Below are 90,509 nucleotides of genomic sequence, written 5' to 3' on the forward strand. Positions count from 1 at the left end.
TGTTGTCTGGATCGACCTTTAAGAACACGGATAGACTTTATTTGCAGATAGATCCTTTCGGGTGTCTTATGTTGGATTAAACGAAAAGAAAAGAGACCCTTCACTATAAAAGTGTTGGGTCTCTTGTTTGTAAACAGGGATTTCATGGTCAACGCTGGTATCGGTGTCTACCCTACCTATTCTGGCTTCCGCAGGATTCCCGGACAACCAAGGCAGGTTCGACGACAAAGGAGCCGCCCTCGGATTGATTATTTATCAGGTCGAAGAGCATATGAGCCGCGAGCACGCCAAGTCTTTCCTTGTTCTGGCGGATGGTCGTCAGCTTGGGGCTGGTATATTTACAAGCCTCAATATCATCACACCCAATGATGGCAACATCCTCCGGGATACGGAGCCCATGCTCCTTCAAGGCCCGAATGGCTCCGAGTGCAAGCAGGTCGGAAGCAGCGAAGATGGCTTTTGGCAAATTACCGGCCTGTAATAATTGCTTCATGGCTGCGTACCCGCTAGGTTCAAAGAAGTCATCTCCGTGCACAAACCATTTCTCATTCACAGTCATACCGAAGCCTTCAATGGCTTTGATGTAGCCTTCTTCCCGCTTGTTAGAAATGTTCGAATCTGCCGTGCTTCCGATAAATCCAAGTTCTCTGTATCCAAGCAAATAGAAGTGCTCCACAACCTTGGATGAGATTTTGAAATTATCCGACATGACATATCCCGACTTTTTGCCTTTCAGCTCCAGATCTACTCCAATGCAAGGAATACTGCTCATATCGAGCTCTTGAATAGCATTCTCCATCTTCTGTCCTGAAATAATGACGCAGCCGTCCACATGGAAATGCAGACAACGGGAGAAATAGTCTCCGCCGCTAATAAACTTCTCATTGGAAAAGAAGATGAGGTCGTAACCGAGCACGCCCATCTGCTTCTTGAAAGAATTTAGGACCTCGACAAAAAAGGGATGCGTAAAGTCAACGTTCAATTCTCCGGCAAAAATCACGCCAATTAAGCTGGATTTCTTGGTTGCGAGCGTTTTGGCAGAGTTGGAGGGTAAATATCCGGTCTGTTCGATAATCTCAAGCACTCTTTGTTTCGTTTTTTCGGAAACATCACTATAGTTATTCATAATTTTCGAAACGGTTGAAACCGAAACCCCAGCCATCTCGGCGATCATCTTAATGTTTAATTGCAACGTAGTGCCACCTTCCGGCTTAAATATAGGTTTTTCGTGAAAAACACAATAAAAATAGGGAGTTTTATAGTTAATTCGACATGAAATTCAATTTGATTTAATTCTATTCTTAATGTAAAAACAAGTCAAACGGTTCCCGCACAGGCAATAGACCGAACCTTTTTCAGCTGGAAAAAAAGCTCAAATTACTTCTTTACAAAACAAGCATTCTAGTCAACAATAGCATTATCGAAACCGATTTCGATTTTTCATCTTCGATGACGAAACTTTACGAAAATTAAGGAGGAGAAATCAAGAATGAAGAGGAACGTCTCAGCAATCCTATCAGCTATGGTGCTGGTTACCGGACTGTTATCTCCGGTAGCGGGAAGTACAACGTTCGCGGCTAATTCGATTCCAGACAGCCCGGCGAATGTAATGAAAGCGTTTACGGATGTGAGCTCAGATCATTGGGCTGTTCGACCTTTACAGCGGTGGAGTGGGAATGGAGTCATAAACGGATATGAGGATGGATCTTTCCGTCCCGCAAAAGTGGTAACCAAAGCAGAGTTTGCGGCCATCATGAATCGTATTTTCAATTATCAGGAGCAGTCGGCGGTACTCCCGGTTGATGTGCAGGAATCAGCATGGTACAAGAGTGACATTGCCAAAGGAATTGCAGCAGGCTATATAAACAAAGACACAGATAATAAGATTTCCCCAACACACCCGCTTACCCGAGGTGAAGTAGTACTGTCGCTGCAGAAGATTTTTCATCTAAAAGCAGACAACACAGCAGTCAGCTTCAAGGATCTCAGCGGAGTCAACGCAGAAACCTTGAACGCGATCGCCGCACTCACAGCCGGTGGATATATTAAGGGTTACCCCGGGGGAATGTTTAAACCGGATGGTGTTGTAACCCGTGCAGAACTTGCTTCAATGGTAGATCGGATGATTTCGGAACTAGTTGTTACTGCCGGAGAGGGTTCTCTTGGAACGGTAAAAGGGAATGTCATTATCAATCGGGCTGATGTTACCCTGAAGGACACGGTTATTGAGGGCAACCTCTACTTAACCCAAGGAATTGGTGAGGGAAATGCACTGCTTAGCCAAGTAAAGGTTATAGGTACAACCTTTATTTCCGGGGGAGGCGAGCAGAGTGTAGGCTTCAAAGACTCTGCGATTGGGGAAACGCAAGTTTCCAAATCAAATGGTAAGGTTCGTGTGTATGCCAGCGGTACAACGGTATGCGATGCCGTCTACGTGCAGTCCGGTGCAATGTTGGAGGAGAGCAGCCTAACGGGGGCTGGCTTCACTAATATCCACGTAACTGCAGGACCCAAAACGGTGAAGCTTAAAGGGGACTTTGCAGCTGTAACAACAACAGACTCTACAGTATCTGGGTTGACCCTTAATATTTCAGGAGGGCTCAGCAAGCTTTCGCTGAAGAGTCCAACCACTCTTGTACTTAACGATAAGATTCAACTTAATGTGCTGCAAATCGCTCCAAATGCTAAAGGCAGCATCATTCAAGGTAGCGCAATAATCAACGCACTGGAGAACAATGCAGAGGGAGTTACCCTCGGTGGCGCAGCACTGCCAAAAGGCAATGCCAGTCAGGTGACGGTGTCATCCACAGTTCCCCCTGTGACCAGTGGCGGCGGTAGCGGTGGCGGAACACCCGCTGTGAATCCGTGGACTTTGGTATGGAGTGATGAGTTCAATGATGAAACAATTGATTCCACGAAATGGACCTATGACCTAGGAGACGGGACAGTAGTTGGTAACCCGGGTTGGGGCAACAATGAGCAGCAATGGTACACCAACGAGGAGAAAAATGTAAAAGAGAAGGACGGAAAGTTAATTATTACAGCTCTTAAAGAGGAGCAGGGCGGTAAGCCCTATACTTCCTCCCGAATTAAAACTAAGGGCTTATTCAGTAAAACCTACGGGAAGTTTGAGATCCGGGCCAAAGCTCCAACGGGAAAAGGCTACTGGCCGGCAATATGGATGCTGCCGGAGAATACCGTCTACGGTCAATGGGCGTCTTCCGGTGAGATTGATATTATGGAAGGCTGGGGCAGTCGTCCGAATACCGTAGCCGGGACTATTCATTACGGCGCGCAGTGGCCGGACAATATCTACTCCGGTAAGGAATACGTGTTTCCAGGAAATTCGACGATAGAGGAGTTCCACACCTATTCCCTCGAATGGGAGCCGGGTGAACTCCGTTGGTATGTAGACGGTGTGCTTTTCTCCACTAAAAATGACTGGTACAGCCTGAGCAACGGACAGCCGGCTAACAATGCATATCCAGCTCCGTTCAATCAGGAATTCCATCTGCTGATGAACTTGGCGGTCGGCGGAAATTTTGACGGCAATCCGACAAGTGAGACCGTTTTCCCGAAAAGTATGGAGATTGATTATGTCAGAGTATATGACCTGACAGGCCGGGAGTATCGTCAACCGGTGCCGGTTACGATAGCTAAAGAGCCTTATTTGGCTGGCTCCAAAACTGCACTTCCGGATGGAAATCTGGTATACAATAACAACTTCACTGAGCAAGTTGATGGTGATGCTGGAATGGGCATCCCGAAAACTGCTTACTGGTCTTTATTCAAGGAATCGGGCGCAAACGCTACGCTTTCACTTGAACCTGTTGGAGGTAAGAATTTCGTCAAAGTGAATATCAGCAATGCAGGCGGGAATTCTTATTCCATCCAACCGCAGGCCATTGTATCTTTGGCTAAAGGACGGTTTTACAAGCTGAGCTTTGATGCAAAGACTGACACCTCCCGGAACATTAACGTCCGTGTTACAGGTGGGCAATCGCGGGGGTATGCGGGATATTCACCAGGTCTCAAAGCAGAGTTAACCTCTACGATTACGAATAAGCCTTATGAAATAATGTTTCAAATGAAAGAAGATTCCGATATTGCCGCAAGGGTTGAATTCAACATGGGAACCAATGCTTCCCCTGTCTGGTTCGGAAATGTACGCTTGGAGGAGATCGATAGTATTCCTTTCGAACATGATACGGCTAAGACTCCATTAGGCAGCGGGAATCATTTATACAACGGAACCTTTGATTTGGGTGAACCGAACCGGTTGAGTTATTGGCATACAGAAGCAGCAAATGGCGCAGCCGTAAGCCCTGTTGTAAATGCTCAAGGGACATTAAACCTGCAAGTTACTCAGGCAGGCAGTAATACAGGTGACGTGAAGCTGCTGCAAAAAGGGATCTATCTAATTGCGGGGCAGGATTATGAACTTACCTTTGAAGCGGCATCCACAGCGAATCGTACGGCTAATGCAAAGCTGCTTGGTAAGGATGGCAGTGTGTATGCAGAGCAAGTTATTGATTTGACTCCGGTAAACCAGGAAATCAAAGTGAATTTCCCTAACCTTGCAGGGGTAACGGATCATGAGGGGCAGTTTGTTCTAGAACTGGGCGGATCAGCGGGAACAATAAGTGTAGATAATTTTAACCTGATACGCACCAGCTTTTACTATGATCCCTCCTTGGTATACTTCCCGCTTCTAAATGGGGAGTTCAACTTTGGCTATGACGCTTGGGAGCGGCTTCTAACGGAGCAGGGAGGTCAAAGTACTGCAGCTGTATCGGATGGAAAGGCCAAATTCAGCATCACGAACACGGGGACTCAGTCCTACTCGGTAATGCTGTTCCAGAATAATCTGAAGGCGGCAAGCGGTATTGATTATGTAATAAAATTTGATGCCAGCTCAAGCACAGTACGCAAAATTCAGGTGATTGCCGATAATGCCTCCTATCAGCCTTCTTTTTCAAAGATCATAGACATAACAGCGGAGCCTAAATCTTTCGAATTTGAATTTCGCCAAGGTAGTAATGATACACTTGCCCTCAAATTTTTACTTGGTAAAGTAGACGGTATAAGTGTAGATGGATTGCATGACATTACCATTGATAATGTAAGGTTTGAGGTTAAGAATGCACCTTCTAAACCGCAGGAGCTGTTGAAAGACAAAAGCAATAATCGCGTCTCCAATCCGATAGAACTTATATTTACGGATAACGAGGCATGGCGCAGTGCGATCACATCAGTGAAAGTCAACGGTACTGCACTAGAGGCAAGCAAATATACGATAGAGCCAGGTAAAATAACCATAGCTGCATCGGCATTTCCTATTGAAGGATTGTACACTATTACTGTAGAAGCTGACTATTATGTAAGCGGCACTGTAATACAGACTATTCTTGCCAATGACACCAATCTTGTATTAAATAGTTCATTTGGGATTGGGCAAACGGGCTGGTCTAAATGGTCAGGTGAAGGAGGATCTTCAACCTTTACAGTGAATGAAGGAGTAGCTGAAGTCACAATAGCAGCCGCAGGTTGGGAACCATGGCATACACAGTTGTTTCAGGAAGATATCCAGTTGGAAGCCAGTAAAACCTACGAGCTCAGCTTTAAGGTCAAATCCACGGTAGCGCGACAAATCATTGTCGAATATTCCAATACTACTGCAGCATCCAATCCAGCAAAAGTTGATGTTACAGCGACTTGGGCAACCTACAGCACACAATTTACAGTCACTAACAACAATACTCTTAAATTAAATTATCTAATCGGAAAAACGATGGGAACGGATGTTACTGCAAATGGTGTGTCCCATACGATTTCATTCGATGATATCTCAGTCAAGGAAGTTGTAGGAGGAAACTCGTCTACTGTTATAGTGACATTGCCGCCTAGCACTCCTCCGGTGATTCTGCCTACAGGTACGTTGAATGACGCCGTTGTCGCCAGAGATACGGTCACGATTGAATGACGGTACTTTTGAAGCCCGTTCAAGTGTGAAGCGAAATATCTCTGTTGTCCCTAATTATGAGGTTTAGTGATCTATTTAAAAACGGCGATGCCTCTTTTAATAGGGGCATCGCCGTTTTTTGACTCTTTTCCCAAATGAATTTTGTGGATTGGGAGCAGGAGTAACATTCCTGTCTGACGAATTGGTTTCGACAATGAGCGACATGAATGGGGTCAGCGTAAAAGGGGAGAGGGTGCGAGCATGAAACGAACAAGCATACGTTATAGGCTGATGATTTTGATGATCTGTTTGACAACTCTGCCTGTAATAACAATGACCTGGATTGCCACGGACAATACACGCGAGTCTGTGGAGAAAGAAATATTGGAGGCCAACCACTCCCGCATGATGTGGGCGAATCAGTACTTGGACGAATTATTCCGCCAAATGGATGTATTGTTTTATTCCCTGCAGGTCGACCAAGAACTGATAGACGGCTTAAATAGGAATGAAAATGAAGATATCGGCTTGCAATTCCGCACACAAAAATATATTCAAGAAACACTGACCAAAGCTTTTTATGCCAATTCCAAAAAAATTGATGAACTAGCGCTCTACACGTACCAGAATCAGAAGGCTTATGCCATTAATTATGCAAATAGCGGCCTTACCTATTCGCTGGATATTGAAAAGGGGAATTGGAGCCGCATGTTGCGAGAACCTATTAACATGTATTTCAAAGAATCCGGCAACGATATTTATGCCTTTCATAGTATTAACGACTTCCAAGATAGACGATTGCTCGGCGGCTTATCTATACGGATCAACAAGCAAGTATGGAAAGAGGTCAGCACGATTCTGAAATCAGAGGAGGAGAGCCTGGTTTTCCTGATCAATGATGAGGGAGAACGGCTATCAGGATCAACACCGGATCAGAGTTTCGAAAAGGTGATTAGCCAATTAGGGAATGATTATAGCCCGAAAGAAGAACCGGAAATCAGGCGAACAGAAAGCTATTATATTTTTATAAAGCGGGTGGATGACGGGGAATTGACCTTAATTAAAGCCTTGCCGATTTCAACCATTTCGAAAAGCGCTAACATCACGGTAAAAGCAGGCCTCATAACCGGTTCGTTGTTCGCGGTAGTCTCGATCCTGCTGTCCATTGCGGTGTCCCTGCGGATTACAAGACCCATTGTAGGCCTTGCCAGAACCATGAGAACGACGCCGCTCCATCAGTTCGAGCAGACATCCATTCGAAGCTATGATGAGATTAGCCTGTTGGAACGAGGTTATAATTCGATGATGCAGCGAATGAAGGAACTGGTGGAGAATGGATACCAGAAGGAAATTGAGGTGAAGAATGCGCAGCTTATGGCTCTGCAAGCACAGATTAACCCGCATTTTCTAAATAATACGCTGAATTTAATTGGAGGCATGGCACTTGTCAAAGGCGCGCCTGAAATTTATAAGATAACGAAGGTAATCGGCGACCTACTGCGATATTCGATCAGCAGCGGCGATGATATTGCAACACTCGAGGATGAGCTTAAGCATGTCCGCAATTACCTGTTTATCCAGGAGCAGAGATTTCAGGGACGCTGTACGATTATCGTTGAATCTGACGGAAGGGCCAATAGTACAACAGTTCCGAGATTCACTCTACAGCCGCTTGTGGAGAACGCTTTTGAACATGGATTGCAATCGAAAGAAGGAAGCTGGGAAATTGAAATCCGTGTGAAAAAAGTTCGGCGTCATCTAGTGATATTCCTTATGGATAATGGAGTTGGCATTCCAAGTGAGCGTTTAAGGATACTCCGGTCAGCGCTGACCGAAGGCAGTTCCTTAAAGCCTGAATTGGGCAATACGAATTTGGAGAATGAAAAACCGAAAGTGCGTAAGGGAATCGGGCTGCAAAACGTCGTATCCAGACTTAAGCTGCATTATGGCGGTGACGCATCGATGAGAATATTCAGCAAGCCGGATTTGGGGACGGTATTTGTCATAAAGCTGCCTTTACAGAATGGGAGGGAACAGGAATGAATAAAGTACTGATTATTGACGATGAGCCTTGGGCGAGAGAGGTGGTAAAGGCGCTAGGGGATTGGGACCGGCTAGGCTTAAGGGTTGCTGGTGAAGCAGAAGATGGCAAGGAAGGTCTTCGGCTGATGAAGGAACTGGGGCCTCAGATTGTGTTGACAGATATGAGAATGCCCGGTGTTGATGGTGTTGAGCTGCTGAAACAGATCAATGTTCAATTCCCCCTCCTGAAAATTATTGTCATGAGCGGCTACGATGATTTCATGTATCTGAAACAGGCTATTCAGTCCCGAGCGGTGGAGTATTTGCTTAAACCAGTTGATCCGGACGAGCTGAATGCGGCGCTAGAGAAATGTATACATGAACTGCAGGCCCAGAAGCAAACCGTAAATACTTCTTGGGATTCACCGCTGGTATTCCCGAGTACGCTCTCGATGGACCGGTATGTCGCCCTGCGGCAGCGCGTTTTTGCTGCCCTATTCGAGCTGAGTAAGCCGGCCGTTTTGCAGGCACTGGATAAACTGGAGGAATTTCTTGTCGACATTTACCCACAGGGCTTGGAACCAGCTCTTATTACTAAGATCGGCGAAGATTTCTTACACATTCTGGAGCAGTTTATGCTGGAAAATGAAGCCGGATTTGAGTTTCATCTCACTTTAAGCGAAGAGCCAAGACAATGGACAGATGTACCCGATACACTAGCTATTATTAAAACCAATTATGTAGATGCCATTGATAAAATCGAAACGCTTCGCAAGAGGAAAAACCGTCTTCTTATCCCTGAGGTGAAGGACTATATTGATAAGCATTTTTTGGAGCCTATTACGTTAGAATCAATCGCCGGTAACTTTTATGTAAGCAAGGAACATTTAAGTAGATTATTTAAAACTACAGTAGGAGAGAACCTTACCGAATTCATTATCCGCAGGCGTATGGAATGTGCAAGAGAGCTGCTGCAACAGCCTCACATTTCGATAAAAGAAGCAGCGCTAATGACCGGATACACAGAGCTTGCCTATTTCCACCGCGTATTCAAGAAGCAGTTCGGTCTGACGCCAGGAGATATACAGAAGGGCAAGAAATAGAAAGAGATATCAATATTGTGCAATAAAAGCTGCTAATCCGCGCTAATGCTTCAATCCCCATACTAGCCCTATACTGAAGGAGCACCAAACCATAAAGAGGGGGAGTCAACAATGAAGAAAGCGCTTTATATAGGTCTTGCAAGCTTAATGATGTTGGTATCGCTGTCAGCTTGCGGTACCACAAACATTGCTAATCCTGCAGTGAACAATGGTGAAAAAGTTGTGGAGGAAGCTACGGCGGAGCCGACGGCCGAAGCTCAGAAGGTGGAGCTGAAAATTCAAATGGGTTCACCGCGGTTTAAAGAACAGTTCGAGAAGTATTTCGAACAGTTCAAGGCGAAGGAGCTTGCCGAAAAAAATATTGAGGTAACCTTTGACCTGGAAATGCCGAATCCTGATCAAGCGAAGCAGGTCCTTCAAGCGAGACTGACTTCAAATGATGCACCTGATATTTTTGATGTGCACGCTAACGATTTGCCAACTTATTTCAAAGCAGGGTACCTAGAGGATCTGTCTGGCCAACCGGCAATTGCGACTTTATACGAAAGCGTAAAGAGCACAGTAACACTAGAAGGTCAGGTGGTTGCGCTTCCGCTGGAGAGCTCATCGTGGGGCTATCTTTACAATAAAAAAATATTCAATGAACTGGGCATTGCGCCTCCCCAAACGCTTGATGAAATGAAGGTAGTTGTAGAGAAGCTGCAAGCGAATAAGGTGAAGCCCTTCATGCTGGCTTTTCAGGAATCCTGGGTTCCACAGTTAATGACAGCACTGTCACTAGGAGGGATTACCTCCTCCGAGCATCCGGACTGGATCGAGAAGATGAACAAAGGTGAAGCATCATACGCGGATGTACAGGATATTTTCAATATTATCGATCTCATTAATGCTAATGGAACAGCTAAGCCCTTTGAGGTTGGCAATGAAGCTGGCTCTACCGATTTTGCAAATGGCAAGGCTGCCATGTGGGTTCAAGGACCTTGGAATGCTGAAACGATTCTAAAGGTTAACCCTGATATTGAATTCGGAGTAGCTCCGCTTCCAGTGAGTAACAATCCAGAAGGAACCATGATTAATCTGTCGGTCTCGACGACTCTGGCTGTATCCAAATCAAGCAAGAATAAAGAGGTTGCACTGGATTTACTGAATTACTTCTATGATGATAAGGATTCTTCCGCTCTTTTTGAAGAATTGAAATTTAATCCTGTTTCGACAGTGCACAAATATGAGGTATTCCCTTGGGTGAACGAAGCTTCCAAATACGTGGAGCAAGGCAAAGCGTATCAGGATCTGAAACTGCCTAACGGTGTAACAGACGAGCAAGCGAAACTGCTCCAAAGCTACTATGCCAAAGAGGTAACGAAGGAACAATTCATCAGCAGTATGGATAAAGCCTGGGAAACCGCAATTAAAAGTGTGCAATAAGTCGGCTATAGATTGATGGGGAGTGAGCGCAGATGAACCTTTCGAGAAAAAATAAGCAATCCATCATTCTTCTGGCCTTCGTATTGCCATCCTTATTGTTCTATGCTGTGTTTACCATCGCCCCTGCTTTTGGGGGCGTATGGTACAGCTTAACGAATTGGAACGGCCTGAATCCCACCTACCAAATGGTGGGGTTCTCCAATTATATTGAGGCGCTGGGGAATGATCCTTATTTCATCAAATCCATTGGGTTTACACTTAAATATGTCATTGTAATGGTTGTACTACAGAATGTAATTGCTCTGCTGCTGGCGGTCCTGGTGGAGTCTCGTCGCAGAAGTAAAGTGTTATTCCGTACCATCTTCTTCATGCCTAACATGCTGAGTCTCATTATTGGGGGATTCATGTGGGTATTTATTTTCACAAAGGTATTGCCAGTTATTGCGGAGAAAACGGGGTGGTTGCTGCTGGATCAATCCTGGATCGGTGACCCTTCCTTTTCATTCTACTCTATCGTCATTCTTTCATTATGGGGCGGTGTAGGGTATCAGATGGTTATTTACATCGCGGCGCTGCAAGGTGTTCCCAAATCATTAAGTGAAGCCGCGGCCATCGACGGCGCTAATAGTGTACAGAACTTCAGGCATGTCACGCTGCCAATGATCTATCCTGCAGTGACTATTGGTATTTTTCTGACGCTTAGCACTTCCTTTAAGGTGTTCGATGCCGTTTTTGCCTTAACCGGGGGTGGACCCGGACGATCCACTCAGGTGATCGCGATCAATATCGTAGAAGAAGCTTTCCGCTTTAATCAAAGGTATGGTTATGCCAGCGCCAAAGCCATCATTTTATTTATCATTGTATTGCTAATCACTATGGTTCAATTATGGATCATGAAACGAAGAGAGGTGGAGGCATGAGAGCTATGCAGAACGCTTATTCTTCCCGAAAAAAACGTGGTCCAGGCAATATTATGGTTCTACTGATCTTGGTAATAGCAGCCGTGTTTACATTATTTCCTATTTATATGGCTGTGTTGAATTCCTTGAAAACAGACGGAGAAATGCTGAATCATATTCTAGCTCTTCCCACCAGCTTAACGTTTGCTAATTATAGTGATGCTTACCATAAAATCGACTTTCTAAGAAGCTTCTGGAATACAATCATGATAACTCTGATTGGGGTAACGGGTATTATCCTGTTCGCTTCAATGGCAGGCTACAAAATGTCACGTACACCCGGAAAGCTAAGTCAATTTTTCTTTGCCTTTTTTGTTTTATCTTCCTTAATTCCTTTTCACTCCATTATGATTACTTTGGTGAAGATTTCGAAGGAATTGCATGTTCAAGGAAGCACCTATGGACTCGGACTCATTTACATCGGATTAGGGGTTGCTTTGGCTATTTTTCTGTATCATGGTTTCGTTAAATCGATACCACGCGACTTGGATGAGGCTGCAGTGATGGACGGCTGCGGAGAGCTTCGATTGTTCTCTGTCATTATTTTTCCATTACTTCTTCCAATTACAGCAACGGTAGCCATTCTAAATGCATTATGGATGTGGAACGACTTTTTGCTGCCGCTTCTAATGCTTACGGATTCTGACTATTACACGCTGCTGATATCTACCAATATGCTGTTTGGTGAGTATAATAACGATTGGTCGGCTATCCTGGCTTCCTTGGTGCTGACCATGCTCCCGATTATAGTTGTATATTTACTGCTGCAAAAATACATTCTCAGTGGGATCGCAGAAGGTGCCATTAAAGGCTGAGCTTGAGATGAGAGGACGAGTGAGTTGGATATGGAATCAAATCAAGAGGTAACCGGTTTTGTAAAAGCCGTTGGCAAAAAAATCGTCAACGGCATAGGCCAAGAGATATTACTGCGGGGTGTTGGATTGGGAAGCTGGCTGCTCCCTGAAGGGTATATGTGGCATCTCCCCGAACAAGGGGATCGTCCGCGGAGAATCGAGAAGATGATTACGGATTTGATTGGTGACAGCAAAGCCGCTGAATTCTGGGATCTTTATTATAAAAGATACATATCCAAAGAGGACATTCAGCAAATCGCAGCAGAAGGTTTTAATTCGGTCCGTGTCCCTATTAACGCCAGATTCTTGATCGAGGACGGAGAGCCTTTAAGGATTAAGGGTGAACGCTTGCTGCTTATTGATCAAGTCATCGATTGGTGCCGTCAATGCTCACTATATGTCATATTGGACTTGCATGGAGCGCCTGGGGGACAGACGGGGGCAAATATCGATGATTCTGAGAATGATAAGCCGGAATTGTTCACGAACGAATCGAACCAGCGTTTGACTATCGCGTTATGGAGAATGCTTGCGGAGCGTTATAAGGACGAGTGGATTGTAGCAGGTTATGATTTGCTTAATGAACCTCTTCCTAACTATTTTGCTGAATATAACGATCTAGTAATGCCGCTTTATAAAGATATTATCCAGGCGATCCGGGAAGTGGATTCGCGTCATATGATTATTTTGGAGGGCGTGCATTGGGCTACAGACTGGACAATCTTCAATGAGGTAGTAGATCATAATCTGATGCTGCAATTTCATAAATACTGGAACAACCCGGATACAGAAAGTATTCAGAAATTTTTGGATAAGCGGGAGGAATTACAGGTTCCTATATTCATGGGCGAAGGCGGGGAGAATAATAATGATTGGTTCGTAGGGGCATTTCAACTTTATGAAGATCATGACATCTCCTGGAATTTTTGGACTTGGAAGAAGCTGGATAGTGTTAATTCTCCCTGTTCCGTCAATAAGCCTGAAGGCTGGCAGCAATTGATCGACTATCTACAGGGCGGGAGTAAGCCTGATCCACAATCTGCGGAACGAATACTGTGGACGTACTTAGATAACTTGTCTCTTGAAAGCTGTACCTATCGCCCAGAGGTCATAAATGCTTTGTTCCGCAGACCTTCTGTTCGAATTCCTGCTATTTTTTATGATTATAAGGGAGCGGGCGAAAGCTTTGGCTTAGGCAAACAGGCGGATCATAGCTTAGACTTCCGAGTGAAGGATGGAGTGGATATCCGGTTTGTCGAAGATACTAGGAATATCCCTAACTTTGCCCACATGAAGGGTGAGGTATGGAAGGCTGAAGAATGGATGTATGTCCAGCTTGCACCGGAAGACTGGGTTTCATATACCTTCAGGGTTCCTGCCTTTTCGGTCTCAAACGCGTACAGGATTGAACTTTATATCCGAACGAAGCAAGGGGGAGCCGTTACCGTATCCCTTGATGGTTCCCCTGTATTCACAGCCACAACCAAGGAGGATGACTGGGAGCTTGTCCAAGTTCCGCTACCCTTCGGGCTTAAGACTGGCAGACACAAGATCGTATTATCTGCACAAGTGATGGCCGCGAGTATCCAATGGATTCGAATCTTTTATTGAACATAAAAACACGGTGAGGCCCTTATTAATGTAGGGGCTCGCCGTGTTTTTTCAGAGATAGCCGTTCAGGGTTTCTGACCTTAGCTCTACTCTTCCTTCGGAATCAAATCAAAAATCTTCCCGTTCTCTAAAGCTTCAATGAGCTTAAGTAGCCAGCGGTAGTATTTGATAGCTTCTTCAATCTTGGCCTCGTCAATACTTAAGATAGAATAGATTGTCTCATTCCCGGCATAATCCTCTTTCATGGAGTGAATCTCTTTCAGCGTTTTCGACAGTGCCGCCATATTTCCTTCGACTGCTTTTCTCCATTTAATAGAGAAGTAATCACTGAAATTCTGATACCAATCCGGCTCGACCTCGAATAAATCCTTTCGTGTCCCTTTTCCCCATACCTTATCAATCATCTTCAGATCCAGTAAAGTTCGGACTCCGGTGCTCATCGAAGTTTTGCTCATCCCCATCGTTTGGCTTAATTCGTCCAAGGTGACAGGTCCCTGATTAAAGTACATGTAGCCGTATAAATGGCCAATAGATAAAGTTATACCGTATAAATCCATGTTTTTACCAATGGAGTCAATTACACTCTCACGGGCTTTGCTGATTCTTTCTATTTGCTCGGGCGATAGCCCCTGTAAATCATTCATGGTGACCCTCCTGGGAAATAGGTGATTCATTAGTATTTCTTTACTCATGTATTGTAATAAAATCCTCCCCAAGAAGTAAAGAATACATGTAGAAAGGAATATGGCGTAAAACGGAGTATTCTATACATAAAGTTTATAAAGTTTAAACTGTATGATCAATTATATCGCAATACGGGCTTTGCGTTTCTTTTCACAAGTCCGCTACACTTGTAAGAGTGAAATAACCCGGCTATTTTCGGGAGAAGGAGGTCTACCATGACTATTATTGAGGTAAAACAGCTCACCAAAATATTTGGTTCAGAGGCGAGACAGGCACTTCCATTATTAGATCAAGGGTGGTCTAAAGAGAAAATTGCACAGGAAGTCAAGCTGACAGTCGGTGTAAACAAAGCCGAATTCAGTATCGAAGAAGGCGAAATTTTCGTCATCATGGGATTATCCGGTAGCGGCAAGTCGACACTTGTTCGATTGTTGAACCGGTTAATTGAGCCCACAGCCGGGCAAGTCCTTTTCAAAGGAAAAGATGTTGTCAAAATGAACGCGGAACAACTACGGCAATTTCGGCGCAAGAATATAGGCATGGTGTTTCAAAAGTTCGCCTTATTTCCTCATAGATCTGTACTCTCCAATGCGGAGTATGGGCTTGAAATACAGGGGGTTGAGAAAAAGAAGAGGAAAGAGCTGGCGATGAAGGCTCTGGAACTTGTAGGTCTCGGAGGCTGGGAGAATCATCGACCGGATCAGCTTAGTGGAGGGATGCAGCAGCGTGTAGGGCTTGCTCGTGGGCTTGCTAACGATCCGGATATCTTGCTAATGGATGAGGCGTTCAGTGCTCTTGATCCACTCATTCGTAAGGATATGCAGCAGGAACTGCTTGAGCTGCAGGCCCGTGTGAAAAAGACGATCGTTTTTATTACGCATGACTTGGATGAGGCACTTCGGATTGGTGATCGAATTGCTCTTATGAAAGACGGTGTAATTGTGCAAATCGGTACACCGGAGGAAATCCTTATCCAGCCTGCCAACAAATATGTAGAACGGTTTGTGGAAGATGTGGACTTATCTAAAGTTCTCACAGCAGCCCATGTTATGATTCCCCCGGAAATGATTAGACCCGAGCGGGGACCCCGTGTTGCTCTTCAACTCATGCGGGATAATGGTGTATCCAGTCTTTATGTGGCGGACAAAGAAATGAAGTTGCACGGTCTGATTACCGCTGATGATGCAGCGCAGGCGCTTAAGCAAGATCAAACTATCCTCGATGTAATGCGTCGTGACATACCGCGAGTACACCCGGATGCGCTGCTGAACGATTTGTTTGAGATGATGTCAGAGACACATTTACCGGTAGCTGTAGTGGATGAATCGAATCGACTGAGGGGCATTGTTATTAAGGGAGCCGTTCTATCCGCGTTAGCCGGGAATGCAGTACTGGAAGGAGGAATGCTAAGATGAATCTTCCTAAAATACCACTAGGGAGCGGAATTGAGTGGATTGAGAACTGGCTGACCACCTATTTTGGGACGTTTTTCGATATTATACATGCCATTATTGGTGGAATGGTGAATGGAATTGAAGCTGCGCTTCTATTTTTACCGGCACTAATTCTTATTGCTCTTATTACTGCTTTGGCTTACTGGATTGGTAAATGGAGAATGGCACTGTTTGCAGTCATTGGACTGCTATTAATTGACAATCTTGGTCTATGGGGGCCTACAATGCAATCACTAGCCCTTGTATTGACAGCCTCGATTCTTGCAGTGCTCATTGGTGTTCCGGTTGGCATTTTATGCGCACAAAGTAATGGAGTGAAAAATACAGTAACCCCAATTTTGGATTTTATGCAGACGATGCCTGCTTTTGTATATTTATTACCTGCAGTTTCATTCTTCTCGCTAGGTGTGGTCCCAGGTGTAATTGCTTCTATTATATTTGCCATCCCGCCAACGATTCGGTTGACCAATTTGGGTATTCGTCAGGTTTCAGCAGAGCTGGTTGAAGCGGCTGATGCCTTCGGGTCGACCCCTACACAAAAGCTGATTAAGCTTCAGCTTCCTATTGCGATGCCTACCATTATGGCCGGTATTAATCAGACCATTATGCTGTCTTTATCAATGGTAGTAATTTCTTCTATGATCGGCGCACAAGGTGTGGGTGCTTTGGTTTATCGTGCGGTATCACAGGCTAAGACAGGCGCGGGCTTTGAAGCGGGTATAGCTATAGTGATTATTGCGATTCTTCTGGATCGTTTGACACAGAATGCATTAAAACCAAAACAGAGATAGGAGTGTTATGTTTAATGATAAACAAAAAATCGGGAGTGTTACTGTTACTATTATTGGTAGCATTAGTAACTGCCTTAGCAGGATGTTCCTCACCGGAAAAAAAGGAGAAAGTTAAGTTGGCTTATGTGGCCTGGGATTCGGAAATTGCCAGTACGAATGTAGTCAAGGAGGTGCTGGAAGCGAAGCTTGGTCTTTCAGTTGAAATGCTACAGGTCGACGCCGGCCCGATGTGGGCCGGAATTGCCGATGGAAGTGCTGATGCTATGGTAGCTGCTTGGTTGCCGGGAACACATGCCTCTTATATTGAGAAGTATGGTAAGGATATTGAAGATCTAGGTGCAAATCTAGAAGGAACGAAGATCGGACTTGCTGTTCCAACATACATGAATATTAAGTCCATTGAGGATCTAACGACTGTAGATACAGGTGCGGAATTAGATCATAAGATTATAGGTATTGAGCCGGGGGCTGGCATAATGATGGCTACGGAAAAGGCACTTAAAGAGTATTCGTTAAGTGACTTCACGCTGGTGGAAAGCTCCTCGGCGGCTATGGCACAAGAACTTAAAAAGGCATATGATAACAAGGAGAGCATCGTCGTTACCGGTTGGACACCACACTGGATGTTTGCGAATATGGATCTGAAATATTTAGAGGATCCAAAGGGTGTCTACGGCGGTGAAGAACAAATTCATACGATGGTCCGGAAAGAATTAGCAGCTGACATGCCGAAGGTTTATAAGTTTCTGGATCAATTTCAGTGGACTCCGGCAGACATGGCTGAGGTAATGGTCGCTATACAAGGTGGCCAGTCGCCGGAAGAAGCCGCGAAGCTATGGGTGGAGGGCAATACAGACAAGGTTAACGAATGGTTAGCTGGTATTGAATAGTTCGAGAAGTGTGCTATGATTAAGAAATACATGAGGCTACAGATTTGTAACGTGTACGCTAACGACTGTTCTTAACATATACATCCCATGACGTAAGATTTATTCAATGGACACCCCGTAAGGGGTGTTTTTCTTGAAAATAACTACTTATGCTTTTGAGGTACATGAGGAGGCAGCTGCTGCAAGGAGTTAAGAGAGGAGACAGCTCCGTGACAGAGACCCTGAATGAATGGATTGATTGGCTGCTGCAAACGTTAGGTCTCACTGGACCATCCATTTTGTTCGTTACCATTCCGCTAGCTATGCTCCAAAGCCTCTTTGGATTTTTTCCATTCGCCATACTAATCGTACTTCACGTCTCGGTTTTTAACGTAATTGGGGGGATGCTGATCAGCTGGCTGGCTTGCAACTTGGGCGGGATACTGGTGTATTTCTTTTTCCGGCGTTATCTGTTCCATTGGTTTGACCGCAAATGGGGCTCACGTCTGAAGCGTTATGATAAATGGCAGCGTTATTTGGACCGCTACGGAATATGGACACTGGTACTGTTGCGTACGGTTCCCATAATCCCTAATAATATTATCAACTTTATGTCGGCGGTATCACCCCTCCCGAATTCTTCCTTTATATGGGGGACAGTGCTGGGTAACCTCTCGTACATCTGGCTTTTCGGAACTCTTAGTTCAAGCTTGATCGTTCCAAAAGAACAGTGGGGGACCTATCTTACTTGGTACGGCGTATTTTGTGTAATACTAATTGGGGTCTTTATTCGCAGACACTGGGATCATTTGCAGGAGGACAAACGCAGCAGAATGACCTGATGACCATAAAGACCAGATATAAACGAAGAATATTCCCTGGGGGCAGGCGTTGCCTGATAGGAGTGTTCTTCTTTTTTGTCCACCTGATGAATACCTTATACGTATAGAGGCGGCTTGACCGCCGGTTAAGGCGGGAGGGTATTCAATGGCCAGAACTAAGAAATGGGGAAGCCGGATCCGGATTCCCCGGTTTAGCTGGGACGGGATTCCCACAGGGAGAAAATCAGCCTTCAAGGCGCGCCGCAGTTCAACAGGCAAGAAGTTTTATGGCGGACGTTTTGAAGCCAAAAGACAAAAACGCAAGCTATGGGGCAGTCGCAAGGAAGGTACATTTACTGCCCCAAACCTATCTAAACGCAAGCCGCGCAGCCGCCGAAAGTTATGGCTGATCGTCTCTTTATTACTCCTTCTGGCGGCACTGCAAAGTATCCGCTATGTGGAGAGACATTTAAAACCCCCAATTGTGCATCTGGCCCAAATCCGTGTTAAACAGATTGCTACAGAGTCCATTAACAAAGCCATTACTTCACAAGTTGCCAATGGAGGAAACGCCGAGCAGTTGATTGATTGGAAGACCGATAAGAACGGCAAGATATCGGGGTTCATGCTTAATTACGGTGAACATATGCGCATTACCTCGCAGGCGGCTGAAGTTATTCAGACTACACTACAACAGCTGCATAATAAGAAAGAGTATATTCCCCTCGGTCAAGCACTGGGCAGTCCTCTGATTGCTTCTTTCGGGCCTGATATTCCAATTAAAATTGAACCGCAAGGGGCGGTAAAGGTAGAGTTGAACACCCGCCAGCAGAATGCCGGAATCAATATGATTCTAGTAGAGGTGTTTATTCATATTGTGACCGAGGTTGCCGTAGTGATTCCCTTTGATATAGAACCACAGATTGTGGATACGGAAATCCCGGTATCTTATTTAATGGTGGTCGGTGATGTTCCCATGTACTATTACGACAATCAGGGTCAACCTGTTGGAGATAATGGTATCAGTGCGCCGGGAATATCTATACCTGGTCTGCAAAAGGAAAAAGACGGTACCACCGAAGGCAGTGTTACAAGTACAGCTGAACCGGAAACGGTGCCGGAGCCGGAGAAAGCCGGCAACGCGGTGTCTGAAGAAATTAGCAGCACCGAATAAGAACATAAATTTAAAAGAGCGCACTCCAATAGGGGGTGCGCTTTTTTTCATTACTAAGAAATAGGCTTCCCTAGCTATCCCCTTCTCTATTAACCTCTGGCTGATCTCCGAGAAAACGGACAAATTCCCTCATGCATTTGCTAATTAAGGTCTTAGACCGCCGGCATTAAACTACTTTGACGTAGAGCTTCTTGTTTGAGGGCATTGTTGAAATCTCGCCAAGATACTCCACCTGTTGTCATCTCAGCTTTTAGCTGCTGAAGCTCGGCTTGATCGATTTCGGTGATGTGGAGGACAGCCTGTAGCACAGACCGCTCGAATGGTGCACCTGCGTCACCTGCTTTGTACTTTTCCATCGCTTGAACAACAACTTGCCTTGCATCTTCGCTCGAAACTAACTCGTGCATTTGGATTTTCTCCTCTCAAGTGTTCATTTAAGATAGCATGGTTTGAGAGGCTGGATCGACTGAGGAACAGGGGTGAAAAACGGAGTTTGGATGCTACCCCCACAAAAAGCTCGTGAAGGTTTTGTACGTGGACGTCGAGGCCAAAAGGATTCGATGTGTTCTTGTAGGAACAGCTTTATTGGGCTGTATTTTCGTAAATATCGGCGAAAACGGCTTTAAATCGGCTATTTTGGGGATCGTCCTTTTTGTGAAGGGGTTACGAAGCTTTTACGCAGGACTTTCACGACATTCGTCTTCCAGAGTGAAAATGTGAACATTATGTGAACTTCAACTTAGAGTGTAATGCCTCTCGGATTGTTGATCCGAGAGGCACTGAGGACTAGTCGGGAATTGAAATGAAGGTATCCCTTGCCACGTTCCCGATGATGTTTGTGGAAACGCCGTCGAACAGCGCACCGATTCCGCCTCCGATCAGCGGAACTGCCTTGCCGAGTTGGACAACGCCTGTCTGTCCGAATTTGGTCAGCAGCTTGAAGCCGACTGCCGTGTTGATCTTTGCGATGACTTTGGCGGAGATTTTGAGAATGGCTTGCTCGGTCAGTTTCATGCCGACCTTGATGCCCACTTCCTTAAGAACTTCCGTCACGGCACTTCCGCAGAGACAGACGAACGCGAGCGTCTTGACCTTGTCCTCTCTGACGTCGTGTCCCCCCATGTGCGCGATGGCAGCGATGAGCTTGAGTTGGATGTAGAGGACGCTGGCGAGGTTGGCAGGAGAAGTAATTGGAAGAGTGATGGCCCCGCCCAAGCCAGTCATGAACCCCGACGTGGCGCTTTTCGCTACTTCCCAGCGGATGAGGGAGTTGACCCGCTCGAAGAGCGTCCCGTCTTGCTTCAAGTACTCCTCGGCTAGCTCTACGGAGGAGTCTGTTCCTGGGATGCCCGAAAAAACGGCCTTATCGTAGGCCCACTCCAGCACTTCGGTGATTGCGTTTCTGTCCATGCTCACATCTCCCGCTTGCGTTGAGGATTTCGTCTGTCCACGAAGAACATGACAATTTTGTAGATGATGACGATTGGGAAAGTTACCACGTCCCAAATGAATTTCAGCCCGATGAGGCCGATGACGAAAATGCCTCTCAGCCAGAGTCCGGCGATGGCTAAGATGATGATGATGCCGATTACTGCTGCCATTGTTACCCCTTCTTTCGTCTTAGGTTTGATGGTTCAAATGTAAATTCACAATCGGTCTAGCAATTCCTACCGCGATGTGATCGACGCCGTGATGGGCGACAAGTGAGGTAAAAATGGAGTTGGTTTCGCCGCGCGTCGTTCGGTTCGGTGCCGCACAGCCGCACTGACCCGCACTGGCACGGGAAGTTCGGGCGGGGGAAGGCTTAGGAGAGAGGTCGAGTTGTTTCGTTTCTTGGACTTTTGGCGGCTCGGGGACTTTAAGCCTCGACATTCAGCCGCTTTCGGTTTAGACGACTTAGCTTGCAGACGGTTCACGCTGGTGCGGTGCGCCTTTTTCTTTTAACGCCAGTGCAGCAAAGGGCGGGTTGGGGTTTATCCAAATTCATATTCTGCATCATGCGAGTGAAGATTCGGTTTTCGGTTCCTGGATGCTTGATGAGTTGAAAAGCCATGGTTACAACTTAAGCGCGGGTACAATGTATCCGCTTTTACGGACTATGGAATCAACCGGATTACTCTATAGAGAAGATCGAAATGTAGGTGGGAAAATAAGAAAGTACTATAAGACTACACCTTATGGGGAAAAGGTACTTTATGAAGCAAGGAGAAAAGCTTATGAATTATTTAAAGAAATCCACAATTAACCTCTCACAAAAGAAAAAGGCAAAGGGGTAATGAGACGATATGCAAGCGAGTAAGCAGGAGGTATCGAAAGGTAATCAAAAGGCGAAGCTTGGAGCACTTCTTGAAGTGTTGATTGTATCCACAAAATTAGGTCTTACTTCATTTGGTGGGCCGATTGCCCACCTAGGTTACTTTCACAATGAGTACATACGTCGTCGTAAGTGGATGGATGAACGAAGCTACGCTGATTTAGTAGCCCTTTGTCAGTTTCTTCCTGGCCCGGCGAGCAGTCAGGTTGGTATTGGTATCGGTGTTGTAAGAGCAGGTTTGCTCGGAGGCCTTATTGCATGGCTAGGATTCACTTTGCCATCTGTCATTGCGTTGGTTGCGTTTGCCTTTTTGCTTCAAGGCTATGACTTAGGTACTGCAGGATGGATTCATGGACTCAAGATCGTAGCTGTAGCGATTGTTGCCCATGCTATTCTAGGCATGGGGCAAAAGCCTACTCCTGACCGGAACAGAGTAACAATCGCTGTCATTGCAGCATCCGTTACATTGTATTGGCAAACAGCATACAGTCAAGTACTCACGATCGCTGTAGCAGGGGTGATCGGTTTATGGCTTTATCGTAAAAATGTTACGGAAGGAACAACAAACCTTCATATTTCAATTAGTAGAGCCTTTGCTATTGTCTGTTTAGTTTTGTTCTTTGGTCTGTTAGTAGCACTACCGATCTTCAGAGGAACAGCGGAAACTGGATGGTTGGCGATATTTGACAGCTTTTATCGTTCCGGTTCGTTGGTGTTCGGTGGCGGACATGTTGTATTACCGCTACTGGAAGGTGAAGTAGTACCAACTGGATGGGTTAGCCAAGAAGATTTCTTGGCGGGTTACGGAGCTACGCAGGCGGTTCCAGGACCGTTGTTCACTTTTGCAGGTTACCTAGGGGCTTTGGAGGGAGGTATTTTTGGGGCAGCGGTTGCCACCTTTGGGATTTTCCTGCCAGTATTTCTTCTTGTGATCGGAGCACTTCCGTTTTGGAACGGATTAAGAAAAAGTCCTAAAATCCAAGGGGCATTGGTTGGAATCAACGCATCTGTAGTTGGTATATTGCTTGTTGCATTGTAGGATCCCCTTTGGACAACAGCTATTTTGGAGCCAATGGATTTCGCTCTAGCCGTCATTTTATTTGTAATGCTGGTCTTCTGGAAGCTGCCGCCTTGGGTGGTTGTAGTAGCTGGTGCAGCGGGTGGAATGCTGCTGGGGTTATTGTAATACAGAGAACGGGTAAGGGGAACGTTTTGTCCTTTTACCCGTTTTAATTTCACCTCCTTGCGGGACACTATTTCATGGTACTTACGAACCCGAAGGGAGCTATTTAAATTATGAAAAGGCTTTTTTTCACCAGTATCTTTTGCGTACTCCTCATGTTTCACACGCAGTCTGTTGAAGCGTCAGGAGGTATTTTGAAATCTAGGCCAGTAGACCCCTCGTTGCTAAATTCACTTCGTCAGGGTGGTTATATTCTTTATGTTAGGCACGGAGAGGCAACAGTAGGAGAGGACATTCCGAGAATTGATTTCAATGATTGTTCTACCCAAAGAAATCTTTCTGAGGCTGGGAGAAGACAAGCTGAAAAATTTGGTGAGGCGCTGCACAGTTTGCAAATTCCAGTCCAAACTCCGGTTCTAGCTAGTCCCTTTTGCCGAGCAAAGGAAACCGCAGAATTGGCTTTTGGTGAGAGCAAAGTTCAAACCGATTCGTTCTGGGTTAGAATATATAATTTAAGTGGTTCCTTGCCTCCCGCCGAGCAGCAAGGGATTTTAAATGACTTAACTTCTGTATTAGAAGTATTACCCTCCCCTAGGACTAACAAAGTTATCATCGCTCACAGTTTCCCTCAAGGGGTTGGACTAGGGGGAATCTCAAACTTAGGCACCGTAATTGTAAAACCAAAAGGGCAAGGAAACGGCTATGAGATTGTAGGCCGTTTCACTTTAGATGAATTGTTAAGCTTACTTTGAGAAAAACTTGCCGTTACAGACAGCGCGGAGAACCGTATCACAAATACTGGTAAAGCGGCGAGTGGAAGTAACGGTAGAAAGCAAGGATATAAATCACTAAAAAAATCCTCTAGGACTAAGTTTCTAGAGGTTTTCAAATAGCATTATAATGATACAGGTGTTATTGCCCTATTACCATCTTGTGCATTAGAATACAATAAGGAGGGTGTGGAATGAAAGTAAACAAAGTAATGGCGAAAGTGAGCCAATTCGGAGAGAATTCAAGGCAGATTGACATAAATCAATATCGTTCGGAAATAGAGAAAGATAAGTGGGATGTTCGAAACTTAGGGATACCCTACAATAAAACGACTGCCGATTATTATGTATCCTTTGGAAAAATTGATACCCCTTTCAGGAGTATTGTAAAAAGATATGTAAAAGAACGCCTGCTTACATATGACTCAATAACTTTTACAACTGCAAGCCGTGATGTACTTGGTTTAACACCCTTTTTTAGATTTATTGTATTTAAGCATCCAAATTGGGTTGATCTAAACGAGTTAAATCGAAATGATATTGAAGAATATCTTATTTTTATTAAAAAGCAACCAATGGGTGGTGGTTTTCTTAAACAAAATAATGCAATGACAGATGAGAGTATAATGAGATATATCAGTACACTGGAGAATTTTTTGTTTTTCATTCAGAGATACGAATGGAATGAGGCTCCACAAAAACCTATACGTAACCTAATATATCAAGAAGATAGACCTAGGATAAAACCAAAAGATATTGATGATTATAAGTATCTGAGTGATTACGTGTGGAATCAGGTTATTGAAAAAATCGATACGCTGAACTCTAACTATCGACTTATTATTTTATTGATGGAAGCAACTGGATTTAAAGCTAATGAGGTTCTGACTTTGAGACTCGATGCCGTGGCGAAAAAAAACGATGGATATTGGATAAAAAAAGATAAGAAAGGAAAAACTCCACATTTTGTACCAATAGATAATGATGACCTGATTAATGGAATTTTAGATCACCAAGAACTAATTAAACGGCTATTTCCAGGCAATATGAATCCCGAAAGCTTAATGTTTTTAACATTTGAGGGTAAAGCTAAAGGACGCCGGATATTACGAATAACTCTTTACAGAAATCTACAAAAATTTGCTGAAAGATGTATGATACGAGATGAGGAAGGGAAAATATATAAGTTTAATTGTAATGAATTTCGTCATCGATTTGGAGTGAATTTGGCTAAAAAGGGATTAAGCGTTCAAGAAATTCATAATCTAATTGATAATGTTACCTCACTTATGCCCGTGGCTTATTGCAATATGGCGGAGAATAGAACTGAAAACATTGTTCCTTCAGATAAATTTATTAATCATACTTTCAGTAACAATGTCAATGTGCAGTATATTCAAGAAGCGTGGAGGAAGGCTTTAGAAAGAAGAGGATCGGACCCAGAAGGTGCAATAACAATAGCTCGTACATTATTAGAAAGTGTATGTAAATTCATCTTGGATGAAGAAGGTATACCGTATGATGATAAATTTGAGATGCATCAATTGTATAAAGCAGTACAGTCTGCATTGAATCTGTCCCCCGACAATCAACATGAGGCTATTTTCAAACAAATACTGGGCGGTTGTACGTCAGTTATTGTTGGAATAGGATCACTTCGTAATAAATTGAGTGATGCACATGGAAGAAGTCACTTTACACCTCAGCCATTAAAAAGACATGCCCAATTAGCAGTAAATCTTGCAGGCACAATGGCTGATTTTTTATTTTCAACTTGGGAGGACTCTTATAAATAATTTTTGGTTGTTTTACGGCAATTAAAATATCATTAAAAGTGTATTTTCAATTCATATATTTAGTTCTAATAATGCATGGTAAAAACTGTGTTGTTCATAAAAAAAGTAGTCACATTAAAAAGAAAACAACCTTTTAAAAAAAAGGTTGTTTTCTGAGCGCTTGATTGCGCGGGGCGTTAAGCCCAAGAAACCGTTCATTTGATGCATGCGCTTAATTGCGCGGGGCGCTAGAGCCCAAAATATAAAATGCACTTTCTGTAACGTTATTATACGTCAAAGAGCATTAATTTTCAAGCTGAATTTGAAGTGGCTTTTACAGGATTAGAAATTAAATCTTCATATGCTTTTTTTAGGGCTTCATAGTCTTGTTTGAGTTGGTCATGCTGTCTTTTTTCATTAGCTAATTCTGCTTTTGTTCTAAGAAAAGCTTCATGTGTTTTTGGAAGATAATATTCCAAAATCTTTTCGTCAATTATATCAAGTATCTCTGGACGTAATTTTGAATTGGATCGATCTTGCTTTTTATGTTGATAATAAACTCTTCTTTTATCAACTACCCGAATAGCATCAATACATACCCCACAAGGATGCTTCATACCGTCTTGTTCATCGATGTTAACACTGAATGGATTGTTATCTCCATGTCGAGGTGTTGAGATCGGTGCTACTAATATCCATGTTGAACCACTGTCATATAAGACCACACAAGGATGGGCAAAAGTAAGCTCATTTTTAAAGTGTCCAAAGAAGTCTACTTCCAGAACATGTCCTCTTTCCCAATGGTCAGATGTCCATTTGGAGGTTGTTTTATCCTCCTTGTCATCGACATACCTTAGCAATCCACCTGCCCATTTTAAACCGTAATCAAGACGGTAATCAATCAGAACTTTAAAAAGTCTGTCTAGATTTTCTCGAATGTCAATAACCAATTCGGCATCTGTTCTACTTTTAGGTGCTGGAGTCAAGGTTTCTATTGCTAATAATTTTTCTTTAATTCGTTGAGCTTTCAAATTCACTACTCCTTCTGGTTTAAATTCTTTCCCTAAAAGACGTTAATAGCTTACGAGTTTCGACAGTAACAAAGCTATTTCGTCATAAAGTAACTATTCTCGAATCAACGCTCATTCCCTCCTATTGAACTTTGGAAAGTCAGTTAAATTAATTCAAAGGGGCAATTGACAAGCTCATCCGATGTTTTGATGGCAATAAAAGAGTCTATTTTAAACCTATTAATGAAACCATATAGTTTCATGTGCCTTCTGATTCTTTGAACTTTCTGTGATGCCAAATTACGAAAGAAATAATACAATTACAAATGAAAGTTTAAATCAGGGGGGGATTATTCATGGGTACATCGAAAAGGAAAGCTTCTGAAAAATAAAAAAACTCTTATCAGAGGGTGTTCGCCTCCCTAGAGTGATATGCTGAACCGTATCATAAGTAGGAGCAAGTTTTTTCTTATTTTTGATATGTGAATCAGAGAGGTTACCGACAAACTAAGGAATTTTTGCGTCATTTCTAAATATATGCTTTGCAGGAAACACCCCATATGTTAAGCTTTATTGCATAAAAGCGCTTTATTGCATAAAAGCTTAAAAGTGATAAAGTGAAATGATGAGAACGATAGGACGCTTAACCGTTTGGATTTATATTTTGCAAGGGGGAAACCATGAAGATACTAATGCTTGGAGGTACTTATTTTATTGGTTTGTCGATTGTGCGCAGGCTGCAGGGTAGAGGACATATTACGATGGTAAACCGTGGGAGCAGATCGATTGATATCCCCGGAATCAATCTTATTAAATGCGACAGGAGAAATACAGAAGAGCTAGCGAAAGCCCTTATAGAAGATTACGACATCGTTGTAGACGTTTCTGCTTATGAGCCGTCGGATATTCATAGCGTCCTTACGTGCTTGAAGAAGCCGCCGCAAAAATATTTCTATATTAGCTCTGCGGCCGTATATAACAGAGAAGGGTCCGCTCCTCCTTTTGACGAAAATGCTTCTGGCGGGGGAGATTCGATCTGGGGTGATTATGGTGCTTTGAAGTATGAATGTGAGCAAATATTAGGTGAGCATATGCCATCGCAATTGTTCATTCTTCGTCCACCATATGTGTATGGACCGCATAATTATCTTGAGCGGGAGCAATTTATTTGGGCGCGGCTACTCCATCAAAAATCTGTTTTCGTTCCGGGAGACGGGCAAACCCGAGTGCAGTTTTGTTATGTGGAGGATATCGCAAGTTTTATTGAACATCTCATATTTAGATCGGACGTTGCGCCGGGAGCATACAACATCGGAGAGAATCGATACTATTCGTTTCAGGAATATATCGAGCTGTTAGCCGAGGTCAGTCAAACGACACCTATTATTCGCTATGTCAATGATCCGAAAGTAAGCGCGAGGACTTATTTTCCTTTTCGGAATGATGACTTAACCCTAAATGTGAACAAAATTATCCGCATACCGGGTTATAGTACAACAACGTTTTTGGATGGAATACGCCAAACATACGAATGGTTCAATGCCCACGGGAGTATTTTTTATACACCGACTGAGCAAGAGAAAGCATGGTACTAATATCTTGGGGATTTATTCTACAAAAAAAGGACATCTGTAAAAAGAATGGCCTTAAAACTTGCCGCTACAGACAGCGCGGTGAACCGTATTATATATTCAAATATCACCGCTACGCGCTACTCCCTCTATGGGGAATCACTTTTCTCTTGAATGCTCGTTATATCTTAGGTTTCTGATTTTATTCGTTCAGTGCAGACGACTTTATGGTGGAATCAAGTTGAAATCGAAGAAAATGTTGGGACGAGGAAAAGCGCAAAAGAACATCTCCTTAACCACAGTCTGAAGAAAGTGGTTACTTAGGTAAATTGTGGTTGCACTTATGGATCTTCACATTCCTCATGGAGGTCAACCCTCCCAAGTCTCACAGAGTCTACGCTCCCACATTCCTTCATTCAACCTGTCCATGAGGTGGAGGTCAGATATGCTGCCCGACAGGATCTTCGTCCGTATGATAGTTTCGTTCCGACTCATCAGTGCTTCAGTTGTCTGTATTTCACTGCTTTGGTTCGAACGCTAATGAACTATTGCTTCGTTATGCTGCCGTACTTAAAACATTGAATCGAGGGATATCCTGCAACATCTTTACTTCACTGAACTCATGGCCTTTTTTCATAATTCCGAATAGAACTCGAATTAATTTGTTACACAACGCGATTAACGATTGCATCTTTTTAAGCGGATTGTCTGGTCGTTTGGTGTAGTACTCATGCAAAGCCTTAAAAGCCCTATTCTTCGCCACCAGCGGCATTATAACTCGGAAGAGCAAAGCTCGAAGCCTTTTCCTTCCCCGCTTAGTGATCTTGGTCTGTCCTTTGTGCTTTCCAGATGTATTCTCTTTTAGGTTCAACCCAGCAAGCTTTATAAGCTGTTTGGGATGATGGTAGTTGCCGATATCGCCTATCTCTGCGAGGAAACCGGCCACTGTATCTCTACCGACTCCTGTGATTGCTAGCAAATGATTAACGCCAGGAATCTGATGGAGAAGTTGAAGGTGTTCGCGAATTTTCATAGCTTCACGCAGCTCTGCATAGATGCCTTGTGGAATATTCGGTACGGCGTATCTCCCGTCTTTGACAAGCTGTGCGATGACCTTGGCGTCCTTAATGTCGTTCTTAGTTGGTGAATTGTCGTCTAATTCTTTACTCTTTTTAACGTGCAACGGATTTACCACGCCAAAGACAATCGTCTTTTCTCTGAGGTAGTGTGCAAGATTCAGCCAATACTGACCGGTGGGTTCCATACCTACCACGACATCTTCGCATCCGTGTTCCGACATAATTTTCCGGAACCAGTTTACGAATAACTCAAACCCTTCCAAGCTGTTTTCAAACGAAATTAATTTCCTCTTTTAACCAATTTATTAAGCTAATCATTGTCAATTCAATCAAAAAAACTCAAACGGCGCGCACCAATTGAATATCGGCACGCACTGGCTGCATAGCTTTTTTCATCTGTCCACTTGATAGGGATATGACCATCCAGAAGTCTACTGAGCTGATAACCGCCATCGATCAGAAGTTTCTCCACCGGAAAGTCTTCAATCGGCGGTACATGCTGCAGTCCGGCGTTATTTACCAAGATATCAAGTTTCTTGAATGACTTTAAAACCGGGCAAAGTTTTTACAAAAAGGTTTTTAGGATTGAAAGTTAGATGAAAATAGACAATAACTAGTCCCTTTGATTTAAAAAATGAAATAAGGGAATATAAACTATATAATACAAATATAAAAGTGCAGAGATATATAAAGCATGAGAAGAGGAGTTATTATGGACAGCTGTTTATTTATACACGGCTTTACAGGCGGAGTTTTCGAAATCTCTCCCTTGTCCCAATATATGGAGAAAAACAATTATCGTTCTACCACATTTACACTAAAGGGACACGGTGGAACCAAGACGGATCTTCTAAATTCCAGCAGGCATGATTGGCTAAAAAGTGCTGAGGAGCAATTAACGAAGCTTTTAAAGGAGAATGAAGGAGTTCATTTAATCGGGTTTTCCACGGGTGCACTAATCGCTTCCCGCCTATCTGTTCAATACAAAGCCCGGGTCAAGTCCCTTACTTTACTGTCCGCACCTGTATTCCCGCTAAATCCTGTAGAAATCATCAAGACGTTAGGCAGTTTTTCGATGCTTAAGAATTACGCCAACAAGTTTGGATCTACTCCACCCAAAGCTACGAAGGAGTTTCAACGGATGGTTCGCGAGAGTTTTGAAATTTATCCCCAGATTGAGACGCCGACCCTAATCGTTCAGGGAAAACGTGACCATCTGGTCAAAACAAAAAGTGCTGCGTATCTGAAGGATACCATTATGGCTCCCCGCAAAGAAGTGCTGCTCGTGGACAAAAGTGGCCATATGGTGTGCCATTGCGAGGATAGTGACCGTATTATGAATGAAGTGCTGCAGTTTATTGAGAGTGTTGGATATAATCCATAAAAAAAAACCGCCACAAGGATAGCCGTTATGGTGTCCTGTTGGCGGTTTTGCATATTTCATTAACGGCTTTTACTTTTGCTCCTTAACGCGCGGCGCTCGCCATTCTCCCACTGCTTCAATAGAGGGTAGGGATCAAATGCCCATTCAATGATTCCCCTGTCCCGGTAAATCCCATAATGCAGGTGAGGGGGGAATTTCCCTTGAGTGCCCGGTTTTCCGTAGCCGGAGCTACCGACCCAACCGATTGTTTGGCCGGGTTTTACAATCATTCCTTGAGCTAGAGACTTCTCGTACCCGGCTAAATGGGCGTAATAATGGTATCGATTATCTATATCTCGAATACCTACACGCCATCCACCGTAACGATTCCAGCCCTTTGTCTCAACAATGCCGTAACAGGTGCTTCGAACCGTCATTCCATGAGGCGTGAATAGATCAGTCCCTTCATGGATTCGGGCTCCACCCCAGCTTCGGCCTGTACCCCAAGTGCTTCGGTAGGAGTAAATTTTGCCAAGCGGCAGAGGAAAGGCGTTACCGGTTAGATCAAGTTGGCCGAAATGCTCGTACAGAGTCGCGAACTGAGTGATTCGTTGTGATGCCCTCCCATAATGATAGTACTCCCAGGTAGCTATACTGAAGTCACTTGCAGAATTACCGTATCGCATCAGATGGCTGGCCATGCTGTATAAAAGATCAATATCATTATAAGGATCAGCGATACCGTCACCAGAGCCATCCCGGCCAAAACCATGAAAGAAACTTATGGATGCAGGTGACTTGTCATCCTGATCAGGGTTAAGCGGGCCGCACCACACAGGGGCAGGGATTGTAATTCCAGTAAGGCGGCCCGGGTCAGGAGGACTTTCCTTACTTTTTTTGGCGATTGTTCTTTCGTATTGATCGATTGCGGCTAAACGGAACCAAGGAATGCCGGTGACTGCAGACATTTGTTCGTACAGCTCTTTACGGGATGTAAAAAGGTCACCTTGGTTGTTAGGGCTCTTAATGCTGCCTGCAGTCTGAGGGGGGGAACTACCCTCTGCTTCTAAGGTGGAAATATCAAAACATCCAAACAAGATTGCTGCTGCAGATAGGCTTAACAGCGACCTTTTTAGTATACGTCTCTTGAAAAGGGACACTTTGTAACAACCTCCTTTGCCTGGAATATAGATCAGGGATGAAGACAGGAACCTTTTCTATATATTGAGGAAAAAAGGTGTTTCTTATCCGTTTTAACTTAAAGCTTTTGAAAATTCAGTTTATTTCAGGCTGTTTTTTAAACTGCGGCTTTCCACAAAAACAGGCAATTACCAACGGCACATGCTATAATATGAGGCAGAACTTCAACAACTATCAGGCGAAAGCGGGGTTTACTACTTTGATCAATAAAGGCGCTAAACAACCAAAGCCGGATTGGATTAAAATCAAACTTACAACCGGTGATAATTATCAAGATATTAAAGGTATGATGCGTTCCAAAACTTTACATACCGTATGTGAGGAAGCTCGTTGCCCGAACATCTACGAATGCTGGGCGAATCGGACGGCTACTTTTATGATTCTTGGTGATATTTGTACCCGTGCTTGTCGTTTCTGTGCCGTAAATACCGGATTGCCTACCGAACTTGACTTGCAGGAACCGGAACGCGTCGCTGAAGCAGCAGAAGGCATGAACCTCCGACATTGTGTTGTGACAAGTGTAGCCCGTGATGATTTGAAGGACGGCGGCTCGACTATCTTTGCTGAAACCGTGGCTGCTATTCGCAGACGTCTTCCCCTCTGCACGGTAGAAGTGTTGATTCCTGATTTTTTGGGAGAACGTGATAGCTTAGAAATTGTAATGAACAGTAACCCGGATATTCTGAATCATAATATTGAGACGGTGGAACGGATGTCGGACCGAGTTCGGGCCAAAGCCAAATACCGTCGCTCTCTGGAGCTCCTGCGCAGAGCTAAAGAGATTAAACCTGACATCCCAACGAAATCAAGCATCATGCTTGGTGTTGGTGAGGAATGGGACGAAATTTTACAAGCAATGGATGACTTACGGGCGGTGGATTGTGATATTTTGACTTTAGGTCAATATTTGCAGCCTTCTCCAAAGCATTTAGACGTGGAGAAATACTATCATCCAGATGAATTTGCCCGTTTGAAGGAAGAGGGGGTGAAGCGGGGCTTCAGTCACGTTGAGTCTGGACCGCTTGTCCGCAGCTCCTATCACGCACATGAGCAGGTCAAATCTGCTGCCCAGCGCCGTGAAGAGCGTGTAATCTCGGGTTAACCCCCCCAATAAATTTCAGTGACCGAAGGAACGAAGAGAAAGTTTGAAGCTGGAGAAGTGAAACGTTCGCCTTTATCCTCGGATTTCAACCGCTACTGCGGTTTAATAAAAGAAATCAGAGGATAACAGCGATCGGAAGCTCAAACTTGTCGCGAAGTGACGTTTAGGTCACTGAAATTTCAGAACATCATTTTGAAAGGCAGGCGACATTTGCTTGATTGTTATAGGCGGAAAAGGCTATGAGCTCATGTTGGACCATAAAGACGGATGGAATCCGGAGGCATTTCGCGGAAGATACAGCGAGGTGCTGGAACGTTATGACTATATTATTGGTGATTGGGGTTACAGCCAATTACGGTTAAAGGGCTTCTACCGAGATAACCACCCCAAGGTAAACCGGGATACGGCGATTTCAGGTATGGTGGATTACATCAATGAATATTGCAATTTTGGTTGTGCTCATTTTGTGCTGCGGAAGCTCAAAGAACAGCCAGTAGAGGGCTATAAAGACATCCTGACCAAAGAACCGCAAGAGTATTTACCTGCGGAGGACATGGGTACGGAATTGCCTTTATCAGAGGATGCTGCCAAAGAGGAACAGTTCAAGGCGTTAACCATCAAACAGTCTTCGTCTTCCAGTAAGGACGGAGGTTCGAAGGACAGGCCTGTTAGGGAACATCAGGGTAAGAAGCACAGAGCTAAAGAGGCTCACGGCAAGAAAAACCCACCGCGCGAAAATCAAGGCAGGCCGTCTCAAGTCCAGCCCTTGGATCAGCAGCAATAAAGCTAAAGACAGGGTCTGTTCATACATTTTCCCACAAAAAAACAGCAAGCTTCCAGATGATCTGGGAGCTTGCTGTTTTATTATTTAATCGACAATTTTAATTGGTTTTGAGAGGCATTATAGCTCCATACCAAGGTAGGAAATTTCTTCTTGAAGGAATCCAGCTGAATATAGGTTTCATCATTTTGGGAGATAGCCTCTTTGGTCGACATTGCGAATCCAGCGGATTTGCCGGCTCCATTGGTGACAATGACCTTCTTGTTCTTGGCATCCCAGGAGACGTCACCCTGAACCATAGCTGCAAGTACCCGTGAAGAAGCATAAATCGTATTGCCCTGTTTAATAAGACCAACATTACCGGCAAACGGAGCTCCGTTAATATTCAGAATATGATTATCTCCAGAGGCTTCCAAGGTTGTCATTCCTGCCAATTGCAAAGCAGTGATTAGCTGTGCTGTTTTACCTTGTACTTCAATATCAGGAGTCAGTCCGATATGATTAAAGTCCTCTTTGCTCGGTGTAAGATATTTCTGTGTGGTAAGCTTTAGCGTACTCCCGTTAGAGAGTGTAAAGAGACTCTGAATCCGCGCTTTACCGAAGCTTGTTGTACCTACAACCGTTGCGAGTTTATTATCGTGCAGCGCACCCGTCAATGCTTCCGAAGCACTGGCAGAGTATTCGTTCATTAGAATGACAACAGGGACGTTAATTTTACTGCCATCCGTAATAACAGTAGGCGATAATACTCCGCTGTTATCCTCCGTATACATCATGACACCCTTGTCTATAAACTCAGAGGCGATATTTAACGCGGCATCCATGTAGCCGCCCGGGTTGTCTCTTAAATCCAACACCATAGATTTCATTCCGGATTCACGCATTTGTTTCAGGACGGCAGTGAACTCCTCATCTGAAGATGCCGAGAAGCCACTAATAGCGACATAGGCAATTTTGGGTCCGATGATCGTGCCAGTTACTGAAGTGCTGGCAATCTCATTTCGAGTTACACTAAAGGATTTCGTAATTCCGTTCCTCTGTACTAACAGTGTCATCTTGGAGCCAGCAACCCCAGTCATCTCATCACCGTCCAAATCGGCGATCTTGACACCATTTATTTTAAGAATCGTGTCTCCCCGCTTAAGGCCTGCTTTCTCTGCCGGTGAATTGGGAAGAACCTCCTCAATATAGAGCTCTTTCCCCGTATACTGCAATTTGATTCCGATACCGACATATTCCAAATCAACCTGATGCATGAAAGCTTCGGATTCTTCAGCATCGAAATACTGGCTGTAGGGGTCCTCTAACGAATATACCATGCCGTCGATCGCTGCTCGAACCAGCGCGGCCTTTTCGACTTCTGTAAGATTGTAATTTTCTAAATAATCCATTACTTCTTTAATAATATCCATTTCTGTGCTGGCGGGTACAGTGTCTGCTGCAGTGTCTGCTGCAGATGCAATCGGACTAAAAACAATGGATAAGGCCAGACAACTGCTAAGAAGGGCTGTCGTTAACTTGGAAAATTTCATATTCGCATACATCCTTTTATAATTGAATTTTATGATTATAATAATTCATCGAAAACGGTATAAGCTTGATCGATTTTCCAAGTACCGTCACTTGCTTTGGTGAATACATAAATAATCCCTTGCTCATACGTCTCTGTTAAATCTTTTTCCTTCGTTTTTTGCTCAGCATACAAGGCAGCTTCATTCCCGTTATAGTAGAAAACATTGGAAATGCCTGGCGTATAGTTAACATTATTATTGCTGAAGAACTGCTTTAAATCCGAGTTCAACTCAGCATCTGATTCCTCATCATAGGAATTCAAGGTAGCCATTACTCCTGTGATGTTTTCTTCATTTAGAGCTTTGTAATAATTGGATAGCGTGTTATTTATCGCCGAAATGTCACCTTGTGGTGCATCAGCAGGCTTCGAGGCTTGAGCAGATGTTAACAGAATGGTTGATTCCTGAAGCTCCACGTCTGATATTTTCCATTTACCGTTTTTTCGTATCAAAGTGTATATGTACTGATCCTCCTGATCGGGAACGTAAGGACCGTTAATACGGACGGAGGTCTCTGTGGTTGCAACGATAGCTTCATCTGCTTTGAGATTAACAATGCTTAGTTCGTTAAGGGTGCTCTTGATATCAAATGTCTTAAATGATGATTCCAGACTGGAAACATAATCATAGAAATAAGATTCTGAATCCGTCAGGGAATTCATTCCCCCCAAATTCTCTTCATTGAAGTATGAAATCATGTTGTTAAATAAACTCTTGAGTTCAGCTTCATCGGCTGCTATTGATGATGCTGTAGTTATTCGCACACTCTTTCCTGTAGGGTCCCACAGAACCGTTCCGCCTGTTGCTTCACCTATAAAACGTAGGGGAACATAGGTAGTGCCGTTGGAGGAAGTAGGGGCGGCGACCAGTTTTTTTATGATTCCGTTGATGCTTGCGCGGTTGCTGCCTATTTTCAATTGAATGTTGAGATCTGAACCTGTGCCTGTAACCGTTCCAGTCTTGGCATCCCAAAGGACCTTAAGACCCAGCTTCTCAAAGACAGCCCTGAAGGGTACAAGAACCGAACCGTTCTGTAAATAGGGAGCTCCTGCATTAAACGAAACCTTACTATCGTTGATAAACACTTCAATCGGTTTTGATGCGGCAAAGACTGGAACGGCAAGCACAAAGGCTAGTATTAGCATCGTCAATAGGGATAATAGTTTTTTCATAATATTCGCTCCTCTAATATACAACTCTATGTAAAATAGGATCATTATACCATTTCTTCAAACTCTACGTCTATCAATTAGTGGTTGTTGATTGGCAGAATAAACAAGCCGGAAATAAATCATTTCCGACCCTTCACAAGCAAAGTTAGACTAGAAAAGCTTCGCGAACCCGATTCCAAAATGGGAATGGGCGATAGCGGGCAAAGCTGATTTTTTGCTCCGAGACTTGGCAACGCACAGAAATAAGGTCATCCACAGGAATGTTGTTGTGGTCAATGGTCAGCAGCAAACGCTGGTCTTTCCGCGAAAAAATATCACAATGATGATGCTTCGGCAACAGCAGAGGAGAACCCATCGTCCGAAACACGCGATTATTGATGGAAGCAATCTCAGAAATCTGCAAGGCCTCAATCGAAGGATGCACCATAGCGCCACCCAAGCTTTTGTTATAAGCCGTACTTCCGGAAGGTGTGGATACACAAAGACCGTCACCCCGGAACATTTCGAACGTCTCGTCATTGATATCGATCTGTATGACTATTGTGCCGTCAACACCTTTAAGGGTAAATTCATTCAGCGCAATATGAGAGGTTGTACCGGATTTTTTGTGAATTTCTAGCTCCAGCAGCGGATATTTTACAATTCGTGGTTTATGAGGCTTAGGATCACCCGTACCGCACATATAATCGATTAAAGTTGAAAGTTCCTGTGCTTTCCAATCGGCGTAAAATCCGAGATGACCCGTATGAACACCTACGAAAGCCAGACTGGAGATCCGATCGATAAAAGTATGGAAAGCGTGCAGCATAGTGCCGTCACCGCCAATAGATATAACAATCTCGGGAGACTCGGCATCCAATTGCAGATTTCGCTCCGCTGCAAGTTTATGAAATTGCTCGGCCAAATCCATAGATAGTTGGTCACCGCGGTCCAGAACATAGTATCTCAAGATGAATAGGCTCCTTTGTTTAATTCTGTTTTATACCGATCATAATCAATCTTGACCCGGAACACAACGTTTCAAGGTCTAAAGGACTAAAGCGGCAATGGGAATTCGCGATAACCTCATCTATTCCGCCGGAGCATCGTAAAGATACGGGTTGAGAATAACATCAACAGTGACAGCATAAAGGTTGCTGCAAGAAGCAGGCCCATGAGTCCAAGAGCGGCAACAATCCCTGAGGGTGTGGGGGGAAATGTGGCAGATACGGGCAGCGAAGCCCCTGCAGAGGAGAGTCCTGTACCTCTAATAGGCTTCCAAAGCAGTAAAACAAATGCGGCTGCCAAAACCGAGTGAAGGGCACGGGCGACCATAAAAGGCAGATATCGCAGCCCTGTTCCGTTCAGAATACTGGCAACTTGAGCATGTACGGATAATCCCCCCCAGGAAAGAATAAAAGCCGCAGCTGCCACCTTAAAATACAACGGGAGTGAGACACCGGCAGCTCCAGCGGATCGTGCACCCAGCGTAACTTCAAAGAGACCATTTACTAAAGCCTTGGACAGATCAGGCGGACAGCCGATTAAGGTTAATAAATGGCCGGTTAGTGTGAATAACGAAGCCATGATACCGGCCCTGCCCAATAGTTCCATTAGTACATTGAAGAATACAACTAGCCCTCCTACGACAATAATAAGCTGTAAAGAAGATTGCACAGCACCCCTGAGCAGTTCTCCAAGACTCCTGCCGTCTTTACGTCTGGCTTCAGCCATAGATGAGAATGCCGTCCGAATTCGGTAAGTAAGACCTTGTGCAGCCGTAGGTGGAGGAGTTTTAGACAATGTTTTGTTTGCAGAGTCTTCTTTTCTTCCGTGAAATGACATTAGAAGTCCAATCACTATGCCGCTTCCGTAATGGGAGAGAGCTAAGATTAGGCCTAGGGATGCATCGTGGAAAAAACCGACAGAAACCGCACCCAGCAGAAATATAGGATCGGAAGAGGTGGTGAAAGCCACCAGCCGCTCACCTTCAATCCGGCTGACCAGATTTTGCTCACGAAGCTTTGCGGTTAACCTGGCTCCTACCGGATATCCGGACACATAACCCATAGCCGCGACGAAGCCTCCGCTACCGGGAATTCGGAATAACGGGCGCATGAACGGATCGAGAAACGCACCGAAGAGATGAACGATACCTAAGCCAAGCATCATCTCGGAGATTACAAAGAAAGGGAACAGCGAGGGGAAAAGCACGTCCCACCATACAGCAATTCCGCGCACAGCAGCTGCCAGTGAGGCCTCAGGATAGATCAGCATCAGTAAAAGGCAAACTGCCAGTCCCAAAGTTAGTAAAGAGGGACCGTATAACCGCTTCTCGGTATGTACAAGCTTCATAAATTCACTTCCTCAACACGCAGGAATAATCTTCCGCGATCTATGATTAGATTTATGCAAAAGAGTGGACAAACAGCACAAAAAAAATAAGAAAGCGGTTACAAAATGAGGTGCTTTTCATTTCAGATTGTGATAAAATAAGTTTAATTAAATGCACACCTTTTTTACATCGATAAATAAGGATGGAGTGATGGTGATGAGCGTAGTAGCCGGAGTTCTTGTTTGTGCTTTTGTATATGTAATCCGTGCCTCCCTTGTCCCACCTGGCGATGAGGATTTTCGTACCTACTAATAGCTGCCGAAGACGCTAAACAAATGTTTAGCGTCTTTTTTGTGATGAGAGGGATATTGCATTAAGTTTTTTGTTATAATTAACTGATCGCAATACTTAATATGGAAGAAAGCTGGGTAATCTAATGAATCCAAATGAGAGCATATATGAAAATCTGGGGGGAGCTGAAGGGCTGCATCGCCTAGTTGAAGTCTTTTATGAAAAAGTACAGCTTCACCCGAAGCTCAGTCCGTTATTTCCAGCGGATATAACTCCTGTTTTGGAGAAACAGTACCAGTTTCTGAGCCAATTCTTTGGTGGTCCTACGCTATATTCTGATCTTCATGGACATCCAATGATGAGAGCAAGGCATATGCATATCCCGATAACGCCGGAGCGTGCGGAGGAGTGGCTGGATTGTATGAAAAAAGCACTTGAGGAAACTGCTGTAGAGGAGCCATTGCGTTCATTCGTTTTGAGCCGACTGGCAGGGCCAGCGCATCATTTTGTCAATACGCCCGAGGAACAAGAGTAAAGGCTGTAGTGTGAAAGGAATGAGGGCATTTGACAGATTTAATACCGTTGTACTCCATTAAGGTAAAGTGCTGTAATTGTGAACATGAATTCCAAACGTCGAGAGTGCGCCCTAGTCTCAAAAAGGCAATACGCCGAGATGCGGATTTCTGCTCCTACTACAAGGAAGAAAACCCTGATTATTACGTTGTTCGGGTCTGCCCGAAATGCGGTTTTGCTTCTACGGAGAATTCAGCGGACAAGCTGTCAGAGATACAGCGAGCATCGTTTAAAAAAAGCATTGGAAACCGTTGGATAGTAAAGCATTTTGATGGCCACCGCTCCTGGGAAACGGCTTTGGAGACCTACAAGCTAGCCTTGCTCTGCGCACAGAGCATTAATGATAAGGATCGGATTCTTGCGAGTTTACTGCATCATATCGCCTGGCTGTACCGTTATAACGGGGAGAACGAGCAGGAACTGCGATTCTTGCGGTTTTCACTTGATGCGTATATTAATGTTTATGAGCGGGATGGAGTTGGCGGCAATGATGCTCGCCTGCTATATCTTATTGGGGAGTTGAACCGACGTATTGGTAAGTTCTCTGAGGCTGTGATGTGGTTCTCTCGCCTAATCAATGATCAGAGAATTATGGATGCAGCGATGATCAGGGCGGCACGTGAGCAGTGGGGTGTGTTGCGCGAGCAAATGAGGGATGCAAAGATGGATCCTGATGAATTACTGTCCGGAACAGAGGGAACCTGAGCAGCCTCAGGTTCCCCTGTTTCGTTGGATTACACAGACGAAATAGATGTTATTTACCTAACGGATTTGTCAAACAACAGGTAATCTCCGTCGTTGTCTATAACGGTTGGGCTTGCATGACAGCAGGGGAAGACCAGCAGTTTCTTCTTGCCTTCTCGGACGGTCTGTAATTCTTTCGGCTTCATAGGTAAAAGCACGTTTTCCGTGTTGCAGAACGGACAGTACTGTACATATATATCGCCCAGTATAATATCATAAGGCCAAGTATGGCTGAATGGAATCATGTCTCATCCTTCCGTGCGGAGGGGTCATCTGTCTTCGATTCAGAGGTAAGATCTTCTCCTGTGGCAGGATTTTCCACTTTTCTCGAGAGTTCAGCTATTTTTTGTAGTAAAATATGTTGTGGCATATGCATTAAATGTTCCAGTGGGACACCCAGTTGCTTGGATAACGCTATAGCCGTTTCCGGCGAAATTTGTAATGGCCGCATGTTAAGTCCTCCTGTCATCTGATGGTTACTTATTCGTTATCCACTTTACCATGGGTTTATGTCAATTACAAAGCAAACCAATAAGACAAAAGGAATGGTGATTATACATGAAACACCCTTTATCGCTAACATGGGAGCTTGATTCTCTTTTTGAAGGCGGCTCGGCTTCCCCTGAATTCGAACTTTTTCTGAATGAGTTAGTGAGAGATATCGAAAAGCTGCATAAAGAAGTACTGGTGGCAGAGGTCCCTACGGATGAAGAAACTACCAAACCTTTAGATGAGATCATTGAGTTGCTGCAAAGCTGTTCAGGTCGTATTGTCCTTGCGGCTGAGTTCGCTATTTGTTTAGGTGCTCAGAACCAGCAGGACAAAGGGGCGGTGAGACTGTCAGGCAAAGTGGCGGGACTTAGTGCCAGGTTACAGGGTATTCGATCGGAATTTGACAACGTGCTGCGTCAGACAACGGATGAAGTATGGGCGCTATGGATGGCCCGTCCAGAAATCGCACCCCTTTCATTCGTGCTCACCGAAAGCCGTGATCTGGCCCGTGAGAAGATGAGCCCCGAGCTGGAGAGTATGGCACTGGAGCTTGCAGTAGATGGATATCATGGCTGGAGCGAGCATTACGAGACGATAGTGGGTTCAATTGCGATTCCTTTTGAGGACAAAGTTCTATCAGCAGGTCAGGCTTTTAATAAACTGGATGATCCTGACCCGAAGGTGCGGGAAGTTATGTTCCGTAAATGGGAAGAGGCATGGGGTGGAGTAGCAGATTTCTGTGCAGATGCCTTGAATCACTTGGGTGGTTTCCGATTGAAGCTATATAAAGGCCGAGGCTGGGAAGATGTTCTGAAAGATCCGCTAAGTATCAACCGTATGTCCCATGAAACGCTGAATGTGATGTGGGAAGTAATAGGCAACAGTAAACCCGTACTGGTATCATATCTAGAGCGCAAGGCGAAGCTGCTTGGTATGGAGTCTCTTGGCTGGGCTGATGTTGAGGCTCCGATTGGCAAATCATCTGGGAAAATCCCTTACGATCAAGCGGCTGCTGATATTGTTACCCAATTCCGCAAATTCAGTCCGAAGATGGCTGACTTCGCAGAACATGCTTTTAATAGCAACTGGATTGAAGTAGAGGATCGCCCCGGCAAACGTCCTGGTGGCTTCTGTGTTTCTTTCCCTGAACGTAAGGAATCCCGAATTTTTATGACCTATAGCGGCACTCCATCAAGTGTGTCTACGCTGGCTCATGAGTTGGGGCATGCGTATCACTCTTATCTGTTGGATGATCAACCGGTCTTTAACCAAAATTATGCCATGAACGTAGCGGAGACTGCTTCAACCTTTGCAGAAGTCATTGTAGCCGATGCACAAGTTAAGGCCGCAAGCAGTGCAGAAGAGAAGCTGGCCCTATTGGAAGCCAAGATTCAGAACAGTGTAGCTTTTTTCATGAACATTCATGCCCGGTTCCTGTTCGAAACCCGCTTTTACGAAAAGCGTAAGGAAGGTTTGGTCCATGCGGAAGAGCTGTCCGCTTTAATGGAGGAGGCTCAGAAGGAAGCTTACTGCGGTGTTCTTTCCGAGTATCATCCTCACTTCTGGGCTTCCAAGCTGCATTTCTACGCAACGGAGGTTCCTTTCTATAATTTCCCTTATACTGTCGGATATATGTTCAGCACAGGTCTATACCGCCTTGCTTTGCAAGAGGGAGCAACCTTTGCGGACAAATATGATGATCTTCTTCGGGATACGGGTGTTATGACACTTGAGGCCTTGGTTGCTAAACATTTGGGAGCTGATCTAACACAACCTGATTTCTGGCAGGGTGCGGCTGATTTGATATCGGCGGATATTGCTGAATTCTTAGAAATGACCAAGGAATTAGCTTAAGTAATATAATGGATTTAATCAAATTAGAGTGTTAACGCGAAAGTTCCCCTGAAATGGGGGGCTTTTTTATATCCAAATTGTCGAAAATGCTCATTTTTCAGAAGAGTATATAACAAATAATAGTGAATAATACGCACTTATAGGAATATTTACCCAATTTTGTTGAATAATGTTGAATGGCATATGTAAGTATCCTATAATGAGCCATAAGTCTTATGTATCTAAGATTAGTATACTAAGGGGGAAATATATGCTTAAGAGTGAACAATTATCGCTGGCACGTCAACTGGATTTAGTATTTAAAGAACTACAGGAAGAGTTGTCAGGTTTATCGTCTGGTACGGTATTTGTGCAAATACGAAACAATGTAATCGGCAAATTTGGAATTCGACATAACCCGCTTACAGGCCGCAGTGGAGCTTTCAGTGTGGAGAGTGAGGGGTTGTCAGCTATTCAGCAATCTTCCTTTCGCCTTATGGCTCTGGAAAGCTTAAGGTACAAGAAACGTTGGACGCATGGTGAAATAAGCTACGAATTTGCGATCATACAAGGGATGATCGTAGTGGATGCTACTCTGGAATCCAATTATAATATGGCTAACCTGATGATCAGATATCCTCGGGGAGCGCAAGCAGATGTAGGCTCTGATCAACTTTACGGATAAGAACAATACATACACAGAATAGCTTCTTACATACAAAAGCCCTCTACGCTTCAATAAAGAGGCGTAGAAGGCTTAAAAGCTACTCGAATCAAAACCTGAAGAGGTTTTAACCGGATAAAGCGACTAAAGATTTATTGTTACGAATTCGAACGACCGGACAATTGTTGCTCTGCCAGTTGTACGAGACGTTTGGTGATATATCCTCCCAAAGAACCGGTTTCGCGGGAAGTATAGTTACCGTAGTAACCATCTTGTGGAATAGTTACTCCAAGCTCTTGTGCTGCTTCATATTTCAATTGTTGCAGTGCTGCAGTTGCTTGAGGAACGACCAGACTGTTACGGCTGCTGCGACTACCTTGGTTTTGACCTGCTTGACCCATGTTTGTCACCTCCTTCGCCCGTTGTGAAGATAGTATGAGCGCGGAGACTACAATTCATGCATTGATCAGGTAGGTTATTAGGCTGGTAAATCTTAGTGAGTTACGGGATAAATCATCTCAAGAAATGTTGATAACTCTAAGGTCTGACCCGGCTCTAATACAAGCAAACCTGTGAAGCCTGGATCGTCGGAAACGTTCGGAGCATCAGGTAGCCAAGTATAAGGCTCTACACACAGGAACTGATCTGCAGATCCTTTTGTGTATACTACCCAGTGCCGGAACAGATTCTCATCAGCCGTATACCGAAGCCCATAACCGTCATCACGAAGCAGCAAAGCTTCAACAGGTCTTTTGGCCCCAATACGCATTGCGGTATCAAAATCAGTCCCTCGCAGATTCATTCCTTCGTTCAGTTTATCTAAAGACCCTAGTGCAGTCACATTGCCACTCGGAAGTAGTTCATCATTTAACTCGTATATACTTTCTACAGGAAGCTTAAGATTCCAACGCTCGGGTTGACCGTCAATCATGAACCAGGTGTGATAACCCATTCCGAAAGGTATACGGTGACCTCCCAGATGTGTAACCTTTAGACTCTGTTTCAGCTTGTCATCCTGAAGCCGGAATGTCATTTCAAACTTAAGTGGAACCGGAAATTGTCTCATCCACTGAGGATCATCCTCTGTGCGAAACTCTGTAGTCACCGCGCAGCCTTCTTCGTCTTCCTCAATGTCGCTAACACACCAGGATTGTGTTCTATGAAGACCATGAATATGGTTATCACCGGCAGTATTCTGATCAAATTGATAATTAATACCTTCGAATTGAAAATGTCCCTTTCGTATGCGTCCTGGAGGAACCAAGAGAGGAATGCCGAAATGGTAAGGTTTTTGCATAAAAAAGGCTTGATCACTTTCATCAGGGCCTCGAAGAATATGCCTTTTCTCTTTGCGATCCCACAGGGAGATTACACTATTTCCAAGCCGCGGCAAAAGCGTGAGTTCGAGTTCGCGGCTGTGCAAAATATAAGTATCATAACCGCCCCAATGCCCTTTGGTCACCTGTTTCATGAGATTTGCTCCTTTATCGTAACTGTTATCGTAACTGTAATCGGAATTGAACATGGTAACCTTATCATAACAGATTTATGTTCCAGCAGTTAAGGAATTGACAAAGTTCCTTTTTAAGTTCTATGATGTATGCAACAATAAATCATGGTAATGTGATGACGGGGATAAGTAGGCAGGAGAGTGTCCTTCAGAAAGCCGGTGGTTGATGCGAACCGGTGGAAACCTCTTGATGAATGGACCCCTGAGTGCCGCGCTTGAACGGGATTTAAAGACCCTAGTAGACCGGCCGTCTCTTCCCCGTTAGAGGAAGCTATAAGGCTGTTCCCTTGTATAATATGGGATTTCAGCGAATAAGGGTGGCACCACGGCTCACGTCCCTTGCGGATGTGGCCTTTTTTGCGTTCACGGAAATCAAAATAACATTAGAAGATGGAGGCGTATATCTTGGCTAAAAAGGTATTATCGGGAATTCAACCCAGCGGATCGCTTACGATCGGGAATTACATTGGAGCAATCAAGAACTATGTAAAATTGCAGCATGAGAATGATTGTTATTTCATGGTGGTTGATCTGCACGCGATTACGGTTCCACAGGAGCCTGCAGCGCTTCGTGAGCAATCCGAGTCCGTAGCGGCACTTTATATTGCTGCAGGTATTGATCCAGCCAAAGCGAACGTATTCATGCAGTCCCATGTACCGCAGCATGCAGAACTGGGATGGTTGATGACAACACTCACTAACATGGGTGAATTGGAGCGGATGACTCAGTTTAAGGATAAATCTACAGGTAAAGAATCCGTTGGGGCAGGCTTATTCGTTTACCCATCGCTAATGGCTGCTGATATTCTTTTATATAATGCAGATCTTGTTCCAGTAGGTGAAGATCAGAAGCAGCATTTGGAGTTAACCCGTGATTTGGCAGGACGCTTTAATCACCGCTTTGGAGAATTTTTCACTATTCCCGAGCCGTTTATTCCTGAGGTAGGCGCCCGTATTATGTCACTGGAAGACGGTACCAAGAAAATGAGCAAGAGTAGCCCGAATGCTGGAAGCTACATCGCTTTGCTGGATCCACCGAGTGTTATCAGTAAAAAAATCAGCCGCGCTACCACAGACTCCGGCAGCGAAATAAAATATGATACGGAAAATAAACCGGAGATCAGTAATTTAATGTCTATCTACGCTGAATTTGCAGGGATGACACTGCAGCAGGTAGCTGATCAGTATGAAGGGCAAAGGTATGGCGGATTTAAAAAAGATCTAGCTGGAGTAGTGGTTGCTACCCTAGAACCTCTGCAGCAAAAATATCATGAAATCCGCAGTTCAGGTATGATTACAGATATCCTAGCCGAAGGTGCGGAAAAAGCTCGATACCTCGCGGCTGAGACTTTAGCAGGTGTAAAAGAACGGATGGGTTTCCTTCCCTTCCGCTAAACGTAAAATGATTGATCCTTAACCTCGTCTTCGGCGTGCTTTAATAATAAAGCCCCAGCCGATATTAAGTACACAGGCAACCCCAAGCAAAAGTGCTATCCACACGTTATAACTAATAGCAATAGAGGCAGCGGTTAGGATAAGGATAGAAGAACACGCAAACCAAAGAGAAAGTCCTTTGCCCATAAATACTATATTCCCTTCTTTAACAGTTGGAGCTCTTCCATACGTCAGCTCAACTGAATTATTTATTAGGTCTAGAGCTTTAGCAAAAGTTCCATAAAGAAACCCGCAGAGTTAAACTCTGACGGGTTTCTTTAACGCTTTATGGTGATTGTGCCTCAACTAAGTTAAGGAGTCAAGAGGGGAATTAAGAAATGCTATTGTACAATCTCATGACCCTGATTCAACTGCAAACCTTTCATCGAGCTTGTCACTGCTAAGCCAGCCTACATAAGTATTTAAGGGGTGATATTGCTTATCCATGACTAGAACGGCAACGAACGGGAATTGCTTGCGATGCAAATAACGAACGTCACCCCAGCGTACAATATAACCGGAGGAGAGTTCCTCTACTTCTGCTACGGCATAGGAGGTAAAGTATAAAAAAGCTTGTATATCGGGATGAGCCTTTGAATGTTCAACCGCCGGGTGTGTAGAACTGATCGCATGCTTGAGCCATTTGAGATGGCCGTTGATTAATTGTCCTACATCATAACTGCCATCTATTTTCACTTTGACGACGTTCCAACGTCTAGGTGAAATTGTCGGGATAACAATGTAGCGGTCAGTGGAATCATGCCGTACATCCTTATTCTTTATATTGTTCGTGACTCGGTAATGAACAGTCGTTCTCCATATATAATAAATGGTGATACAAACATACAGCGTAATAAATAACGGAGCGGGTGGAACGATATCACTTATCCAGAGCACGATGGCTGCCGAATGACTGCCAAAGATAAAGGGGTCGAAGATGTGAATAATATTCCAGGCAATCCATTTCTCTGTAAAGGGCCGTGCAGCCTGAGTGCCATAGGCATTAAAAAGATCTGAGAACACATGTATGGCCACAGCGATGAAGCTCCAAAGGGCAAGATGACCTATAGCTTGGAGGCTAGTTGTCCCAAAGATAGGTGAAATCACCAGCGTTAATAAAGCGGGCCAAATCAACAAAAAGGGTAAGGAATGTGTGATTCCCCGGTGATTACGGATGTACAAGGCATTATCTTTCAAACGTAATGCGGTATCCGCATCGGGTGCTTGCGAACCAAGCACGGTAGCAAGCATGACTGCCCCGGCGAGTGCAGGGTTTGAGCTAACCACAGGATCAACGAAAGAAAGCCCGGCTAAGCCAAGGCCCATAACTACATGTGTAGCGGTATCCATAGGACAGTTCTCCTTTGTACAGATGGTTTCTACTCATTAACTACCCATTTTAGAGCCATGTTATTTAGCTTTTGAAATAAATGTTGTCACGGAATTGTCGAATTAATGAACATCATGGTCAATGATTGTCAAAGTCTTTAGGGGTTTGTTATGATAAAGTTAACAGCAAGAGGCTTTTTCATTCGCGGAACCGTTAGAAGATGTTTTAAAGGAGGAACACAAGCGTGGACAATCAATGGAGATATCAAGCTTCTTCCGATTCCGCAGCAATGTCTGCCAAGTCACCCCAAGAGGGTTCAACCTGGCGTGATTTTATTACTGTGACTAAACCCGGAATTATTCGGTCGAATCTGATCGCGGCCTTTGCGGGATACTGGCTTGCATCTGCATGGGACGTTCAGTACGGAAGACTCATACTGACTTTACTCGGCACTATGCTCGTTATGGCATCTGCCTGCGTATTTAACAACTATTTTGATCGGGATCTGGATATGAAGATGGAGCGGACTCGGGAAAGAGGATTGCCCACCGGGCGATTGAAGCCGATGACCGTACTGATCTATGCGATCGGACTTGGAATATCTGGACTTCTGGTATTGCTTGCTTTTTCCGGTATTTTAGCCGGATTGTTCGGTATTCTAGGGATGTTTGTTTATGTGGTGGTTTATACACTTTGGTTAAAGAGAACTTCTACATGGAGTACATCCGTAGGTGCAATTTCCGGTGCAATGCCGCCTGTAATCGGTTACGTAGCCGTAACCGGGGAAGTGGACTTGGGTGCATGGCTGCTTTTCGCCATCCTGTTTCTATGGCAGCCGCCTCACTTTTGGGCGTTGGGCATTCGCCGCAAAGAGGAATATCGTGCTGCAGGATTTCCGCTGTTACCGGTAGTGAAAGGGACATTCCGCACTAAGATCCAAATGATTCCATATGTAGCATTACTTATACCCGTTTCTATATTGATGTATGTTTACGATTATGCGGGTATTTTTTACCTAATTATTTCCACCGGATTGTCCATAGTTTGGCTATACCTGACCTTAAAGGGTTTTAAAGCCAAGGATGATGATGCATGGGCAAAGATGTGCTTCTTCTTCTCCATTAATTATTTGATGGTAAGTCTGATTGTACTTGTTCTGAATACGACTCATGGGTAAGGGAGAGATGCACTTGCTTCTCATTAAAAAGTATAAGTGGACATGGCTTCTGCTTCTTCTAGCACTGGCTATGGCCGGTTATCTGGCTGCTAACTCTCTGGCTTTCGGTAAAGAGAAGCTTCCGATGATCGGGCAAGTGCAAGACTTCTCGCTGCAAAATGTTGATGATCAAACGGTGACGCTTGCCGACACCGAGGGGAAAGCTCGCTTGGTATACTTCTTTTTTACACAGTGCCCCGATGTATGTCCTATTACAACCTTTACACTTTCTCAAACACAAGACCTGCTTATGAAAAGTGGGCAGTTCGGTAAGGACGTAGCTTTTATCTCCATATCCTTCGACCCTGAGAATGACACACCGGAGGCGATCAAGACATTCGCTGACCGATTTCATGCTAATTACGATGGCTGGTATTTCTTGCGCGGAGAACAGGAGCAAATCCGTAAGCTGGCCGCAGACTCCTTCAAGATCTTAATTGCTGGAAATACTAAGGATAACTTTGCTCACGCTAACCTTATCGGATTAGTAGACCGTAAGAACAACTTGCGTGCGCTGTACGATGCAGGGGATACCGAGAATATTACTCCGGAGTACCTTGCCGATGCTGTCACACAATTGGCCAAAGAAAAGTAACCATACAAAAATGCCTTTTTCGATTGTTCCTCCAAATGTGGGAATAGATCGGAAAGGCATTTTTTGTTTTCATATTCAAAATGAAGGAAGCGGTTCAGGATACACAATGTATTCCTCTAACCCTGCCTTTTCTAACTGGGTAATGTTGTATTCATCAGGGGTATGCTCAACGCCTGCGTACCCTTTTCGTGTGTAAATATGTCCTGCATCTGGGAAAACATCACGCAGAATACCGCGGATTTTTTTGCCTGAGCTATCATTGTCCATATACAGGTATACTTCTTCGTCTCCAACTTTGTTGCGCAGTGTCTCCAGTTTAAGCGTGTTCAGGGATCCAAAGGTACAAAGAATTTCGACATCCTCCATTAGCAGACGTCTTAACCGGCTGCGGTCATTCTTGCCTTCTACGATAATATAAATGGGCATGCTCTCTGCCTCCCCCGGTTGTGTGGTATATAACAGGCTTGTCTTTATTTTACCTAAGGTTCGATAAATTTAACAACCGGAGGTTCTTCTTTTTACAACATTCCCCGGGAAATGTCGTAAAAAGAAAAGGGGCAGTTCTAAGTCTATGAAATGGCTGTTTGGAAGCGCTTTTTGAGTAGGATCAGTGTGGGCGCTGCGCGAACAGACCATTGTTTCATCGCTGCGCTCTCCAGATTTTTTAATTCCCCTTAGCGGTGAAAATCCGGAGACAGCTTATGCTTTCGAAGCTAGTTTTCCTTTGGAAAACTTTCGGGTGACCATTGTCGCTTTTCCACAAATTTTCCATCCAATAAAAAGCCTCTGGCAAACGAGTTGAAATCAAGCCGAATTGTTGTATAAAGTGCAGGATTCCAGCCACATTCGAGGGGTTACGAGCCGAAATGTTGTACAAAGTGCAGGATTCCAGCCACCTTCGAGGGGTTACGAGCCGAATTGTTGTACAAAGTGCAGGATTCCAGCCACATTCGAGGGGTTACGAGCCGAAATGTTGTACAAAGTGCAGGATTCCAGCCACCTTCGGGGGGTTACGAGCCGAAATGTTGTACAAAGTGCAGGATTCCAGCCACATTCGAGGGGTTACGAGCCGAAATGTTGTACAAAGTGCAGGATTCCAGCCACATTCGAGGGGTTACGAGCTGAATTGTTGTATAAAGTGCAGGATTCCAGCCACCTTCGGGGTCTCGCGAGCTGAATTGTTGTATAAAGTGCAGGATTCCAGCCACTTTCGGGGCCTCGCGAGCCGAATTGTTGTATAAAGTGCAGGATTCCAGCCACTTTCGGGGCTCACGAGCTGAATTGTTGTATAAAGTGCAGGATTCCAGCCAATTCCGGGGCTCACGAGCTGAATTGTTGTATAAAGTGCAGGATTCCAGCCAATTCCGGGGCTCACGAGCTGAATTGTTGTATAAAGTGCAGGATTCATAGCCACTTTCGGGGGCTCGCGAGCTGAATTGTTGTATAAAGTGCAGGATTCCACCCACTTTCGGGGCCTCGCGAGCTGAATTGCTGTATAAAGTGCAGGATTCCACCCACTTTCGGGGGCTCACGAGCTGAATTGTTGTATAAAGTGCAGGATTTCAGCCAATTCCGGGGGCTCACGAGCTGAATTGCTGTATAAAGTGCAGGATTCCACCCACTTGCCTCGCGAGCTGAATTGTTGTATAAAGTGCAGGATTCCAGCCAATTCCGGGGGCTCGCGAGCTGAATTGCTGTATAAAGTGCAGGATTCCACCCACTTTCGGGGGCTCACGAGCTGAATTGTTGTATAAAGTGCAGGATTCCAGCCACTTTCGGGGCCTCACGAGCTGAATTGTTGTAACCTGTTTTAATCCTAAAACCCAGTAAGCAAACGAGGCTCACCAAAGTCAGCGTACACATGCTGTTTGCCGCCAACGAAGCCGTAGAGCACCAAGAAGAGCGAGAATATCAATGCAGAGACCTCGAACAACTGACACAAAATCTTGAATCTCAGCTGCTGGACAAGCCTCAAGACCAGCCTCAAGACCAGCCTCAAAAAAAAGCCATTCGGAAGATTGAGATCAGCTGGTTTTCGCTTGCTCATAATTTCCTGAAGCAAGCCGCAGTGGATTAAAAACGCTAAGCAGCGATTCTCCACTAAAGGGAGAATCGCTGCTTAGCTGACTTTTTAGCGTTTTGAGAATATAGAGGGTCTGTCTCCGCTTGTAGAATATCTACTTAGGGGACAGCCTCAAATGGTCTGAATCAGGGGAAGCAGTTTTTAGAATACGCCGGCGCGAAGGATAATTACCAGCAGGATGTAGAGTACCAGAATAGCAGTTGTAGAAGTCATTAAAACTGCGGGATAAGGAGTTGGAGTAGGTACGGGCTTATGGCAACAAGGATCACTCATTAGACTCACCACGCTTTCAGAGTTGAGGTTGTTACTACAAGGTATAGTATGTAAAAACCCACGTAACTCTTGTGTTTCAGCCTAGTGTATTTTGTGGTGGAAGAAATAGGCTAAAAAGGGCTAAGCTGCCCGTCCCTTCCATTTCTGAATGCGGGATGATCTCTGCGCGCTGCCGGGAGGGAGAAGGATCAAGGCTGTCATCAGCAGTAGAAAGGCAATGAAATAAGGTGAGATTTCATTTCGTAAGGCTCCTGCTGTTACCGGTCCGGCAAAAGCACCTAAAGACATGGCAATCGACTGCAGGGAGAAGGCTCTGCCGAGCCGCCCTGGACCGCCCAGACTGATGAACAATGAGGCCATAGCGGGAAACAGAACGCCTTTGGCTGCACCCAAGAGAAATAGAATAACGCCAACGGGGATCGTCCGAAAAGCTGCAAGGGAGAAAAAGCAGAAGGCCATAGCAAGCAGGGCCGCTGCAATTCTAATGGCAGGAGCCAGACGGTTTAGAAAAAACATACTAAGTGTCAACAAAGCGCCCAGGCTAAGCAGTGACAGCAGAATCCCTGTGGAGAGAATACCCGCGCTGCCGCCACCGCTTTGGGAAAGCGGCAACTCAAAGAATAATACGCCTTGGGAGCAGGATACAAAAAAGGGTAATAGAAAATAACGTCTGGAGAAAAGTGTCACTATACCCGGAACAGGCTTCTTCGCTGACTGTTCTTCCGGAATAGCCCCCTGCTCTAAGGGAATAAAGGCTGGGGGTATTAACTCAAGATGAGAAGGCTTTGGTACGCTAAAAAAGGCCATGATTCCTGTTGCAATCAGCAGCCAGCCAAGAGTGCTAAAGGTTCCGGCGAACCCCGCCTTGGCTACTATAACAGCACCTGCCGCTGGGGAGACGACAGAAGCTAAGGTGTGGACTATGCCGTGGCCGGACATATATTTACCTTGTACTGCGGTATCCGTTGACAGCGAGGCCAGAAGGGTCATACAAGCAGGAGAAAGAAAGGCGAGTGCAAAACCACTTGCAGCACGCAGCAAGAGCAGATGCCAAGGAAGCTGGGCATGCGCCTGCAGTAGAAGTATAAAGCCTGCGGTCACCAAGCTGAACACAATATAGCGCCGGCTCCCTTTTCGATCAATAAGTACACCGGCCAGCAGATTTCCGGGAAGATGTGTCAGTGAATACATACCCATCATCCAGCCTATAAAGGCAGGTCCAGCCCCAAGCGATAAGGCAAACGGCGTCAGGATAGGATATTGGGCATGCAAATCAAAGAACGCCAGGAAAAGAAATAAATAGAGCCAAAGCGCTGTTTTCATAGAATAGTACCTCCTCCTTAGCCTGCCTCTTGGCCTGAATAAACCGGGCGGACTTAATAAACATAAATGAGAGAATAAGGCTCTACTTGTACTTTACGTGGGACATAGTAGGCTTATACCGTTTTTTTATCCGCCGATTGAATGGTTTGCTGGTACTACTGTGGAACAATCCACCAGAGCCTGACTATTCGGGAACCATGAATTATGATGGGCATTCATGTATAATAATTAATAACCGTGTGATTCATGCGGCATAAGGATTGACCTTAAGTGGAAAACAGGTGACAGGAGTGTTGTAAAGTTGATGGATACGCAGGTGTGGTCACAGTTTATTAGAGAAAACTGGCTGGTTATCGTTATTGCGCTCGTATTATTGTTTGCAGTAGTGAATCTGGTGAAGACTGTATTGAAATGGGCAATTGTAATTATTATCGTGGTTGGTCTTTTCATCTATAGCGGCGTTACGATGGATCAGTTGGGAAATGCAGTGGATAAGGTTAAGGAAGGGACAGTAAGCACACTTAAGAGCGAAGCTCAGGAAGTTATGCTTAAGGAAGCAAAGGATGCCGTATATACAATGAATGACGACGGGACCTTTACCATTACTTCTCCGAATATAGAAGTTAAGGGAACGGCGGGCCAAGATAAGGTGGATGTTACCTTCAGAGGCGTAAGTCTTGGTAAATGGAGTGTTACCGACACCATGAAGACCTTTATTGAGGAAGCAAGCAAACAGCAGGGAGCTGCAGGTAAATAATGAGTAGTAGACAAAAGAACGGCAGCGCAGCATCAGGAGGGATATCATGCTGAACGGGTGGTTAGAACGTCTGAGTGAGGCAAATGTCATTTCAGTCGCCCTTTTGCTAATTGTTGCCTTTTCTGTAGTGCAGGGTTTGAGCAGGGGCTTCTTTATTTCGATCGGCAAATTACTTGGACTGCTGGGTTCAGGTCTAATTACGATTGTTTCTTTATTTCTAGCCGTTCTGGGAACTCTTTATCTCTCGCCTCGTATTCAACAGTGGGCGGCGGAAATTAAGCTTCCAGATATAGAATTGAATGCTTGGCAGCAGATCTACTATACAGGAACCTCTGTGCTGTCAGAATCTACATGGGTTCGTTTTATAGTGATCCTAATGGTTAGTTATAGCATCATCCGCTTGATCTTGGGATTTCTGTCTCCTCTATTGCCTTTGCAGAGACGACGTCCGCTGAGAATGGGAGATCGAAAGGTGACCTCCTTAAGCCGTTTGGGCGGAGGCTTGATCGGTGCTCTAATTGGAGTCTCACGCTGCCTGGTTATTATAATTGTCCTGTTCGTTGCAGTGGGTCTGAATCCTGACAGTGGGTTCAGTCGCTACGTCGAGTCTTCCCCTGTATACAGGGGAAGTGCGGCGGCCGTAATCGAACCGATTGCGGGTAAGACGGTTCAAGCGAAACTCCCCATCCTGACCCAGATAGTTGCAGCAGAGATGGATGACATTCTTCGTCGTAAATATGAAGTGATTGACCGTGAAATTCCGTCTGATATTAAGGGTGCTGCTGTTAAAATTGTCGGAAAGAGCAACAGTGAGGAAGAAAAGGCGCGGCTGTTATATGATTGGGTAGGAACTCGAATCTCTTATGATTACGCGAAAGCGGAAAATTACGAGCAAAATCGCATTTGGCATGAGCAAAGTCCGCAAGATACCTTCGATACCCGGCTTGGTGTGTGCATTGATTACGCCCGTCTCTATGCGGTAATGGCCCGCTCACAAAACCTGCAGGTACGGGTAGTGACCGGTCAAGGTTATGACGGAGTCGGAGGATATGGCCCTCATGCGTGGAACGAAGTATATATAGATGAACGGAAGACATGGATTCCACTGGATTCCACTTGGGCGCAAAGCGGTGATTGGTTTAATCCTACAGATTTCAGTGATACTCATCTCAGGGAGAGTGTGCTTTGACCTAAGCATGCTGGAGCCGTCCGTGTTACAATAGGTCAGGCTTCAAACCATATTATTTATAAAGGAGAGAAAGATGTGAGCCTCTTCGGTAAACAGGGCTCGCCCTCGGACGAGTCCAACAGTAAAAGCTCCATGGGACTGCGGATTAATATCTTCTTCTTTAGCACGTTTATTATTTTCTGCGTCATTATTATTCGTTTAGCTGTGCTGCAATTTGTGGAAGGACCTACATTAAGTGAGGTCGAGACGAATCGAGAAGTCAAGAATGTACCTTTAGCTGCAATGCGTGGAGTTATCTTTGCGGACGGGGGCGAAAAGCTCGCTTATTCTACGCCAGTTCAGTCATTATATATAACTCTAACTAAGGAATATACCGCTAAAGAGGTAAATAAAGAAACAGGGAAGTCCGTGCTTAAACCGGAAGCCCAGGCTAAGTCTGATGCATTGGCCAATAATCTGACAGCTGCTTTCAACAAATACGGTTCTTCTGAAGCTAAGATGACAAAAGAAGAGGTCATTGAGTCGATGGATTTGTATTTCAAGAAATTCCAGGGTTATACCCCCCGTCGGATTAAGGTTGATTTGTCGCAGAAGGAAGTAGCTTTTTTTATGGAACATAAGAACGACTATCCAGGTCTTGAAGTCGTAGAGGAGAGCGTCCGTCATTATGACAAGGATACTGTAGCCGTACAAACAGTTGGGTATATTAAGCTTTATAAATTCTCCAACAGTCTTGCAATATATCAGAATATTATAAATGCAACTAAGAATACCCCAGATCCGGGACTCACGTACAAAGATGACGAATTTGTTGGGTTCGACGGCCTTGAATTACAGTATCAGCGGGAACTTCGAGGGCAAAATGGGTATCAGGAAATATCTATTAATGCTCAAAATATGGCCGAAAAGATTGAGAAGGTTGTTCCTCCAACAAAAGGAAACGATATATGGACGTCGATTAACAAGAATGTTCAGTTGAAAACAGAGCAGGCTATAACCGACCAAATTAACTGGCTTCATAAAAATCCTGTATTAGGAAAGCTACATCCAGATGCACTAACGGGTTATGCTGTTGCCATGGAAGTAGATACCGGAAAAATAATCGCTATGGCTAGCATGCCTGATTATGATACCAATGTATTTACAACGGAAAGATTAGATCCGGAAGCCTGGTCTAAAATCATTAACAATTATCAAAATGGAACCATAAACTCTATTTCTTCAGGAAGATCTGGTAATAATTTGGATTCCACTGTGTTTCTAGGCTCGACCATTAAGCCTTTAAGTGTTCTAATCGGCCTGAATGAGGGTTTCTTCAGTACATCTACAGTGTATCAAGACAAAGGGATTGCTTATTTCGGTAAAGCAGGACATGAAACTAGTGTCAGAAATGCGTCAAGCCACGTCTATGGAAGCATGGATCCAGCAAGAGCGATTGAGAAGTCGTCCAACGTATTTATGGTTGATAAGGTGGGTAAAAGCCTCTATTTAAAATATCAGGATAAAGGGTTGGATGTCTGGGATAATTACATGAAACAATTTGGCCTAGGAGTATCGACAGAGAGTGGTCTTCCTGGTGAGCAGAAGGGTAAAGTTAACTATTACGACAAAGAATCCAACGGTAGTACTCAAGCGGCTCTTGTCTATGCTTCATTTGGTCAACAGGGTGGTTATACTGCGCTGCAGCTTGCACAATATGCCTCAACCTTGGCCAATGAGGGTGAACGGATTAAACCTCAGTTAGTAAGTAAGATTACAGACCCTATGGGGAATGTGGTTAAAAAGTTTTCACGTGAGGTATTAAACAAAGTGGATTTTGATCAAGCGTACTGGGATGAGATCAAGCGTGGTATGAACAGTGAGGTGAGTTCGTTTAATGACTTCCCTTATGATTTTGCCCGGAAGACGGGAACCTCTCAGCAAGTTGCAAAGGGTAAATTACGCGATAACGGGGTCTTTATTGCCTACGCTCCGCGCAACAATCCGAAGCTAGCAGTAGCGGTAATCATTCCTGAGGGTGGTTTCGGTTCAAGCAGCGCCGCGCCTGTAGCGCGTAAGATATTTGATGCCTACGATTGGGAATATGGACTCGATGGAGTTCCGAAGAAAAGCCTTCAAACTACAACTCCAACCGATGGGGATACTAAAAATAAAACAGCTACTCAATAGGAGAGCATACAAGAATGGAGGGGTGGCACATGATTGCCAAATACCGCCTGCTTGCTTTGGATATGGATGGAACCCTGCTTAATGATGAACAGTTAATTACACCCGAGACGGCAAAATGGATCCAAAAGGCAAAAAACGCAGGTGTATATGTTTGTTTGTCCACTGGACGTGCATTTCGCAGTGCACTTCCTTATGCGGAACAGTTAGGCTTGCTGACACCGATGGTAACTGTAAACGGGAGTGAAGTATGGAGAGCACCGAATCAATTGTACCGGCGTTCCCTCATGGACCCGCAGCTCGTAACGAAAATGCATGACATGGCGTTAGAATACGGCATCTGGTTCTGGGCGTATTCCTTGAATGAGGTACACAAGCAGGACAACTGGGACGGAGACGTGAAGAACCGCGAATGGCTTAAATTCGGTTACAGCACGGAGGATGACGATATTCGCCACAAGGTGTTAATGCGGCTTCAGGATATGGGGGGACTTGAGGTTACCAATTCCTCTCCCTACAATTTGGAGATTAACCCTTTAGGTGTGAATAAGGCGTCAGGTATTAAGTCCGTTTGCAAATTACTCGGAATCAATATGTCACAGGTTGTTGCAGTCGGGGATAGTCTTAATGATCTTGCAGTCATTCAAAAAGCGGGTCTTGGAGTAGCCATGGGTAATGCCCAAAAGACAGTTAAGCAGGAAGCGGATGTTGTGGTAGCTTCGAACAATGAGGATGGAATTGCAGAAGTGATACAAAAGTATATTTTATCGGATGCAAAAATATCCGGGGACAGTGTAACTGTTAGATAAAAAACAATAGGAGTGAGCGTATTTGACTATCCTGGGTTGGATTCTCATTATCGCTTTATTTGTTATCGGAATGGCCGGTGCCGTCTATCCCATATTGCCGGGGGCACTGGCGATTTATTTAGCCTTTTTCGTCTACGGTTGGTTCTTTTCCTTTGAGCCTTTTGGTGCAGGGTTCTGGATTGTTCAGACCTTAATCGTCATCGCTCTTTTTGTAGCTGACTATGTGGTCGGGGCTTGGGGCGTCAAGAAGTTTGGCGGCTCACGTTACTCGGTCATTGGCTCAACTCTGGGGATTATCGCCGGATCCTTTTTTTTCCCAATCGGGCTTGTTATCGGACCCTTTATAGGAGCATTTATCGGGGAGTTAATAGCCGGTGCAGCGCCAGGGAAGGCAGTTAAGGTAAGTTTAGGCTCATTGCTTGGCTTACTCAGTAGTACGGTCGTCAAAGTAGTCCTGCAAATCACGATGGTCATCCTCTTTTTTATCTGGATCGGCCGGTAATTTATTTTAGAAAATGAGGCGAAACCGTTTGTCCAAGAAAGAGTCTTTTGTCAAAGGCACGCTTATTCTGGCTGCTGCCGCTTTAGTAGCACGTGTTCTAGGGCTTGCCCAGCGTGTACCGTTGGAGCATTTGTTCGATAGTGTAGGTAATGCCTCCTTCGGTGTGGCAAATAATATTTATCTGATGTTGCTTGCAGTAGCGACTGCAGGTATACCGAGTACACTAAGTAAAATGGTTTCAGAGCGTTATGCCCTAAATAGGGAGGAAGAAGCACAGCAAGTATACAGGGCGGCTCTTCTGTTCGCCGGAGCTGCAGGTATAATCATTACTATACTGCTGTACATAGGAGCACCTTATTTTGCAACCAATGTTGCGAATTTGCCTGAAGCAGCCCTAGCCATTCGCGCGATAGCCCCAGCTCTTCTTTTATTCCCTGCTACCGCAATTATCCGAGGATATTTCCAGGGTAGAAATTATATGATGGCAAACGGAGTTTCACAAATCACAGAGCAAGTCGCACGAGTGGTGACGGCAATACTTCTTGCTTATTTGTTAATGAAGCATGGCTCTAACAATACTACAATGGCGGCTGGAGCTTCTTTCGGCAGTGTTATTGGCAGTATAGCTGCTTTTGCTATTATGCTGTATTATTCCTTGAAGTTACGGCGTGACGATAAAAAAGCGGCTTTAAATTATGCTCCGGCGCCTAAGTTACCTATGCTGGGGATTTATAAGGACATCTTTAAGTTATCTATTCCAATAGTACTTTCATCTCTGACGGTTCCCGCTGTAAATCTAATTGATAACTCCATTGCTATTCCGCTTCTTATTGATCAGGTGGGTCGGGATGCTGCTACAACAACGTTAGGATATTTAACGAGCCGGGCTCAAAGTGTGGCAGGTATTCCACCTATTCTTGCTATAGCTCTTAGTGCATCGCTTATCCCTATTATTTCGGCAGCCTTCGCTCGTCGTGATCATGATCATCTTAAGCGCCAAGTAACACTGGCGTTACGTATTTCTATTTTAACAGGAACGCCCATTGTCCTTTCGCTTGTGGTTGCCGCATATTCAATTAACGGTTTGCTATTCAAAAGCTTGGACGGAAGCGGAATTGTAGCCATGCTTACTCTCGGAACGATATTTCAGATTACAATGATGACCACCAACTCCATTCTCTTGGGGATGGGGAAGTCACGTATCTCCATGTATTATGTACTGGCGGGAATTATTGTGAAGCTTGTAGCCAGCTTTTTCCTAAGCAAGGTGTTCGGTATCTATGGAATTATCGGAGCCACTGCACTTTGCTTTATAGTCATTACCTTGCTTAACATACGAACGTTAAAGTCTGTGGTTAACTTTAGCATTATGGGCAAACGCTGGGGTGGATTTGCAATGGCTGTGATGGCATCTGGTGGCATTGGTTATATGCTCAATGAAGCAGGAATTATGTTGACTCAAGTGATGCCTGCCCGTCTTGCGTTTCTATTAACTTGCCTTGTTGTGGGGGCTACGGTCGTTATAATCTATCTTGTACTCCTTATCGTATTGAGTGTGATTAGCAGGGAAGAGGTTGTTAGCTATCCTAAAGCCCTGCAAAAACTGTTAAAGCCATTAATGAAACTGCAGCCTGAACGAGCTCGAATGAATGATTGATATGATTTATGTCTCATTGTTTTACTTTTATGTTTGACTTCTGGATCACAATTTGCTTCACTTAAGGGAAGACTAGAATGTCTTTAGAAAGGACTGGTAGCCATGGATAAAATAAATTCTCCCGGTGAATTTCAAGTATCTATTCAATCGCCGAGATTAACGGTGGCTGTCTTCAAAGCTGACTGGTGCTCTGATTGTAAATTTATAGATCCATTTGTGCCGGAACTTGAGCAGAACTACAAGGGCCGCCTTACGTTGGTTGAAGTTGATGTGGATTCGGTGGGTGATGTTAGTCAGGAACAGAATATATTAGGCATTCCCAGCTTTGTTGCTTACAGTGATGGAAGAGAATTAGTCCGATTTGTTAGTAAGCTTCGGAAGTCGCGTGAGGAAATTGAGAATTTCCTGGATAGAGCTCTTGAGGTTTATCAAAGTATTCACAAGTAAATTCTATAACACCGCTTTTGCCCCTTTGAGCTGAAGCGGTGTTTTTTTCAAAATATAAGAAAGTATAAGTTTCCACCATACTTTGCTTATATTTCTACGAGAAACGGGTGCCGTCCCATTAAGGACGGCGCAGCCGTTTCTTCTTGTCATAGGTTAAAGTATCTTTACCATGTCCTTCATTTCTTAGATACTGCGGGTGATATCATTGTCAACAAATCAATTAAAATGGCTTAGTTATACAACTTGTCTTGTCATGTTTCTGGCATTAGTTGGGGGAGTAGTCGTGACAAAGACAGGGTCGGGATTGGAATGCGGAAATGAATGGCCACTTTGTAACGGGAAGCTTGTTCCGGCTTATACTTTGGGGTCCTTGATCGAATATACACACCGTTTATTCAGTGGATTGGCAGGTTTGTTATCACTTGCTTCGATGATTGCCTTCTGGAGATATGCCCGAAATCGACGTGATTTATTGACCTATGCATTCATGACACTGCTATTTGTAGTAGTCCAAGGAGGTATGGGAGCGCTTGCGGTTGTGAAATCGCAATCTGCGGCCGTAATGGCGCTACACATGGGCTTTTCTTTAATTGCGTTTGCTTCCTCACTAATGCTTGCCCTCGGGTCCAAAAGACGTTATGAAGCTGAAAAAACCGGCGCTACAGTAGATGAAGGTCAGCCCGTTAGCAGGGGCTTCCGCAACTTAACGTGGATTACTGCGTCATATTCTTACATAGTTGTCTACATTGGGGCTTATGTGAGTCATACAGATTCCCGTGGGGGCTGCTCGGGTTGGCCTCTATGTAACGGTGAATGGATTCCCGAGTTATCGGGTGGCGTAGGCATCGTATTTGTACATCGGATTGCAGCAGCGCTTCTATTTATTCTTACAGCTATTCTTGGTCATTTGGCCTTTTGGAAACACAAAGGGAATAGAGAACTGCAGAATCTGGGGGTATCCGCTGTATTATTATGTCTGTTACAGGTTTTTAGCGGTGCAGCTGTTGTGTTTACGTTATATAACGATCGGCTCTACATATTTGCGGCATTAGCCCACATATTACTGATTGCCGGGTTGTTCGGTGTGCTAAGTTACATGAGTGTACGTGTATGGCAGCTGAGTAATCGGAGAGATTAATTCAGAAGGATAGAGCCGGTTTTGGGGAGGTACAATATTGGGATACGGTAATTTACGTCAATGGATAGAACAATTACGGAAGGATAAGGATCTTGCCGTCATTGACACACCCGTGGACCCTCATTTGGAGCTTGCAGAGATTCACCGCAGAGTCGTCCAGAATGAAGGGCCAGCCTTGCTGTTTACCCAAGTAAAGGGAACGCCGTTTCCCATCGTCACGAATTTATTTGGGACGGTCAGAAGGGTAGAAAAGGCATTCGGACCGCGTCCAGAGCAATTGATGAAATCTCTAATGAATGCTTGTGAAAATTTGCATCCGCCCACTTTAAGCGGTCTATGGAAAGAGAAAGGCATGCTGTTTGATTTGCTAAAGGTAGGCACCAAAAATGTATCGCAAGGAGAAGCACCTGTACTGGGTATTTGCCATAATAAGGATCCTTTGAAGGTGCTTCCCCGTATTACTACCTGGCAGGTTGACGCTGGCCCCTTTGTTGAACTTCCGCTTGTATACACGGAAAGTATAAATCACTCAAATAATCCTAGTTTGGGAATGTATCGAGTGCGAATACAGGATGATAATACAGCCAATCTTTTTTGGCATACTCAAACGGGCGGCGGATTCCACCATCATGAAGCCAAACTGCGCGGAGAAGCTCTTCCGGTATCTGTCTTTATTGGCGGTCCTCCGGCGTTGATGGCTGCAGCTATCGCTCCTGTACCGGAACGGATTCCAGAACTGCTTTTCGCTTCAATGATGTTAGGTGGAAGGCTCCCGTTAGTCAAAGATCCGATGGGTGGGCACCGTATTCCCGCAGAGGCTGAATTTGCTATCCGAGGTCTGGTTCCGCCCAATGAGGAAGATTATTCCGTAATGCATATTCAACGGACGTGGCATCGTAAGGATGCCATCTATCCGGCAACGATTTTAAGCAAACCTCGTCAGGAGGACCACTATCTGGGAGATTTTTTACAACGGCTCCTGTCTCCGACGTATCCGCTGGTGATGCCTTCAATCCGTTCATTATGGACGTATTCGGAACCGGGCTCGCAATCTGTGTCCTCGGCTGTAGTTCATGAAAGTTACTCGCGGGAAGCCCTTGCGGCGGCATTCCGAATTCTAGGAGAAGGTCAGCTGTCCCGGACACAATTTTTGCTGCTTACAAATGAACCGGTAGAGCTATCTGATTTTCCGAAGCTATTGGAGACTGTGCTGGAACGCTTTAACCCAGCGGGCGACCTATTGATTTTCAACCAAACATCTTATGATGAGTATAAAGGTGCGAAAATGAATCCAGGCAGTAAGGGACTTATGATCGGAGTGGGTAGCCCGATCCGTGACCTTCCGCGTGCTTATGATGAGGGAGTGATTCCGGGCATACATGATGTACGGCCTTATTGCGGCGGCTGTCTTACTGCTTCAGGGGCATCCTATGAGGAAGACCCAACATTACCCCAGCGTCTGGTAGCCGCTCTTCGTGACAAGGATACATCGTGGCCGCTAGTCATTCTTGTGGATAATACTGCCGAAACAGTGAAAACACAGGCGTCATTTCTCTGGTCTGTATTCACTCATTTCAATCCTACTACGGATATTTACGCGGAGTCAGAGGTGGTCAATCATCATATTGGCTATAAGCTGCCTATTGTGATTGATGCGCGTAAGAAGCCGGGGTATCCAGACGAGATGTTCCCAAGTGAGGATACTGTCGAGCGGGTCAATCAAAATTGGAAGAACTATTTCCCTACGGCTTAAGAGGTTGTTTGAGGAGGAAATGTATGCTGCGGATTTTACTGGGTGAGCCTCCCCGCGTAAATAGCGGATTATTAGGTGAGGCTATGGATAATATGTCACAGATGGCAGCACTGCTGCGTAAGGAAATGAAGAGCAATCAGGATCGGGATCATGTCTACCGCCAGTTGGAGATTTGGACACGGGGGCTGATTTCGTCACTGGATGAACTTGAGCAAAGCTGGTTCGCAGCGTCCTTTTTTCGGAGGTCTGTGAATACCGAAAATTTGGACGATATGCCTGTGACAGAGCAGGGAGAATACGCACGGTATGTTTATTTTTATAAAAACGGATTTATCCGCGTGTTCTCGCTGCTGGATAAGCTTGGGATTGTATTGAACACCATGTATGACCTGAAAACCAATAAAGTAAAACCTCATTTTTCCTATTTTACAGTACTGCGCCAATTCCATATAACTAATGAGTATGTGAGTTTAATTGCGAAATTAGATAGAATAAAAGATGCTTACCATGTTCCGTTGCAGAACCTTAGAAAACGCCGGAATTCGGAAATTCATTATATGAATTCTGAGATGGAGGATGATCTATGGCAGCGCCACAAAGGATTGAACGACAAGGTGAAGCTTGAGGATTTGGATGCACATCTGGAGGACTTGAGGCAAGGACTTAACATGGTTTGCAAATCGCTTACAGCCGCATACCAATACAGTCTTGAGCAGTGGCGCAAGGATGTCAGTCGTCACTGAAATCAAGCAATGAAATATTTCCAAAGATTTTCTTTGACAAAAAACTTGATAATATTCTATACTTACTTGCATTACAGTAATCACTCAACTAAATACTTATATCTTATCGAGAGCGGCGGAGGGATAGGCCCGATGAAGCCCGGCAACCGATTTATACTAAGTGTTCTTTTGGACACGGAATGTGAATGTCATGGTGCTAATTCCTACAATGCCGCATGAATGTAGCGGCCTTTGGCAGATGAGACGGCATTGTAAATACGCGCACAGGGCCTCTTATGATCTGCAAAGGATCAGTAAGAGGTTTTTTTGTATGTAAATAATCATTTATATAAGGAGGGACGGCAAAATGATAGAGCTTAAAGGTTTAACTAAGGTATACGGAAAAGGCAAGAAGGCAGCTACCGCACTCTCACAACTGAACTTATCTATTAAAAAAGGCGAGATATTTGGAGTCATCGGCCACTCCGGCGCCGGCAAAAGCACATTGATTCGCTGCATAAATTTGTTGGAACGTCCTACAAAAGGCGAGGTCTGGGTAGATGGCATTGACCTCACAAAGCTTACCCAAGGACAGCTGCAGCAGAAGCGGCGTAAGATCGGGATGATTTTTCAGCATTTCAATCTGCTATCCTCGGCAACGGTTTTTGATAATATCGCATTCCCGCTCCGTCTCACAGGGGCATCCCAAGAGTCCATTCAGAGCAAGGTTAGAGAACTGCTTAAGCTTGTGGGACTTGAGGATCACTGGAATAAGTATCCGGCACAGCTATCAGGGGGACAGAAGCAACGGGTAGGTGTTGCCCGGGCATTAGCCAGCGATCCTGATGTGCTGCTGTGTGATGAAGCGACTTCGGCGCTTGATCCGCAGACAACCGATTCCATCCTGAGACTTTTGCTGGATATTAATCAACGGTTCAATCTAACCATTGTTCTGATTACTCACGAAATGCATGTGATCCAGAGTATTTGCGACCGTGTTGCTGTCATACATGGCGGAGGGATCGTGGAGCAGGGGGATGTGACTGAGGTTTTCCTGAAGCCTAAGCATGAGATCACAAGAGAATTCATTCGCAGTGAGACACAAAATGACGGACCGCTGCGGGCTGCCATTAATGCACCTCACCCGGAGTCGTCTAAAGCAGTGAAGATTACCTTCCTGGGTCAAAAAACGTATGAATCCACTCTTTCTAACGTTGTGAAGGAGACCGGTGTTATTTTCGCAATATTACAAGGTACAATCTCTACCATAAAAGATGTACCTTACGGTCAACTGATCGTTCGTTTTGAGGGTCCTTCTGAAGCCATCCAAGAGACGATTAGCAAATTACTGGCCGAGGGCCTTGATGTGGAGGTGATGGATTGATGGCAAGCCTGAATTTTTCCACTGTAAACTGGGATGAAATGCTCCAAGCTACCTTTGATACCTTGAAAATGCTAGGGAGTTCCGCAATCTTCACAATTATTCTTGGTTTACCACTCGGAATTGTGCTATATTTATGGGGACGATCCTCACAGCCCGTTGTAGGGGTCATTTATTCAGTCTTATCGTTCCTTGTGAACATCCTGCGTTCCGTTCCTTTTATTATCTTAATGGTCGCATTAATCCCTTTTACGAAATCCATCGTAGGTACTTCCATCGGAGTATTGGGCACGATTCCACCGCTTGTTGTGGGCGCTGCACCTTTCTTTGCCCGCCTTGTGGAGACAGCCCTTCGGGAAGTAGACAGAGGAGTCATAGAAGCCGCTCAGGGAATGGGTGCATCCACAACGCAAATCGTTACACGGGTTCTTTTGCCAGAAGCTCGTCCAGGCCTATTATCAGGAGTTACTATTACAGTGGTAACTTTGGTGGCATATACGGCAATGTCCGGTATGGTCGGGGGTGGCGGCCTAGGTGACTTGGCAATTCGTTATGGTTACTACCGTTACGAGAAGGAAGTTATGATTATCTCTGTAGCGCTTATGGTTCTGCTGGTGCAATTGCTGCAAATGGCTGGGGACCGATTGGTGAAGCATTTCTCAAGGAAATAAGGTACATCCACATAGATATCCTTATTCACAAAAAACCATACTGTTTGAGGGGGATTTACAAATGAAAAAACTATTGCTGACTTTTTTTAGCCTGACACTGATCGTGGTATTGGCGGCTTGCGGTAATAACAATGCTAATAATGCTGCCAACTCGGCTGCAACCAATGCTCCTACGGCTGATGCTACAACTGAACCTGCTGCGGAACCCGTTACCTTGGTAGTTGGAGCTTCTCCAGTACCGCATGCTGAAATATTGAAGGCTATTGCACCTTTGCTTGAAGCTCAAGGCATCAAGCTTGAAATTAAAGAGTTCACGGATTATGTACAACCTAACGTACAACTAGCTGAGAAGCAACTGGATGCCAACTTCTTCCAACACCAACCTTACCTTGACGACCAAAACAAGAACAATGGCACGGATCTGGTATCCGTAGCTAGCGTACACGTTGAGCCATTTGGTGCTTATTCCAAAAAAATCAAATCCATTGATGAACTGGCTGACGGTGCAAAGGTAGCTATTCCTAACGATGCTACTAACGGTGGACGCGCATTGATTCTTCTTGCTAAAAATGGTCTGATTACTTTGAAGGACGATACGAACATCACTTCAACAAAAGCTGATATTACAGAAAATAAGAAAAACCTTGAAATTATTGAATTGGATGCAGCAATGCTTCCACGCCAATTGGATGAAGTTGATCTGGCTCTAATCAATACTAACTTTGCACTTGAGGCTAAACTGGTTCCTACCAAAGATGCCCTGTTCATCGAAGGCGGAGATTCACCATATGCTAACATCTTGGTGACACGCCCAGACAATAAAGATTCCGATGCGATCAAGAAATTGGTTGCTGCATTGACTTCTCCGGAAGCTAAGAAATTTATTGAAGAGAAGTATGAAGGTGCTATTATTCCAGCATTTTAATCTTACTTGTAATAAAAAATAAATTCAGTATATTCGTAAAACGGCAAGTCTCCAGGTTAGCGGGGACTTGCCGTTTTTTGATATTACACATAATATCCTCTATAATGGCTTATAGTTATTTGGCTGCTGAGAACAAAAAAATCCCGGCCTTCTGAAAACAGAAGAACCGGGATGGTTTATATGGGCGGGATTAGAATACTTGAACAACTTCTTCTACGCCTTCTACTTCTTCAACAAGGGCGCGTTCAATCCCGGCTTTTAACGTAATTGTGGAGCTTGGGCAGCTACCGCAGGCACCCATCAATTTCAACTTAACGATGCCGTCTTCCACATCGATCAGTTCGACGTCTCCACCATCGCGTTGCAGGAAGGGACGAAGCTTATCGAGTACTTCCAGCACTTCATCATACATGGTGGTGCTTTGTGTATTCTCACTCATTTCTCAATCACTCCTTTCGTAAGTTCATTATAGTACAAAAAGTTAAAAAATAAAATGGTTTGGACAGAATAGGGAGATCAACATGAGACCAATTATTGAATTTTGTGCCAGTAACCTAGGGAACGGCACAGATAAGTTAATGCATAAGCTTGAGCAAAATCCGGATTACGATGTTATTGAATATGGCTGCCTTAATAATTGCGGTCAATGTTACTTGTCGCCGTTCGCCATGCTCAATGGTGAAATTATTGAAGCCGACTCCCCTGAAGAGCTGGAAGAAGCCATCAACACCAAGATTAAGGAACTGGAAGCCTGGGACAACCTTGATCTCGATTGAAGTCTATATTTTATCCAAAGTGGCGTTTGGACATCCATAACACACCGCTTTTTAGAATACGCGGAACTCGTCCCATTACGGAACGCTGACCCATTTGCCCGAAGCCAGAGTTCTTACCCAATGAGCCTAGGGTTCCTTTTAAGCGGATCGGGTGCAACTTGGGTGTCTCATTACGCCACAGAGCTCGTATTACTTGTGCAACCTGCTCACCCTGTGCCCCAGCGGCTTGTGCGCTGGGGGCAAACGGCAGGCTGGCACAATCTCCAATCACATAAACCTCCGGATAATCAGGCACCTGATAATATTCGCCCAGAATAATTCGTCCACCGCGATCTTTGGCAAGTTCAAGCTTTTGAACAACCTGAACAGGCTGAATGCCTGCGGTCCACACGGTAATGTCAGAAGCAATCGCCTGCTTGCCATTATAGATAGCATCTTTCTCTACATGAGAAACAGAAATTCCCCCGAGGGTTTCCACCTGATGTTCGCTGAACCATTCCTCAACGTATTGCGAGAGCTTTGCCGGGAAAGAAGATAAGACACGTTCTCCACGGTCCAAGATAGAGATATTCAGGTCAGGACGGCTTTCACGCAGCTCTGCAGCCAGTTCTACACCGCTTAACCCTCCTCCTACAATATTAACCGTACCATAGGGTCTGACGTCGTTCAGACGACGGTACGTTTCCCTAGTACCGGAGAACGTCTGAATACTACAGGTATATTGATCTGCGCCAGGAATGTTATGGTAATTATCCGTACATCCCAAAGCAATGGCCAGAATATCATAAGATATCGGCTCACCGGTCTCCAGAAAAACCAGCCTGCTCTCCAAATCAATAGATCCTACTTCGCCATAACGGACAGTAAGACGGGGATGTGCCGGAAACTGGATACGGAGGTGGCAGTCCGTTACGGTTCCTGCGGCCAGAGCATAATATTCTGTTTTTATTCCCTGATAGGGCATTCGATCCACTAAGACAATTTCCACGTCATGGGGGAGATGGTGATCTATTAATTCTTGGATGAGGGCTAGGCCGCCGTAACCGCCGCCGAGGACGAGCAATGTTCTCATCTTACCGATCTTCCTTTCGAATATGGCATTACAGTCGATTATTCGTATACTTTAATTTCGTTATAGAAGGTATCACGTTCTACGGGAATCCGCCCCGCCCCCTTCACCAGCCAGATCAGTTCATCGCGGGTGAGGCCTTCCGGTGTTAATGCACCGGCTGCATGGCTAATACGTTCCTTTAGAATCGTGCCGTGTACGTCAGACGCACCAAAGCTGAGAGCAACCTGAGTAAGCTGTGCTCCGATATTAATGAAGTAAGCTTTAATATGGTCGAAATTGTCTAACATTAAACGGCTGACCGCAATCGTTTTGAGATCCTCATAAGCGGAGTTACGGCGCATAATGCCGGCATTTTTATTCTTAGGCTGCATAGACAAAGGGATAAATACCATGAAACCATTGGTTTCATCCTGCAAATCACGAATTTGAAGCATATGCTTAATACGGTCTTCTCTGGATTCAATGGAGCCGTAGAGCATTGTCGTATGTGTTCTCATCCCCAGATTATGCGCTGTCCGGTGGACCTCAAGATATTCTTCAACGTTTGCTTTATCGACGCGCATTTTTTGACGATATTGGTCGGACAGAATTTCTGCACCGCCGCCTGTAAGAGTCTTTAACCCTGCTGCACGCAGCTGTTCGAGTACTTCGCGAATATTCAGCCCGCTGATCCGGGTGAAAAAGTCGATTTCTGCCGCGGTGTAAGCTTTTAAAGTTACGTCGGGGAAACGTTCACTTAATGCTTTGAGCGAATCAACATAGTATTGGAAGGGAACCTTATCGTTATGGCCTCCAACAATATGAAACTCGCGCACACCGGGATGAATATGCTGTTCGACATATTGCACCATTTCCTGACCTGAAAGCGTATATGCGCCTTCTTCACCGTCATCCTTGCGGAAATTGCAGAATGCGCAGTGAGATTCACACACATTCGTGAAATACAAACTCATGTTTTCGATAAAATATACTTTATTCCCGTTCTTTCGAAGATTGACCTCATTAGCCAGCTGGCCAATCGTCAACAGGTCATTACTCTCATATAAATAAACGCCATCTTCTAAATTTAATCTTTTGCCACTGCGGACTTTCTCAATAATGGCTGCCATCTTGGCATCTGTCTGGGGTGTTATTAGAGTAGACATATGATTCCTCCTGAAAGTATTACGTGACAAAATTCCGAATTTTTACGCCTTGTCGCTTTCCCTATTATAAACCTCTCTCAGAAGGTGAGCAACAGCGCAGACCACACAACAATTGGGAGCCAACCTCTTAAGAGGCAGTTGTGACTTGAGGGAAGGGGAAGAGTGGAGTATACTGAATTTAATATATATAATAACTTTTGACCGGAAGGTCATTGGATAAGCATGTGATCGCTACACTTTTAAGGAGGATAAGACTATGATAAATATCAGTGAAACGGCTGCTGAACAACTAAAAACCATGCTGGCTGAACAAGAAACGCCTAATATGTTCCTTCGTCTTGGAGTATCTCCCGGCGGATGCAGCGGTTTCTCCTACGCAATGGGATTCGATGATAACGAAAGCGAGCAAGACGTATATATGGATATTGAAGGGCTGAAGGTAGTAGTGGAGAAAGAAAATCTGCGCTATCTGGACGGTCTTGAAATCGACTTTGAAGAATCCGGCATGACCGGCGGCTTCACCATCAACAACCCGAACGCCACCGCCACCTGCGGCTGTGGATCAAGCTTCCGGACGAAAGAAGATGCAGGGAAGCCTAATGAGGAGCCTTGTTAAGGAGTTCTTTTAGGACATAGGATTCAGGAATCCTACGGCACTCTTTGATTGACTACATTAAAAATGCCCGTCTCGTAATTCACGAGACGGGCATTTTTAATTTTAATACAAGATAATTATGCAGCAATTATAAACTTATAATTGATCATGAATACGATTAATGCACCGGCCCCGAGCGAAAAAGCAATGCAGGATGCACCAAGGATTCTGCGGCGGTCTTTAATGAATTTGAAGCCAAGTGCGCAGACGAGCAGAGTAGTACCTGCCAAAACGACAGACATTCCGACCATGGCTACCCAGTACAAAACCTCGAAAAATTGTGCCACTTTGAGTGCCTCCCTATAGGATAATCTTCTTGATATCATCGTTCGATATGCCTACACTACGTTAACTATACGATACATAGGAGGGTTTGAAAAGATACACAACGTAATCGCCCTTTTTAGTGGGAGCGCCTTCTTACACGGACAATCATACAGGAGAGCAATGCATCTTCTGAGTAATGTATAGGGTAGGCTTCACAACGAAAGGAGCGGGAGGACGATGGCGGGAAGACAACTGGCCAGCAAGTGGCTGAAAACCGAAGCGCTGCTCAGCGATTCACGGGTAGCCGGTTACATTCCGAGAACAAGGGGATATAGTGAAGCGGCACTGCTGACGATGCTGAGCCAATATGGAAATGTAGTGATCAAACCTGTGGTAGGCGGCGGAGGGTACGGGGTCATTAAAGTTTTTCGGAATCAGGGCCAGTATGGTTTCACTTATATGGATACGACAAGGATATATCGTGATTTCACCTCAATGAAACATGCTCTAAATGTGGTGAGAGTGAAACGGAAATATTTAATTCAACAGGGGATTTCCCTAGCCAGAATTGCAGGCCGTCCAATTGATTATCGCGTGAAAGTCGTAAAAGTCGGTGAAGGATGGGAGTTTCGTTCCATGGTTGGACGATTGGCCCGTCCCGGACTATTCGTTACCAATCTATGTAAGGGGGGAACTATGCTTAGTTGTCGTGAAGGACTCAGGAAATCCCTGCCTAAGGTTAATACATCAGCTAAAAAAGCGGAAATGCGCCGTCTAACCCTAGTCTGTATTAATTTAATGGAGCGGCACTTTCCGGGAGTAGGAGAGCTGGGTTTTGATTATGCAGTGGATTTAAGAGGAAAAATTTGGATACTGGAAGTAAATACAAGACCCCAATAATTAAGCAATTTTTAAGAATTGACGATAATAGTAGTAGTGTTATAGAATCGGTTAGTCGTGTTAATTTCCGGTGAATAATTATTAGTATCATTTGTTAGTTATGACTGCGAATATGGAAAATTATGTGGCCATTATAAGAAATATTTTGAAATAAATCTTAAGATTCAATCCTGTGTATAACTATTATCCCCATATTACCCTGTGCTGCTATAGCGATAATAGGGCTTACTAACATATTATACACAGGATCTCCACAAACGCTTGTGGATAATGAGAACGCTTGTTCGAAATTTGATAGTTTGATATGATAGATTCAGATCCAAATAAAGGAAAGGTAGGTGAACGTTATGGTTGAATTATCAGATGAGATGCTTCTAGACTCTTACCATAGAGCGATAGAACTGCAACTTGAGCATGATTTCATCGCTCTGTTACTCGTTGAAATTCGCAAACGGAACTTACACTCTCCAACCCACGCGGTACTTCATTGATATACATTAAGTTAACCTCGAGTTAACTACATAAATTAAACCGCTGTATGTACAAAATAGGGTATCCTGACGGGTTGTCTTCTAAATAAGCCCGTTTGGATACCCTTTTATTTTGTACACAACCTTAGAATTAAAGCTTCATGTTGCTGCTGTGGCCCGGAGAAAGCTTAGCTTCGGGATCAATATAAACCTTGGCATTATTAACTGCAGTAGGCGCTTCGCCAAATCCAACGGCAATCAGCTTAAGTTTACCTGGATATGTAGTGATATCACCTGCAGCATAAATCCCCGGGATATTTGTCTCCATGCGGGAATCAACCACAATAGAGTTGCTTTCAATGTTGATTCCCCATTCAGCAATAGGTCCGAGCGAGGAAACGAATCCAAAATTGACGATAACACTGTCCACATCAATTTCTTGAGTTTCTTTGGTTTTGATATGTGAAAGGGTTACCTTTGTAATAAATTCATCACCATGCAGCTCGGTAATTTCCGAAGGTGTAATCACATTTACTTTAGAAGCCATAAGGTTCTCTACACTATGCTCATGGGCACGGAATTTGTCACGGCGATGAATCAGTGTGACTTGTTCGGCAATCGGCTCCAGCATAAGCGCCCAATCGACTGCGGAATCTCCGCCGCCGCTAATCAAGACCTTTTTATCTTTAAACGCATTTAGATCGCTTACAAAATAATGTAAATTTGCTTTCTCGAAGCGTCCGGCTTCAGGCAAATCCAATCGGCGTGGTTCAAATGCTCCAACACCTGCAGTAATAATAATCGCCTTGGAGTGATACTCGGCCTTATCTGTGGTAACGATAAAATGGCGTTCGTCCCTTTTCTCGACAGATACGACTTTTTCTTCAAGCCTAACGTCAGATTGGAACAGATCCATTTGACGTGAAAGGTTATCTACCAGTTCTTGAGCGGTTATTTTGGGAAAGCCTGCTACATCATAGATATATTTTTCAGGATAGAGAGCAGCAAGTTGTCCTCCGAGTTGGGGCATACTTTCAATGAGTGTTACGGACGCCTGACGCATTCCGCCGTAAAAGGCTGCAAACATGCCAGCCGGACCACCGCCAATAATAAGCAGGTCGCTCATAGGAATGCCGGGTTGCTCTAGTGCCACAGAATTTACACCTCCGAGTTGATATATTCAATTTGCCATACTGGATTACCTACTTATTATAAACATAGTGACACCGCCCTGCAAAGAGTTTACGATACCAGAAATTATCAGGATTTTTTATATCAATATATTTGATTAAAAGTGGACTAAGGTTTACAATGTATATGATTATTTTCAAATTACCTTAAGTTTTATTGGAATTTATTCTAAGGTTAAGTGTATAAATTCACAAAAAGATTTACAAAAAATAACACATAGACAGATTCACTTGTTGGAAGGAGCCGGAACATGAGCAGTATTCCCAAAATTGTAATCCTAGGCGCGGGATATGGAGGAATTTTGACCGCCCAACGTTTACAAAAAGCACTAAATTATAATGAAGCGGACGTTACGTTGGTTAACCGCCATGAGTATCACTATTTTACAACCCATTTGCATATGCCTGCTGCGGGAACGGATAGCATCGAACACACGCGGGTATCTATCTCCAAACTAATTGATGAATTCAAAATTGATTTGGTTAAATCATCGGTACAAGAAATCCGCACCCAGCAGAAAAAGGTTATTTTAGAAGATGGAACACTCTCATACGATTATCTAGTTATTGCTCTTGGAGGTGTACCGGAGACTTTCGGTATCCCAGGACTGGATAAGTATGCATTGACGATCCGCAGTATCAATTCGGTTCGTCTGATTCGTGAGCATATTGAATATCAATTTGCTAAGTACAAGAATGAAAACAATGCCCAGGAACATATCAATTTTGTAGTGGGCGGCGCGGGATTTAGCGGGATTGAGTTCGTTGCGGAATTGGCTGACCGGATTCCAGGTCTCTGTAAGGAATTTGATGTAGATCCTAGTCTAGTTAACATTTATAACATAGAAGCTGCACCAACAGCGCTTCCGGGTTTTGCACCGGAACTGGTTGAGCATGCGATGAACGTACTTACGAAGAAAGGCGTTACCTTTAAGATGGGAGTAGCTATCAAGGAATGTCTGCCTGGTGGAGTTATTCTGGCGACCGGTGAAGAAATCAAAGCTTCCACTATCGTCTGGACGGGCGGTATCCGTGGTAATCGACTAATCGAGGCAGCGGGTTTCGAAGCTATGCGCGGTCGTGTGAAAGTGGATGAATATCTGCATGCTCCAGGACATGAGAATATCTTCATCATCGGCGATGGCTCTTTGATGATTAATCCGGAAGGACGCCCTTATCCCCCAACGGCACAAATCGCGATGCAACAGGGAGAATGCTGCGCGCACAATCTCGTAGCTTCTATCCGTAACCAGCAGCCGAAGAAATTCTCCTTTAGCAATAAGGGAACGGTTGCTTCACTTGGCAAAGGTCAAGGCATTGCTGTCGTTGGAGATAAGACTTATAAGGGCTGGACTGCAGCTCAGTTAAAGAAAGTTGTAGATATGCGCTACTTGTTCATTATTGGCGGAATTCCGTTAGTACTGAAAAAAGGCAGATTCCTATAGGATGCGTCATTGCAGCGTTCAAGTTCGTGGATTGCTAACGAGGGATGAGCTGGATCGGTATAACGGCCTGATCGAAGTGGGATCCTTCTTGGAGGATCAGAACCGCTACGACTTGGCTTACACGGTACAAAAGGAAATTGATCTTCTTATACTCCCAGCTATCGAAAGGCTGAAGGATAAAGGGCGGGCCCGCGATCGGGCGACGGCTGAATATCTGGAAAGCCTGAAGAATGAGGACAGTATTGAAGACGAGAACGAGGACGAGGACGAGAATTTCTAAGATGTATGTTAACGAGGGTGTCCCACAAGCAGACTAAGGCTGCTGGGATACCCTTGCTGTATTTTTGGGGGAACATTTTTGGAGTACAACGAGCTGAAATGATGTACATTGTGCAGGATTTGGGGTCTCATCGGGGCAGTATGAGCAGAAATGCTGTACAAAGTGCAGGATTTAGTGTCTGCCGTACTGTGTATCAACTTAAAAGGTGTTAATTCGTTCTCCTTCTGGGAGAATCGAAATTTATCTTTAAAAAAGTAAAACGCCGGTACCCAATATAACAGGTATCGGCGTTGTGAATTACAGCTTTAGCATTTCTTCAAAAGACTCCGGTGTCAGCAGATTACCGACATAAAAGGATCCGAATTCTCCATAGCGGGCACTAACCTCGTCAAAACGCATTTCGTACACTAACTTTTTAAACTGAAGGGCGTCTTCGGCGAATAGGGTTACTCCCCACTCCCAATCATCTAAGCCCACGGAGCCGCTGATGATCTGTTTAACTTTACCGGCGTAACCGCGACCGATTAGACCATGTGAGTGCATAAGCTCGCGCCGTTTGGCCATATCAAGCATATACCAGTTGTCGGCGAGCTCGCGTTTTTTATTCATAGGGTAGAAGCAAATATGATTTGCTTTCGGCAAAACTGGCTTCAGGCGGGCAATGACATGCGGATTCTGCATCGGGTCTCCACCGTCACCGCCACCTGCTGCATAGTTGCTGAGTTCTACAATACTTACATACGAATAAGCTTTAAGTGTAAACCGGGCAAAGGCTGTTTTGTTGAATGCGGTCTCAAGTTTATTGAGCTCTTCCAGGCTTTCGCGCAGGTGCATCATTACAAAATCAGCTTTCTGACCCACAATAGAGTACATGGTGGAACTGCCTTCTTTGGCTTCCTCAACCGGGCCCCACTCTTGTATAAAAGCATTTAATTCATCCATAGCAACGGCGCGCTCTTCATCATCGGCCGCCGTCCAGGCAGTCCAATTCAGAGAGCGGAAATCATGTAAGGCGTACCAGCCTTCCAGTGTCAAAGCGGCTTCGTTCATGTTCTCACTCCTTAAAAGTTTTACGAAGCATAAGCCCCGTAGGATAGCTCCGTAGTAAAACTGGCTTCGAAAGCATACGCTTAGTATTACGAAGCATAAGCCCCGTAGGATAGCTCCGTAGTAAAACTGGCTTCGAAAGCATACACTTAGTTTTACGAAGCATAAGCCCCGTAGGATAGCTCCGTAGTAAAACTGGCTTCGAAAGCATACACTTAGTTTTACGAAGCATACGCCTATGTATGAACCCATTTATCCTATAAGCATTGTATCTCATGCGAGTTGTCGAGAGCAAACGAAGACAGGCTTCATTTTGATAAATGTTCATTGCTTCGAAATAATTTTTCTAGTAAACTTACTACTATCTTGTGAAATGTGTGCGTTTTCTCACAGAGAGGGGTGAAGTCGGTAGATGGGATTTATTCCTGTATTTGTTCTCGCCGTTCTATTTTTTGTTATGATGTTCGGTATTGGCTTTATCCTTAACATGTTAATGAAGACAACCTGGTTTCCCGCTTATTTGTTCGTCCTAGTTATCCTACCGGTGGTGGTTTACTCTATATGGGATCGAAGTGCAATGACCCTGTGGGAGCATCTGTCATCTTTCCGATTGGTGGATTATATCACGGGTTTATTTGGACTTGCAGGTGCGGTACTTAGCGGTTGGACGATTCATAAGCTGCGTATTGGCGGCTACAAGATGTTTTAATAGATCGGAATGGAAAAGATCGGCTCTCGTACCTGAGTGCCGTTTTTTTCATTTCTGGAGCTAAATTAACGTTAACTAGAGATAGCTGGAAGCAGGGGTTGTTAAAATGACGGAAAGAGTCGAAATTGGACTTTTTTCCACATTTCCGCTCGGTCATTTTATGATAGAATAGAAATCTATATGAATTCGTGAAAACAAGGGGGAGATATCCGCAGATGCATATGAGCAATTTACATCATTTTACCGAACATCATCGGTACTGCGTTTCCCGCGAATTCGGTCTTAGTGCTATTGATGTGCGTATGTTGGGTTCCGTATATCAGCCCATGGTGGGAGCGTTCGCCATCAGTCTATACCGTCTGTTGTTTGAGCATGTACCAGCAGAAAGTATCGGCTACTCCGGGGTGGAGCAGCAACGCCGCTTGTTTATGACTTTGGGTATTGAGCCGAATGAGAAAGGCCGCAAGAGTTTAATTGATCAAGCTTCCCGGCTGGAAGCGGTAGGACTGCTACAGACCTGTCGTATCTATGTACAGGAAACCGATGATTATATGTACGAATATGAACTGATGCCGCCGCTGTCGCCGGCTGATTTTTTTGCAACACAACATTTAACCCTCCTTTTACGGGACAAGATCGGCAAGTTTGCAGTCTTATCACTGCGAGAGCAGTTCTGGAACCGTGAGCCGGAGGAGTGGAGTCATAGATCTATCGGCAAAGAAAATATATCCCTGCCCTTTTATGATATTTTTCAGTTGAATACACATGTAATTGATTATGAATTGGAGCAGGCATTGGCTGAAGTGGCTACTAGCCGCCAACCAGGTCTACGTGAGGCCGGTGAACCGGCTATAGGGTACAGTGATATTATTCTGCGTTTTCCCCGTGAATCCGTGAACCGGATGCATGTGGAGAAACTGCGCTTTGATCATAACCAGATGGGTGTTATTAATTATGTGGCACGTAAATATAAACTGAGCCCGCAGGATGTTTGCCGGTTGCTTGATGAGGATGGAATATTCTCGCCGGATGGGGAGGTCATTCTCGATGAGCTGCAGCACAAAGCAAGCCAGCATTTCCGTCAGGACATGAAACGTCAGGAAAAACGCGAAATCGCTGCTGCTAAGGTGATCTCGATCCGGGCTAATTCTGGTGAAGACAAGGATGAACCGATGGTATCTCCGGAGCAATCTGTGGAGATGGAATATTATGTTGAAGTGCCTCCGCAATTTTTATCCAAATGTGACGTTCACCAATATAATATGATGCTGCGGAATGAACCGTATACACGCCTGCTTCAGACTTTTTTCCCAGGGGCGGTTCCGGGACAGTTGATGGATATGTTTGAAAAGATTGATCTGAACTATAAGTTGTCCGGCGAAGTCATTAATGTACTTATACATTATTTGATGACTATGGTTGCTTCAGGTGGAGATCAGCGCATGAATCGTAATTTTGTAGAGGCGATCGCTTCCAATATGTTGGTTAAGCAGGTCAATACATATGAGAAAGCGGTGCGTTACATCCGGGATCAATCGAAGGTAAAAGGTAAAGGAACCGCAGGGTCAGCTGATAAAGCAGCCGCCCGTCCGCGTTCCTATCCTAAGAACGGAGGCCGCTCGGGTAAGCCGGAAATTCAGATTGCCGTGGATGATGGACAAGCCGGGGCTGTATCGGCTGAAGAATTCGCAGTGATGATGAAGAAGGCCGCTGAAATTAAGGCCGGCAAAAAGAAAGGTGTACCTGATGCAACCTAAGATAAGGAGGTGGAACAATGGAGTCTATGGGTGAAGTGTTGCGTTCGATGAACAATCCTGCTCTGCGTCAGCGATCCCGTGATCTGGAGCAGAGGCTGCTGGGTAACCCTTTGGTAAAACAGTTGCAGGCGGAGCATCCGGAGCTGGACGACACGCGATTGCGGCTTCATTTAAGCCGCCTCTACCAATATGTAGAGGAAAACCGTAATTGCACCAACTGTCCTGGACTTGATAAATGCCCGAATGACTTTCAAGGCCATTATAGCAAGTTGACTGTGGAGACCGTCAGCGGCTCTCCAGAACTGTATGAGCGAAAGACGGCCTGCCGTCTTCAGGTGGCTAAGGATACCCAGGACAATATCCGCAAGCGGATTCGCAGCTTTTATGTGGATGAGAGGGTCTTGAATGAAGGTTATGATGAGATTGATATTATGGGCAAGGATCCACGTCGGGCACCAGCGGTCAATCAGCTGTTCCGATATATAGAGAATACCAAGGAGAATGGATTATCTCCCCACGGACTGTATATGTTCGGCTCTTTTGGGACTGGCAAAACTTTTTTGATGTGTTATTTACTGCATGAGCTTGCTGTTGCTGGTTATAGCGGTGTGATTGTATATATGCCCGACTTTGTTGAGGATTTGAAATCTATAATGATGGACGGACAGAAGCTGAAAGAAACTGTGGATACAATGAAAAACTGTGATTTGCTTATTTTTGACGATATTGGTGCCGAGAATCTTAATCCTTGGGCCCGCGATCATGTCCTTGGGGCTATCTTGAACTATCGGATGAACCGTAAACCGACCTTCTACACCTCAAATTATCCGCTTGATGGACTGGAGAAGCACTTAAGCTTTACCAGTAAAGATGGGGAAGAACAATATAAAGGTCAACGATTGATGGACCGGATTGCTCCTTTTGTGGATGTAATGCCGTTGCATGGGGATAACCAGCGGGGGAACCGATAAGTAATTGCAATTATAAAATATATAAACAGCAAAAATCCGATTTCTTCTTGGGGAAGAATCGGATTTTCGTTGTTCTACTCCGAAAAAATAAATTTAACAATAACCATTCCAAAAAATAATACCGTCATAAAAGCAGTCATCCCGAAAAATCCATTCATCAAATCGCCTAAGTCGTTACGTGGCTCTTCATTAATGTGCTCCCGAGGATCGCTTGCGCGCGCGTTGACATCCATAGTTTTTGCCTCCTTACAGGTACAATTCCCTGCATTGTTTAAGGTGCATTTCACGCGTGTGAATTAAGTCATTGACAATTAATGCGCTTTCCTCAAGTATACCGAAATCAGGCTGAGGTTGTAAAGGAATACCTGATCCGGAATGAGATAGATGGTATACAAAATAATTGTATGTGATATTTCACATATACGAATAAAATATGTTATACTGAAAGCGTGTCGGTAAATGGTAAATTGGTTATCATATTACATGAAACATTTTATACACTACAATTACGAAGCGAACGACGCTCATAAGCTAACACTTAGGCTGTCGAATCTGCTTCGCAAAATTTAAGGAGGAACACTATCATGGCTATTGTGAACGTGTCTGATCAATCCTTCAGCAACGATGTGGAAGGTCAAGGAACTGTAGTAGTTGATTTCTGGGCTCCATGGTGCGGTCCTTGTAAAATGCTTGCTCCGATCCTGGAAGAATTGTCTGCAGAGCTTGGAGACGATGTGAAAATTGCAAAGTTGAATGTGGATGAGAATCCGGAAACGGCATCCCGCTTCGGCGTTATGAGTATTCCTACACTTATCTTCTTTAAAGACGGTCAACCCGTTGATAAGGTAGTGGGACTGAACTCCAAAGAATCCCTGAAGAATATCGTTGCTAAACACCAATAATTGTTAAGCTACTGTTCGGGTCTTCGACCCAGTCACACAAGCGCCTTCGGTACCTTCCGAAGGCGCTTTGTGCGCTATCACTTATGAAGAGTGATAGACAGGAGATCCGCTGGTCTAGGAGGGGAATCAATTGGACTATATGGACAATATCCGCAATAAGTTGGCACTTTTGCCCGATTTGGCCGGATGTTATCTGATGAAGAATGAAGAAGGCACTATTATATATGTAGGTAAAGCTAAGGTGCTCAAGAACCGGGTCCGTTCTTATTTTACGGGCAGCCATAATGGCAAAACTCAGCGGCTTGTCGCAGATATCCGTGATTTTGAATACATCGTTACAGCCAGCAATATGGAAGCACTTATTCTTGAATGTAACCTGATTAAGAAGCATATGCCGCGCTATAACGTGCAGTTGAAGGATGACAAGACCTTTCCTTATATTAAAATAACGAATGAAGCACATCCGCGCCTGGAAGTTACGCGCCGTGTGATTAAGGATAAAGCAAAATATTTCGGCCCGTATCCAAATGCCTATGCGGCTCACCAGACTAAGAAGCTGCTTGACCGGATGTATCCACTCCGTAAATGCGGGGTGATGCCGAAGGAGGTATGCCTGTATTATCATATGGGGCAATGTCTAGCCCCATGTGAGAAGGAGGTTCCTAAATCTTCGTATGAGGAAATCACCCAGAGTATAGCTGCCTTTCTAGGTGGTGGTCATGACGCGATCAAGAAGGATCTGCAGAAGAAAATGCAGGAAGCGGCAGAAGAGCTTTATTTCGAACGGGCAAAAGAGCTCCGGGATCAAATCCTCAATATCGAGGCCTTGATGGAGAAGCAGAATATCAACACGCCTGATACGAAGGACCGTGATGTATTCGGCTACGCGGTGGACAAGGGTTGGATGTGTGTGCAAATTCTCTATATGAGACAGGGCAAAATGATTCAACGCCACTCCTCCGCCTTTCCTTTCTATGGAGAGGCTTACAGTGATTTCATGTCTTATGTAACTCAGTATTATAGCGACAATCCAGCGGTGCCGCAGGAGATATTGCTGCCGGACTTCCTGCCCGATGGCGGGGCTGTGAATGAACTGAAGGCTGATGAAAAAGTAGAAGTGAGCGTCTCGATAAAAGATGCTGCAGGTATAGAAGAACTGCAGGAGTCTCCGGAGGAGGCCGCCGAACGTGCGGCTGCGGCAGAAAAAGCCGCTGCTGCCGGAATCGTGGATGCCTTCGGCGGGGCAGCGGCCTTGCAGGAATGGCTTGGGGTTAAGGTCCTTGTTCCTCAGCGCGGACTCAAGAAGCAAATGGTGGGGATGGCTTGTCAGAATGGGCGTGTGGCTCTGGATGAGAAATTTCGACTTATTGAACGGGATGAGGAACGCACTTCCGGGGCCGCACTTGGACTCGGGCAGAGCCTTGGACTAGAATCGCTCAGTCGAATTGAAGCGTTCGATAACTCGAACATTCAGGGAACGAATCCTGTATCAGCCATGGTTGTGTTTATTGATGGAAAGCCAGCAAGAAAAGAATATCGTAAATATAAGGTCCGCACTGTTAAAGGACCTGATGATTACGAAACTATGCGAGAAGTCATTCGTCGCCGCTATGAACGGGTGTTGAAAGAGGATCTGCCAATGCCTGATCTTATTGTTGTCGACGGAGGTAAAGGACAGATATCTGCGGCAATTGATATCTTGGAGAATGAACTGGGGCTGTTTATTCCGGTTTGCGGCCTCGTCAAGGATGTTAAGCATAAGACGGCTCAGCTTCTGGTAGGCGATCCACCGGAGCCTGTAGCACTGGCACGCGACAGTCAAGAGTTCTATCTGCTTCAGCGGATTCAAGATGAAGTTCACAGATTTGCTATTACCTTTCATCGGGAGCAGCGCGGGAAGTCCATGATCACATCCAAGCTGGACTCTATACCCGGAATTGGAGAGAAGCGGCGTAAGTTGCTGCTTAAGCATTTCGGCTCCCTCAAAAAAATTAAAGAAGCTGGAGTCGAGGATTTCCGTCCTCTTTCCATCGGTGACAAGCTGGCCCGGCAAATCCTTGAGGCATTGAAGGATGAGGAGCCAGTGTGAATAGGTTATGACTCATACTTATTAAGTATCTAAAGAAGGCCAACCCTTGCGGTTGGCTTTTTTTCGTTGGGGATTATTAAAAAACTGGTGGGTGGGAAAGAACAGGAGTTTGGTGGGTTGGAGTAACTTTTCCTCTAAGTGGACACAGCAGACGCTATTTCCTCGAAAAACTCCAATTTCCGGTCTATACGGACAGAGAATCCGTTATTGCTTCTGAAAATGCAAAATATTGATTGGTTCCCCAATGGATAGCGGCACCTCAGTCCATATAGTCGTTCATTTAATCATGGGATCCGAAATAAGGGCAATTCGGCTCGTGAGCCCCGAAAGTGGCTGGAATCCTGCACTATATACAACAATTCGGCTCATGAGCCCCCGAAAGTGGCTGGAATCCTGCACTTTATACAGCAATTCGGCTCGTGAGCCCCGAAAGTGGCTGGAATCCTGCACTATATACAACAATTCGGCTCATGAGCCCCCGAAAGTGGCTGGAATCCTGCACTTTATACAGCAATTCGGCTCGTGAGCCCCCGGAAGTGGCTGGAATCCTGCACTATATACAACAATTCAGCTTGATTTCAACTCGTTTGCCAGAGGCTTTTTATAGGATAGAAAATTTGTGGAAAAGCGACAGCGGTCCCTCGAAAGTTTTCCAAAGGAAAACTAGCTTCGAAAGCATATGCTGTCCGTCTCCGGATTTTCACCGCTAAGGGGAATTCTCTAAATTTGGAGATTACAGCGATTGGAGGAACATTTCGTTTGCGGAGCGTCCTCACCAAGGTACAAAAAAGGAGCTGACCCAAGCAGCCATTTTATGGCTTAAAGGTCAGCTCCCTATTTTTAATTAAGATTAAACGGCTCCGCCTGCTTTGGCTTCTGTGGTGGATTAAACCGGTATACAATGTAGCCCACCAGGAACGGCATTACAATCGCGAAGATCCCGGCACCGATATTAACACTCTCCTTCATAAAGATCAGCGTAGCTCCCATCAGGATGCTGTCAAACACGACATGGCTGAACATGACAGCAATAAATCCGTAGCGGAGAAAAATATAGCTGAATAGAAGTCCGATGACCATAAGCTCAATAGGACGGGAACTGACAGGGTAGATGGGATACAGCGTATGTCCCAAAGCCCAAATGAGTGAAGTGATCAAGCAGGCCGCGAGGGTGCTACGAACCAGCTTTTTCAGCATGCGAATTCCAAATAAGCGATAGATGGCTTCCTCAGATAGACCTGCAAGCCATGCCACGATCGGGAGAAGCCAAGCGTATCTCATATTATAAGGAGACTGGGAAGCATCTGTAGTGGACCAGTTGTTCAGTGTGTACGATAAAATAATAAACATGATCGTCTGCACACCGAGCAGAACGAAGGCCCAGATATATCCGGCACGGATGCTGTCGAGTACATATTGCCCGTATCCGGGTTCTTTGGCGCGGGGCCATGGATTAAGTCCTTCCTCCTGACGCCATAGTCCGTTGCCGCCGACTAGAGAGAAGTACAGGAGTGAAGACATCAGCAAGCTGTACAGCGCGTAGATCACAAACATAATAATGGCTGATACCCGGGCTTCAGTGCTTTGATCAGAGGTCACGGGAAGCATATTATAGGTGCTGACCATCATGATTACAAAATGTACGGAACTTAGAAATGCACCCCGTGCAAACGAGGTATGTCCTCTTCGTAAAATGCTGTAGATCAAAGCCAAAATGCCGAGAGCCAACGTGGGCAGGCCGTAGCCGAACAGGGTTAGCTTAGTGGCGAGTGAGGTCTGCTTTTCCACATAAGAGGTATGCCAGCTGGGGGCAGAGAAACCAGCCTTATAAGAAGAGACTTCACCTTCAGAGAAGTTGAAGCTATAGCGGAGCTGCGATTCTCCCACCTTGACTGAACTGTCTGTATAGACAAGTCCAGAGGCTTCTGAATTCGGCTCGATCTGCAGCTTAGACGGATTAACTTCCCACTTTTTAAGCCAAGGACGGGCCAGGTTCTCCTTCTGCTCCAGAGTCATTTCAATATCACTGCTCTCGCTTGAAGCAGCTGTCTTGATTCCATAGCCTTGAAAATTTGCGGAAGCTGATTTTGCTTCACGGTCGAAGGCCACAACCTCACCCGTATACATATTAAGATCAACGGAAAGGTTTAAATCATTTTTTTCTGAAGAAAGGAGTGAAATCTGAAACACATCAAAGGGATAACGCCGATCCAGTTTGTTCTTGGTGTAGTCCTCGAGAAGTTTCTCACGGGACATATAGCCGTAAAAGGAGGAGTCTGATTGGTAAACGACAGTCCACTCATCATTTGCAGCCGCTGTATAGCCTAACTGCTCTTCTGCAAACAAAGCAGCCTTTTCACGGGCTTCCACCTTGCTGATCGCTGTAGTATTTTCTTCTGAAGAACTTGCGAGCAAGGACGGGAGTACTTGAAACATAATAAAAATAATAAGACCGATGATGCCCGAGAAGATGAGTCTCTTAGTGAGAGCTCTCTGCTGAAGGGGCTGGCCGACGGAATTCATGAAACGCCTCCTTGTGATAAACTGACAACACTATGTTCCATTATAGTAGTAATGCTTCCATAGTTCCAAAAATAGTTGTATTATCCTTTTACGTGGAACAAGCTGTTCTTATGCTTTTTTTTTCACTCTGTGAAGTAAGAAAATCATGAAAAAACGATGTATTTGCAGGAAACTAACGGAAAAGGCATGAGAAAAGGCGTTCTATTTGCTGCCTTCTCTCTAAAACGTCTTATTTTAACTATTTATACTTCAATATTGTCTTTGTGAAGTCCGGCAAGAACGTTTATAATTTGTATGCAATTGCATAGTAGCCGAATTTCTGGATGAAAACGGGGGAACCATAGGAAGTGATAAGAAGGTGAGTGAACGCCGCATATTTGATGGCTTTACTTCATCGGGGGTGAATTTCGTTCAAGGAACGAATAGGGCAGCCTGCAGCAGCCCGAATCCGTCAGCTAACCTCGTAGGCTTATTTTCTGCAGGGACCAAGGTAGAGCATTGGGGTTCCAGTGCTTTTTTTGTTGGGTTCCTTTATATATAAATGACAATATAACTTATTGTAAAGAGGTGAGGGATTTGGTTTCGCCGTTTTCTAAAATTTCTAAATTCAGCTACCTAAGGCTCTCCCCACCAAAGATTCTGGTGTTCGGCTTTGCTGCTATTATTCTGATTGGATCATTGCTATTAATGCTCCCGATCTCTAATACAACAGGCCATTCTCTGAAATTTATTGACGCGGTGTTCACAGCAACCTCTGCTACCTGTGTTACGGGGCTGGTAGTGAGGGATACAGGGACGTTTTTTACCACTTTTGGACAGACGGTAATCATGTTGCTTATCCAGATCGGTGGTTTAGGCTTCATGACCATGGCCACACTGTTCGCCTTGGTACTGAAACGTAAAATTTCACTGCGTGACAGACTTATACTTCAGGAAGCGATGAACCAGAATTCTATGGAGGGCATTGTACGATTGATCCGCAGAGTGTTAATTTACTCTCTGGTCATTGAAGGAAGTGCTGCAGTGTTACTATCTATACGCTGGGCCTTTGATATGCCTTTAGGTAGAGCGATTTACTTTGGCATATTTCATGCCGTTTCACTGTTCAACAACGCTGGGTTTGATCTGTTTGGTGAATATCGCAGCTTGACAGGGTATGTAAATGATCCCCTAGTTAATATAGTCGTGATGGTTCTGATTATCACGGGGGGGATTGGATTTATCGTTATGGCAGACCTAGTGGAATACAAAAAAACGCGGAGGCTGTCCTTGCATAGTAAGGTTGTGCTGTTTATGACAGCGGTACTCATCCTTGTCGGTGCGCTTGTTATTTTCGTATTTGAGTTTTCGAACCAACGTACGCTGGGCTCCTTGAACTTTGGCGGTAAGATACTAGCGTCTTTTTTCCAATCCGTCACACCTCGTACCGCCGGGGCTAATACTCTGGATATCGCAGGCCTGCGTCAAGCGTCACAGTTCTTTATAATTATTCTGATGTTTATCGGTGCTTCCCCGGGTTCAACCGGCGGTGGGATCAAAACCACAACGTTTACTATTATGATTGCTGCGGTTATTTCTATGCTACGCGGGCGGGAAGATATCGTAATGTTTCGCTATCGGCTAGCGCAAGAGCGGATTTTTAAGGCGCTCACGATTACCCTGCTTGCCCTGCTGCTGGTCATCTCCGTGTCGATGGTACTCTCCACCACAGAAGACCGCAACTTTTTGATGATCCTATTTGAGACCACATCAGCCTTTGCAACGGTAGGGCTAAGTATGGGGTTAACTCCAGAATTGTCACTCATCGGTAAAATCTTGATCTCACTAACGATGTTTTCCGGACGGCTAGGCATATTGACATTGGCTTACGCAATTGGACCTAAACAAGGTAAACCGCTGTATAAGTATCCAGAAGGTAAAATGATTATTGGATAAGGAGTCAACCGGACATGAAAGCACAGACATTTGTAGTAATCGGCCTAGGCCGTTTTGGTTCCAGTCTCGCTCTTGAGCTTATGGAAATGGGCTACGAGGTGCTAGGGATAGACCACCATGAGGAACGCGTGGATGAAATGAGCGAACACTTGACGCATGCCGTGATGGCGGACGCGACAGATGAGGGGATCATGCGGTCCCTCGGCGTACGGAATTTTGATTGCGGAATTGTAGCAATCGGCGACAATATGGAGCGAAGCATCCTAGCAGCGATCTTGCTAAAAGAGCTTGGAGTAAAGCAGGTAGTTGCCAAGGCGATCACGATACTTCATGGACGTGCGCTGTCTAAGCTGGGGGTTGACAGAGTTATTTTTCCAGAGCGTGATATGGGGGTTCGTGTTGCACACCAACTAGTGACGCCCCATTTGCTGGATTATATTGAGCTTTCCAAGGATTATAAAGTCGTCGAGCTGACCGTACCCAGTTGCATGGATGGAAAAAGCCTGTCTGAGCTGAACACTCGGGCCAAATACGGGTGCAGCATTATTGCCCTAAATAGGGAAAGTGGAATTATTGTGGCTCCAACCGCTCATGATCATTTGTACAAGGGTGATATTGTAGTTGTTATTGGTTCCAATGAAAGCATTGATAAATTTGAGAATGGGGCTATGAATCAGGATTAATCCGGTATCATTCTACACATTGCAAGGAGCATGCCAAAACCTCTGACCCTAAGTATCTAAAAGGGTCAGAGGTTTTTCTGCAATTTTTTTATAGTGATCCCTGAGGGTGAAATTATACTTTGACAGGGGCACGTCGGTATAACAACCAGCCGATAATTCCTAGAAGAGCGATCACGATTAAGAGCAGGGGCGTGTCGGAAACGAGAGGAACCATACCGGGTTCATCTATGAAATCAATCGAAGGAAGGTAGTTAGCGAAGAAGTTAAGCATACCGACGTATAGCATAACTGACAGAGTTCCCAGCATGGCTCCAAGTCGTACGAAGCTGGAGGAAATGAGCAGAGTTATTAACGCAACCAGAAGCAGACTAACTGTGAATACATACCAATGAGTTAAAAACGGCTTACCACTGCTCACCTCCATTTCGAGTGTTGGAAGGATGGACTTTCCCAGCTCGAACAAAAGGCTTTCTACGAATCCGGCAGAAATACAGAACAATACTAATGCCAGCAAAGTAGTAGTATAAAAATTACGGCGTGTAACACTGAACCCAATCATGAGCGGAAAGGTTATGGAGGCGGTAACAATAACGTTGATTACCGTAAAGATCAAAATGATGACACGATTAATGCCAAACAGATTGTTGGCATCTCCAGTGTCCAACGAGGGGGAGAAGCGCCACAGCACGACTTGGAGAATATCCACGAAGAATAACACAATAAATAAGGTCAGTGCGGCTCTGCGGTAATCCTTCCAGTGAAATTTCATTAAATTACGAAAGCTCATCGCTTTCCACCTCCTTCGTTGTTAGCTGCATCCCTTTGCGTCATATAAACAAACAACTTCTGAAGCGGAATGGGGGAGAGCTCAATTCCTTTATCCAACCAATACTTACGTTCTGAGGGGTCTGACAAGTCCTCCAATGCCAGCAGAAGCCTTCCACCCAACCGTTCCACATGCAGCGTTCGTTGATCCTTCGTAAGATCCTCCAAAAGGGAGGAAGCGCCTGTTAGATACGAGGCTTTGGCTGACAAGTCCTCTGCAGGCCCGTGATAAGCAACGTTGCCCTTCTTAACATAAGTGATATATTCGAACAGATTCTCACTCTCATCAATCAGGTGTGTGGTCATTACAAATGTACGGGGGAACCGGCTGTAATCTTCTAAAAGCGCTTTATAGAAGATTTCCCGCATCGAGGCATCCAGTCCGATTACCGGTTCATCCAATAAGGTTAGCGAGGCGCGGCTCGCAAGTCCCTTAATAATTCCGGCCATTGACTGGCCTCCGCGAGACAAATTCTTATATTTTTTTTTGGCGTTAAGCTGAAATTTATCCATCAACTCTTCAGCCGTCCCGGCATCCCAATTCGGATAGAGCAGAGCAGCGAAGCTGAAGATCTGCTTCAAGGTATAATTCTCCCAGGAACGCTCATGGGTCTTTACTAGACAAATGTTGCTTAGGGTATGAGCATGCTCATGTACAGGAATACCACCGTACAGGACTTGACCGCTGTCCGGGAACTGTTGTCCCGCCATTAGTGCGAGAAGAGTGCTTTTGCCGCTGCCATTGGCGCCAATCATCCCATGAATAGCTTGCGAATTCAGAACAAGGGAGGCATCATATACTCCCTGCCCGCCTCGGTAGACCTTGCTGACACGAAATAGCTCCATTCCTGTCGGAGAGTGGACATCCTCTGAAGATTCTACTCGTAAGTCCGTCATCGACTCTCATCTCCTTTGCGGATCATTTCAGATAGTTGAACTGTCGTAATACCGAGCTTCTCCGCTTCACGGATCATAGCTACAACGTATTGCTCATAAAATTGCTGTCTCCGCTTACCAATCAATGCCGTACGTGCTCCCGCTGCTACAAACATACCGATTCCCCGTTTCTTGTACAATATTCCCTGCTCTACAAGCAGATTCACACCTTTTGCAGCCGTTGCAGGATTGATTCCATAGTATGAAGCGAACTGATTAGTCGAGGGCACTTGTGACTCTTCGGGCACAATACTGTCTATGATGTCATTCTCAATCTGTTCAGCGATTTGTACAAAAATGGGCCGATTGTCATCCATTTGGAGTCCCACCACTTCACCACCTAACTAGTTAATTACTCATGTAACTAACCATAAAGAAAACCGACCCTCATGTCAAGGGTCGGTTGCTGAAATTTTATTTTATGTTATATAGACTGAACTTTTGATTTACAGGTGAATTCAAAGCCCATCATTAACTTCCAACAGGTTCGTATTGATGCTTCTCATAAACGTAGTAACGT

Annotated in this window: 83 protein-coding genes, 3 pseudogenes and 2 riboswitches (1 of these 88 only partly in view); of the genes and pseudogenes, 55 read left to right on the forward strand and 31 right to left on the reverse strand. The window is 44.8% G+C overall.

The window, feature by feature from the left end; translation table 11 throughout:
* Positions 1-80 carry the 3' end of an alpha amylase N-terminal ig-like domain-containing protein gene (locus tag J2T20_RS10630; RefSeq protein WP_307588125.1) on the forward strand. It extends 1,621 nt beyond the left edge of the window, so only the last 80 of its 1,701 coding nucleotides appear in the window; the start codon falls outside the window, past its left edge; its stop codon occupies positions 78-80.
* A 92-nt stretch (positions 81-172) separates the two neighbouring features.
* Here the strand turns inward: J2T20_RS10630 and J2T20_RS10635 are convergent, their stop codons facing one another.
* Positions 173-1,174 carry a LacI family DNA-binding transcriptional regulator gene (locus J2T20_RS10635; protein WP_307588263.1) on the reverse strand — a complete coding sequence of 334 codons (1,002 nt, stop codon included), beginning with the start codon at positions 1,172-1,174 and terminating at the stop codon, positions 173-175.
* 315 nt (positions 1,175-1,489) lie between these two features.
* Between J2T20_RS10635 and J2T20_RS10640 the strand changes: the two genes are divergently transcribed.
* The 7 genes from J2T20_RS10640 (at position 1,490) to J2T20_RS10670 (ending at position 13,936) form a co-directional block, all read left to right on the forward strand.
* Positions 1,490-5,983: an S-layer homology domain-containing protein gene (locus J2T20_RS10640; RefSeq protein WP_307588127.1), complete on the forward strand. Its 4,494-nt coding sequence runs from the start codon at positions 1,490-1,492 to the stop codon at positions 5,981-5,983.
* A gap of 240 nt (positions 5,984-6,223) precedes the next feature.
* The gene (locus J2T20_RS10645) at positions 6,224-8,005 is read left to right on the forward strand and encodes a sensor histidine kinase (RefSeq protein ID WP_307588129.1); all 1,782 of its coding nucleotides are present in this window, start codon (positions 6,224-6,226) and stop codon (positions 8,003-8,005) included.
* Positions 8,002-9,087: a response regulator gene (locus tag J2T20_RS10650; protein ID WP_307588131.1), complete on the forward strand. Its 1,086-nt coding sequence runs from the start codon at positions 8,002-8,004 to the stop codon at positions 9,085-9,087. Before J2T20_RS10645 ends, J2T20_RS10650 begins: the two co-directional genes overlap by 4 nt.
* 111 nt (positions 9,088-9,198) lie before the next feature.
* The gene (locus J2T20_RS10655; RefSeq protein ID WP_307588132.1) at positions 9,199-10,512 is read left to right on the forward strand and encodes an ABC transporter substrate-binding protein; all 1,314 of its coding nucleotides are present in this window, start codon (positions 9,199-9,201) and stop codon (positions 10,510-10,512) included.
* 32 nt (positions 10,513-10,544) lie between these two features.
* Complete coding sequence (locus J2T20_RS10660; RefSeq protein ID WP_036647598.1) at positions 10,545-11,432, forward strand: carbohydrate ABC transporter permease; 888 nt, start codon at positions 10,545-10,547, stop codon at positions 11,430-11,432.
* A gap of 5 nt (positions 11,433-11,437) precedes the next feature.
* On the forward strand, positions 11,438-12,286 hold the full coding sequence (locus J2T20_RS10665) for a carbohydrate ABC transporter permease (protein ID WP_307588133.1): 849 nt from the start codon (positions 11,438-11,440) through the stop codon (positions 12,284-12,286).
* 30 nt (positions 12,287-12,316) lie between these two features.
* Positions 12,317-13,936: a glycoside hydrolase family 5 protein gene (locus J2T20_RS10670; RefSeq protein WP_307588265.1), complete on the forward strand. Its 1,620-nt coding sequence runs from the start codon at positions 12,317-12,319 to the stop codon at positions 13,934-13,936.
* Between the two features lie 86 nt (positions 13,937-14,022).
* Here the strand turns inward: J2T20_RS10670 and J2T20_RS10675 are convergent, their stop codons facing one another.
* Entirely contained in the window at positions 14,023-14,580 is a 558-nt protein-coding gene (locus J2T20_RS10675) for a GbsR/MarR family transcriptional regulator (RefSeq protein ID WP_307588135.1), read from the reverse strand.
* A 255-nt stretch (positions 14,581-14,835) separates the two neighbouring features.
* Here J2T20_RS10675 and J2T20_RS10680 point away from each other — a divergent pair, with 255 nt between their 5' ends.
* The 5 genes from J2T20_RS10680 (at position 14,836) to yunB (ending at position 19,729) form a co-directional block, all read left to right on the forward strand.
* The gene (locus J2T20_RS10680) at positions 14,836-16,035 is read left to right on the forward strand and encodes a quaternary amine ABC transporter ATP-binding protein (protein WP_307588137.1); all 1,200 of its coding nucleotides are present in this window, start codon (positions 14,836-14,838) and stop codon (positions 16,033-16,035) included.
* Positions 16,032-16,865, forward strand: a complete 834-nt coding sequence (locus J2T20_RS10685; RefSeq protein ID WP_307588139.1) for an ABC transporter permease — start codon at positions 16,032-16,034, stop codon at positions 16,863-16,865. The genes J2T20_RS10680 and J2T20_RS10685 overlap by 4 nt, the downstream gene beginning before the upstream one ends.
* Before the next feature lie 14 nt (positions 16,866-16,879).
* The gene (locus tag J2T20_RS10690) at positions 16,880-17,755 is read left to right on the forward strand and encodes a glycine betaine ABC transporter substrate-binding protein (RefSeq protein WP_307588141.1); all 876 of its coding nucleotides are present in this window, start codon (positions 16,880-16,882) and stop codon (positions 17,753-17,755) included.
* A 209-nt stretch (positions 17,756-17,964) separates the two neighbouring features.
* The gene (locus tag J2T20_RS10695) at positions 17,965-18,576 is read left to right on the forward strand and encodes a TVP38/TMEM64 family protein (protein ID WP_307588142.1); all 612 of its coding nucleotides are present in this window, start codon (positions 17,965-17,967) and stop codon (positions 18,574-18,576) included.
* A gap of 145 nt (positions 18,577-18,721) precedes the next feature.
* Positions 18,722-19,729, forward strand: a complete 1,008-nt coding sequence (gene yunB / locus J2T20_RS10700) for a sporulation protein YunB (protein WP_307588144.1) — start codon at positions 18,722-18,724, stop codon at positions 19,727-19,729.
* 152 nt (positions 19,730-19,881) lie between these two features.
* On the opposite strand, the gene J2T20_RS10705 is transcribed toward yunB, so the two are convergent.
* The 3 genes from J2T20_RS10705 to J2T20_RS10715 form a co-directional block, all read right to left on the reverse strand.
* On the reverse strand, positions 19,882-20,136 hold the full coding sequence (locus tag J2T20_RS10705; protein WP_307588145.1) for a hypothetical protein: 255 nt from the start codon (positions 20,134-20,136) through the stop codon (positions 19,882-19,884).
* A gap of 379 nt (positions 20,137-20,515) precedes the next feature.
* On the reverse strand, positions 20,516-21,139 hold the full coding sequence (locus tag J2T20_RS10710; RefSeq protein ID WP_307588146.1) for an EcsC family protein: 624 nt from the start codon (positions 21,137-21,139) through the stop codon (positions 20,516-20,518).
* Between the two features lie 2 nt (positions 21,140-21,141).
* The gene (locus tag J2T20_RS10715; protein WP_307588148.1) at positions 21,142-21,330 is read right to left on the reverse strand and encodes a hypothetical protein; all 189 of its coding nucleotides are present in this window, start codon (positions 21,328-21,330) and stop codon (positions 21,142-21,144) included.
* A gap of 365 nt (positions 21,331-21,695) precedes the next feature.
* On the opposite strand from J2T20_RS10715, the gene J2T20_RS10720 reads away from it, so the two are divergent.
* The 4 genes and pseudogenes from J2T20_RS10720 (at position 21,696) to J2T20_RS10735 (ending at position 25,792) form a co-directional block, all read left to right on the forward strand.
* Positions 21,696-21,974, forward strand: coding sequence for a PadR family transcriptional regulator (locus J2T20_RS10720; protein WP_307588149.1), 279 nt, complete (start codon positions 21,696-21,698; stop codon positions 21,972-21,974).
* Between the two features lie 40 nt (positions 21,975-22,014).
* Positions 22,015-23,229 (forward strand): annotated as a pseudogene (locus J2T20_RS10725) (chromate transporter).
* Between the two features lie 110 nt (positions 23,230-23,339).
* Positions 23,340-23,978, forward strand: a complete 639-nt coding sequence (locus tag J2T20_RS10730; protein WP_307588151.1) for a histidine phosphatase family protein — start codon at positions 23,340-23,342, stop codon at positions 23,976-23,978.
* Positions 23,979-24,190: 212 nt separating this feature from the next.
* Positions 24,191-25,792, forward strand: coding sequence for an abortive infection family protein (locus J2T20_RS10735; protein WP_307588153.1), 1,602 nt, complete (start codon positions 24,191-24,193; stop codon positions 25,790-25,792).
* A 290-nt stretch (positions 25,793-26,082) separates the two neighbouring features.
* On the opposite strand, the gene J2T20_RS10740 is transcribed toward J2T20_RS10735, so the two are convergent.
* Complete coding sequence (locus tag J2T20_RS10740; RefSeq protein ID WP_307588154.1) at positions 26,083-26,802, reverse strand: type II toxin-antitoxin system PemK/MazF family toxin; 720 nt, start codon at positions 26,800-26,802, stop codon at positions 26,083-26,085.
* Between the two features lie 659 nt (positions 26,803-27,461).
* Here J2T20_RS10740 and J2T20_RS10745 point away from each other — a divergent pair.
* Complete coding sequence (locus J2T20_RS10745; protein ID WP_307588156.1) at positions 27,462-28,376, forward strand: NAD-dependent epimerase/dehydratase family protein; 915 nt, start codon at positions 27,462-27,464, stop codon at positions 28,374-28,376.
* 532 nt (positions 28,377-28,908) lie between these two features.
* Here J2T20_RS10745 and J2T20_RS10750 read toward each other — a convergent pair.
* Positions 28,909-29,706, reverse strand: a pseudogene (locus J2T20_RS10750) (IS110 family transposase); the annotation flags it as partial.
* Positions 29,707-29,894: 188 nt separating this feature from the next.
* Positions 29,895-29,981 (reverse strand): annotated as a pseudogene (locus J2T20_RS10755) (3-hydroxybutyrate dehydrogenase); the annotation flags it as partial.
* 162 nt (positions 29,982-30,143) lie between these two features.
* On the opposite strand from J2T20_RS10755, the gene J2T20_RS10760 reads away from it, so the two are divergent.
* A complete protein-coding gene (locus J2T20_RS10760) occupies positions 30,144-30,815 on the forward strand; it encodes an alpha/beta hydrolase (protein ID WP_307588158.1) in 672 nt (223 codons plus the stop codon).
* Positions 30,816-30,874: 59 nt separating this feature from the next.
* On the opposite strand, the gene J2T20_RS10765 is transcribed toward J2T20_RS10760, so the two are convergent.
* Positions 30,875-31,954, reverse strand: coding sequence for a M23 family metallopeptidase (locus J2T20_RS10765; protein ID WP_307588160.1), 1,080 nt, complete (start codon positions 31,952-31,954; stop codon positions 30,875-30,877).
* A 242-nt stretch (positions 31,955-32,196) separates the two neighbouring features.
* Here J2T20_RS10765 and lipA point away from each other — a divergent pair, with 242 nt between their 5' ends.
* Positions 32,197-33,096, forward strand: coding sequence for a lipoyl synthase (gene lipA / locus J2T20_RS10770; RefSeq protein ID WP_307588266.1), 900 nt, complete (start codon positions 32,197-32,199; stop codon positions 33,094-33,096).
* 214 nt (positions 33,097-33,310) lie between these two features.
* On the forward strand, positions 33,311-33,880 hold the full coding sequence (locus tag J2T20_RS10775) for a YutD family protein (RefSeq protein ID WP_307588161.1): 570 nt from the start codon (positions 33,311-33,313) through the stop codon (positions 33,878-33,880).
* Between the two features lie 80 nt (positions 33,881-33,960).
* Here the strand turns inward: J2T20_RS10775 and J2T20_RS10780 are convergent, their stop codons facing one another.
* From J2T20_RS10780 to ylbJ, 4 genes are all read right to left on the reverse strand, one after another.
* Positions 33,961-35,409: a S41 family peptidase gene (locus J2T20_RS10780; protein ID WP_307588162.1), complete on the reverse strand. Its 1,449-nt coding sequence runs from the start codon at positions 35,407-35,409 to the stop codon at positions 33,961-33,963.
* A 35-nt stretch (positions 35,410-35,444) separates the two neighbouring features.
* Positions 35,445-36,620, reverse strand: a complete 1,176-nt coding sequence (locus J2T20_RS10785; RefSeq protein WP_307588164.1) for a copper amine oxidase N-terminal domain-containing protein — start codon at positions 36,618-36,620, stop codon at positions 35,445-35,447.
* A 145-nt stretch (positions 36,621-36,765) separates the two neighbouring features.
* Entirely contained in the window at positions 36,766-37,569 is an 804-nt protein-coding gene (locus J2T20_RS10790; RefSeq protein ID WP_307588167.1) for an NAD kinase, read from the reverse strand.
* Positions 37,570-37,685: 116 nt separating this feature from the next.
* Positions 37,686-38,954: a sporulation integral membrane protein YlbJ gene (gene ylbJ, locus J2T20_RS10795; protein ID WP_307588169.1), complete on the reverse strand. Its 1,269-nt coding sequence runs from the start codon at positions 38,952-38,954 to the stop codon at positions 37,686-37,688.
* Between the two features lie 416 nt (positions 38,955-39,370).
* On the opposite strand from ylbJ, the gene J2T20_RS10800 reads away from it, so the two are divergent.
* Positions 39,371-39,760: a globin domain-containing protein gene (locus J2T20_RS10800; RefSeq protein WP_307588171.1), complete on the forward strand. Its 390-nt coding sequence runs from the start codon at positions 39,371-39,373 to the stop codon at positions 39,758-39,760.
* A 29-nt stretch (positions 39,761-39,789) separates the two neighbouring features.
* On the forward strand, positions 39,790-40,503 hold the full coding sequence (locus J2T20_RS10805; RefSeq protein ID WP_307588174.1) for a DUF2225 domain-containing protein: 714 nt from the start codon (positions 39,790-39,792) through the stop codon (positions 40,501-40,503).
* Positions 40,504-40,556: 53 nt separating this feature from the next.
* Here the strand turns inward: J2T20_RS10805 and J2T20_RS10810 are convergent, their stop codons facing one another.
* Positions 40,557-40,787: a hypothetical protein gene (locus tag J2T20_RS10810; RefSeq protein ID WP_307588175.1), complete on the reverse strand. Its 231-nt coding sequence runs from the start codon at positions 40,785-40,787 to the stop codon at positions 40,557-40,559.
* The gene (locus tag J2T20_RS10815) at positions 40,784-40,993 is read right to left on the reverse strand and encodes a YycC family protein (RefSeq protein ID WP_307588176.1); all 210 of its coding nucleotides are present in this window, start codon (positions 40,991-40,993) and stop codon (positions 40,784-40,786) included. The genes J2T20_RS10810 and J2T20_RS10815 overlap by 4 nt, the downstream gene beginning before the upstream one ends.
* A gap of 107 nt (positions 40,994-41,100) precedes the next feature.
* On the opposite strand from J2T20_RS10815, the gene J2T20_RS10820 reads away from it, so the two are divergent.
* Together J2T20_RS10820 and J2T20_RS10825 are read left to right on the forward strand one after the other, a co-directional pair.
* Entirely contained in the window at positions 41,101-42,888 is a 1,788-nt protein-coding gene (locus J2T20_RS10820; protein ID WP_307588177.1) for a M3 family oligoendopeptidase, read from the forward strand.
* A gap of 250 nt (positions 42,889-43,138) precedes the next feature.
* Positions 43,139-43,552, forward strand: coding sequence for an O-methyltransferase (locus tag J2T20_RS10825; RefSeq protein ID WP_307588179.1), 414 nt, complete (start codon positions 43,139-43,141; stop codon positions 43,550-43,552).
* Between the two features lie 137 nt (positions 43,553-43,689).
* On the opposite strand, the gene J2T20_RS10830 is transcribed toward J2T20_RS10825, so the two are convergent.
* Both J2T20_RS10830 and J2T20_RS10835 read right to left on the reverse strand, forming a co-directional pair.
* Positions 43,690-43,932: an alpha/beta-type small acid-soluble spore protein gene (locus J2T20_RS10830; protein ID WP_307588180.1), complete on the reverse strand. Its 243-nt coding sequence runs from the start codon at positions 43,930-43,932 to the stop codon at positions 43,690-43,692.
* A gap of 92 nt (positions 43,933-44,024) precedes the next feature.
* Positions 44,025-45,002, reverse strand: coding sequence for an aldose 1-epimerase (locus tag J2T20_RS10835; protein ID WP_307588181.1), 978 nt, complete (start codon positions 45,000-45,002; stop codon positions 44,025-44,027).
* Between the two features lie 429 nt (positions 45,003-45,431).
* Here J2T20_RS10835 and trpS point away from each other — a divergent pair, with 429 nt between their 5' ends.
* Entirely contained in the window at positions 45,432-46,436 is a 1,005-nt protein-coding gene (trpS, locus tag J2T20_RS10840) for a tryptophan--tRNA ligase (protein WP_307588183.1), read from the forward strand.
* Positions 46,437-46,829: 393 nt separating this feature from the next.
* Here the strand turns inward: trpS and J2T20_RS10845 are convergent, their stop codons facing one another.
* Positions 46,830-47,825, reverse strand: a complete 996-nt coding sequence (locus J2T20_RS10845) for a metal-dependent hydrolase (protein ID WP_307588185.1) — start codon at positions 47,823-47,825, stop codon at positions 46,830-46,832.
* A gap of 224 nt (positions 47,826-48,049) precedes the next feature.
* Here J2T20_RS10845 and cyoE point away from each other — a divergent pair, with 224 nt between their 5' ends.
* Together cyoE and J2T20_RS10855 are read left to right on the forward strand one after the other, a co-directional pair.
* A complete protein-coding gene (gene cyoE, locus J2T20_RS10850) occupies positions 48,050-48,982 on the forward strand; it encodes a heme o synthase (RefSeq protein WP_307588186.1) in 933 nt (310 codons plus the stop codon).
* A 13-nt stretch (positions 48,983-48,995) separates the two neighbouring features.
* The gene (locus J2T20_RS10855) at positions 48,996-49,616 is read left to right on the forward strand and encodes an SCO family protein (protein WP_307588187.1); all 621 of its coding nucleotides are present in this window, start codon (positions 48,996-48,998) and stop codon (positions 49,614-49,616) included.
* Positions 49,617-49,691: 75 nt separating this feature from the next.
* Here the strand turns inward: J2T20_RS10855 and J2T20_RS10860 are convergent, their stop codons facing one another.
* The gene (locus J2T20_RS10860) at positions 49,692-50,042 is read right to left on the reverse strand and encodes a toprim domain-containing protein (protein ID WP_307588189.1); all 351 of its coding nucleotides are present in this window, start codon (positions 50,040-50,042) and stop codon (positions 49,692-49,694) included.
* A 1,435-nt stretch (positions 50,043-51,477) separates the two neighbouring features.
* On the opposite strand from J2T20_RS10860, the gene J2T20_RS10865 reads away from it, so the two are divergent.
* Positions 51,478-51,693 (forward strand): hypothetical protein, encoded by a 216-nt coding sequence (locus J2T20_RS10865; protein WP_307588191.1) that lies wholly within the window; start codon positions 51,478-51,480, stop codon positions 51,691-51,693.
* Between the two features lie 399 nt (positions 51,694-52,092).
* Here the strand turns inward: J2T20_RS10865 and J2T20_RS10870 are convergent, their stop codons facing one another.
* Positions 52,093-53,295 (reverse strand): MFS transporter, encoded by a 1,203-nt coding sequence (locus tag J2T20_RS10870; RefSeq protein ID WP_307588193.1) that lies wholly within the window; start codon positions 53,293-53,295, stop codon positions 52,093-52,095.
* A 304-nt stretch (positions 53,296-53,599) separates the two neighbouring features.
* On the opposite strand from J2T20_RS10870, the gene J2T20_RS10875 reads away from it, so the two are divergent.
* The 13 genes from J2T20_RS10875 to J2T20_RS10935 all read left to right on the forward strand — a co-directional run bounded on the left by J2T20_RS10875 (position 53,600) and on the right by J2T20_RS10935 (position 67,412).
* Entirely contained in the window at positions 53,600-54,052 is a 453-nt protein-coding gene (locus tag J2T20_RS10875; RefSeq protein ID WP_307588267.1) for a hypothetical protein, read from the forward strand.
* A 46-nt stretch (positions 54,053-54,098) separates the two neighbouring features.
* Positions 54,099-55,241: a transglutaminase domain-containing protein gene (locus J2T20_RS10880; RefSeq protein ID WP_307588195.1), complete on the forward strand. Its 1,143-nt coding sequence runs from the start codon at positions 54,099-54,101 to the stop codon at positions 55,239-55,241.
* Positions 55,242-55,373: 132 nt separating this feature from the next.
* On the forward strand, positions 55,374-57,410 hold the full coding sequence (locus J2T20_RS10885; RefSeq protein ID WP_373457786.1) for a peptidoglycan D,D-transpeptidase FtsI family protein: 2,037 nt from the start codon (positions 55,374-55,376) through the stop codon (positions 57,408-57,410).
* A gap of 29 nt (positions 57,411-57,439) precedes the next feature.
* Positions 57,440-58,216 carry a Cof-type HAD-IIB family hydrolase gene (locus J2T20_RS10890; RefSeq protein WP_307588268.1) on the forward strand — a complete coding sequence of 259 codons (777 nt, stop codon included), beginning with the start codon at positions 57,440-57,442 and terminating at the stop codon, positions 58,214-58,216.
* A 22-nt stretch (positions 58,217-58,238) separates the two neighbouring features.
* Positions 58,239-58,718, forward strand: a complete 480-nt coding sequence (locus J2T20_RS10895) for a DUF456 domain-containing protein (protein ID WP_307588198.1) — start codon at positions 58,239-58,241, stop codon at positions 58,716-58,718.
* Between the two features lie 28 nt (positions 58,719-58,746).
* Positions 58,747-60,375 (forward strand): putative polysaccharide biosynthesis protein, encoded by a 1,629-nt coding sequence (locus tag J2T20_RS10900; RefSeq protein WP_307588200.1) that lies wholly within the window; start codon positions 58,747-58,749, stop codon positions 60,373-60,375.
* Between the two features lie 102 nt (positions 60,376-60,477).
* Positions 60,478-60,822 (forward strand): thioredoxin family protein, encoded by a 345-nt coding sequence (locus tag J2T20_RS10905; RefSeq protein ID WP_307588201.1) that lies wholly within the window; start codon positions 60,478-60,480, stop codon positions 60,820-60,822.
* A gap of 205 nt (positions 60,823-61,027) precedes the next feature.
* Positions 61,028-61,960, forward strand: coding sequence for a COX15/CtaA family protein (locus J2T20_RS10910; RefSeq protein WP_307588203.1), 933 nt, complete (start codon positions 61,028-61,030; stop codon positions 61,958-61,960).
* 37 nt (positions 61,961-61,997) lie between these two features.
* A complete protein-coding gene (locus tag J2T20_RS10915) occupies positions 61,998-63,713 on the forward strand; it encodes a UbiD family decarboxylase (protein WP_307588204.1) in 1,716 nt (571 codons plus the stop codon).
* 23 nt (positions 63,714-63,736) lie between these two features.
* On the forward strand, positions 63,737-64,456 hold the full coding sequence (locus J2T20_RS10920; RefSeq protein ID WP_307588206.1) for a Cthe_2314 family HEPN domain-containing protein: 720 nt from the start codon (positions 63,737-63,739) through the stop codon (positions 64,454-64,456).
* 100 nt (positions 64,457-64,556) lie between these two features.
* Positions 64,557-64,701: riboswitch (SAM riboswitch) on the forward strand.
* A 101-nt stretch (positions 64,702-64,802) separates the two neighbouring features.
* On the forward strand, positions 64,803-65,819 hold the full coding sequence (locus J2T20_RS10925) for a methionine ABC transporter ATP-binding protein (protein ID WP_307588208.1): 1,017 nt from the start codon (positions 64,803-64,805) through the stop codon (positions 65,817-65,819).
* Entirely contained in the window at positions 65,819-66,487 is a 669-nt protein-coding gene (locus J2T20_RS10930; RefSeq protein WP_307588210.1) for a methionine ABC transporter permease, read from the forward strand. The genes J2T20_RS10925 and J2T20_RS10930 overlap by 1 nt, the downstream gene beginning before the upstream one ends.
* 61 nt (positions 66,488-66,548) lie before the next feature.
* Complete coding sequence (locus J2T20_RS10935; protein WP_307588212.1) at positions 66,549-67,412, forward strand: MetQ/NlpA family ABC transporter substrate-binding protein; 864 nt, start codon at positions 66,549-66,551, stop codon at positions 67,410-67,412.
* 190 nt (positions 67,413-67,602) lie between these two features.
* Here the strand turns inward: J2T20_RS10935 and J2T20_RS10940 are convergent, their stop codons facing one another.
* Positions 67,603-67,851, reverse strand: a complete 249-nt coding sequence (locus J2T20_RS10940; protein WP_036647499.1) for a NifU family protein — start codon at positions 67,849-67,851, stop codon at positions 67,603-67,605.
* Between the two features lie 82 nt (positions 67,852-67,933).
* On the opposite strand from J2T20_RS10940, the gene J2T20_RS10945 reads away from it, so the two are divergent.
* Positions 67,934-68,188: a YuzB family protein gene (locus J2T20_RS10945; protein ID WP_307588214.1), complete on the forward strand. Its 255-nt coding sequence runs from the start codon at positions 67,934-67,936 to the stop codon at positions 68,186-68,188.
* A gap of 10 nt (positions 68,189-68,198) precedes the next feature.
* Here the strand turns inward: J2T20_RS10945 and J2T20_RS10950 are convergent, their stop codons facing one another.
* Together J2T20_RS10950 and mqnE are read right to left on the reverse strand one after the other, a co-directional pair.
* On the reverse strand, positions 68,199-69,260 hold the full coding sequence (locus J2T20_RS10950; RefSeq protein WP_307588216.1) for an NAD(P)/FAD-dependent oxidoreductase: 1,062 nt from the start codon (positions 69,258-69,260) through the stop codon (positions 68,199-68,201).
* 38 nt (positions 69,261-69,298) lie between these two features.
* Positions 69,299-70,405 carry an aminofutalosine synthase MqnE gene (mqnE, locus tag J2T20_RS10955; protein WP_307588218.1) on the reverse strand — a complete coding sequence of 369 codons (1,107 nt, stop codon included), beginning with the start codon at positions 70,403-70,405 and terminating at the stop codon, positions 69,299-69,301.
* A gap of 256 nt (positions 70,406-70,661) precedes the next feature.
* Here mqnE and J2T20_RS10960 point away from each other — a divergent pair, with 256 nt between their 5' ends.
* Complete coding sequence (locus J2T20_RS10960; RefSeq protein ID WP_307588220.1) at positions 70,662-71,021, forward strand: HesB/IscA family protein; 360 nt, start codon at positions 70,662-70,664, stop codon at positions 71,019-71,021.
* A 116-nt stretch (positions 71,022-71,137) separates the two neighbouring features.
* On the opposite strand, the gene J2T20_RS10965 is transcribed toward J2T20_RS10960, so the two are convergent.
* Entirely contained in the window at positions 71,138-71,347 is a 210-nt protein-coding gene (locus tag J2T20_RS10965) for a hypothetical protein (RefSeq protein WP_307588221.1), read from the reverse strand.
* 217 nt (positions 71,348-71,564) lie between these two features.
* Here J2T20_RS10965 and J2T20_RS10970 point away from each other — a divergent pair, with 217 nt between their 5' ends.
* Together J2T20_RS10970 and J2T20_RS10975 are read left to right on the forward strand one after the other, a co-directional pair.
* A complete protein-coding gene (locus J2T20_RS10970; RefSeq protein WP_307588222.1) occupies positions 71,565-72,227 on the forward strand; it encodes a YheC/YheD family protein in 663 nt (220 codons plus the stop codon).
* A gap of 347 nt (positions 72,228-72,574) precedes the next feature.
* On the forward strand, positions 72,575-72,718 hold the full coding sequence (locus J2T20_RS10975; protein WP_307588224.1) for a sporulation histidine kinase inhibitor Sda: 144 nt from the start codon (positions 72,575-72,577) through the stop codon (positions 72,716-72,718).
* A gap of 130 nt (positions 72,719-72,848) precedes the next feature.
* Here the strand turns inward: J2T20_RS10975 and J2T20_RS10980 are convergent, their stop codons facing one another.
* Complete coding sequence (locus J2T20_RS10980; RefSeq protein ID WP_307588269.1) at positions 72,849-73,823, reverse strand: NAD(P)/FAD-dependent oxidoreductase; 975 nt, start codon at positions 73,821-73,823, stop codon at positions 72,849-72,851.
* Positions 73,824-74,138: 315 nt separating this feature from the next.
* On the opposite strand from J2T20_RS10980, the gene J2T20_RS10985 reads away from it, so the two are divergent.
* Both J2T20_RS10985 and J2T20_RS10990 read left to right on the forward strand, forming a co-directional pair.
* Positions 74,139-75,332 (forward strand): NAD(P)/FAD-dependent oxidoreductase, encoded by a 1,194-nt coding sequence (locus J2T20_RS10985; protein WP_036647430.1) that lies wholly within the window; start codon positions 74,139-74,141, stop codon positions 75,330-75,332.
* Position 75,333: 1 nt separating this feature from the next.
* The gene (locus tag J2T20_RS10990) at positions 75,334-75,612 is read left to right on the forward strand and encodes a hypothetical protein (protein ID WP_307588226.1); all 279 of its coding nucleotides are present in this window, start codon (positions 75,334-75,336) and stop codon (positions 75,610-75,612) included.
* Positions 75,613-75,909: 297 nt separating this feature from the next.
* On the opposite strand, the gene hemQ is transcribed toward J2T20_RS10990, so the two are convergent.
* Positions 75,910-76,662: a hydrogen peroxide-dependent heme synthase gene (gene hemQ, locus J2T20_RS10995; RefSeq protein ID WP_307588227.1), complete on the reverse strand. Its 753-nt coding sequence runs from the start codon at positions 76,660-76,662 to the stop codon at positions 75,910-75,912.
* A 409-nt stretch (positions 76,663-77,071) separates the two neighbouring features.
* On the opposite strand from hemQ, the gene J2T20_RS11000 reads away from it, so the two are divergent.
* From J2T20_RS11000 to dnaI, 3 genes are all read left to right on the forward strand, one after another.
* A complete protein-coding gene (locus tag J2T20_RS11000; protein WP_307588229.1) occupies positions 77,072-77,368 on the forward strand; it encodes a YuiB family protein in 297 nt (98 codons plus the stop codon).
* Between the two features lie 215 nt (positions 77,369-77,583).
* Positions 77,584-79,125: a helicase DnaB gene (locus J2T20_RS11005; protein WP_307588231.1), complete on the forward strand. Its 1,542-nt coding sequence runs from the start codon at positions 77,584-77,586 to the stop codon at positions 79,123-79,125.
* A 17-nt stretch (positions 79,126-79,142) separates the two neighbouring features.
* Positions 79,143-80,096, forward strand: a complete 954-nt coding sequence (gene dnaI / locus J2T20_RS11010) for a primosomal protein DnaI (protein WP_307588233.1) — start codon at positions 79,143-79,145, stop codon at positions 80,094-80,096.
* A 74-nt stretch (positions 80,097-80,170) separates the two neighbouring features.
* Here the strand turns inward: dnaI and J2T20_RS11015 are convergent, their stop codons facing one another.
* The gene (locus tag J2T20_RS11015) at positions 80,171-80,329 is read right to left on the reverse strand and encodes a YqzM family protein (RefSeq protein ID WP_307588235.1); all 159 of its coding nucleotides are present in this window, start codon (positions 80,327-80,329) and stop codon (positions 80,171-80,173) included.
* Between the two features lie 351 nt (positions 80,330-80,680).
* Between J2T20_RS11015 and trxA the strand changes: the two genes are divergently transcribed.
* Positions 80,681-80,998, forward strand: coding sequence for a thioredoxin (gene trxA, locus J2T20_RS11020; protein WP_307588237.1), 318 nt, complete (start codon positions 80,681-80,683; stop codon positions 80,996-80,998).
* A 139-nt stretch (positions 80,999-81,137) separates the two neighbouring features.
* A complete protein-coding gene (uvrC, locus tag J2T20_RS11025; protein ID WP_307588270.1) occupies positions 81,138-83,087 on the forward strand; it encodes an excinuclease ABC subunit UvrC in 1,950 nt (649 codons plus the stop codon).
* A gap of 840 nt (positions 83,088-83,927) precedes the next feature.
* On the opposite strand, the gene J2T20_RS11030 is transcribed toward uvrC, so the two are convergent.
* Positions 83,928-85,610 carry a CPBP family intramembrane glutamic endopeptidase gene (locus J2T20_RS11030; protein WP_307588239.1) on the reverse strand — a complete coding sequence of 561 codons (1,683 nt, stop codon included), beginning with the start codon at positions 85,608-85,610 and terminating at the stop codon, positions 83,928-83,930.
* Positions 85,611-85,909: 299 nt separating this feature from the next.
* A riboswitch (cyclic di-AMP (ydaO/yuaA leader) is annotated at positions 85,910-86,096 on the forward strand.
* A gap of 90 nt (positions 86,097-86,186) precedes the next feature.
* Between J2T20_RS11030 and J2T20_RS11035 the strand changes: the two genes are divergently transcribed.
* Both J2T20_RS11035 and J2T20_RS11040 read left to right on the forward strand, forming a co-directional pair.
* Positions 86,187-87,545, forward strand: a complete 1,359-nt coding sequence (locus J2T20_RS11035) for a TrkH family potassium uptake protein (RefSeq protein ID WP_307588241.1) — start codon at positions 86,187-86,189, stop codon at positions 87,543-87,545.
* A 14-nt stretch (positions 87,546-87,559) separates the two neighbouring features.
* Complete coding sequence (locus J2T20_RS11040; RefSeq protein ID WP_307588243.1) at positions 87,560-88,228, forward strand: potassium channel family protein; 669 nt, start codon at positions 87,560-87,562, stop codon at positions 88,226-88,228.
* 112 nt (positions 88,229-88,340) lie between these two features.
* Here the strand turns inward: J2T20_RS11040 and J2T20_RS11045 are convergent, their stop codons facing one another.
* From J2T20_RS11045 to J2T20_RS11055, 3 genes are read right to left on the reverse strand one after another with little or no spacing between them, the layout of a single operon-like run.
* Positions 88,341-89,015: a hypothetical protein gene (locus tag J2T20_RS11045; protein ID WP_307588245.1), complete on the reverse strand. Its 675-nt coding sequence runs from the start codon at positions 89,013-89,015 to the stop codon at positions 88,341-88,343.
* Positions 89,012-89,950: an ATP-binding cassette domain-containing protein gene (locus J2T20_RS11050; protein ID WP_307588246.1), complete on the reverse strand. Its 939-nt coding sequence runs from the start codon at positions 89,948-89,950 to the stop codon at positions 89,012-89,014. Before J2T20_RS11050 ends, J2T20_RS11045 begins: the two co-directional genes overlap by 4 nt.
* Positions 89,947-90,306 (reverse strand): GntR family transcriptional regulator, encoded by a 360-nt coding sequence (locus J2T20_RS11055; protein WP_307588247.1) that lies wholly within the window; start codon positions 90,304-90,306, stop codon positions 89,947-89,949. Before J2T20_RS11055 ends, J2T20_RS11050 begins: the two co-directional genes overlap by 4 nt.
* Positions 90,307-90,509 lie beyond the last annotated feature (203 nt).

The sequence above is a fragment of the Paenibacillus wynnii genome (assembly GCF_030812855.1).
GTDB lineage: Bacteria > Bacillota > Bacilli > Paenibacillales > Paenibacillaceae > Paenibacillus_AQ > Paenibacillus_AQ wynnii_A.

Excerpts from the sequence above, each read along its gene's own strand:
- J2T20_RS10635 (WP_307588263.1), bottom strand. The coding sequence starts at position 1,174 with ATGATCGCCGAGATGGCTGGGGTTTCGGTTTCAACCGTTTCGAAAATT.
- J2T20_RS10640 (WP_307588127.1), top strand. The coding sequence starts at position 1,490 with ATGAAGAGGAACGTCTCAGCAATCCTATCAGCTATGGTGCTGGTTACC.
- J2T20_RS10645 (WP_307588129.1), top strand. The coding sequence starts at position 6,224 with ATGAAACGAACAAGCATACGTTATAGGCTGATGATTTTGATGATCTGT.
- J2T20_RS10650 (WP_307588131.1), top strand. The coding sequence starts at position 8,002 with ATGAATAAAGTACTGATTATTGACGATGAGCCTTGGGCGAGAGAGGTG.
- J2T20_RS10655 (WP_307588132.1), top strand. The coding sequence starts at position 9,199 with ATGAAGAAAGCGCTTTATATAGGTCTTGCAAGCTTAATGATGTTGGTA.
- J2T20_RS10660 (WP_036647598.1), top strand. The coding sequence starts at position 10,545 with ATGAACCTTTCGAGAAAAAATAAGCAATCCATCATTCTTCTGGCCTTC.
- J2T20_RS10665 (WP_307588133.1), top strand. The coding sequence starts at position 11,438 with ATGCAGAACGCTTATTCTTCCCGAAAAAAACGTGGTCCAGGCAATATT.
- J2T20_RS10670 (WP_307588265.1), top strand. The coding sequence starts at position 12,317 with ATGGAATCAAATCAAGAGGTAACCGGTTTTGTAAAAGCCGTTGGCAAA.
- J2T20_RS10675 (WP_307588135.1), bottom strand. The coding sequence starts at position 14,580 with ATGAATGATTTACAGGGGCTATCGCCCGAGCAAATAGAAAGAATCAGC.
- J2T20_RS10680 (WP_307588137.1), top strand. The coding sequence starts at position 14,836 with ATGACTATTATTGAGGTAAAACAGCTCACCAAAATATTTGGTTCAGAG.
- J2T20_RS10685 (WP_307588139.1), top strand. The coding sequence starts at position 16,032 with ATGAATCTTCCTAAAATACCACTAGGGAGCGGAATTGAGTGGATTGAG.
- J2T20_RS10690 (WP_307588141.1), top strand. The coding sequence starts at position 16,880 with ATGATAAACAAAAAATCGGGAGTGTTACTGTTACTATTATTGGTAGCA.
- yunB (WP_307588144.1), top strand. The coding sequence starts at position 18,722 with ATGGCCAGAACTAAGAAATGGGGAAGCCGGATCCGGATTCCCCGGTTT.
- J2T20_RS10705 (WP_307588145.1), bottom strand. The coding sequence starts at position 20,136 with ATGCACGAGTTAGTTTCGAGCGAAGATGCAAGGCAAGTTGTTGTTCAA.
- J2T20_RS10710 (WP_307588146.1), bottom strand. The coding sequence starts at position 21,139 with ATGGACAGAAACGCAATCACCGAAGTGCTGGAGTGGGCCTACGATAAG.
- J2T20_RS10715 (WP_307588148.1), bottom strand. The coding sequence starts at position 21,330 with ATGGCAGCAGTAATCGGCATCATCATCATCTTAGCCATCGCCGGACTC.
- J2T20_RS10730 (WP_307588151.1), top strand. The coding sequence starts at position 23,340 with ATGAAAAGGCTTTTTTTCACCAGTATCTTTTGCGTACTCCTCATGTTT.
- J2T20_RS10735 (WP_307588153.1), top strand. The coding sequence starts at position 24,191 with ATGAAAGTAAACAAAGTAATGGCGAAAGTGAGCCAATTCGGAGAGAAT.
- J2T20_RS10745 (WP_307588156.1), top strand. The coding sequence starts at position 27,462 with ATGAAGATACTAATGCTTGGAGGTACTTATTTTATTGGTTTGTCGATT.
- J2T20_RS10760 (WP_307588158.1), top strand. The coding sequence starts at position 30,144 with ATGGACAGCTGTTTATTTATACACGGCTTTACAGGCGGAGTTTTCGAA.
- J2T20_RS10780 (WP_307588162.1), bottom strand. The coding sequence starts at position 35,409 with ATGAAATTTTCCAAGTTAACGACAGCCCTTCTTAGCAGTTGTCTGGCC.
- J2T20_RS10785 (WP_307588164.1), bottom strand. The coding sequence starts at position 36,620 with ATGAAAAAACTATTATCCCTATTGACGATGCTAATACTAGCCTTTGTG.
- ylbJ (WP_307588169.1), bottom strand. The coding sequence starts at position 38,954 with ATGAAGCTTGTACATACCGAGAAGCGGTTATACGGTCCCTCTTTACTA.
- J2T20_RS10800 (WP_307588171.1), top strand. The coding sequence starts at position 39,371 with ATGAATCCAAATGAGAGCATATATGAAAATCTGGGGGGAGCTGAAGGG.
- J2T20_RS10810 (WP_307588175.1), bottom strand. The coding sequence starts at position 40,787 with ATGATTCCATTCAGCCATACTTGGCCTTATGATATTATACTGGGCGAT.
- J2T20_RS10815 (WP_307588176.1), bottom strand. The coding sequence starts at position 40,993 with ATGCGGCCATTACAAATTTCGCCGGAAACGGCTATAGCGTTATCCAAG.
- J2T20_RS10820 (WP_307588177.1), top strand. The coding sequence starts at position 41,101 with ATGAAACACCCTTTATCGCTAACATGGGAGCTTGATTCTCTTTTTGAA.
- J2T20_RS10825 (WP_307588179.1), top strand. The coding sequence starts at position 43,139 with ATGCTTAAGAGTGAACAATTATCGCTGGCACGTCAACTGGATTTAGTA.
- J2T20_RS10830 (WP_307588180.1), bottom strand. The coding sequence starts at position 43,932 with ATGGGTCAAGCAGGTCAAAACCAAGGTAGTCGCAGCAGCCGTAACAGT.
- J2T20_RS10835 (WP_307588181.1), bottom strand. The coding sequence starts at position 45,002 with ATGAAACAGGTGACCAAAGGGCATTGGGGCGGTTATGATACTTATATT.
- trpS (WP_307588183.1), top strand. The coding sequence starts at position 45,432 with ATGGAGGCGTATATCTTGGCTAAAAAGGTATTATCGGGAATTCAACCC.
- J2T20_RS10845 (WP_307588185.1), bottom strand. The coding sequence starts at position 47,825 with ATGGATACCGCTACACATGTAGTTATGGGCCTTGGCTTAGCCGGGCTT.
- J2T20_RS10860 (WP_307588189.1), bottom strand. The coding sequence starts at position 50,042 with ATGCCCATTTATATTATCGTAGAAGGCAAGAATGACCGCAGCCGGTTA.
- J2T20_RS10865 (WP_307588191.1), top strand. The coding sequence starts at position 51,478 with ATGCTGTTTGCCGCCAACGAAGCCGTAGAGCACCAAGAAGAGCGAGAA.
- J2T20_RS10870 (WP_307588193.1), bottom strand. The coding sequence starts at position 53,295 with ATGAAAACAGCGCTTTGGCTCTATTTATTTCTTTTCCTGGCGTTCTTT.
- J2T20_RS10875 (WP_307588267.1), top strand. The coding sequence starts at position 53,600 with ATGGATACGCAGGTGTGGTCACAGTTTATTAGAGAAAACTGGCTGGTT.
- J2T20_RS10880 (WP_307588195.1), top strand. The coding sequence starts at position 54,099 with ATGCTGAACGGGTGGTTAGAACGTCTGAGTGAGGCAAATGTCATTTCA.
- J2T20_RS10885 (WP_373457786.1), top strand. The coding sequence starts at position 55,374 with ATGGGACTGCGGATTAATATCTTCTTCTTTAGCACGTTTATTATTTTC.
- J2T20_RS10890 (WP_307588268.1), top strand. The coding sequence starts at position 57,440 with ATGATTGCCAAATACCGCCTGCTTGCTTTGGATATGGATGGAACCCTG.
- J2T20_RS10905 (WP_307588201.1), top strand. The coding sequence starts at position 60,478 with ATGGATAAAATAAATTCTCCCGGTGAATTTCAAGTATCTATTCAATCG.
- J2T20_RS10920 (WP_307588206.1), top strand. The coding sequence starts at position 63,737 with ATGCTGCGGATTTTACTGGGTGAGCCTCCCCGCGTAAATAGCGGATTA.
- J2T20_RS10925 (WP_307588208.1), top strand. The coding sequence starts at position 64,803 with ATGATAGAGCTTAAAGGTTTAACTAAGGTATACGGAAAAGGCAAGAAG.
- J2T20_RS10930 (WP_307588210.1), top strand. The coding sequence starts at position 65,819 with ATGGCAAGCCTGAATTTTTCCACTGTAAACTGGGATGAAATGCTCCAA.
- J2T20_RS10935 (WP_307588212.1), top strand. The coding sequence starts at position 66,549 with ATGAAAAAACTATTGCTGACTTTTTTTAGCCTGACACTGATCGTGGTA.
- J2T20_RS10940 (WP_036647499.1), bottom strand. The coding sequence starts at position 67,851 with ATGAGTGAGAATACACAAAGCACCACCATGTATGATGAAGTGCTGGAA.
- J2T20_RS10945 (WP_307588214.1), top strand. The coding sequence starts at position 67,934 with ATGAGACCAATTATTGAATTTTGTGCCAGTAACCTAGGGAACGGCACA.
- J2T20_RS10950 (WP_307588216.1), bottom strand. The coding sequence starts at position 69,260 with ATGAGAACATTGCTCGTCCTCGGCGGCGGTTACGGCGGCCTAGCCCTC.
- mqnE (WP_307588218.1), bottom strand. The coding sequence starts at position 70,405 with ATGTCTACTCTAATAACACCCCAGACAGATGCCAAGATGGCAGCCATT.
- J2T20_RS10960 (WP_307588220.1), top strand. The coding sequence starts at position 70,662 with ATGATAAATATCAGTGAAACGGCTGCTGAACAACTAAAAACCATGCTG.
- J2T20_RS10970 (WP_307588222.1), top strand. The coding sequence starts at position 71,565 with ATGGCGGGAAGACAACTGGCCAGCAAGTGGCTGAAAACCGAAGCGCTG.
- J2T20_RS10975 (WP_307588224.1), top strand. The coding sequence starts at position 72,575 with ATGGTTGAATTATCAGATGAGATGCTTCTAGACTCTTACCATAGAGCG.
- J2T20_RS10980 (WP_307588269.1), bottom strand. The coding sequence starts at position 73,823 with ATGAGCGACCTGCTTATTATTGGCGGTGGTCCGGCTGGCATGTTTGCA.
- J2T20_RS10985 (WP_036647430.1), top strand. The coding sequence starts at position 74,139 with ATGAGCAGTATTCCCAAAATTGTAATCCTAGGCGCGGGATATGGAGGA.
- J2T20_RS10990 (WP_307588226.1), top strand. The coding sequence starts at position 75,334 with ATGCGTCATTGCAGCGTTCAAGTTCGTGGATTGCTAACGAGGGATGAG.
- hemQ (WP_307588227.1), bottom strand. The coding sequence starts at position 76,662 with ATGAACGAAGCCGCTTTGACACTGGAAGGCTGGTACGCCTTACATGAT.
- J2T20_RS11000 (WP_307588229.1), top strand. The coding sequence starts at position 77,072 with ATGGGATTTATTCCTGTATTTGTTCTCGCCGTTCTATTTTTTGTTATG.
- J2T20_RS11005 (WP_307588231.1), top strand. The coding sequence starts at position 77,584 with ATGCATATGAGCAATTTACATCATTTTACCGAACATCATCGGTACTGC.
- dnaI (WP_307588233.1), top strand. The coding sequence starts at position 79,143 with ATGGAGTCTATGGGTGAAGTGTTGCGTTCGATGAACAATCCTGCTCTG.
- J2T20_RS11015 (WP_307588235.1), bottom strand. The coding sequence starts at position 80,329 with ATGGATGTCAACGCGCGCGCAAGCGATCCTCGGGAGCACATTAATGAA.
- trxA (WP_307588237.1), top strand. The coding sequence starts at position 80,681 with ATGGCTATTGTGAACGTGTCTGATCAATCCTTCAGCAACGATGTGGAA.
- uvrC (WP_307588270.1), top strand. The coding sequence starts at position 81,138 with ATGGACAATATCCGCAATAAGTTGGCACTTTTGCCCGATTTGGCCGGA.
- J2T20_RS11030 (WP_307588239.1), bottom strand. The coding sequence starts at position 85,610 with ATGAATTCCGTCGGCCAGCCCCTTCAGCAGAGAGCTCTCACTAAGAGA.
- J2T20_RS11040 (WP_307588243.1), top strand. The coding sequence starts at position 87,560 with ATGAAAGCACAGACATTTGTAGTAATCGGCCTAGGCCGTTTTGGTTCC.
- J2T20_RS11045 (WP_307588245.1), bottom strand. The coding sequence starts at position 89,015 with ATGAGCTTTCGTAATTTAATGAAATTTCACTGGAAGGATTACCGCAGA.
- J2T20_RS11050 (WP_307588246.1), bottom strand. The coding sequence starts at position 89,950 with ATGACGGACTTACGAGTAGAATCTTCAGAGGATGTCCACTCTCCGACA.
- J2T20_RS11055 (WP_307588247.1), bottom strand. The coding sequence starts at position 90,306 with ATGGATGACAATCGGCCCATTTTTGTACAAATCGCTGAACAGATTGAG.